The organism is Paraburkholderia ferrariae NBRC 106233 (assembly GCF_000685035.1).
In the GTDB taxonomy this organism is placed as follows: Bacteria; Pseudomonadota; Gammaproteobacteria; order Burkholderiales; family Burkholderiaceae; genus Paraburkholderia; species Paraburkholderia ferrariae.
In genome coordinates, this window is sequence record NZ_BAYB01000014.1 from 113207 (window position 1) to 226685 (window position 113479).

At 67.6% G+C, this 113479-nt stretch carries 96 protein-coding genes and 2 pseudogenes (1 of these 98 only partly in view); 49 read left to right on the forward strand and 49 right to left on the reverse strand.

Going from position 1 to position 113479, the window contains the following annotated elements:
• The first annotated feature begins 52 nt into the window (after positions 1–52).
• Positions 53–2914 (forward strand): bifunctional [glutamate--ammonia ligase]-adenylyl-L-tyrosine phosphorylase/[glutamate--ammonia-ligase] adenylyltransferase, encoded by a 2862-nt coding sequence (glnE, locus tag BFE01S_RS17210; protein ID WP_028226584.1) that lies wholly within the window; start codon positions 53–55, stop codon positions 2912–2914.
• Between the two features lie 36 nt (positions 2915–2950).
• On the opposite strand, the gene recN is transcribed toward glnE, so the two are convergent.
• Both recN and BFE01S_RS17220 read right to left on the reverse strand, forming a co-directional pair.
• The gene (recN, locus tag BFE01S_RS17215) at positions 2951–4618 is read right to left on the reverse strand and encodes a DNA repair protein RecN (protein ID WP_028226585.1); all 1668 of its coding nucleotides are present in this window, start codon (positions 4616–4618) and stop codon (positions 2951–2953) included.
• Positions 4619–4686: 68 nt separating this feature from the next.
• A complete protein-coding gene (locus tag BFE01S_RS17220; RefSeq protein WP_028226586.1) occupies positions 4687–5598 on the reverse strand; it encodes an NAD kinase in 912 nt (303 codons plus the stop codon).
• Between the two features lie 290 nt (positions 5599–5888).
• Between BFE01S_RS17220 and hrcA the strand changes: the two genes are divergently transcribed.
• The 3 genes from hrcA to BFE01S_RS17235 all read left to right on the forward strand — a co-directional run bounded on the left by hrcA (position 5889) and on the right by BFE01S_RS17235 (position 8579).
• Positions 5889–6908, forward strand: coding sequence for a heat-inducible transcriptional repressor HrcA (hrcA, locus tag BFE01S_RS17225; protein ID WP_028226587.1), 1020 nt, complete (start codon positions 5889–5891; stop codon positions 6906–6908).
• 160 nt (positions 6909–7068) lie between these two features.
• A complete protein-coding gene (hemH, locus tag BFE01S_RS17230) occupies positions 7069–8136 on the forward strand; it encodes a ferrochelatase (protein WP_028226588.1) in 1068 nt (355 codons plus the stop codon).
• A gap of 35 nt (positions 8137–8171) precedes the next feature.
• Positions 8172–8579 carry an RNA-binding S4 domain-containing protein gene (locus BFE01S_RS17235; protein WP_028226589.1) on the forward strand — a complete coding sequence of 136 codons (408 nt, stop codon included), beginning with the start codon at positions 8172–8174 and terminating at the stop codon, positions 8577–8579.
• Here the strand turns inward: BFE01S_RS17235 and BFE01S_RS45050 are convergent.
• A complete protein-coding gene (locus BFE01S_RS45050; protein ID WP_169742640.1) occupies positions 8551–8712 on the reverse strand; it encodes a hypothetical protein in 162 nt (53 codons plus the stop codon). The two genes, BFE01S_RS17235 and BFE01S_RS45050, sit on opposite strands and share 29 nt — an antisense overlap.
• A 379-nt stretch (positions 8713–9091) precedes the next feature.
• On the opposite strand from BFE01S_RS45050, the gene grpE reads away from it, so the two are divergent.
• From grpE to pabB, 4 genes are all read left to right on the forward strand, one after another.
• Positions 9092–9679, forward strand: a complete 588-nt coding sequence (grpE, locus tag BFE01S_RS17245; protein ID WP_028226590.1) for a nucleotide exchange factor GrpE — start codon at positions 9092–9094, stop codon at positions 9677–9679.
• 222 nt (positions 9680–9901) lie between these two features.
• Positions 9902–11842 carry a molecular chaperone DnaK gene (gene dnaK / locus BFE01S_RS17250; RefSeq protein WP_028226591.1) on the forward strand — a complete coding sequence of 647 codons (1941 nt, stop codon included), beginning with the start codon at positions 9902–9904 and terminating at the stop codon, positions 11840–11842.
• A 323-nt stretch (positions 11843–12165) separates the two neighbouring features.
• Complete coding sequence (dnaJ, locus tag BFE01S_RS17260) at positions 12166–13302, forward strand: molecular chaperone DnaJ (protein WP_028226592.1); 1137 nt, start codon at positions 12166–12168, stop codon at positions 13300–13302.
• A gap of 89 nt (positions 13303–13391) precedes the next feature.
• Complete coding sequence (pabB, locus tag BFE01S_RS17265; protein ID WP_028226593.1) at positions 13392–15293, forward strand: aminodeoxychorismate synthase component I; 1902 nt, start codon at positions 13392–13394, stop codon at positions 15291–15293.
• Between the two features lie 89 nt (positions 15294–15382).
• Here pabB and panB read toward each other — a convergent pair whose 3' ends face one another.
• The 7 genes and pseudogenes from panB to BFE01S_RS17300 all read right to left on the reverse strand — a co-directional run bounded on the left by panB (position 15383) and on the right by BFE01S_RS17300 (position 22480).
• Positions 15383–16201: a 3-methyl-2-oxobutanoate hydroxymethyltransferase gene (gene panB / locus BFE01S_RS17270; protein WP_028226594.1), complete on the reverse strand. Its 819-nt coding sequence runs from the start codon at positions 16199–16201 to the stop codon at positions 15383–15385.
• A 48-nt stretch (positions 16202–16249) separates the two neighbouring features.
• On the reverse strand, positions 16250–16930 hold the full coding sequence (locus tag BFE01S_RS17275; protein ID WP_028226595.1) for a deoxynucleoside kinase: 681 nt from the start codon (positions 16928–16930) through the stop codon (positions 16250–16252).
• Between the two features lie 58 nt (positions 16931–16988).
• Entirely contained in the window at positions 16989–17615 is a 627-nt protein-coding gene (gene folK / locus BFE01S_RS39030; RefSeq protein WP_042337854.1) for a 2-amino-4-hydroxy-6-hydroxymethyldihydropteridine diphosphokinase, read from the reverse strand.
• 117 nt (positions 17616–17732) lie between these two features.
• Positions 17733–19427, reverse strand: coding sequence for a polynucleotide adenylyltransferase PcnB (gene pcnB / locus BFE01S_RS17285; protein ID WP_028226596.1), 1695 nt, complete (start codon positions 19425–19427; stop codon positions 17733–17735).
• On the reverse strand, positions 19424–20110 hold the full coding sequence (locus BFE01S_RS17290) for a histidinol-phosphatase (RefSeq protein WP_028226597.1): 687 nt from the start codon (positions 20108–20110) through the stop codon (positions 19424–19426). Before BFE01S_RS17290 ends, pcnB begins: the two co-directional genes overlap by 4 nt.
• Positions 20111–20694: 584 nt before the next feature.
• Positions 20695–21375: pseudogene (gene hda / locus BFE01S_RS39035) on the reverse strand (DnaA regulatory inactivator Hda); the annotation flags it as partial.
• 28 nt (positions 21376–21403) lie between these two features.
• Positions 21404–22480 (reverse strand): AI-2E family transporter, encoded by a 1077-nt coding sequence (locus BFE01S_RS17300; protein ID WP_028226598.1) that lies wholly within the window; start codon positions 22478–22480, stop codon positions 21404–21406.
• Between the two features lie 180 nt (positions 22481–22660).
• Between BFE01S_RS17300 and purM the strand changes: the two genes are divergently transcribed.
• Positions 22661–23722 (forward strand): phosphoribosylformylglycinamidine cyclo-ligase, encoded by a 1062-nt coding sequence (gene purM, locus BFE01S_RS17305; RefSeq protein ID WP_028226599.1) that lies wholly within the window; start codon positions 22661–22663, stop codon positions 23720–23722.
• 203 nt (positions 23723–23925) lie between these two features.
• Here the strand turns inward: purM and BFE01S_RS17310 are convergent, their stop codons facing one another.
• The 5 genes from BFE01S_RS17310 to kynB all read right to left on the reverse strand — a co-directional run bounded on the left by BFE01S_RS17310 (position 23926) and on the right by kynB (position 28240).
• Positions 23926–24225: a contact-dependent growth inhibition system immunity protein gene (locus BFE01S_RS17310; protein WP_028226600.1), complete on the reverse strand. Its 300-nt coding sequence runs from the start codon at positions 24223–24225 to the stop codon at positions 23926–23928.
• Positions 24226–24233: 8 nt separating this feature from the next.
• A complete protein-coding gene (locus BFE01S_RS17315; protein WP_028226601.1) occupies positions 24234–25070 on the reverse strand; it encodes an RNase A-like domain-containing protein in 837 nt (278 codons plus the stop codon).
• 189 nt (positions 25071–25259) lie between these two features.
• Positions 25260–26243 (reverse strand): tryptophan 2,3-dioxygenase, encoded by a 984-nt coding sequence (gene kynA / locus BFE01S_RS17320; RefSeq protein ID WP_028226602.1) that lies wholly within the window; start codon positions 26241–26243, stop codon positions 25260–25262.
• An 11-nt stretch (positions 26244–26254) separates the two neighbouring features.
• Positions 26255–27505: a kynureninase gene (gene kynU, locus BFE01S_RS17325; protein WP_028226603.1), complete on the reverse strand. Its 1251-nt coding sequence runs from the start codon at positions 27503–27505 to the stop codon at positions 26255–26257.
• 87 nt (positions 27506–27592) lie between these two features.
• Positions 27593–28240 carry an arylformamidase gene (gene kynB, locus BFE01S_RS17330; RefSeq protein WP_028226604.1) on the reverse strand — a complete coding sequence of 216 codons (648 nt, stop codon included), beginning with the start codon at positions 28238–28240 and terminating at the stop codon, positions 27593–27595.
• Positions 28241–28372: 132 nt separating this feature from the next.
• Between kynB and BFE01S_RS17335 the strand changes: the two genes are divergently transcribed.
• The gene (locus BFE01S_RS17335) at positions 28373–28879 is read left to right on the forward strand and encodes an Lrp/AsnC family transcriptional regulator (RefSeq protein WP_028226605.1); all 507 of its coding nucleotides are present in this window, start codon (positions 28373–28375) and stop codon (positions 28877–28879) included.
• Between the two features lie 36 nt (positions 28880–28915).
• Here BFE01S_RS17335 and BFE01S_RS17340 read toward each other — a convergent pair whose 3' ends face one another.
• Positions 28916–29428 (reverse strand): flavin reductase family protein, encoded by a 513-nt coding sequence (locus tag BFE01S_RS17340; protein ID WP_028226606.1) that lies wholly within the window; start codon positions 29426–29428, stop codon positions 28916–28918.
• Positions 29429–29693: 265 nt separating this feature from the next.
• On the opposite strand from BFE01S_RS17340, the gene msrA reads away from it, so the two are divergent.
• On the forward strand, positions 29694–30254 hold the full coding sequence (gene msrA / locus BFE01S_RS17345) for a peptide-methionine (S)-S-oxide reductase MsrA (protein WP_028226607.1): 561 nt from the start codon (positions 29694–29696) through the stop codon (positions 30252–30254).
• Positions 30255–30315: 61 nt separating this feature from the next.
• Here the strand turns inward: msrA and BFE01S_RS39040 are convergent, their stop codons facing one another.
• From BFE01S_RS39040 to pdxH, 3 genes are all read right to left on the reverse strand, one after another.
• The gene (locus tag BFE01S_RS39040; protein WP_084169995.1) at positions 30316–31635 is read right to left on the reverse strand and encodes a DUF72 domain-containing protein; all 1320 of its coding nucleotides are present in this window, start codon (positions 31633–31635) and stop codon (positions 30316–30318) included.
• 84 nt (positions 31636–31719) lie between these two features.
• A complete protein-coding gene (locus tag BFE01S_RS17355; RefSeq protein WP_028226608.1) occupies positions 31720–32934 on the reverse strand; it encodes an SAM-dependent methyltransferase in 1215 nt (404 codons plus the stop codon).
• A 137-nt stretch (positions 32935–33071) separates the two neighbouring features.
• Positions 33072–33707: a pyridoxamine 5'-phosphate oxidase gene (gene pdxH, locus BFE01S_RS17360; RefSeq protein WP_028226609.1), complete on the reverse strand. Its 636-nt coding sequence runs from the start codon at positions 33705–33707 to the stop codon at positions 33072–33074.
• 183 nt (positions 33708–33890) lie between these two features.
• On the opposite strand from pdxH, the gene tcdA reads away from it, so the two are divergent.
• On the forward strand, positions 33891–34754 hold the full coding sequence (gene tcdA / locus BFE01S_RS17365) for a tRNA cyclic N6-threonylcarbamoyladenosine(37) synthase TcdA (protein ID WP_028226610.1): 864 nt from the start codon (positions 33891–33893) through the stop codon (positions 34752–34754).
• Between the two features lie 103 nt (positions 34755–34857).
• On the opposite strand, the gene trxA is transcribed toward tcdA, so the two are convergent.
• Positions 34858–35706: a thioredoxin gene (gene trxA / locus BFE01S_RS17370; protein WP_028226611.1), complete on the reverse strand. Its 849-nt coding sequence runs from the start codon at positions 35704–35706 to the stop codon at positions 34858–34860.
• Between the two features lie 134 nt (positions 35707–35840).
• The gene (locus tag BFE01S_RS17375; protein WP_028226612.1) at positions 35841–36722 is read right to left on the reverse strand and encodes a pirin family protein; all 882 of its coding nucleotides are present in this window, start codon (positions 36720–36722) and stop codon (positions 35841–35843) included.
• 314 nt (positions 36723–37036) lie between these two features.
• Between BFE01S_RS17375 and BFE01S_RS17380 the strand changes: the two genes are divergently transcribed.
• Positions 37037–37933, forward strand: a complete 897-nt coding sequence (locus tag BFE01S_RS17380; protein WP_028226613.1) for an EamA family transporter — start codon at positions 37037–37039, stop codon at positions 37931–37933.
• 82 nt (positions 37934–38015) lie between these two features.
• Here the strand turns inward: BFE01S_RS17380 and BFE01S_RS17385 are convergent, their stop codons facing one another.
• Complete coding sequence (locus tag BFE01S_RS17385; protein WP_028226614.1) at positions 38016–39563, reverse strand: N-acetylmuramoyl-L-alanine amidase; 1548 nt, start codon at positions 39561–39563, stop codon at positions 38016–38018.
• A complete protein-coding gene (gene tsaE / locus BFE01S_RS17390) occupies positions 39545–40132 on the reverse strand; it encodes a tRNA (adenosine(37)-N6)-threonylcarbamoyltransferase complex ATPase subunit type 1 TsaE (protein WP_028226615.1) in 588 nt (195 codons plus the stop codon). Before tsaE ends, BFE01S_RS17385 begins: the two co-directional genes overlap by 19 nt.
• 20 nt (positions 40133–40152) lie before the next feature.
• Here tsaE and queG point away from each other — a divergent pair, with 20 nt between their 5' ends.
• From queG to BFE01S_RS17420, 6 genes are all read left to right on the forward strand, one after another.
• A complete protein-coding gene (gene queG / locus BFE01S_RS17395) occupies positions 40153–41607 on the forward strand; it encodes a tRNA epoxyqueuosine(34) reductase QueG (protein WP_062871683.1) in 1455 nt (484 codons plus the stop codon).
• A gap of 143 nt (positions 41608–41750) precedes the next feature.
• Positions 41751–42224 (forward strand): methylated-DNA--[protein]-cysteine S-methyltransferase, encoded by a 474-nt coding sequence (locus BFE01S_RS17400; protein WP_028226617.1) that lies wholly within the window; start codon positions 41751–41753, stop codon positions 42222–42224.
• On the forward strand, positions 42221–43216 hold the full coding sequence (xerD, locus tag BFE01S_RS17405; protein WP_084169997.1) for a site-specific tyrosine recombinase XerD: 996 nt from the start codon (positions 42221–42223) through the stop codon (positions 43214–43216). Before BFE01S_RS17400 ends, xerD begins: the two co-directional genes overlap by 4 nt.
• A 41-nt stretch (positions 43217–43257) precedes the next feature.
• A complete protein-coding gene (ybaK, locus tag BFE01S_RS17410; protein WP_028226619.1) occupies positions 43258–43749 on the forward strand; it encodes a Cys-tRNA(Pro) deacylase in 492 nt (163 codons plus the stop codon).
• Between the two features lie 190 nt (positions 43750–43939).
• Positions 43940–44563 (forward strand): glycerol-3-phosphate 1-O-acyltransferase PlsY, encoded by a 624-nt coding sequence (plsY, locus tag BFE01S_RS17415; protein WP_028226620.1) that lies wholly within the window; start codon positions 43940–43942, stop codon positions 44561–44563.
• Between the two features lie 201 nt (positions 44564–44764).
• Positions 44765–46567, forward strand: a complete 1803-nt coding sequence (locus BFE01S_RS17420) for a methyl-accepting chemotaxis protein (protein ID WP_028226621.1) — start codon at positions 44765–44767, stop codon at positions 46565–46567.
• Positions 46568–46674: 107 nt separating this feature from the next.
• On the opposite strand, the gene BFE01S_RS17425 is transcribed toward BFE01S_RS17420, so the two are convergent.
• On the reverse strand, positions 46675–47160 hold the full coding sequence (locus tag BFE01S_RS17425) for a YajQ family cyclic di-GMP-binding protein (protein ID WP_028226622.1): 486 nt from the start codon (positions 47158–47160) through the stop codon (positions 46675–46677).
• A gap of 261 nt (positions 47161–47421) precedes the next feature.
• Between BFE01S_RS17425 and murB the strand changes: the two genes are divergently transcribed.
• Positions 47422–48480, forward strand: coding sequence for a UDP-N-acetylmuramate dehydrogenase (gene murB / locus BFE01S_RS17430; protein ID WP_042337856.1), 1059 nt, complete (start codon positions 47422–47424; stop codon positions 48478–48480).
• A 101-nt stretch (positions 48481–48581) separates the two neighbouring features.
• Here murB and BFE01S_RS17435 read toward each other — a convergent pair whose 3' ends face one another.
• A complete protein-coding gene (locus tag BFE01S_RS17435; protein WP_028226624.1) occupies positions 48582–49409 on the reverse strand; it encodes an EAL domain-containing protein in 828 nt (275 codons plus the stop codon).
• A gap of 345 nt (positions 49410–49754) precedes the next feature.
• On the opposite strand from BFE01S_RS17435, the gene hmgA reads away from it, so the two are divergent.
• Together hmgA and fahA are read left to right on the forward strand one after the other, a co-directional pair.
• Positions 49755–51098 (forward strand): homogentisate 1,2-dioxygenase, encoded by a 1344-nt coding sequence (hmgA, locus tag BFE01S_RS17440; RefSeq protein ID WP_028226625.1) that lies wholly within the window; start codon positions 49755–49757, stop codon positions 51096–51098.
• The gene (fahA, locus tag BFE01S_RS17445; RefSeq protein WP_028226626.1) at positions 51095–52420 is read left to right on the forward strand and encodes a fumarylacetoacetase; all 1326 of its coding nucleotides are present in this window, start codon (positions 51095–51097) and stop codon (positions 52418–52420) included. The genes hmgA and fahA overlap by 4 nt, the downstream gene beginning before the upstream one ends.
• 98 nt (positions 52421–52518) lie before the next feature.
• Here the strand turns inward: fahA and BFE01S_RS17450 are convergent, their stop codons facing one another.
• Together BFE01S_RS17450 and BFE01S_RS17455 are read right to left on the reverse strand one after the other, a co-directional pair.
• Positions 52519–53697 (reverse strand): MFS transporter, encoded by a 1179-nt coding sequence (locus BFE01S_RS17450; protein WP_028226627.1) that lies wholly within the window; start codon positions 53695–53697, stop codon positions 52519–52521.
• 134 nt (positions 53698–53831) lie between these two features.
• On the reverse strand, positions 53832–55013 hold the full coding sequence (locus BFE01S_RS17455; RefSeq protein ID WP_028226628.1) for an MFS transporter: 1182 nt from the start codon (positions 55011–55013) through the stop codon (positions 53832–53834).
• A 350-nt stretch (positions 55014–55363) separates the two neighbouring features.
• Here BFE01S_RS17455 and BFE01S_RS39045 point away from each other — a divergent pair, with 350 nt between their 5' ends.
• Entirely contained in the window at positions 55364–55690 is a 327-nt protein-coding gene (locus BFE01S_RS39045; protein WP_156967050.1) for a hypothetical protein, read from the forward strand.
• Between the two features lie 30 nt (positions 55691–55720).
• Here the strand turns inward: BFE01S_RS39045 and BFE01S_RS17465 are convergent, their stop codons facing one another.
• Both BFE01S_RS17465 and BFE01S_RS43155 read right to left on the reverse strand, forming a co-directional pair.
• Complete coding sequence (locus BFE01S_RS17465; protein ID WP_245621126.1) at positions 55721–57508, reverse strand: winged helix-turn-helix domain-containing protein; 1788 nt, start codon at positions 57506–57508, stop codon at positions 55721–55723.
• 236 nt (positions 57509–57744) lie between these two features.
• A pseudogene (locus BFE01S_RS43155) lies at positions 57745–58010 on the reverse strand (enoyl-CoA hydratase-related protein); the annotation flags it as partial.
• 118 nt (positions 58011–58128) lie between these two features.
• Between BFE01S_RS43155 and BFE01S_RS39050 the strand changes: the two are divergent.
• Entirely contained in the window at positions 58129–58650 is a 522-nt protein-coding gene (locus tag BFE01S_RS39050; protein WP_156967051.1) for a plasmid fertility inhibition factor family protein, read from the forward strand.
• Between the two features lie 43 nt (positions 58651–58693).
• Here the strand turns inward: BFE01S_RS39050 and BFE01S_RS39055 are convergent, their stop codons facing one another.
• On the reverse strand, positions 58694–59791 hold the full coding sequence (locus tag BFE01S_RS39055) for a LysR family transcriptional regulator (protein ID WP_084169999.1): 1098 nt from the start codon (positions 59789–59791) through the stop codon (positions 58694–58696).
• 599 nt (positions 59792–60390) lie between these two features.
• Between BFE01S_RS39055 and aspT (BFE01S_RS17490) the strand changes: the two genes are divergently transcribed.
• The 3 genes from aspT (BFE01S_RS17490) to BFE01S_RS17500 all read left to right on the forward strand — a co-directional run bounded on the left by aspT (BFE01S_RS17490) (position 60391) and on the right by BFE01S_RS17500 (position 65579).
• Complete coding sequence (gene aspT, locus BFE01S_RS17490; RefSeq protein ID WP_028226631.1) at positions 60391–62073, forward strand: aspartate-alanine antiporter; 1683 nt, start codon at positions 60391–60393, stop codon at positions 62071–62073.
• 91 nt (positions 62074–62164) lie between these two features.
• Positions 62165–63850 carry an aspartate-alanine antiporter gene (gene aspT, locus BFE01S_RS17495; RefSeq protein WP_028226632.1) on the forward strand — a complete coding sequence of 562 codons (1686 nt, stop codon included), beginning with the start codon at positions 62165–62167 and terminating at the stop codon, positions 63848–63850.
• A 67-nt stretch (positions 63851–63917) separates the two neighbouring features.
• On the forward strand, positions 63918–65579 hold the full coding sequence (locus tag BFE01S_RS17500) for a bifunctional aspartate transaminase/aspartate 4-decarboxylase (RefSeq protein WP_028226633.1): 1662 nt from the start codon (positions 63918–63920) through the stop codon (positions 65577–65579).
• Between the two features lie 110 nt (positions 65580–65689).
• On the opposite strand, the gene BFE01S_RS17505 is transcribed toward BFE01S_RS17500, so the two are convergent.
• Complete coding sequence (locus tag BFE01S_RS17505; RefSeq protein WP_028226634.1) at positions 65690–66931, reverse strand: MFS transporter; 1242 nt, start codon at positions 66929–66931, stop codon at positions 65690–65692.
• Between the two features lie 368 nt (positions 66932–67299).
• Here BFE01S_RS17505 and xdhA point away from each other — a divergent pair, with 368 nt between their 5' ends.
• Genes xdhA through xdhC form a run of 3 tightly spaced genes read left to right on the forward strand, consistent with a single transcriptional unit; the run spans position 67300 to position 71916 of the window.
• On the forward strand, positions 67300–68871 hold the full coding sequence (xdhA, locus tag BFE01S_RS17510) for a xanthine dehydrogenase small subunit (protein WP_028226635.1): 1572 nt from the start codon (positions 67300–67302) through the stop codon (positions 68869–68871).
• Between the two features lie 31 nt (positions 68872–68902).
• Positions 68903–71257 (forward strand): xanthine dehydrogenase molybdopterin binding subunit, encoded by a 2355-nt coding sequence (gene xdhB / locus BFE01S_RS17515; protein ID WP_028226636.1) that lies wholly within the window; start codon positions 68903–68905, stop codon positions 71255–71257.
• Positions 71258–71298: 41 nt separating this feature from the next.
• Complete coding sequence (gene xdhC / locus BFE01S_RS39060) at positions 71299–71916, forward strand: xanthine dehydrogenase accessory protein XdhC (RefSeq protein WP_042337861.1); 618 nt, start codon at positions 71299–71301, stop codon at positions 71914–71916.
• 191 nt (positions 71917–72107) lie between these two features.
• Here the strand turns inward: xdhC and BFE01S_RS39065 are convergent, their stop codons facing one another.
• The 3 genes from BFE01S_RS39065 to BFE01S_RS39070 form a co-directional block, all read right to left on the reverse strand.
• Entirely contained in the window at positions 72108–73139 is a 1032-nt protein-coding gene (locus BFE01S_RS39065) for a LysR family transcriptional regulator (RefSeq protein ID WP_042337862.1), read from the reverse strand.
• Between the two features lie 219 nt (positions 73140–73358).
• On the reverse strand, positions 73359–74027 hold the full coding sequence (locus BFE01S_RS17530; protein WP_028226637.1) for a 2-hydroxychromene-2-carboxylate isomerase: 669 nt from the start codon (positions 74025–74027) through the stop codon (positions 73359–73361).
• A 134-nt stretch (positions 74028–74161) separates the two neighbouring features.
• Positions 74162–75655 carry a TAXI family TRAP transporter solute-binding subunit gene (locus BFE01S_RS39070; protein ID WP_042337863.1) on the reverse strand — a complete coding sequence of 498 codons (1494 nt, stop codon included), beginning with the start codon at positions 75653–75655 and terminating at the stop codon, positions 74162–74164.
• Between the two features lie 592 nt (positions 75656–76247).
• Between BFE01S_RS39070 and BFE01S_RS17540 the strand changes: the two genes are divergently transcribed.
• Positions 76248–76601, forward strand: coding sequence for a BON domain-containing protein (locus BFE01S_RS17540; protein WP_028226638.1), 354 nt, complete (start codon positions 76248–76250; stop codon positions 76599–76601).
• A 246-nt stretch (positions 76602–76847) separates the two neighbouring features.
• Positions 76848–77108 carry a hypothetical protein gene (locus tag BFE01S_RS17545; protein ID WP_028226639.1) on the forward strand — a complete coding sequence of 87 codons (261 nt, stop codon included), beginning with the start codon at positions 76848–76850 and terminating at the stop codon, positions 77106–77108.
• 70 nt (positions 77109–77178) lie between these two features.
• On the opposite strand, the gene BFE01S_RS17550 is transcribed toward BFE01S_RS17545, so the two are convergent.
• Complete coding sequence (locus BFE01S_RS17550; RefSeq protein WP_028226640.1) at positions 77179–77967, reverse strand: sulfite exporter TauE/SafE family protein; 789 nt, start codon at positions 77965–77967, stop codon at positions 77179–77181.
• Positions 77968–78264: 297 nt separating this feature from the next.
• Here BFE01S_RS17550 and rarD point away from each other — a divergent pair, with 297 nt between their 5' ends.
• Entirely contained in the window at positions 78265–79155 is an 891-nt protein-coding gene (rarD, locus tag BFE01S_RS17555) for an EamA family transporter RarD (RefSeq protein ID WP_028226641.1), read from the forward strand.
• A 199-nt stretch (positions 79156–79354) separates the two neighbouring features.
• Entirely contained in the window at positions 79355–79735 is a 381-nt protein-coding gene (locus BFE01S_RS17560) for a DUF5594 family protein (RefSeq protein ID WP_028226642.1), read from the forward strand.
• Between the two features lie 3 nt (positions 79736–79738).
• Here BFE01S_RS17560 and BFE01S_RS17565 read toward each other — a convergent pair whose 3' ends face one another.
• Genes BFE01S_RS17565 through BFE01S_RS17585 form a run of 5 tightly spaced genes read right to left on the reverse strand, consistent with a single transcriptional unit; the run spans position 79739 to position 83216 of the window.
• Positions 79739–80578, reverse strand: a complete 840-nt coding sequence (locus BFE01S_RS17565; protein ID WP_028226643.1) for a sulfite exporter TauE/SafE family protein — start codon at positions 80576–80578, stop codon at positions 79739–79741.
• Positions 80579–80632: 54 nt separating this feature from the next.
• The gene (locus tag BFE01S_RS39075) at positions 80633–81925 is read right to left on the reverse strand and encodes an NAD(P)/FAD-dependent oxidoreductase (protein ID WP_042337864.1); all 1293 of its coding nucleotides are present in this window, start codon (positions 81923–81925) and stop codon (positions 80633–80635) included.
• Positions 81926–81929: 4 nt separating this feature from the next.
• A complete protein-coding gene (locus BFE01S_RS17575) occupies positions 81930–82382 on the reverse strand; it encodes a YeeE/YedE family protein (protein ID WP_028226644.1) in 453 nt (150 codons plus the stop codon).
• Position 82383: 1 nt separating this feature from the next.
• Positions 82384–82884, reverse strand: a complete 501-nt coding sequence (locus BFE01S_RS17580; protein ID WP_028226645.1) for a YeeE/YedE family protein — start codon at positions 82882–82884, stop codon at positions 82384–82386.
• The gene (locus tag BFE01S_RS17585; protein WP_028226646.1) at positions 82881–83216 is read right to left on the reverse strand and encodes an ArsR/SmtB family transcription factor; all 336 of its coding nucleotides are present in this window, start codon (positions 83214–83216) and stop codon (positions 82881–82883) included. The genes BFE01S_RS17580 and BFE01S_RS17585 overlap by 4 nt, the downstream gene beginning before the upstream one ends.
• A gap of 109 nt (positions 83217–83325) precedes the next feature.
• On the opposite strand from BFE01S_RS17585, the gene BFE01S_RS39080 reads away from it, so the two are divergent.
• Both BFE01S_RS39080 and BFE01S_RS17595 read left to right on the forward strand, forming a co-directional pair.
• A complete protein-coding gene (locus tag BFE01S_RS39080; RefSeq protein ID WP_084170002.1) occupies positions 83326–84273 on the forward strand; it encodes an MBL fold metallo-hydrolase in 948 nt (315 codons plus the stop codon).
• A 205-nt stretch (positions 84274–84478) separates the two neighbouring features.
• Positions 84479–85447, forward strand: a complete 969-nt coding sequence (locus BFE01S_RS17595; protein WP_028226647.1) for a quinone oxidoreductase family protein — start codon at positions 84479–84481, stop codon at positions 85445–85447.
• A 123-nt stretch (positions 85448–85570) separates the two neighbouring features.
• Here BFE01S_RS17595 and BFE01S_RS45055 read toward each other — a convergent pair whose 3' ends face one another.
• Positions 85571–86026: a host attachment protein gene (locus tag BFE01S_RS45055; protein WP_028226648.1), complete on the reverse strand. Its 456-nt coding sequence runs from the start codon at positions 86024–86026 to the stop codon at positions 85571–85573.
• 266 nt (positions 86027–86292) lie between these two features.
• Here BFE01S_RS45055 and BFE01S_RS39085 point away from each other — a divergent pair, with 266 nt between their 5' ends.
• On the forward strand, positions 86293–86982 hold the full coding sequence (locus tag BFE01S_RS39085; protein WP_042337865.1) for a pyridoxamine 5'-phosphate oxidase family protein: 690 nt from the start codon (positions 86293–86295) through the stop codon (positions 86980–86982).
• A 141-nt stretch (positions 86983–87123) separates the two neighbouring features.
• Here BFE01S_RS39085 and BFE01S_RS17610 read toward each other — a convergent pair whose 3' ends face one another.
• Positions 87124–87258 carry an entericidin A/B family lipoprotein gene (locus BFE01S_RS17610; RefSeq protein WP_028226649.1) on the reverse strand — a complete coding sequence of 45 codons (135 nt, stop codon included), beginning with the start codon at positions 87256–87258 and terminating at the stop codon, positions 87124–87126.
• A 173-nt stretch (positions 87259–87431) separates the two neighbouring features.
• Complete coding sequence (locus BFE01S_RS17615) at positions 87432–88538, reverse strand: MraY family glycosyltransferase (protein WP_028226650.1); 1107 nt, start codon at positions 88536–88538, stop codon at positions 87432–87434.
• 235 nt (positions 88539–88773) lie between these two features.
• Between BFE01S_RS17615 and BFE01S_RS17625 the strand changes: the two genes are divergently transcribed.
• The gene (locus BFE01S_RS17625; protein ID WP_028226652.1) at positions 88774–89889 is read left to right on the forward strand and encodes a PLP-dependent cysteine synthase family protein; all 1116 of its coding nucleotides are present in this window, start codon (positions 88774–88776) and stop codon (positions 89887–89889) included.
• Positions 89890–89935: 46 nt separating this feature from the next.
• Here BFE01S_RS17625 and BFE01S_RS17630 read toward each other — a convergent pair whose 3' ends face one another.
• Complete coding sequence (locus tag BFE01S_RS17630; RefSeq protein WP_028226653.1) at positions 89936–91348, reverse strand: hypothetical protein; 1413 nt, start codon at positions 91346–91348, stop codon at positions 89936–89938.
• Between the two features lie 283 nt (positions 91349–91631).
• On the opposite strand from BFE01S_RS17630, the gene BFE01S_RS39090 reads away from it, so the two are divergent.
• Positions 91632–93488 carry a serine aminopeptidase domain-containing protein gene (locus BFE01S_RS39090; RefSeq protein WP_052420916.1) on the forward strand — a complete coding sequence of 619 codons (1857 nt, stop codon included), beginning with the start codon at positions 91632–91634 and terminating at the stop codon, positions 93486–93488.
• A 127-nt stretch (positions 93489–93615) separates the two neighbouring features.
• Here the strand turns inward: BFE01S_RS39090 and BFE01S_RS17640 are convergent, their stop codons facing one another.
• Genes BFE01S_RS17640 through BFE01S_RS17660 form a run of 5 tightly spaced genes read right to left on the reverse strand, consistent with a single transcriptional unit; the run spans position 93616 to position 99745 of the window.
• Complete coding sequence (locus BFE01S_RS17640; RefSeq protein ID WP_028226654.1) at positions 93616–96180, reverse strand: glycosyl hydrolase 2 galactose-binding domain-containing protein; 2565 nt, start codon at positions 96178–96180, stop codon at positions 93616–93618.
• A 38-nt stretch (positions 96181–96218) separates the two neighbouring features.
• Positions 96219–97217 carry a DUF1839 family protein gene (locus BFE01S_RS39095; RefSeq protein WP_042337866.1) on the reverse strand — a complete coding sequence of 333 codons (999 nt, stop codon included), beginning with the start codon at positions 97215–97217 and terminating at the stop codon, positions 96219–96221.
• The gene (locus BFE01S_RS17650) at positions 97214–98236 is read right to left on the reverse strand and encodes an amino acid--[acyl-carrier-protein] ligase (RefSeq protein ID WP_028226655.1); all 1023 of its coding nucleotides are present in this window, start codon (positions 98234–98236) and stop codon (positions 97214–97216) included. The genes BFE01S_RS39095 and BFE01S_RS17650 overlap by 4 nt, the downstream gene beginning before the upstream one ends.
• Position 98237: 1 nt before the next feature.
• A complete protein-coding gene (locus tag BFE01S_RS17655) occupies positions 98238–99503 on the reverse strand; it encodes an acyl-CoA dehydrogenase family protein (RefSeq protein ID WP_028226656.1) in 1266 nt (421 codons plus the stop codon).
• Positions 99500–99745, reverse strand: a complete 246-nt coding sequence (locus BFE01S_RS17660; protein WP_028226657.1) for an acyl carrier protein — start codon at positions 99743–99745, stop codon at positions 99500–99502. The genes BFE01S_RS17655 and BFE01S_RS17660 overlap by 4 nt, the downstream gene beginning before the upstream one ends.
• 325 nt (positions 99746–100070) lie before the next feature.
• On the opposite strand from BFE01S_RS17660, the gene BFE01S_RS17665 reads away from it, so the two are divergent.
• From BFE01S_RS17665 to BFE01S_RS17715, 10 genes are all read left to right on the forward strand, one after another.
• Complete coding sequence (locus BFE01S_RS17665; protein ID WP_042337868.1) at positions 100071–101177, forward strand: sugar transferase; 1107 nt, start codon at positions 100071–100073, stop codon at positions 101175–101177.
• Between the two features lie 257 nt (positions 101178–101434).
• Positions 101435–102664 (forward strand): polysaccharide biosynthesis/export family protein, encoded by a 1230-nt coding sequence (locus tag BFE01S_RS39100; protein WP_042337869.1) that lies wholly within the window; start codon positions 101435–101437, stop codon positions 102662–102664.
• A gap of 55 nt (positions 102665–102719) precedes the next feature.
• The gene (locus BFE01S_RS39105; RefSeq protein WP_052420917.1) at positions 102720–104960 is read left to right on the forward strand and encodes a GNVR domain-containing protein; all 2241 of its coding nucleotides are present in this window, start codon (positions 102720–102722) and stop codon (positions 104958–104960) included.
• 329 nt (positions 104961–105289) lie between these two features.
• Positions 105290–106393 (forward strand): glycosyltransferase family 4 protein, encoded by a 1104-nt coding sequence (locus BFE01S_RS17680; RefSeq protein WP_028226659.1) that lies wholly within the window; start codon positions 105290–105292, stop codon positions 106391–106393.
• Complete coding sequence (locus BFE01S_RS17685) at positions 106381–107601, forward strand: glycosyltransferase family 4 protein (protein WP_028226660.1); 1221 nt, start codon at positions 106381–106383, stop codon at positions 107599–107601. Before BFE01S_RS17680 ends, BFE01S_RS17685 begins: the two co-directional genes overlap by 13 nt.
• A gap of 94 nt (positions 107602–107695) precedes the next feature.
• Positions 107696–109099: a hypothetical protein gene (locus BFE01S_RS17690; RefSeq protein ID WP_028226661.1), complete on the forward strand. Its 1404-nt coding sequence runs from the start codon at positions 107696–107698 to the stop codon at positions 109097–109099.
• 195 nt (positions 109100–109294) lie between these two features.
• Complete coding sequence (locus tag BFE01S_RS17700; RefSeq protein WP_028226663.1) at positions 109295–110191, forward strand: glycosyltransferase family 2 protein; 897 nt, start codon at positions 109295–109297, stop codon at positions 110189–110191.
• A gap of 51 nt (positions 110192–110242) precedes the next feature.
• Complete coding sequence (locus BFE01S_RS17705; protein WP_028226664.1) at positions 110243–111334, forward strand: glycosyltransferase family 4 protein; 1092 nt, start codon at positions 110243–110245, stop codon at positions 111332–111334.
• Between the two features lie 176 nt (positions 111335–111510).
• The gene (locus BFE01S_RS17710) at positions 111511–112620 is read left to right on the forward strand and encodes an acyltransferase family protein (RefSeq protein ID WP_156967054.1); all 1110 of its coding nucleotides are present in this window, start codon (positions 111511–111513) and stop codon (positions 112618–112620) included.
• 3 nt (positions 112621–112623) lie between these two features.
• On the forward strand, positions 112624–113479 hold the 5' portion of the coding sequence (locus BFE01S_RS17715; protein ID WP_028226666.1) for an acyltransferase family protein. Its footprint extends 254 nt past the window's final position; only the first 856 of its 1110 coding nucleotides appear in the window; the start codon lies at positions 112624–112626; its stop codon lies beyond the right edge, outside the window.

Sequence of the window (113479 nt, forward strand, 5' to 3'; positions counted from 1 at the left end):
CGCGCGTTCTGCGCGTGCCGCAAACGCCACGCCCCAAGCGAGCCAGGCCTTCATGACCGACGACATTCCCCTCCTCAGTTCCCGTTATTCCCGTTATGCGGCGCGCGCCTATGCAGCGCGCCCCGGTCTTGCCCGGCAGGTCGCGGCCCTTGCCGCCGCGCCGCTCACGCGCGAGCGCATCGTCGCGCGGCTCGATGCGCTGTGTGCGCAAGCAGGCGGCGTACCTGGCGAGGCGGCACCGGCTGCGTCGGCACCGTCGGCACCATCGGTCGCGGCCGCTGCACCCGGCGACGACCCGCTCAAGAAAGCACTGCGCCAGTTGCGCGTGGAAGTGATCTGCGCAGTGATGGAGCGCGACCTCGGGCGCGTGGCGGACGTGGCCGAAGTCACGGGCACCATGACCGACCTCGCCGAAGTCGCGATCCAGCGCGCGCTCGCCGTCGTGACGGCGGACCTCGAAACGCTTTACGGCGAGCCGCGCGGCCCGAACGGCGAGCGCCTCACGCTCGGCGTGGTGGGCATGGGCAAGCTGGGCGGGCGCGAGCTGAACGTCTCGTCGGACATCGACCTGATCTTCGTCTACGAGGACGACGGCGAAACCGCGGGCGGCCAGCGCTCGCCCATTGCCACGCAGGACTTCTTCACGCGCGTGGGCAAGCGGCTGATCGCGGCCCTGAACGACGTGACCGCCGACGGTTTCGTGTTCCGCGTGGACATGCGGCTGCGCCCGAACGGCGACTCGGGGCCGCTCGTGGGCAGCCTCGGCATGCTCGAGGAATACTTCTACGTGCAGGGCCGCGAGTGGGAGCGCTACGCGTGGATCAAGGGGCGGCTCGTTTCCGGGGACGAAAGCGAGAGCGCGCTGCGCCTTGCCGCCCAGCTCGACGCGCTCGTGAAGCCCTTCGTCTATCGCCGCTATCTCGACTTCGGCGTGATCGGCGCGATCCGCTCGCTGCACGTGCAGATTCGCCAAGAAGCGCAGCGCCGCGCCCACATGCGCCCCGACAAGGCCGACGACATCAAGCTCGGGCGCGGCGGCATCCGCGAGATCGAGTTCAGCGCCCAGGTGTTCCAGCTGATCCGCGGCGGCCAGGACGCGGGCTTTCGCGTGCGCCCGACGCTCGCCGTGCTCGGCTATGCGGCGGCGCGCGGTCTGATCGCGCCGGACGTCTGCGCGGATCTCACGCGCGCCTATCACTTCCTGCGCGAACTGGAGCACCGCCTGCAATACCGCGACGACGCCCAGACCCACGCGATGCCCGTCGATCCGGCCGAGCGCGCGGCGCTGGCGGACGCGATGGGCTTCGACGACTACGCGGCGCTCATGGCCGCGCTCGAAGGGCACCGCGACCGGGTGGAGCGGCAGTTCGACCAGATCTTCGCCAACAAGGCGGGCGTGGACGGCAGTTGCGCCGCGCGCGAGGACGGCGCGGCCGCGTGGGTCTGGAGCCCGGTGCTGGCGGAAGAGGGCGCCGACGACGAACTGCTCGAACGCCTCTGCGAGCTCGGCATCGACGAGCCGGCGCCGCTCATCGCGCGGCTGCGCGGGCTATGGCAGTCCTCGCGCTATGCGGGGCTGCCCGAAAAGAGCCGCGAGCGCTTCGACCGGGTGGCGCAGCGCGCGCTCGAAGCCGCGCGCACGCTGGAGCCGCGCGCGCGCCGGGGCGACACGCTCGCCCGCATGTTCGACCTGCTCGACGCGGTGAGCAGGCGCGGCGCCTATCTCGCGCTTCTCACGGAATACCCGGACGCGCTCAACCGCGTGCTGAAGGTGCTGGGCGCCTCGCGCTGGGCGGCGGGCTATCTGATCCGCCATCCGCAGTTGCTGGACGAACTGCTCGACGACGAAGCCATCGCCACGCCGTTCGACTGGCCCGAGTTCTCGCGTCTGTTGCGCGCGCGTCTCGCGGCGGCGGCGGACGTCGAGCAGCAGATGGACCTGCTGCGCCACGCGCACCAGGCCGAGGTCTTCCGCATCCTGCTCAACGACCTGGCGGGCCGTCTTTCGGTCGAGCACGTGAGCGACCGCCTTTCGGAACTCGCCGACGCCGTGCTCGACGTGACCATCGAAACGGTCTGGCAGCAGTTCGCGAAGCGTCACCGCGAGGTGCCGCGCTTTGCGGCGATCGCCTACGGCAAACTGGGCGGCAAGGAACTGGGCTACGCCTCCGACCTCGACCTGATCTTCCTCTACGACGACGACCACGAAAGCGCCGCCGAGATCTACGCGGTGTTCGCGCGCCGCCTCATCACGTGGCTGACCACGGCCACCGGCGCGGGCACGCTCTTCGACGTCGATCTGCGCCTGCGGCCGAACGGCGAGTCGGGGCTGCTCGTCACCGATCTCGATTCGTTCCGCCGCTACCAGCTACGCGAGGGCGACGCGGCGAATACGGCGTGGGTCTGGGAACACCAGGCGCTCACGCGCGCGCGCTTTTCGGCGGGCGACGCGGCGATCGGCACCGCCTTCGAGGCGATCCGCGTGCAGGTGCTCACCACGCCGCGCGACGCGGAGCCGCTCGCGCAGGAGATCATCGAGATGCGCCAGCGCGTGGAGGACGGCCATCCGAACCGGACCGAGTTGTTCGACCTGAAGCACGACCGCGGCGGCATGGTCGATATCGAGTTTCTCGTGCAGTACTGGGTGCTGCTGCACGCGGCCCGGGACCCCGAGCTGATCCGCAACACGGGCAACATTGCGCTGCTGCGCGAGGTGTCGCGCTTTGGCCTCATGAGCGAGGAGGAGGCCGAGACGATCGGCTCCGCGTATCGTCTCTATCGCAAGCTGCAGCATCAGTTGCGGCTGGACGGGATGGAAAAGGCGCGCGTGGAGCCCGAACGGGTGCAGGCGCAGCGCGAGGCGGTGCTGGGACTGTGGCGGCGGGTGTTCGGGGAGCGGGGCGCCAGCGCCTGAAAAGACGGGCGCCTCCGGCCACGCGGCCAGGCTCACTCACGCCGCCAGCATTTCCTTCGCATGGCGGCGCGTGGTGGCCGTAATTTCGAGGCCGCCCAGCATGCGCGCCACTTCCTCGACGCGCCCCGGCTTGTCGAGCGGCGTGACGACCGAGATCGTGCCGCCGTTGCCGTCGCCGGACTTCGACACCTGGAAGTGATGGTCGCCGCGCGCGGCCACCTGCGGCAGATGCGTGACGCAGAGCACCTGGTGCTCGCACCCGAGCTGATGCAGCAGCCGGCCCACTACTTCCGCGACGCCGCCGCCGATGCCGGTGTCCACTTCGTCGAAGATCAGCGTGGGCGTGAGGCTCGCGGCACTCGCGATCACGGCGAGCGCGAGGCTGATCCGCGCCAGTTCGCCGCCCGAGGCGATCTTCGCGAGCGGCCGCAGCGGCACGCCCGCGTGACCCGCCACGCGAAACTCGATCTGCTCGAGCCCATGCGCGCCGCCGCTTTCGCCGTTGCCGAGCGGCACGAGCGCGACTTCGAAGCTGCCGCCCGCCATCGAGAGTTCCTGCATGCCCTGCGTGACCGCCGCGCCGAGCGCGCTGGCCGCCTTCGCGCGGGCCTTCGAGAGCAGCTTCGCCTCGACGAGATATGCCTCGTGCGCGCGATCAGCGGCGGCGCGCAGGCTGTCGAGGTCGGCCGCGGCGTCGAGTTGCGCGAGCTGCATGCGTCGCGCGGCGTGTTCTTCGGGCAGCGTCTGGGCCCGCAGGCGGAATTTGCGGGCGGCCGAATGCAGTGCGTCGAGGCGCCGTTCCACTTGCGCGAGGCGCTCGGGATCGAGTTCGAGGCGCTGCGCGTAGTGCGACAGCGAGTACGCGGCCTCCTGAAGCTGGATCGCCGCGGGTTCGAGCGCGGCGAGCGCGTCGCCGAGCGCGGGATCGATTTCCGCGAGATCGCGCAGCTTCGAGACGACGCCGTTCAGGTGCGAGATCATCGCCTCGTCGGATTCGGAGAGCGCGGCGAGCGCGCCCTGCACGCCTTCGATCAGATTCGCCGAATGCGAGAGCCGGTGGTGCTCGGCGTTGATCTCTTCCCATTCTCCCGGCTGCGGCGCGAGCTTGTCGAGCTCGGCGAGCTGCCACGCGAGGCGCTCGCGCTCGAGCTGCAGTTCGCGATCGCGCGACTGGGCGGTTTCCACGGCCTGGCGGGCGTCGCGCGCGCTGCGCCAGGCGCGCATGGTGGCGGCGGCGAGTTCGGTGAGGCCCGCGTGGGTGTCGAAGAGTTCGCGCTGGGCATCGGGCCGCATCAGCAACTGGTGCGCGTGCTGGCCGTGGATGTCCACCAGCATTTCGCCCACTTCGCGCAATTGCGCGAGCGTGGCCGGCGTGCCGTTGATGAACGCCCGCGAGCGGCCGCCGCTGTCCACCACGCGGCGCAGCATCACGATGCTTTCGCCGTCCGGGCTCGCGAGCGCCTGTTCGTCGAGCCAGGCGAGGACGTGCGGCGGCACGTCGAATTCGGCCGTGATGTCGGCGCGCGTCTCGCCGCTGCGGACCACGCCCGCGTCGGCGCGGGCGCCGAGCGTGAGCGCGAGCGCGTCGATCAGGATGGACTTGCCCGCGCCGGTTTCGCCGGAGAAGACGGAAAAGCCGCTGTCGAATTCGAGGTCGAGCGCCGCGACGATCACGAAGTCGCGAATCGAGAGATGGCGGAGCATGGGTGCTGGAGTCGGGCTGCTGGCGGTTGGCGTGGAGGCTGGGCTGCGGCGGACGATCGATCGGGCAGTCAGTCTTCGGGGTCGCCCTGCAGCGACGGGTGTTCGTTCCAGTGCAGCTTCTTGCGCAGCGTCGCGTAGTAGCTGTAGCCCACCGGATGCAGGAAGGGCACCGTATGGCGCGAGCGGCGCACTTCGATCACGTCGCCGAGTTCGAGCGAAGTGAACGACTGCATGTCGAAGTTCACGTTGACATCGCGGCCCGCGACGATCTGGATGCTGACCTTGCAGTCGTCGGGCAGCACGATCGGGCGGTTCGAGAGCGCATGCGGCGCGATCGGCACGAGCACGATGCCCTGCAATTGCGGATGCAGGATCGGCCCTTGCGAAGAGAGCGCGTACGCAGTGGAGCCGGTGGGCGTCGCGACGATCAGGCCGTCCGAGCGCTGGTTGTACATGAAGCGGCCGTCCACGTTCACGCGCAGTTCGGCCATGCCCGAGAAGCCGCTGCGGTTCACCACCACGTCGTTGAACGCGAGCGCGTGGTAGATCGGGTCGCCGTCGCGCGTGATGCGCGACTCCAGCAGCGTGCGCTCTTCACGCTCGAACGAGCCGGCGAGCAGCTGCGGCACGACTTCCTGCATGTCCGAGAACGCAATGTCGGTGATGAAGCCGAGCCGGCCGTGGTTGATGCCGATGAGCGGCGTGCGGTAGGGCGCGAGCTGGCGTCCGATGCCGAGCATCGTGCCGTCGCCGCCCAGCACCACGGCAACGTCCGCGCGCGCGCCGATCTCGGCGGGCTGCAGCGCGGGGTAGCCGGCAGCGCCGATCTCCTGGGCAGTCTGCGCCTCGAACACCACGTCGAAGCCGAGCTTCGAAATGGTCTGCGCGAGCGACATCAGCGGCTCGCCAATGCCTGGCGTGTTGCTGCGCCCGACCAGCGCGACGGTCTTGAACTGGCTCTGGATCTTGTGGATTTGCATGCCGGCATTACACCATAGTCAGGTCGCGAAAAGAACCTGGCGAACCGGGCGCCGTGCACGGCGCCCCTTGGCGTCCGGGGCCGTCCGGAGCGACTCGGGGCGACCCGGGGCAGCGGCGGCGCCTCGCGCGTTTGCCGATAGAATCGGTGACATGGTGATGACAGCGCCCGGGTTTGCCGCCCCCGGCTCCGTGCGGCCACGCCCGCCGCCCACGGGCACGACCGCAGGCCGCCGCCCGCGGCCCGGCGCGCACTCGCGGCCGGGCCGCCATTAGGCTAGAATTTTCAGTCATGCTAGATCCCCGCGCACAAACCCTCCTCAAAACGCTGATCGAGCGCTACATCGCCGAAGGTCAGCCGGTCGGTTCGCGCACGCTGTCGCGCTATTCCGGCCTGGAACTGAGCCCGGCGACGATCCGCAACGTCATGTCGGACCTGGAGGAGCTCGGGCTCGTGTCCAGCCCGCACACCTCTGCGGGGCGCGTGCCGACTCCGCGCGGCTACCGCCTCTTCGTCGACACGATGCTGACCGTCGAGCCCTCCGCCGACGAGGACGCGCTCACCCGTGCCGTCAAGACCACGCTGCGCCCGGGCGAGACGCAGAAGGTGGTGGCGGCCGCGGCGAGCGTGCTGTCCAATCTCTCGCAGTTCGCGGGCGTGGTGCTGACGCCGCGCCGCAGCCACGTGTTCAAGCAGATCGAGTTCATGCGCCTGTCGGACAAGCGCATCCTGCTCATCATCGTGACGCCCGAAGGCGACGTGCAGAACCGCATCATGGCGACGCAGCGCGACTTCTCGCCTTCCGAGCTGATCGAAGCGTCCAATTACATCAACGCGCATTTCGCGGGCCTCTCGTTCGACGAAGTACGCCAGCGCCTGCGCGAGGAAATCGACGCGCTGCGCGGCGATATGACCACGCTCATGCACGCCGCGGTGACGGCCAGCACCGACGAAGCCGATACCGGCGAGACCGTGCTCATTTCGGGCGAGCGCAACCTGCTCGAAGTGGCCGACCTGTCCTCGGACATGGCGCGGCTACGCAAGCTCTTCGACGTGTTCGACCAGAAAACGAGCCTCCTGCAGCTGCTCGACGTTTCGAGCCACGCGCAGGGCGTGCAGATCTTCATCGGTGGCGAATCGAATCTCGTGCCGATCGAGGAAATGAGCGTCGTGACCGCGCCGTACGAGGTGAACGGCAAGATCGTGGGCACGCTGGGCGTGATCGGCCCGACCCGCATGGCGTACAACCGTGTGATTCCCATTGTGGACATTACCGCGCGCCTCCTTTCGCTCACGCTCAGCCAGAACTGAGCCGGAACGGATCTCGCCTTCATCGTCGGGCAAGCGCGTGCGGCGCGCCATCGGCCGGATGGCTAGCCGAATGGCCAGGTGGGCAGGCACCCCCCGCCCGCTATAATGATTCCCTTGTGCAACCGTTGCCGCGCGTGAAGTGCGGCGCCACTGATCGCCTATGCGTTTCGATCTGGAGCGGCCCCTGCAGTCCGCTGTCGCGCATCGCGTCGCGGTGCTGCTGATTAATCTCGGCACGCCGGACGCGCCCACGCCGCGCGCCGTGCGCCGCTATCTGGCGCAGTTTCTCTCCGACCCGCGCGTGGTGGAGATCCCCGCGGCCATCTGGCAGGTGATCCTGCGCGCGCTGATCCTGCCGCTGCGCGGGCGCTCGTCGGCGCGCAAGTACGCGGCCGTCTGGACGCCCGAAGGCTCGCCGCTGCGCGTCCACACGCAGAAGCAGACCGATGCCCTGCGTCATCTGCTGCACGCGAACGACTATGCGGTGATCGTCGATTACGCCATGCGCTACGGCACGCCGGACATTCCCGCCATGCTCACCCAGCTCAAGCTGGCCGGCGCGGAGCGCATCCTGCTCATGCCCATGTACCCGCAGTACTCGGCCTCCACCACGGCCACGGCGTTCGACGCCGCGTTCGCCGCGCTCGGCCGCATGCGCAACCAGCCGGAAGTGCGTACGGTGCGCGGCTACCACGACCATCCGGCCTATATCTCGGCGCTCGCGGCGCAGGTCCAGCATTACTGGCAGGCGCACGGCCGGCCCGACTTCGCGGCGGGCGACCGCCTCGTTCTGAGCTTTCATGGCGTACCGAGCCGGACGCTCGACCTGGGCGACCCGTATCACGACGAGTGTCAGCAGACTGCGGCGCTCCTCATGCACGCGCTCGAACTCAGCTCCGTGGAGTGCCGCGTGACGTTCCAGTCGCGCTTTGGCCGCGCGCAGTGGCTCCAGCCCTATACCGCGCCCACCTTGCGCGAGCTCGGGCAGGCCGGCGTCCGGCGCGCCGACGTGTTCTGTCCCGGTTTCACGGCGGACTGCCTCGAAACGATCGAGGAAATCGGCATGGAGGTGCGCGACGAGTTCGTGCACGGCGGCGGCAAGGAGTTTCACCGCATTCCGTGCCTGAACGCCTCGCCGGCCTGGATCGCGGCGCTTGGCGAGATCGTTGCGCAGAACCTGCAGGGCTGGCCCGTGCAGGCGCCCACGCCGGCGGGCGCGCTGGCCTGAGCCCGCGTAGCGGCGGCGAATCCCTCTCCTGAGCCATGAACTACAAGATCTCGACCGACCCGTCCGCGCGCCTGCGCATCGACAAGTGGCTGTGGGCCGCGCGCTTCTTCAAGACCCGTTCGCTCGCGGCGGACGCCGTCGGCAAGGGGCGCGTGCGGATCGGCGGCGAAGCGGTCAAGGCTTCGAAGGACGTGCGCGTGGGCGAACTCGTCCAGATCGAGATCGATCACGTGCTGTGGGAGGTGGAAGTACTGGGCTTATGCGACGTGCGCGGCCCGGCCAGCATTGCGCAAACGCTCTATGCGGAAACGGAGCAGGGGCGCGCACGGCGCACGGCGGAGCAGGAGCGGCGGCGCGTCTTTCGCGAGCCCGCCGTCGTGCTGCACGGGCGGCCGACCAAGCGCGATCGCCGCACTATCGACAAACTTGGGCGTGAGGATTGAAAAGCGCTTCCATGGTGGCATGAATGCCGCCATATTCCGTCGTGTTGTCGTTGACGGCGCCCGACATGCAGATGGTGGTGGTTCCCGCAATGAGTACCAGCGCGACCACCGATATTGCAAAGGTCAGTTTCACGGTACTCCCCCAGGGAAATTGCACGGCGAAAACGGCCAGCTCGGTGTAGTGCGGATACGGCGCGCGGGTGGCGAGACAGTTGTCAAGCAGATGTAAGGGTTAACGCGCGCTGAGCAGCACTTGTTTCTGAGTGTAGGTCAGTGGCGTGCCGCACTCAATTGCATTTTTGCGGCGCCGCAGTAATGGTTGTAACCGGTGGTTTCCCCGCCTGCCGGACTGTAAAAAAAGCCGCGGGAAGCCCTTGAATTCGGCGATCCGGCGCCCATGTGCTGTGCCGATGCGCAAAGCGGGTGTCGCGCCGGAGCAACGGCGCGCGGATGGCCGGGCGAGTCGCCCGGCGCTTTGCTCCCTTTTTGATTATCCAACCACGTTCAGCGACATGGAAAACACGCAAGAGAACCCGACGAGCCAGAATCCCACGCCGGCGGACGAAACGTCGCAAGCCGGCGCGGCGGGCGCCCCGGGCGCGCAGCCCGAAGCGGCGGCGCAAGCTGCGGCTCAGGTGGGCCAGGGCGGCGCCGACGCCGCGCTTGCCGAAGCGCAGGCGAAGATCGCCGAGTTGCAGGACGCGTTCGTGCGTGCCAAGGCGGAGACCGAGAACGTGCGCCGCCGTGGCCAGGACGACGTCCAGAAGGCGCACAAGTTCGCCATCGAAACGTTCGCCGAGCACCTGCTGCCGGTCGTGGACAGCCTCGAGGCGGCCGTGGCGCACGGCTCGGACGACCTGGCGAAGGTGCGCGAGGGCGTCGAGCTCACGCTCCGGCAGCTCACGGGCGCGCTGGAGAAGGGCAAGGTAGTGGCCGTCAACCCGGTAGGCGAGAAGTTCGACCCGCATCGCCACCAGGCCATTTCGATGGTGCCGTCGGAGCAGGAGGCGAACACCGTCGTCGCCGTGCTGCAAAAGGGCTATGTGATTGCCGACCGCGTTTTGCGTCCGGCGCTCGTCACGGTTTCCCAGCCGAAGTAAATAAAACGGAAGTTCGACGCAAGTGCGCGCCGTGTCAGCCGGGCTGGCGGCGCGGGTGATTGAAAAAAATGAATGACCGGATAGCGCCTGGGGTCTTGAAAACGCCTTAATGGCACTCATTTGGGCAGCAGTTCCGGATTGAAGCGGATGGCCCGCGCGGCAAGGCAAACGCCTGGCGCGAGCGGCGGTCCGCACAGCGACCAAAAATTGGAGATTGATTAAATGGGCAAAATCATTGGTATTGACCTCGGCACCACGAACTCGTGCGTGGCGCTGATGGAAGGCAATCAGGTCAAGGTGATCGAGAATTCCGAAGGCGCCCGCACGACGCCGTCGATCATCGCCTACATGGATGACAACGAAGTGCTGGTCGGCGCGCCGGCCAAGCGCCAGTCGGTCACGAACCCGAGGAACACGCTTTACGCCGTCAAGCGCCTGATCGGCCGCCGCTTCGAAGAGAAGGAAGTGCAGAAGGACATCGGCCTGATGCCCTACAAGATCGTCAAGCACGACAACGGCGACGCCTGGGTCGAAGCGCATGGCGCGAAGCTCGCGCCTTCGCAGGTTTCGGCGGAAGTGCTGCGCAAGATGAAGAAGACCGCTGAAGACTACCTCGGCGAGCCGGTCACCGAAGCCGTGATCACGGTTCCCGCGTACTTCAACGACAGCCAGCGTCAGGCCACCAAGGATGCCGGCCGCATCGCCGGTCTGGAAGTCAAGCGCATCATCAACGAACCGACTGCAGCCGCACTGGCGTTCGGTCTGGACAAGGCCGAAAAGGGCGACCGCAAGATCGCCGTGTTCGACCTGGGCGGCGGCACGTTCGACATCTCGATCATCGAAATCGCGGACGTGGACGGCGAAATGCAGTTCGAAGTGCTCTCGACCAACGGCGACACGTTCCTCGGCGGCGAAGACTTCGACCAGCGCATCATCGATTACATCATCGGCGAGTTCAAGAAGGAGCAGGGCGTCGACCTCAGCAAGGACGTGCTCGCGCTGCAACGCCTGAAGGAAGCCGCTGAAAAGGCCAAGATCGAACTCTCGTCGGGCCAGCAGACCGAAATCAACCTGCCGTACATCACGGCGGATGCCTCGGGTCCGAAGCACTTGAACCTCAAGATCACGCGCGCCAAGCTGGAAGCGCTGGTCGAAGACCTGATCGAGCGCACCATCGAGCCGTGCCGCGTGGCGATCAAGGACGCGGGCGTGAAGGTGGGCGACATCGACGACGTGATTCTCGTCGGCGGCCAGACGCGTATGCCGAAGGTGCAGGAGAAGGTGAAGGAGTTCTTCGGCAAGGACCCGCGCCGCGACGTGAACCCGGACGAAGCCGTGGCCGTGGGTGCCGCGATTCAGGGCCAGGTTCTGTCGGGCGACCGCAAGGACGTGCTGCTCCTCGACGTGACGCCGCTCTCGCTCGGTATCGAGACGCTTGGCGGCGTGATGACGAAGATGATCAACAAGAACACCACGATCCCGACCAAGCACGCACAGGTCTACTCGACGGCGGACGACAACCAGGGCGCCGTGACGATCAAGGTGTTCCAGGGCGAGCGCGAAATGGCGGCCGGCAACAAGCTGCTGGGCGAGTTCAACCTCGAAGGCATTCCGCCCGCACCGCGCGGCACGCCGCAGATCGAAGTGACCTTCGACATCGACGCTAACGGCATTCTGCACGTGGGCGCGAAGGACAAGGCCACCGGCAAGGAAAACAAGATCACCATCAAGGCGAATTCGGGCCTCTCGGAAGCCGAAATCGAAAAGATGGTGAAGGACGCCGAAGCGAACGCGGAAGAAGATCACCGTCTGCGCGAGCTGGCCGATGCGCGCAACCAGGGCGATGCGCTGGTGCACAGCACGAAGAAGGCCGTGGCCGAGTACGGCGACAAGGTCGACGCCTCCGAAAAGGAGAAGATCGAAGCCGCGCTGAAGGACCTCGAAGAAACGCTGAAGAGCGCGTCGGCCGACAAGGCGACGATCGAGGCGAAGGTCGAGGCGCTGTCGGCCGCGTCGCAGAAGCTCGGCGAAAAGATGTACGCCGACATGCAGGCGCAGCAAGCCGGTGCGGCGGGTGCCGCCGGTGCTTCGGCAGGCGGTGCGGAAAGCGCCCAGGCCGACGACGTGGTGGACGCCGAGTTCAAGGAAGTCAAGAAGGACTAAGTCGTTCGAACCGGGCTTGCGCCGGATGAACCGCAGCGGCGAAGCGGGCCTCGCAGGAGGCCTGCGCCGCGGCGGGACAGTTCCCCGCAAGACCGGCCGCATCGGTTACGATGCGGGCAGCATTGCTTAACGCCTGGCGAGCCTTCCGGCTCTCCGGGCACATTTGTTTTATGGAGGCCGTTCCCGACAGGGGCTGTCGAAGACGCTGCAAGCAAGGCGCAGCGGCGTTTCTGGCGGTGCGAGGGGCGGCATACGGGTCGCGAGATCCAGCATTCATGAGGAGCCGGCACGGGCGTCACGTGCGTAGCCGGCGTTGAACCGATATGGCGAAACGGGATTACTACGAGGTTCTGGGCGTCGCGAAGAACGCGAGCGACGACGAAATCAAGAAGGCGTATCGCAAGCTCGCGATGAAGTACCACCCCGACCGCAATCCGGACAACAAGGATGCGGAAGAGCATTTCAAAGAGGTGAAGGAAGCCTATGAAATGCTGTCGGACTCGCAGAAGCGCGCAGCCTACGATCAGTACGGGCATGCGGGCGTCGATCCGAACATGGGCGGCGCGGGCGCGCAGGGTTTCGGCGGTTTCGCGGATGCCTTCGGCGATATTTTCGGCGACATCTTCGGCCAGGCGGCCGGCGGTGCCGCGCGCGGCGGCCGTGCCGGCCCGCAGGTGTATCGCGGCGCGGACCTGCGCTACAGCATGGAAATCACGCTGGAGCAGGCGGCGCACGGCTACGAGACGCAGATTCGCGTGCCGGGCTGGAGCACCTGTGACATCTGCCACGGCTCGGGCGCTAAGCCCGGCACCAAGCCGGAAAGCTGCCCGACCTGCCACGGTTCGGGTTCGGTGCGCATGTCGCAGGGCTTTTTCAGCATCCAGCAGACTTGCCCGAAGTGCCACGGCACGGGCTCTTACATCCCCGATCCCTGCACGCACTGCCACGGCGCGGGCAAGGTGAAGGAGACCAAGACGCTCGAAGTGAAGATTCCGGCGGGCATCGACGACGGCATGCGCATCCGCTCCGCGGGCAACGGCGAGCCGGGCATCAACGGCGGGCCGTCGGGTGATCTGTACGTCGAGATTCACATCAAGTCGCACCCGGTGTTCGAGCGCGACGGCGACGACCTGCATTGCCAGATGCCGATTCCGTTCACCACGGCGGCGCTCGGCGGCGAGATCGAGGTGCCCACGCTCGCGGGCCGCGCGACCTTCCCGGTGCCCGAGGGCACGCAGTCGGGCAAGACGTTCCGCCTGCGCGGCAAGGGCATCAAGGGCCTGCGCTCGAGCATTGCCGGCGATCTGTACGTGCACGTGCAGGTCGAAACGCCGGTCAAGCTCACCGACCAGCAGCGCGATCTGCTCCAGCAGTTCGAGAAGTCGCTCGTGGAAGGCGGCTCGCGCCACAGCCCGCAGAGCAAAAGCTGGTTCGACCGCGTGAAGAGCTTCTTCGACTAAAGCGGTGCGATGCCGGCGGCGCATCTTCGGAGCGCCGCCGGTTTTGCATCAAGTGGCATCAGGCAGCATCGGGTAGCACCAGGTAGCTTATGGCAGTCAATGACGGCGGCGCGGTGTTCGCGCTGCTCGACGACGGCGATGCGACGGCCGCGCGCCGCACCAGTCGCCTCTACATGGGGTTCGTGCGCGAGCGCGCGTGCAGCCGGCCGCAGGATCTGGACGCGCTGTGCCGCGAAGTCGATGACGACCTGCGCGCGGGACTGCATGCCGTGGTCCTGGGCGATTACGCCTTCGGGCGCGATCTGCAGTTCGCGAAGCAGCTCGCGCGCGCCGCCGATACTTTGGGAACGCAGCCCGGCGAAGCCGCGCTGCGTTTTTTATTGTTCGAGCGCTGCGAGCGCCTTTCGCGCGATGAAGCCGATGCCTGGCTCGCCGTGCGCGAGGGCGCCGGGGCGCCAGCGCCGGCCGGCATCGCGGGCGTCGTGCCCGGCGTGGACCGCGCGCAGTTCGAGCGCGCCATCGAGGCCGTGCACGCTGCGCTGCGCGCGGGCGAGTCCTATCAGATCAACTACACCTACCGGCTGCAGTTCGAGGCGTTCGGCGCGCCGCTTGCGCTCTACCGGCGGCTGCGCGAGCGGCAGCGCGTGCCGTTCGGCGCGCTGATCGCCTTGCCGGGCGACCGCTGGGTGCTTTCGTGCTCGCCCGAACTCTTCGTCGAGAAGCGCGGCGAAACCCTGCGCGCGCGGCCCATGAAGGGCACCGCCGCACGTTCGGCCGACCCGGCCGCCGACCGCGCCGCCGAGCAGTTCCTTGCCAACGATCCGAAAAATCGCGCCGAAAACGTGATGATCGTCGATCTGCTGCGCAACGACCTCTCGCGCATCGCGCAAACGGGTTCGGTGCGCGTGCCGGCGCTCTTCAGCGTGGAGTCCTACGCCTCGGTGTGGCAGATGACCTCGACCGTGGAGGCGAAGGTGCGCGAGCGCACCTCGTTCGCCGAGGTCATGCGCGCGCTCTTTCCGTGCGGCTCGATCACGGGCGCGCCGAAGCACCGTACGATGGAACTGATCGATGCGATCGAGCACGGCCCGCGCGGGCTCTACACGGGGACCATCGGCTGGCTGGATGCCCCGGATGCCTCGCACGTCCCGGATGCCGATGGCGCCTGCGGCGACTTCTGCCTTTCGGTGGTGATCCGCACGCTGTCGCTCGACGCCCCCGGCGCCCCGGGCGCGGCGCGGCGCGGCGAGATGGGTGTGGGCGGCGGCATCGTGCTCGACAGCGTCGCTGCCGACGAATACGAGGAGACACGTTTGAAGGCCCGCTTCCTGACCGGGGCCGGCCCCGGCCTTGAACTCTTCGAGACGATGTATGCCACGCGCGATCAGGGCGTGCGCCACGTGGAGCGGCATCTTGCGCGCCTTGCCGCCGGCGCCGCATGGCTTGGCTTCGCCTGCGACGCGAACGCCGTGCGCGCGCGCCTCGCTGCGGCCTGCGCGGCATTTCCCGGGGGCGTGGCTCATCGCGTGCGCGTGGCGCTCGGCAAAGACGGCAACGTACAGTTGAGCAGCGCGCCGCTCGCGCCGCTGCCCGAAGGGCCGGCAGGCGTGATGCTCGCGCCCGATCGCGGTTTCGCGCCGGTGGCTTCCGCCGACGCTCTGCTGCTGCGCAAGACCACGCGCCGCGCCGAATTCGACCGTGCCTGGCGCGAGGCCGAAGCCGCAGGCGCCTTCGACATGCTGTTTTTCAACGAGCGCGGCGAACTGACCGAAGGCGGCCGCTCGAACGTGTTCGTGAAGCGCGAGGGGAAGTGGTGGACGCCGCCGCTTTCGTCAGGCGTGTTGCCGGGCGTGATGCGCGGCGTGATGCTGGACGATGAAACCTTCGGCGCCGAAGAGCGCGTGCTCACGCGCGAGGACGTGTTGCGCGCGCAAGCGCTGCTGCTCACCAATGCGCTACGCGGGGCCGTGCCGGCGCGGCTCGTCGTCTAAGGCGCGATGCCCGGCGGCAGGCCGGCAGCAGCAAAGGAAAGGAAGAAAGGGAGCGGTGCCGCAAGCGCCGCTCCCTTTTTCGCGCGCGCTTACTGGAACGCGTGCTCGGGCGCCGGGAACGAGCCGTCCTTCACGGCCTTCACATACGCGGCCACGGCGGCCTCGATGCTCGGCTGGCCCGCCATGAAATCCTTCACGAACCTGGGCCGCTTGCCCGGATAGATGCCGAGCATGTCGTGCAGCACCAGCACCTGGCCCGAACACTCGACGCCCGCGCCGATGCCGATGGTCGGAATATGCAACTGCTGCGTGACCTGCGTGCCGAGCGCCGAAGGCACCGCCTCGATCACCACGAGCTGCGCGCCGGCTTCTTCGATAGCCCGGGCGTCGCGCAGCATCTGCGCCGCGCCGCTTTCGGTCTTGCCCTGCACCTTGAAGCCGCCGAACGCATGCACGGATTGCGGCGTGAGGCCGATATGCGCGCACACCGGCACCGCGCGCTCCACCAGCATCTTCACCGTGGGCGCGAGCCATTCGCCGCCCTCGATCTTCACCATCTGCGCGCCCGCGCGCATGAGCTTCACCGAGCTTGCGAACGCGTCTTCGGGCGTGCCGAAGGTGCCGAACGGCAGGTCGGCCACGATCAGCGCCGAGGGCTGCGTGCGTGCGACGCAGGCCGTGTGGTAGGCGATCTCGTCGAGCGAGACGGGCAGCGTGGTCGTGTGGCCTTGCAGCACGTTGCCGAGCGAATCGCCGATCAGCAGCACGTCCACGCCCGCGCGGTCGCACAGCGCCGCGAAGCTCGCGTCGTAGCACGTGAGCATCGCAATCTTTTCGCCGGCGTCGCGCATCGCCTGGAGCCTGGGCACGGTCACGGCGCTGCGGCTCGCTTCCTGCAGATAAGTCATGGGGAAATCCGTAGGGAAAGGGAAACGGGGAGAGGCGCGGCCGCGCGTCTAGCGCGGCGTGCCCTTGACGAACGACTCCTTGCGCCCGCGCATCGTCTCGATCCGCTCGGCGATCAGCGCAAGGTCCGCGTCGGAATCGAGCGGGTTCAGATGTTCGGCGCCGACGGTCAGGACCGGCGCGTGGTCGTAATGATAGAAAAATTCGTTGTAGCTGTCGCAGAGGGCTCGCAGGAACGCGTCCGAAATGGGTAGCTCGGCCGGATTCGCGCGCTTCTGGATGCGCGCGTAGAGCGCTTCGGGGCTCGCCTGCAGATAGACCACGAGATCGGGGCGCGGCGCGTTCGCCGCGAGCCGGGCGGCGAGGGTCCGGTAGAGCGGCAACTCGTCGGCGGCGAGCGTGAGGCGGGCGAACAGGTCGTCGCGCTCGGCGAGGAAGTTCGTGACGAGCGGCTTGCCCGCGGCCCGCAGTGCCGCGACGTCGTGCGAGAGCCGTTCGCGCTGCAGCGCAAAATGGAGCTGCGCGGCGAGGCCGTGGCGTGACGGGTCGCGATAGAAACGCTCGAGAAACGGGTTGTCCGCGTTCGATTCGAACAGCGTCTGCATGGCCCAGCGGTCGGCGAGGCGGGTGGCGAGCGCGGTCTTGCCGGCGCCGATCGGCCCTTCGATGGCGATGTGCGCGAGCGGCGGACGCGCTGCGCGAGTGACCGGGGCGAGCGGCGGCGTGCTCATGGGCGGATTGACGGGCTGGGCGGCGTGAGCATAGTGACCATTCTGATCGTCGCGCGTATTACCGGCAAGTCCGGCCCGGCGCCGGGTCAGGCGGCATCCCCGGCTCGCCGGCTGACCCGGCGCCGGCGTTGTTGGCAATGTTGTTGCCGTTGTCCGCGGCAGCAGCAGGGGCGGCAGCGACAGGCGCCGAGCCCATGCACTGGCACATCGGCTTGACCTTCTCGATGCGCTGATCGGCGACGGCGGCGAGAAAGGCGCTCGCCGGTCCGCGGCCCGGAATCTCGAGATCCGCGTCGATCTCCACGGCGGGCACCAGCACGAACGCGCGGCCGGTCATGCGCGGATGCGGCACGCTCAGGTCGGGTTCGTCGATCACGGCATCGCCGTAAAGCAGGATGTCGATGTCGAGCGTGCGCGGGGCGTTGCGAAAGGGACGCTCCCGGCCGAAGTGATGCTCGACGCGCTGGCACAGCGCCAGCAGTTCGTGCGCCGAAAGGCGCGTTTCGAGCTTCACGACGCAGTTCAAATAGTCGTCGCCGCCCGCGTCGACGGGCGCGGTGCGGTAGAGACTCGACTTCGCGAGCACGGTGAGGGTGTGCTGTTGTGCGAGGCACACCACTGCGTCTTTGAGGGTCTGGCGCGCATCCCCCAGATTCGCACCGATTCCCAGCCAGGCAACCGTCATGGCTTCACTTCCTGCGACTGTCGTTTCCGGTTCGTTCACTACGTCACGCCTCGCGCAGCCGGGCGGCCATGCCCGGCCGCCTGCCGTCTGGCCAGGCGGCGGGCCGGCACCGCACCGTCAATCCTCGTCGGGGCCGCCTTCGTCGGCCTGCGCCGGCGTGCCTGCACCCTCGCCCTCGGACGGCTTGCGGTTCTTCGCTCCGCCGCGGCGGCGGCGCTTGCGCGGTGCACGCTCCCTGCCGCCTTCGGAGAGGAGCGCTTCGCGCGCGGCGCCGTCGCCGTCGATGAAATCCGTCCACCACTGGCCCACCGCGGTATCGAGCTCGCCCGATTCGCAGCGCAGCAGGAGGAAATCATACCCCGCTCTGAAACGCGGGTGTTCCAGCAGCTTGATCGCGCCGCGGCCGCGCTTTTCGAGGCGCTGCTGCAGGCCCCAGATCTCGCGCATGTCCGACGAGTAGCGGCGATGGATCGCCAGCTTTTCGGTTTGCGCGTCGATCACGTCGTCCATGGCGCGGTGCAGCGCCGGCACGGGGTATTCGCCCGCGGCCGTGTACTGCTGCCAGCGCTGCTGCACGTCGTGCCAGAGGAGCGTGGCGAACAGGAAGCCCGGCGAGACCGGCTTGCCCGCGTGCACGCGCGCGTCGGTGCTGGAGAGCGCGAGCGAGATGAAGCGCTCGCCCTGGGGCTGTTCGAGGATCACGTCGAGCAGCGGCAGGAGGCCGTGATGCAGCCCTTCCTTGCGCAGCCACTTGAGGCATGCGAGCGCGTGGCCGCTCAGCAGGAGCTTGAGCATCTCGTCGAACAGACGCGCGGCCGGCACGTTGTTGACGAGGTCGGCGAGCTCCTGGATCGGCTCGCGCGTGCGCTCTTCGATCTCGAAGCCAAGCTTCGCCGCGAAGCGCACCACGCGCAGCATGCGCACCGGATCTTCGCGGTAGCGCGTGGCCGGGTCGCCGATCATGCGCAACAGGCGCGCGCGCATGTCGGCCATCCCGTTGTGATAGTCGAGCACCGTCTGCGTGGCCGGGTCGTAGTACATCGCGTTGATCGTGAAGTCGCGGCGCGTGGCGTCTTCGTGCTGCTCGCCCCACACGTTGTCGCGCAGCACGCGGCCGCTCGCGTCGACCGCATGGGTCTTGCGGTCGAGCTCCTCGCGGCGCATGCGCCGGCCGCCCGAAGCCGGGGCGGCGGAGGCGGCCGGGGCAGCAGAGGTGGCAGGAGCGGCAGGGGCAGCGCTCGCCTCCGTGGCCGGCGGCGGATCCACCAGCGCACGGAAGGTCGAGACTTCGATGATTTCCTGGCCGAACTGCACGTGCACGATCTGAAAGCGCCGGCCGATGATGCGCGCGCGGCGGAACAGCTTCTGCACCTCGTCGGGCGTGGCGTCAGTGGCCACGTCGAAGTCCTTCGGCGCAATGCCGAGCAGCAGGTCGCGCACCGCGCCGCCCACGATGAACGCGCGGAAGCCGGCCTGCTGCAGGCCTTCGGTCACGCGGACCGCGTTCTTCGAGATGAGCGACGGGTTGATGCCATGGACGTCGGCGGAGAGGATGACGGGCGCTGTCGGCTCGGCGTTTTTGGCGCTGCCGCCTTTGCCGCTTTTGCCTTTGGCCGGCGCGCGGGATTTCGGCCCGCGGATCGTCGTGTCGTCGCCGGCGGCTTCGGGCTTGCGCCCGTTCTGGGCGGCGGCGCGGGTCGCGCGGGCGGGGGCGGCTGCCGCGGCCTCGGCGCCCGCAGGCGGCGTGTCGCCGGTGGCCGCTTCGGAGGCGCTGTCCTGGCCGAACAGCTTGCGAATGAATTTCTTGATCACGAGGCCTGGAACAAATCGAGGATGGGCCAGCCAGCCGCTTGCGCGTGCGCGCGCAGCGTGGCGTCGGGGTTGGTCGCGATCGGGTCGGTGACCTTCTCGAGCAGCGGAATGTCGTTGTGCGAGTCGCTGTAGAAGTAGCTGTGCTCGAAGTCGGACAGGCGCTTGCCGAGCGAGGCGAGCCACGCTTCGGTGCGCACGATCTTGCCTTCGCGGTAGCTGGGCGTGCCCGTCGGGCGGCCGGTGTAGGGCGAGTCGGGATGGCCGTCCACGGTTTCGGCCTCGCACGCGATCAGCTTGTCCACGCCGAACACCCCGGCGATCGGACCCGTGATGAATTCGTTGGTCGCCGTGACCATGCAGCAGAGGTCGCCCGCGTCCTTGTGCCGGCGCACGAGTTCCATTGCCGCGGGCACGATGGCCGGCTTGATGACTTCGTGCATGTACTGGTCGTGCCAGATCTTCAACTGCGCGCGCGAATACTTCGCGAGCGGTGTGAGCATGGCGACGAGGTAGGCGTGAATGTCCAGCACGCCGGCCTTGTAGTCGGCGAAGAAGCGGTCGTTCTGCTTCGCGAAGCGCTCGGCATCGACAATGCCGAGCTTCACCATGAAGCGGCCCCATTCGTGGTCGCTGTCGGTGGGGATCAGCGTGTGATCGAGATCGAAAAGTGCAAGGTTAGCCATGGGCGCTCATTTTACTTGAAGCGGGTGATGCCGTTGCCGGTGCCGGCTTCGGGGCTCGGTGGGTGCTCTTCGGCGGCAGACGCGGGACTGCCTGCGGCGTCGGGCGAAGAGGGGGGCGCGGCGGCTGCGGAGGCGTCCAGGTCGCCGCCGAGCTCGCCGTTCTGCTCGCCGCTCACGTCGGCTTCGACCTCGCCCGTCAAGGCGCCGCCCAGCTCGCGATCGACCACGTCGCGAAACGGCGCACCGAGTTCGCCGTCCACGTTGTCGGTGGGCGTGACGAAGGGCACGGGTTCGCTCGGGCGCGCGTGGGCGGCGGGCGGCCGGGGGGCTTCGTAGGGGGCGTCGGGGGCGGCCGGGCGGCTGGTTTCGTCTTGCGGCTGCGTTGCAGGCTCGCTGGCCGCTTCCGGCGGTTGTGCGTTCGGTTGTGCGTTCGCTTGCGGCTCCGATTGCGCCTTCGCCCGGGCCGAGCCGCCGCTTTCGCCGGTGGGGCCGAAGTCCAGTTCGTTGCCTGCTTCGAAGGGGGTGTCGCCTGCGCTGGCGCCCTCCGCGGGCGTTTCCGCGGCGCCGCCCGCCACCGGCAGCCCGGAGGCCAGCATCGTGCGCAGGAGCGGCAGCGTCACCGCGCGCTTCTGTTCGAGCGAAAAGCGGTCCAGCGCGTCGAGCAGCGCCATCAGGCTCGGCATGTCGCGGCGGTAGTGCGTGAGCAGGTAGGCGGGCACGTCGTCGGCGAGCGCGATGCCGCGCTCGCGCGCCGCGCGCTTGAGCACGCAGGCCTTGCCCTCGTCGGAAAGCGGCGCGAGGTGGAACACGAGCCCCCAGCCGAGGCGCGTGCGCAGGTCCTCGCGCACGGCGAGTCCCATCGGCGCCGTGGCGCCCGTCGCGACGAGCGCGCAGGTGGGATGCGCGCGCACCTCGTTGAAGAGGTTGAAGAGCGCGATCTGCTGGGCGCCCGAGAGCGCGTCGCAGTCGTCCACGGCGTAGATCGCCACGCGCGGGTCGAAGCCGAAGGCCGCGAGCGCGCTTTGCGGCCCGAGGTAGCGTGCGTGGCCGGGCGGCGCTTCGTGCACGAGCGCGTGCAGCAGATGGCTGCGGCCGTTGCCGGGCTCGCCCCAGATGTAGAACGTGCGGTCGGCCACCGGGCCGGCCGCGAGCGCCGCGTCGAGCCCGCGCAGGCGCGCGACCAGCTCGGCGTGGGCGCCGGTGTGGAAGTTGTCGAAGGTCGAAGGCGGCGGCGTGCCGAGATCGAGCGTTAACTGTCGCTGCACGGTGGGGTCAGGCTTGAATCGGTCAGTGTCAGTTTTTGTAGAGCGTGCTGTCGAGGTAGCTGCGCCGCAGCTCGCGCAAGGCGACCGAGAGGATCGCGCTCGCCGGCAGTGCGAGCAGCACGCCGAAGAAACCAAACAGTTGCCCGAACGCGAGCAACGCGAAGATCACCGCGAGCGGGTGCAGGCCGATGCGCTCGCCGACGAGGCGCGGGGTCAGGAAGAAGCCTTCCAGCACCTGGCCGATGCCATAGACGAGGGCGACCGCACCCAGCCCGTACCAGTTGCCGAACTGCAGCAGCGCGGCCACGAGCGCGAGCACGAGGCCCGTGGCGTAGCCAAGATACGGAATCAGCACGGCGAGGCCCGTGAAGACGCCCACCGGCAGCGCCACCTCAAAGCCCGCAATCGAGAGCGTGACCGCGTAGTAAGCGGCGAGGATCGCCATCACGAGCAACTGGCCGCGCAGGTACTGCGCGAGCATGGCGTCCATCTCGCCCGCCAGTTCCGTCGTGCGCGCAACCCAGCGGCGCGGAATGAAGGTGGCGAGGCGCGCGAGCATCGCGTTCCAGTCGTAGAGCAGATAGAAGAGCACGAGCGGTACCAGCACGACGTTGCTGACCACGGTAATCATCACGTCGCTGCTCGTGCGCAGCGACGCCCACGCGTAGAGGGCCACCGACTGGGCGCTGTCTTCGAGCTTGCTCGTCGCCATGTCGCGCAGGCTCTGGAAGTCGAGCGAGTCCTGCATGCCGAACAGGGCCAGCTTGGGCTGGAGCCAGTCGTGCAGGTGCGTGAGCATGACGGGCACCTGCTGCTTGAGCTGCGGCCCTTCTTTCTGGATCACGGCCAGCAGCAGCACGACGAGCATCGTGACCACGCCCGCGAACAGCAGGATCATGACGAGTGCCGCGAGGCCGCGCGGCACGCGGCGGCGCACGAGCCAGGCCACGCCCGGCTGGAGGATATAGGCGAGGATCGCGCCGAGCAGGAACGGGGTGAGAACCGGCCGCAGCAGCCAGAGCACGATGCCGAAGGCGATCGCAAGCGCGGCCCAGATGAAGGCCTGGCGCTGATACGGCGTGAAAATCGGTGTATTCGGCGACAAAACGTGGGTTTCCGGTCGTGGGGCGCGTGGGTTTTCGGTCGTAGGGCGGCCCGATTGGCGGGTGCGAGGCCCGGCGGCGCGCCCTGGGCGCCGCGGCGGACACTTTCTCGGCCTGGGCGCGGCGGCGGGGCGCCTTCAATCGGTTAAAATCGCATTTTACCGACCTTCTGGCACTTCCCCATGAATCAACCGAAATCCGACCAGGGCGCCGGCGCCCAGGGCCTCTCGTACCGCGACGCCGGCGTGGACATCGACGCGGGCGACGCACTCGTCGACCGCATCAAGCCCTTTGCGAAGAAGACCCTGCGCGACGGCGTGATGGGCGGCATCGGCGGGTTCGGCGCGCTCTTCGAGGTGCCGAAGCGCTACAAGGAGCCGGTGCTCGTTTCGGGCACGGACGGGGTGGGCACCAAGCTGCGCCTCGCCTTTCATCTGAACAAACACGACACGGTGGGTCAGGATCTCGTCGCGATGAGCGTGAACGACATCCTCGTGCAGGGCGCCGAGCCGCTCTTCTTCCTCGACTACTTCGCCTGCGGCAAGCTCGACGTGGACACGGCGGCCACCGTCGTGAAGGGCATTGCCTACGGTTGCGAGCTGGCGGGCTGCGCGCTGATCGGCGGCGAGACGGCGGAAATGCCGGGCATGTACCCCGACGGCGAATACGATCTCGCGGGCTTCGCGGTGGGCGCGGTCGAAAAGAGCAAGATTATCGACGGCAGCACGATCGCCCCGGGCGACGTGGTGCTGGGTCTCGCTTCGAGCGGCATCCACTCGAACGGCTTTTCGCTCGTGCGCAAGATCATCGAGCGCGCGCAGCCGGACCTGAACGCCGACTTCGACGGCCGCACGCTGGCCGACGCGCTCATGGCGCCCACGCGCATTTACGTGAAGCCGCTGCTTGCGCTCATGCAGCAGGTGGCGGTGAAGGGCATGGCGCACATCACGGGCGGCGGCCTCGTAGAGAACATTCCGCGCGTGCTGCGCGACGGCCTCACGGCCGAGCTCGACCAGCGCGCCTGGCCGCTGCCGCCGCTCTTCTCGTGGCTGCAGAAGCACGGCGGCGTGGCCGATGCGGAAATGCACCGCGTGTTCAACTGCGGCATCGGCATGGCGGTGGTGGTTTCCGCCGATCAGGCCGATCAGGCGCTCGCGCTGCTCTCGTCGGCCGGCGAGCAGGTCTGGAAGATCGGCGTGGTGCGCGAAAGCCAGGCGGGCGAAGCGCAGACTGTGGTGGTTTGAGGCGGTTTTTTTGAGTTTTGACGCCGTTCCGTTAAGGCTTTTTTCGAAGGTAGCGGACGGCGTAACCGGCGTAACAAGCAGGACTTGAATTAACGACCCGGTCGCATGAGCGACCGGGTCGTTTTACATTGGGCAGCGATTTCGGTTGTTCGAGCGGGCGATGCAGGCACGCCTTGCATACGCCCGGGGCGTGGCCGCACACGTCAAGGTGCTTGCTCGCCCAGGAGCCGCTTTAGCTCGTCAAGGAACGACGCGGTCGTATAGCCCCATAAGGCTGGATTAAACCCCGAATAACAATCGCGCTGAAACGCGGAATCCAGATCCTTGGAGTGTTCATCGAGAAATGAATCTATCTCGGTAATTAACTCGCGATGATAGTCGGGTGGGCTGTCTCTTTTGTAGCAGGCGACAATTTCCGGAATCGTATCGCCCCATAAGTCGAAATCTTGATTGAAATAGGCACCAAAAATCTCATGCATCCGGGGATAGCGATCTGGAAACATGATTTCCTTTAGCCGACAAAGGCGGTAAGTATATAATACGGCATATTGTTGTAGGTTTTATATTTTAATACGACTGTAACTTTGTTCATTTGCGTTAGTTTGAGGTCTTTCCTCGCAATTCCATACCCAATGTTTCCGTCTACCCGCTTAGCCAGGGTAAGAGGAATAGTACGGGTTGGTGAACGAGCCCAGTTCTGAATTCTCCCCGCATTGGCATTCATGACATCCGATATGGCGAACTCTGCTACCTGAATGTTATAGAAGGACGAAACAACGTCACGTTTTGGCTCCTTTTTAAGTCGGTCAAGTAGCCATGCTTCGTTCTTGCCAACATGCTTCAGAAGGGTGTGGCCGCCCAGATCTGGATTGAGCGTTTTTGCCTCATGGATTTGCAGATTGATGCGGCCCATTGTAACGCTGGCTGCCCGCGCGGCTTTGATTGAGCCAGCGAAGCCGAACGGCACGACTATATCGAGCGACAGACCGATACTGTTCGCCATGTCGGGGCTGGCTTTCATCGCCTCGGCCAGCTTCGTCGTACCCTGCTGCGTGAGGGTAGCCGTGTCGCGACCCGTCCAGGTCTGACGTAGACCCGCCGAAGCCGTATCTGATCCATGCACGCCGAACACGACACATCCAGCCTTGCTCGCCATCGTCGGTTCCGGCAGCACACATAGCGCCGCTGCCCCGACCATTTCCAGCACGCCGCCGACAACCTGCAAACCACCCCATAGGCGGTTGGAAAGCATTTCGCTCAGACTAATCGACTGGCGAGCCAACACTGCTGCCAGTTGTGGAGCACTCAGCACGACGCGTACGCCGTCTGATTCGTTCACCTGCGACATGTGAACCCTCATATTTCTATCGGGATGTCACGCTAACAGGTGGACTTGCGCCCGGCTATGGGCGCCGGATGATTCTGGCGGGAGATAAAGCACAAGGCCCGCTTGCAAGCGGGCCGCAGCGCAAAAAAATGGCCAGCAATGCTGGCCATTTTCACTCCCAACCCGCGTTCGCGGGCGACGCGAGCGCCGTTACAGCACGGTCCGCACGTGCCACAGTTCGGGGAACAGCACCACGTCGAGCATCTTGCGCAGGTACGGCGCGCCGTTGGTGCCGCCCGTGCCCTGCTTGAACCCGATGATCCGCTCGACCGTCGTGACGTGGCGGAAGCGCCATTGCCGGAAGGCGTCTTCGAGGTCCACGAGTTCTTCGGCCATCTCGTAGAGATCCCAGTACTGCGAAGGATTGCGATACACCTCGAGCCAGGCCGCTTCCACCGTCGCATCGTGAACGGTGGGCTGCGACCAGTCGCGCGCGAGCCGCTCGGGCGCAATCGCAAAGCCGCGCCGCGCCAGCAGGCGGATCACTTCGTCGTAGAACGAAGGCGCTTCGAGCGTGGCCTTCACCTGCGCGAGGATTTCGGGCCGGTGCTCGTGGGGCTTGAGCATCTGCACGTTCTTGTTGCCGAGCAGGAACTCGATCTGCCGGTACTGATACGACTGGAAACCCGACGACGCGCCCAGATACGGCCGCATCGCCGTGTACTCGGAGGGCGTGAGCGTGGAGAGCACGTTCCACGCCTGCACCAGTTGCTCGAGGATCCGCGAGACCCGCGCGAGCTGCTTGAACGCAGGCGGCAGTGCATCGCGGTGCACGTTTGCCAGCGCCGCGCGCAACTCATAGAGCGCGAGCTTCATCCAGAGCTCGCTCGTCTGGTGCTGCACGATGAACAGCATTTCGTTGTGATCGGGCGAGAGCGGATGCTGGGCGTTGAGCACCGCATCGAGCGCCAGGTAGTCGCCGTAGCTCATCGACTTCGAGAAGTCGAGCTGCGCGTCGTGCCAGCCGGCTTCCCCGGCTTCACCTGCTGCGGCGCCCGCAGCGTTCTCGCGCGCAGGCGCCGCCGCCGCCGTGCCGCCGAACGGGCACCCGCCGCGCGGAGCGGCGTCCGCTGCCTGGGCTTCGGGGCTCGCGCCCGCGTCCGGCATGCCGGGAATCTGCATGTGATCGGTCATGGCGGGTCTCCTCAGGTCACTGCGCCGCGTGCGGCGAATTCGGGCGCGCGCCAGTGTTCGCCGGCGAGCACGTCGCGCAGCGTCTCCACGGCGTCCCACACGTCCACGAAGCGCACATAGAGCGGCGTGAAGCCGAAGCGCAGCACGCGCGGCTCGCGGTAGTCGCCGATTACGCCGCGCGCGATCAGCGCCTGCATCACCTCGTAGCCGTGCGGATGCTCGAAGCTCACGTGCGAGCCGCGTTCCTGGTGGTCGCGCGGCGTGACGAGCGTGAGGTCGAGGCCGGCGCAGCGGCTTTCCACGAGCGCGATGAAGAGATCGGTGAGCGCGAGCGACTTGCGGCGGATGGCCTGCATGTCGGTCTGCAGGAACACGTCGAGACCGCATTCCACGAGCGACATCGACACGATGGGCTGCGTGCCGCACAGGAAGCGGCCGATGCCGTCGTCGGGACGGTAGTCGGGGCTCATCTCGAAGGGCTTCTTGTGACCCCACCAGCCCGAAAGCGGCTGCGAAAACGCATTCTGATGGCGCTTCGGCACCCACACGAAGGCGGGCGAACCCGGGCCACCGTTCAGGTACTTGTACGTGCAGCCCACGGCGTAGTCGGCATTCACGCCGTTCAGGTCCACGGGCACCGCGCCCGCCGAGTGCGCGAGATCCCACAGCGCCAGCGCGCCGCGGGCATGAATCAGTTCCGTGACCGCGCGCATGTCGTGCATATAGCCCGTGCGGTAGTTCACGTGCGTAATCATGGCGATGGCCACGTCGTCGGTCAGCGCGGCGGGCAGATCGGCGGGATCGTCGATCAGACGCAGTTCGTAGCCGCGGTCGAGCTGCTCGATCAGGCCCTGCGCGATATAGAGGTCGGTCGGGAAATTCGAGCGTTCGGAGACGATCACGCGGCGCTTCGGATCGCGTTCGTTCTGCACGCGCAGCGCGGCCGAGAGGGCCTTGAAGAGGTTCACCGAGATCGTGTCGGTGACGACCACTTCGTCTTCGGCCGCGCCGATCAGTGGTGCGAGCTTGTTGCCGAGCCGGCGCGGCAGCGCGAACCAGCCGGCGGTGTTCCAGCTGCGGATCAGCCCGTCGCCCCATTGCTCGCCGATCACGGCCTGGGCGCGTGCGGCGGCGGCTTTCGGCGGCACGCCGAGCGAGTTGCCGTCGAGGTAAAGGGTGTCGGGCGCGAGCGCGAACTGCTCGCGCAGCGCGGCGAGCGGGTCGGCGCGGTCCAGCGCCTCGGCTTCGGTACGGTGGTTCATGGCGGTCATGGGGTGGGGGTTCGGTGGTTCTGTGGTTCGGTCGGTTCGGTATCGGGTTGAATCGGTCGGTGTGCCGGGGGCGTCCGCTCAGGCCGGCTGGGGCGTCTGCGGGAGCGCGCGCAGCACGGCCCGCACGGGGCTGGCATCGAGCGTCGCGAATTTGAGCGGCAGCGCGATCAGCTCGTAGTCGCCGGGCGCGACCGCGTCGAGCACGATGCCTTCGAGGATCGCCATGCGGTGCGCGCGGATGCGGTGGTGTGCGTCCATGGTCTTCGATTCCTGCGGATCGAGCGAAGGCGTGTCGATGCCGATCAGACGCACGCCGTGCGCCGCGAGCAGGTCGATCGTTTCCGGGGCCACGGCGCAGAACGCACTGTCCCAGTGCGTCACGGGCGCCTTCTCGTAGGTGCGCAGCAAAACGCGCGGCGGCACGCCCGCGAGCGCATGCGCCACGTGCTCCGGCCGCACGAGCGGCGCGGCGCCGATGCAGTGGATGACGCGGCATGCGCCCAGGTAGGCGTCGAGCGGCACCGCGCCGATGGGCGCGCCGTGTTCGTCGTAGTGGAGCGGGGCGTCGGTATGCGCGCCCGTGTGGGGCGAAAGCGTCACGCGCGCCACGTTCACGGGCGAGCCGGCTTCCATGCGCCAGACGCGTTCGATGCCGACAGGCGTGTCTCCGGGCCAGACGGGCGTCTCAGACTGGATGGGCGGGGTGATGTCCCAAAGATCGTTCATGTTTTTGATCTGCATTCGCTGCTTGTGTTTCGAATGATAGGCAAGCTAGAGTGAAATGTGCTTGCGAAAAAAACGCCGCGGACCACGGTTGTTGGCACATAATTTAAGTCAAGACGGGAATGGAGACCAAATATGAATGCAATCTCGCTCGATGCCACGGATTGCCGTATTCTCGCCGTGCTGCAGAATGAGGGGCGGATCAGTAATCTCGACCTCGCGGAGCGCATTTCGCTCTCGCCATCGGCGTGCCTGCGGCGCTTGAGGTTGCTGGAAGAGCAGGGGGTGGTGGAACGTTATCGCGCAAGTCTGAACCGGGAGATTCTCGGCTTCGAGATGGAGGCGTTCGTGCAGGTATCGATGCGCAACGACCAGGAGAGCTGGCACGAGCGCTTCGTGGCGGCGCTGCGGGACTGGCCGGAGGTGGTGGGCGCCTATGTCGTGACGGGGGAGACGCACTACCTGCTGCGCGTGCTCGCCCACAATCTCAAGCACTACTCGGACTTCGTGCTCAACAAGCTCTACAAGGCGCCGGGCGTGATGGACATCCGCTCGAACATCGTGCTCACCACGCTCAAGGTCGAGGCGGGCGTGCCCGTCGATCTGATCCAGCAGAAGGAAGTGAAGAGCGCTATCGCCTGAGGCCGATGTGGGCGACGCGAGCGCGGCGGAGGGCGCTCAAAGCGATTGCAACTGATGGAACCCGCCGCCGTGGAACACGAGCGGCGTGGCGCCGTCCGCGTTCTCGCGCACGCCGCAGCGCTCCACCTCGCCCACGAAGATCACGTGATCGCCTTCGTCGTAGCGGCTGCGGTTATGGCACTCGAACCAGGCGATCGCGCCGTCCAGCACGGGCATGCCCGAGTTGCCGGCCGCGTGCGAGACGCCCTCGAAGCGGTCGCCCTTGACGGTCGCAAAGCGCTTGCACAGGTCGAGCTGCGAGGCGGCCAGCACGTTCACGACGTAGTGGCTGTTGGTGCGGAACACGGGCAGCGACGCCGAGCGCGTGGCGAGGCTCCACAGCACGAGCGGCGGATTCAGCGAAACGGAGTTGAACGAGCTGGCGGTGATGCCGATCAGTTGGCCATCGGGGGCGCGCGTCGTGATGACGGTGACGCCGGTGGCGAACTGGCCGAGCGCGCGGCGAAAGGCGGCGTCGTCGAAATTGGGCGGGTTGGCGCGGCGGCTCATCGGCAGGCGGCTCCGCTCGCACAGCGGTGGCAAGGCGCGAGACTGGACGCGAAGAATGTGAGAGTCGGGATCAGTGTCATGTGGAAAACCGGCGTATCGTCACAATTTTAACGGATGCGGCTGGCTGCGGCGCCAGCGGCCCTGGTGCTTACGCGGGGTTGCGTACGGAACGCGGGTTGCAGGCGGTTTCAGGCGCTTGCAGGTGATTGCAGCCAGTCGCAGACGGCGCATTGCCTGGGCGGATCAAATTCAAGGAGCAAGCAGCATGAGTCAGACGGTGGGAACGGCAACCGAGGTTGCAACCCTGGGCGGTGGTTGCTTCTGGTGTCTCGAAGCGGTGTACCTGCGCGTGCAGGGCGTGCTCGCGGTGGAGTCGGGCTACGCGGGCGGCCACGTCGCGAACCCGAGCTACGAGCAGGTCTGCGACGGCGACACGGGCCATGCCGAAGTGGTCGACGTGACGTTCGACCCGGCGAAGATCGGCTATCGCGAGATTCTCGACATTTTCTTCGCGATCCACGATCCGACCCAGCTCAACCGCCAGGGCAACGACGTGGGCACGCAATACCGTTCGGCGATCTTCACGCACTCGGAAGCGCAGCGCGAGACGGCGCTGCAGGCGATCCGGGAGCTGGCGGCCGAAGGCGTGTACGACGGGCAGATCGTCACCCAGGTGCTGCCGCTCGACGGCAACTACTTCCCCGCCGAGGCCTATCACCAGAACTACTTCGCGCAGCACCCGAATCAGGGCTATTGCGCGTTCGTGGTGGCGCCGAAGGTGGCGAAGTTCCGGCAGAAGTTCGCGCACCGGCTCAAGCCGGAGTAATACTGGAGCAATGCCGGACGGAGCAACGCGCGCTGAACGCCGCCGCATGGCGCGGCCGCGTTCAGTCTCCCAGCGGTTCCTCGGCGGCGTCGTCTACCGGCGCCGCTTCTCCTTTCTCCTGGCCCTGATCACCCTCTTCGCTCTTCAGACGTAGAAATTCGTCCGCAATCGCGCGCGCGAGCTTCGCGCACGAGAGCGGCGCCGATCCTTCCGCCTTGTTGTTCGTCGTGATCAGCACCGGCTGTCCCGCAAGCGCGTAGCGGGCGGCCAGTTCCGCGAGCGCTTCGCGCGTGTGCGGGTCTTCGTCCACCAGTTTGTCGAACGGTTCGTAGCGCGCCTTGGCCTGCTCGTAGCGAAACCCGCTGTGCAGGCTCCAGCGCACGATCAGCGGCCCGGCGGGCGTGTCCCCGTCCATCAGCGCAAGCGCCGCAGCCTGGCGCAGCGGATCGGGCATGCGCGCGTGCAGGCCCACGCAGTAGCGCGCACCCGCCGCGCGCAGCGCGCGCACGAAGCGCGGCGTCAGCAGGATGGCGTCGCGGATCTCGACGGCGTAGCACGGCCCGCTGGGCGTGGCGGGCAGCGGCGGCAGCGCCGTCAGGAAGGCGTAGAGCCGTTCCACGAACACGGCCGGATCGGCCAGCAGTTGATCGGGCAGCGGCGGGAACTGGAATACGAGCGCGCCGGCTTTTTCGCCGAGGCCCGCAAGACACGGCTCGACGAATTCCGCCGCCGCGAGTTGCGCGTTCAGGAAGCAGGGGTTCGCCGCAATGGGCTCGCCGCGTTCGCCCCGCACGCTCGCGTCGGTGATCGAGGCCGGCGCCTTCACGATGAAGCGGAAGTGGTCCGGCACCTGCTGGGCGTAGCGCAGGTAGTCGGCGATCGAGAGCGGCGCGTAGAACGAGCGGTCGATGCTCACCGAGCGCAGCAGCGGATGGGCGCCATAGGCCGAAAGGCCGTCGCGGGCGAGCTTCGCGTTGCTGTAGTCGTCGCCGTAGACAATGCCGCGCCAGCCCGGAAACGACCATGACGACGTGCCCAGACGCACTTGCGGCGGCAGGTCGGCGGCGAGGTCGAGCGTGAGCGGGTCGGCCACTATCGGTAGCACGCCGCGCCTGCGGCGCTTCGGGGCTGCCGCGGGCGCGAGGCGGGCGGCTTCGGCGTCTTCAGTCGCTTCGAAGCCGTCCAGGTCGGCCGTGGCAGGGGGCGGCGCGGGTGTGTCCATGTCCTCGCGCCTTGCGCGCGGCGTTCTTGCCGCGGCGGGTCGGGCAGGCGGTTCCGGGGCGACAAAGCCGAACAGGTCGGTTTGCGTAGCGTCGGGCGTGTCGGGGGTGTCCGGAATGTCCGGCGTGTCCGGTGTATCCGGGTCGTCGCGATCGTTCATGCGTGTGCGGTCGTGCGGTTTCGGTCGGCCGCCCCACGCGCGCAACGGGGGCGGCGCGTGAGCGGCGCCGCGCCCCTTACCGCGTCAGAGCGGCCGTTCGTACATGTAGCGGCGCGACCACGGCAGCGTGGTCGCACTGCGGCCGGCCTTGCGGCAGACGATCTGGTAGATCGAAACGTCGTCGTGCTCGAAGGCGTAGGCGCAGCCCGCCAGATACACGCGCCAGATGCGGAACTTCTCGTCGTCCACGAGCTTTTTCGCTTCCTCGGCGCGCGCCTCGAAGTTCTCGGCCCAGATCTCGAGCGTGTGCGCATAGTGACGGCGCAGGCTCTCCACGTCAACCGCTTCCAGGCCGCCGCGCTGCGCGGCTTCGAGCGCGAGGCCGATGTGCGGCAGCTCGCCGTCGGGGAACACGTAGCGGTCGATGAACTCGCCGCCGCCCAGCGCCGCTTCGCCCGAGTCGGCGTCGGACGAGGTGATGCCGTGGTTCATGGCGATGCCGTCGTCGGCGAGCAGGTCGTGCACCTTGCGGAAGTACACGGGCAGGTTCTTGCGCCCCACGTGCTCGAACATGCCGACGCTCGTGATGCGGTCGAACTGGCCTTCCACGTCGCGATAGTCCTGGATGCGGATCTCGATGCGGTCTTCGAGCCCGGCCGCTTTCACGCGCGCCGTGGCGAGGTCGAACTGGTTCTGCGAAAGCGTGACGCCCACGCAGCGCGCGCCGAACTTCTGCGCCGCGCGCAGCACGAGGGCGCCCCAGCCGCAGCCGATGTCGAGCAGGCGCTGGTCCGGCTGAAGCTGGATCTTGGTGAGGATGTGGTCGATCTTCTTCACCTGCGCCGTGGCGAGGTCTTCGTCGCCGTTCTCGAAGTACGCGCAGGAGTAGACCATGTTCTCGTCGAGCCAGAGCCGGTAGAACTCGTTCGAGACGTCGTAGTGGTACTGGATGGCCTTCCTGTCGGTGCTCTTCGAGTGCGTGAAATAGCGGCGCACGCGGGCGAGCTTGCTCGCGCTGGTGACGGTGCTGCGCGCGAGCGAGTAGCCGATGTTGATGATGTCGGCGAGCTTGCCCTCGATGTCGATCTTGCCCTTCACGTAGGCCTCGCCGAGATTGTCGAGGCTGGGTTCGAGCAGGAGCGGCAGCGCCGAGGCGCTGTTCACCTTGAGCGTGACCTGCGGCGCGGCGAAGTGGCCGAAGTCGTACTGCTGGCCGCTCCACAGCACGAGCCGTGCGGGCAGGTTGGCCTTGTTGCGCACTTCATCTACCCATTGCGCGAGTTTCTTCTCCCAGAACATGCTTGTCTCTCCGTGTCGACGGTTGCGGTCCGATGAACGGCTGAAGCTCACAGGCAAAAGCAAAAGCAATACAGACTACGAGGCAAATCGGGTGAAAAACCGGGTCAACTGCGGTGCTGCTGAAAGCAGTGCTGCACTTACGGTGCGAGGCGTTCGATGCGCCAGCCGGCGCCCTCGCGCGTATAGCGGATGCGGTCGTGCAGGCGCGACGGACGGCCTTGCCAGAACTCGATGGCGTCCGGCGCGAGCCGGTAGCCGCCCCAGTGCGGCGGACGCGGCGGGTTCTCGCCGTACTTCGCGCTGATCTCGCGCTCGCGCGCTTCGAGTTCCGCGCGACCGCCGATCACGGTGCTCTGCCCGGACGCCCACGCACCGATGCGCGAGCCGAGCGGCCGCGACTCGAAGTACGCGTCGCTTTCCGCGGCGCTCGTCTTTTCGACCTTGCCTTCGATGCGCACCTGGCGCTCCAGCTCGATCCAGTGAAAGAGCAGGCTTGCGTGGGGATTGACCGCGAGTTCGCGGCCCTTGCGGCTCTCGTAGTTCGTGAAGAAGACGAAGCCGCGCGCATCCACGCCCTTGATGAGCAGGATGCGGGCGGCCGGGCGGCCTTCGCCGTCCACGGTCGCGACCGTCATCGCATTGGGTTCGGGCAGCTTCGCGTCCAGCGCCTGCGCGAACCAGGTTTCGAACTGGCGGATGGGATCGGGATCGACGTCGGCGGCATCGAGCGAGCCGAGCGAATAGTTCTTGCGGAGGTCGGCGAGGGTCGTCATGTTTTTATGCGGACGCTTCAATTTCGGACAAGTATAGCGAAGGACGAAAATCGCTGCCTGTGCGGCCGCACACGCGGCCCCGCACGGAGCGATCCCGTCCGATCAGGCAAAATACGGGTCTCGGCAGGACCGGCCCGAGCGTTTGCCCGGTCCGCTTTCGTGCCTTACTGTTGCCCTACCGTCATGTCCAGCACCCCGATTTCGCCGCACACCGATCTTACCGCGCTCCCCGGCGCCGATGAAGCCGACCGGGCACGCCGGTTCGGCGGCGTGGCGCGGCTTTATGGCGCAGCGGCGCTCGATGCCTTCGAGCGCGCACACGTGGCCGTGATCGGTATCGGCGGGGTGGGGTCGTGGGTCGCGGAGGCGCTCGCGCGCAGCGCGATCGGCACGCTCACGCTGATCGACCTCGACAACGTCGCCGAAAGCAATACGAACCGCCAGATTCACGCGCTCGACGGCAACTACGGCAAGCCCAAGGTCGAGGCCATGGCCGAGCGCATCCGCCTGATCGACCCGGCCTGCGACGTGCGGCGGGTGGAGGACTTCGTGGAGCCGTCGAACTTCGACGCCCTGCTGGGCGGCGGCTTCGACTACGTGATCGACGCCATCGACAGCGTGCGCACGAAGACGGCGCTGATCGCGTGGTGCGTGGCGCATCGCGTGCCGCTCGTCACGGTGGGCGGCGCGGGCGGGCAGCTCGACCCCACGCGCATTCGCATCGACGACCTGGCGCTGACGATTCAGGATCCGCTGCTCTCCAAGGTGCGCGGCCAGTTGCGCAAGCACCACGGCTTTCCGCGCGGACCGAAGGCGAAGTTCAAGGTGAGCGCCGTGTACTCGGACGAGCCGCTCATCTATCCGGAAGCCGCCGTATGCGACGTGGACCCCGAAGCGGAGCACGCGAGCACGGCGCCGGGGCAGCACGGGCCGGTGGGCCTCAATTGCGCGGGCTTCGGATCGAGCGTGTGCGTGACGGCGAGCTTCGGCTTCGCGGCGGCGGCGCATGTGCTGCGCGCGCTGGCGGCGCAAGCGGCGGGGCGCTGAGCGGTCCGGGTGCTGTTGCGGCGTCGCTCGCCCGGGTCAAAAAAAACGCAGGGCCCTTTCAGGGGCCCTACGTTTTTCATTTGCGCGCGCCGGCTGGCGCGTTTCAGTTGAGCGCCGAACTCAGCTTGCGCCGCCACTCGCTCACGAGCTGCGGCTGGTGCGCCGCGAGATCGAACACCGAGAGCATGGTCTTGCGGCCGATGTCGTCGCGGAACGTGCGGTCGCGCTTGACGATCTCCAGCAACTGTTCGAGCGCGCCCGCGTACTTGCGGCGGGCGATCAGCCCGCTGGCCAGATCGAAGCGCGCCTCCAGGTCTTCCGGATGGGCCGCGACCTGCGCTTCGAGCGCATCGGTAGGCGGCAGGTCGGCGGCGGCATCCAGCGCGTCGAGGCGCGTCTTGATCGCGTTGTAGCGCGCGTCGATGCCCTGCGTCGTTTTCGGCGAAAGCAGTTCGGCTTCCTTGTGCGCGTCGTCGGCCAGGTTGTCGGCGAGCAGCATTTCGATCAGGTCCATGCGCGCGTCGTCGAAGCCGGGATCGTAGGCGAGGGCGGCCTTGAGCGCGTCGTAGGCGTCTTCGCGGCGCCCTTCGGAGAGCGCTTCCTGCGCCGCCTGGCGCTCGGTGGCCGCGGGATCGGGGATCAGGCCGTCGATGAACTGGCGCAACTGCCCTTCGGGCAGCACGCCGATGAACTGATCGACGGGCTGGCCGTCCACGAACGCCACCACGTGCGGAATGCTGCGCACCTGGAAGTGCGCGGCCAGTTCCTGGTTCTCGTCGACGTTGACTTTCGCGAGCTTCCATTTGCCGCCGTACTCGGCTTCGAGCTTTTCGAGCATCGGCCCGAGCGTCTTGCACGGGCCGCACCACGGCGCCCAGAAGTCGATCAGCACGGGCGCGAGCGTCGACGCTTCGATCACGTCCTTTTCAAAAGTGGCCAGAGTGGTATCCATTGCGTCCTCGTTGGTTTTGCCAGTTTGTTCCGGTCTGCTCCGGTGGTCTGTCTGCCGGTCCGTCGGTTGCCCGTTTACATGGGGGCGAACTGCGCCGATTCAATCGCGCCGGGCGGCGTCTGCCCGGCCGGCGCTCAGCGCGGCTTCTTCTCCGGCAGCGGAATCCATTCGGTTTCGCCCGGGACATGCCCCATTTCCTGGCGCGTCCACGCGGCTTTCGCGGCCTCGATCTTCTCGCGCGAGCTGGCCACGAAGTTCCATTCGATGAAGCGCTCGCCTTCGAGCCTTTCGCCGCCCAGCAGCATCACGCGCGCCCCGCCCGGGGAGGCGAGCGTGACGGTTTCGCCCGGCACGAGCACGGCCATCGTGGCGGGGTCGAGGGGCGTGCCGTCGATCGACAGATCGCCTTCCACGAGATACACGCCGCGCTCTTCGTGCCCGGCATCGAGCGCGACCGTGCCGCCCGGCGCGAAATCGGCGGCCACGTAGAGCGTGCCGGAGAACGTTTCGACCGGCGACGTCGCACCGAACGCCGTGCCCGCGATCACGCGCAGGGTGACGCCGTCGCGCTCGATCTCCGGAAGCGTGTCGGCGGCGTGGTGGAAGAACGAAGGCTCGGTGTCCTCGTGGTCGAGCGGCAGCGCCACCCAGGTCTGGATGCCGTGCATGGCGAGGCCCGTGGCGCGGCTCTCCTCGGGGGTGCGCTCGGAGTGGACGATGCCGCGGCCGGCGGTCATCCAGTTGACGTCGCCGGGGACGATCTTCTGCTCTGAGCCGATGCTGTCGCGGTGCATGAGCGCGCCGTCGAAGAGATAGGTGACGGTGGCGAGCCCGATATGCGGGTGCGGGCGCACATCGACGCCGCTGCCCGGTTCGAGCGTGGCGGGGCCCATGTGGTCGAAGAAGATGAACGGCCCGACGAGGCGGGCGGCGAGCGCGGGCAGCACGCGCCGCACGAGCAGGTTGCCGATGTCGCGCGTATGGGGCTTGAGGACCGCTTTGATCGATGAGGACATGGCGCTTCCTTGACGGACCGGTGGGGATGCAGGCGGCGCAGGCAGCGAGCCGCGCGGGCAGGCGCTCATTCTAACGCCCGCTGCGCGTGCGGCGCTGGGTGGTGCTGGGTGCTGCTGGCGTTGTGCCCGCTGCTGCCGGTGTTGCCCGCTGTTGCCAGGTGTTGCCAGGTGTTGCCCGCTGCTGCCCGCTGTTTCCAGGTGCGGCCCGCTATTGCCTTGCGTTCCCCGGGTGCCGCCAGGCCGCGCTTGCACTTCGGCGAGGGCTGCGCGGTACACTCGCCCATTCGACAAGAACGAGGCTGGGGGAGGAGGCGATGTCGCCGAAGGATCTGCTGCTCGCGCTGGTGGTGGTGCTGGCGTGGGGTGTGAATTTCGTGGTGATCAAGGTGGGCCTGCACGGCGTGCCGCCGATGCTGCTGGGCGCGCTGCGCTTTCTGCTGGCCGCCTTTCCGGCCGTGCTGTTCGTGAAGCGGCCGAAGCTGCCGTGGAAATGGCTCTTTGCCTACGGCGCGACGATCTCGTTCGGCCAGTTCGCCTTTCTCTTCTCGGCCATGTACGTGGGCATGCCCGCGGGGCTCGCGTCGGTGGTGCTGCAGGCGCAGGCGTTCTTCACGCTCGGTTTCGCCGCCATGTTCCTCGGCGAGCGCTTCCATGCGCAAAACGCGATCGGCCTCCTGATCGCAGCGGGCGGACTCGCGCTGATCGGGCTGCAATCGGCGCCGGGCGGCGGTGCGCAGGCCATGACGCTGGCGGGCTTCGTGCTCACGCTCTGCGCCGCGGTGATGTGGGCGCTCGGCAATATCGTCACGAAGAAGGTGGGGAAGGTGGATCTGGTCGGGCTCGTGGTGTGGGCGAGCCTGATTCCGCCGCTGCCGTTTCTCGTGCTTTCGTATTTCGTCGAAGGGCCGCAGCGCATCGTGACCGCGCTCGAAGGGATCGGCGGGTCTTCCGTGCTGGCGGTGGTTTATCTCGCCTTCGTCGCCACGCTGCTCGGCTACAGCCTGTGGGGGCGGCTCCTCTCGAAGCATCCGGCCAGCCAGGTGGCGCCGTTCTCGCTGCTCGTGCCGATCATCGGGCTCGCCTCGGCCTCGGTGCTGCTCGGCGAGCAGCTCACCGCCGCGCAGATCGGTGGCGCGGCGCTGGTGATGGCGGGGCTCGTCGTCAACGTGTTCGGCGGCTGGGTGCGGCAGCGGCTCGCGGCGGCACGCTGAGCGAAGCCGGGCAGCGTTAGACGAAGCAGGACGAAGCGCGCGCCGCGCGGCCTTGCGGCCCGCGCGGCGCTGCTTCGGCGCATTACGTCATGCGGCTCTTCGCCAGCGGCGGATTCGCCGCGAAATAGCGCTTGATGCCCTTGAGAATGGCGTTGGCCATCTGGTCGCGGTAGGCGTCGTCGTTCAGGCGCGTCTCTTCTTCCGGGTTGCTGATGAACGCGGTCTCCACGAGGATCGACGGAATGTCGGGCGCCTTGAGCACCGCGAATCCCGCCTGCTCGACCGAGCCCTTGTGCAGCTTGTTGATGTCGCCGATCTCGTTGAGCACGAAACCGCCGTAGCGCAGCGAGTCGCGGATCTGCGCCGTCGTCGACATGTCGAAGAGCGCGCGGTTCACGGCCGCGTCGGCGGTCTGCACGCTGATGCCGCCGATCTGGTCCGACGAGTTTTCCTTGTTCGCCATCCAGCGCGCGGCCGCGCTCGACGCCCCGTGCTCCGAGAGCGCGAACACCGAGGAGCCGCGCGCGAGCGGCGTGGTGAACGCATCGGCGTGGATCGAGACGAAGAGGTCCGCGCTCACGCGGCGCGCCTTCTGCACGCGCACGTTGAGCGGCACGAAGAAGTCGGCGTCGCGCGTCATCATCGAGCGCATGTTGGGCTGCGCGTCGATCTTCGCGCGCAGCTTCTTCGCGATGTCGAGCGCGATGTGCTTTTCGTAGGTGCCCGCGCTGCCGATCGCGCCCGGGTCCTCGCCGCCGTGGCCCGGATCGATGGCGACGGTGAGCAGGCGCACGGTGCCGCCCCGGGTGGATTTCGGCGTGACGAAGCCGTAGTCGTCGTTGCTGCTGCTGTCGTCGCCGTTCTGCGCGAGTGCCTGGGCGGACTGCTGGGGCGGGCGCGGCACCTGCGGAACGGCGCGCGGCGCGGCCGGGCGCGAGGATGCCGGGCCGCCCGTGTCGTTCTGCGCGTAGCGCTGGAAGAACGCGTCGCTGCCGTCGGATCCCTGGGGCGCCCGCGCGCCGGGCGGCGGCGTGGGTGCCGCCGTCGGGCCCGCGAGCGTCGAAGGCGGCACGTCGTGCTGGGTCGCGTCGAACTGCTGCTGCTTCTTTTCGGTCTGCGCGAGCAGATCCATCATCGGATCGGGCGCGACGGCCGGGTACAGGTCGAACACGAGCCGGTACCTGTACGAACCCACGGGTTGCAGCGTGAACACCTGCGGCTTCACCGACCCCTTGAGGTCGAACACCATGCGCACCACGTGGGTCTGATACTGGCCCACGCGCACCGCCTGGATCTGCGGGTCGTTCGGCGTGATCTTGGAGACGAGGTTCTTGAGCGCGTCGTCGAGGTCGAGGCCGTTGATATCGACGACGAGCCGGTCCGGCGCCTGCAGCATCTGCTGCGTGGTGGCGAGCGGCTGGTCCGATTCGATCGTGACGCGCGTGTAGTCGCGCGCGGGCCACACGCGCACGCCGAGCACCGAGGTCGCCCATGCGAGGCGCGGACCCGCGAGCCCGAGCACGAGCGTGGAAGCGCCCGCCTTCAGGATCTGCCGGCGCCGCCAGTTGTGCGTGGCGGTGGCCGCGGATTCGATCGAGCGGAACGGTTTGATTAACATCTTTCTAGACATGCCTTTCCTGATGCGCTGTATGCGTAAGCGGTGAGCACGCGACCCTCGCCCTCGTCGCCGGGTTCGAGCGCGAACACGAGGTCCGGCACGCCGAGCAGGCCACCCGCGCGTTGCGGCCATTCGACGAGACACACCGCGCCGGCCGCGAAATATTCGCGAAAGCCGGCGTCGGCCCATTCGGCCGGATCGCTGAATCGGTACAGATCGAAGTGATAGAGCTGGAGTTCCCCATTCGGGGTGGCGACCGTGTACGGCTCGACGAGCGTATAGGTGGGGCTGCGCACGCGGCCCGCGTGCCCGAGGGCGCGCAGCGTGGCGCGCACGAGCGAGGTTTTGCCGGCGCCCAGGTCGCCTTGCAACTGCACGTGCAGGCCGCTAAAACGCGGGATTTCGGCGGCGCCGGCGGGGTGGGCGGCGTTTGCGCGTACGCCTTCGAGCGCTTCGGCGAAGCGCTGGCCGAACGCGTCGGTGGCCGCCGCATCCGCCAGTGCGAAGCGGCGTTCGAGCAGAACGGGGGCCGGCGCGTGCTGCGCTGGAGGTTGACCGGGCGTGACGGGCTGGACGGGCATTACTCTCGTAAAATGACGTGATGAACCGCAGTCCATCGCCTTCCTCTTCAAGCTCCGCGCACGCTCTCGCCGACGTGGACGGCTTTGCGCCCGCTGCGGCGCATGCCGCCGCCACGACGTGCGAGCCGGCCGCGGCGTCTTCGACGGCTGGCGCGGCCGGGACCGGTGCGCCGCAACTCGCCGCGCTCGCGGCACGCATCCGGGCGTGGGGGCGCGAACTGGGGTTCGGTGCGGTCGGTATCAGCGATACCGACCTCGCGCATGCCGAAGCGGGCCTCGCCGCATGGCTCGAAGCGGGCTGCCACGGCGAGATGGATTATATGGCCAAACATGGGATGAAACGCGCGCGGCCCGCCGAGCTTGTGGCCGGCACGCGACGCGTTATTTCCGTGCGCATGGCCTATCTGCCGGCCGCGACGCTCGCGCCGGCGTCCGTGAGCGAGCCGTCGAATGGAGCGGGAAAGGCAGGCGAAAGTGCTTCGCAAGATGCGGCGCGTTCGGCCAATGCTTCGGCCAACACTTCGGGCGACGCTTCGGCCAACGCTTCGGCCGACTGGCGCGAGCGCGAGCGACGGCGCTTGGCCGATCCGCAGGCCGCCGTCGTGTCGATCTACGCGCGCGGCCGCGACTATCACAAGGTGCTGCGCGCGCGTTTGCAGCAGCTTGCCGAGCGCATCGAAGCCGAAATCGGCGGGTTCGGTCACCGCGTGTTCACCGATTCGGCCCCGGTGCTGGAGGTGGAACTCGCGCAGAAAGCGGGCATAGGCTGGCGCGGCAAGCACACGCTGCTCTTGCAGCGCGACGCCGGCTCGCTGTTCTTTCTGGGCGAAATCTATGTCGATCTGCCGCTGCCGACCGACGCTGAAACCGCCGCTGAGACATCCGCGGAAAGCGCCGCACAAGCCTCGATTCCCGCGGTGCCCGCGCCCGCGCCCGCGCCCGCGCCCGGGACGCAGGGCGCGCACTGCGGCAGTTGCACGCGCTGCATCGGCGCATGTCCCACGGGCGCGATCACGGAACCGTATCGCGTGGATGCGCGGCGCTGCATTTCGTATCTCACGATCGAGTTGCAGGGGAGCATTCCGCTCGAGATGCGCGAGCTCATCGGCAATCGCGTGTACGGCTGCGACGATTGCCAGATCGTGTGTCCGTGGAACAAGTTCGCGCAGGCGGCGCCCGTTGCCGACTTCGACGTGCGGCATGGGCTCGATCGCGCGACGCTCGTCGAGCTCTTTGGCTGGAGCGCGCAGCAATTCGACGAGCGTATGCAGGGCAGCGCGATCCGCCGCATCGGTTACGAGCGCTGGTCGCGCAATATCGCGGTGGCGATGGGCAATGCGCTGCGCGTGGCGCAGCCGGCCAATGCGCTGGACGGTGCGGCCCGCGAGGCTATCGTTGCGGCGTTGCGCGTGCGCGAGCACGACGCATCGGCGCTGGTGCGCGAGCACGTCGGATGGGCGCTGGAAGCGGCATGACATCGCATGAAGCGGCATCTAACGGCATGAAGCATGCCTAAAGCAGCACGAACAAGCGTGAATGGGCACGCAGCGGCCCGGGCAACGGCAACCCCGCGGCAAGCGGAATATCGAACCGGGCGGCAACGACGGAGGCAATCATCATGTACAACGCGGTAATCGAGGCGCCCTTCGGCAAGGTGGGCATCCGCACGGGCGCCGGAGCCCTGCGCGAGATCGTCTATCTGCCCGCCGCGACCGGGGCCGTGACGCCCGATTGCGAACTCGCGGCGCGCGTGGCCGGGCAGATCGAGCGCTACTTCGACGACGCCTCCGTGGCCTTCGACTTGCCGCTCGCCGCGCTCGGCACGCCGTTTCAGCGGCGCGTGTGGCAGGGCATCAGCGCGATCGATGCGGGCGAGGTGCTGACCTACGGCGAACTCGCGCGGCGCATCGGCAGCGACTCCGCGCGCGCGGTCGGCCAGGCGTGCGGGTCGAACCGCTTCCCGCTCGTGATTCCGTGCCATCGCGTGGTGTCGGCGAGCGGCATCGGCGGCTTCGCGCATCACGGCGGCGAAGGCTTCTTTCGCGACGTGAAGCGCTGGCTGCTGGCCCACGAAGGCGTATCGATCCGATGACGAAGGCGACAACCCCGCTCGCGACGCTCGTAGCCCCCGGCACGGAGGCCGACGAAGCGCACGCCGACGCCCCCGCGCTGACGCCCGAATCGAGCGCGGCGCTCGACCAGAGCCTGCTCGCCATCGACACCTTCTGTGACGCGATGTGGCTCGAACACGGCCTCTCGCGCAATACGCTCGACGCCTACCGGCGCGACCTCAAGCTCTTTTCGGCGTGGCTCGCGCGCAAACGGTCGGCCACGCTCGACATGACCGACGAGAACGATCTCTACGCCTACAGCGCGGTCCGCAAAGAAGACAAATCGACTTCGGCGAACCGGCGGCTTTCGGTGTTCCGCCGCTATTACGGCTGGGCGCTGCGCGAGCGGCGCGTGAGCGCCGATCCGACCGTGCGCGTGCGTTCGGCGAAACAGCCGCCGCGCTTTCCTTCCACGCTCACCGAAGCCCAGGTCGAGGCGCTGCTCGGCGCACCCGACGTGAGCACGCCGCTCGGCCTGCGCGACCGCACGATGCTCGAACTGATGTACGCGAGCGGCCTGCGCGTGACCGAGCTCGTGACGCTCAAGACCGTGGAGGTGGGCCTGAACGAGGGCGTCGTGCGCGTGCTGGGCAAGGGCGCGAAGGAGCGCCTGATCCCGTTCGGCGAGGAGGCCCATGCGTGGATCGAGCGCTACCTGCGCGAGTCGCGGCCCGCGCTGCTCGGCGCGCGCACGTCCGATGCGCTCTTCGTCACGGCCCGCGCCGAGGGCATGACGCGCCAGCAGTTCTGGCACATCATCAAGCGCCATGCGGCCGCGGCCGGCGTGCATGCGCCGCTTTCGCCGCACACCATGCGCCACGCGTTCGCCACGCACCTGCTCAATCACGGCGCGGACCTGCGCGTCGTGCAACTGCTGCTCGGCCACAGCGATATTTCCACCACGCAGATCTACACCCACGTCGCTCGCGAACGCCTGCGGCTTCTGCACGCGAAGCACCATCCGCGAGGGTAGGCCGCGCCGCGATTTGCGCTGTGCGCCATTACAATGCGCCGATGCGCAAATCGAAACACGTCTCCGAAACGCCCGCCACGCAGATGCTGCGCCGCGCGGGCGTCGCGTTCGGCGAGCATCCCTACGAGTACGTCGAGCATGGCGGCACGGCCGAGTCCGCGCGCCAGCTCGGCGTGGACGAGCATCGCGTCGTGAAGACGCTCGTGATGGAAGACGAGCACGCCAGGCCCCTCATCGTGCTGATGCACGGCGACTGCAAGGTGTCCACCAGGAACCTCGCGCGCCAGATCGGCGCGAAGCGCGTGGAGCCCTGCAAGCCCGAAGTGGCGAACCGGCATTCGGGCTATCTGGTGGGCGGCACCTCGCCCTTCGGCACGAAGAAGACGCTGCCCGTGTATGTCGAATCGACGATCCTCGAACTCGACGAAATCTGGCTCAACGGCGGGCGCCGCGGCTACCTGGTGAGCCTCGCGCCCGCCGTGCTCGTTTCGCTGCTCGGCGCGAAGCCCGTGCAGTGCGCGAGCATGGAGTGACGGCCGCGCGCGGCGACCCCGGCGGACTCCCGCAGCGGGTTCCTCCGCGGGCTCCTCTGCCGGTTCCTCGGTAGCTTCCCTGATTCGCACTCACCCCGCGCCGCGCTTCGGTAGAATGGGCGCCTTCGCGCGTCCCGCCCGGCCTCGCTGGCCGCGCCGCGCGCCTCCTACCAATCACCGGGCTTCGTGCATGTACAACCTGATCGTCGCCGTTCTTGCCTATCTGATCGGCTCGGTTTCGTTCGCCGTGATCGTGAGCGCCTCGATGGGCCTCGCCGATCCGCGCTCCTACGGCTCCGGCAATCCCGGCGCGACCAACGTTCTGCGCAGCGGCAACAAGAAGGCCGCGATCTTCACGCTGATCGGCGACGCGTTCAAGGGCTGGGTGGCCGTGTGGCTCGCCGCGCGGTTCGGCCCGCATTTCGGGCTCGGCGATGAAGCCGTCGCGCTCGCGGCCATCGCCGTGTTCCTCGGCCACCTGTACCCGGTGTTCTTCCGCTTCCAGGGCGGCAAGGGCGTGGCCACCGCCGCGGGCGTGCTGCTCGCGATCCATCCGGTGCTGGGGCTCGCCACGCTGCTCACGTGGCTCATCGTCGCGTTCTTCTTCCGCTACTCTTCGCTGGCGGCACTCGCCGCCGCCGTGTTCGCGCCGATCTTCGACGTGTTCCTGTTCGGCCCGCACGTCATCGCGCTCGCCGTTCTCGCCATGAGCGTGCTGCTGTTCTGGCGCCATCGTGCGAACATTTCCAAGCTGATCGCCGGCCAGGAAAGCCGCATCGGCGACAAGAAGAAAGCGGCCGGCGCCGGGCAGTAAGACCGGCAGCCACCCTCGCATGGGGAGCCGGGCGCACGCGCCCGTCCCCTGCCTTTCACCTGCCCTTCGCTTATCTTTCCGCCCAGGCTTGAGCCCCATTTATTGGATTCAAGTCCGTGGTTTGCGCCGCCGTAAACGCCTGTGATGTCCCAGATAGTGATTGCAGGCTAATCCCGTTCCTTTCCCGCTACGACGCCCAATATGTTTTCCACCATTCGCGCGCGCATCGTCGCGCTCGCCGCTGTCATCGTCGTCGTTGCGCTAGGCGCCAATACCGCGCTCGACTATTTCGTCGCCAGTTCGTACGACACCCAATCGATCAACAACATGCTCACGGCGGTCGAAGACAGCCACGCCGCGGGCATCGACGACTGGGTCGCCTCGCACGCCCAGATGATCAACTCGCTGCAGGACACGGTGATCGATCCGGCCGACCCCGTTCCGGCGCTCAAGCAGATCGCGGCGGCAGGCGGTTTCACCAACGTCTATGTCGGCTACGCGGACAAGACCACCAAGTTCTCCGATCCGACCGGCATCCCGCCCGACTACGATCCCACCAGCCGTCCCTGGTACAAGCAGGCCGTAGCCGCCGGCAAGGGCGTGGTGACGCCGCCCTACGTCGACGCGGGCACCGGCAAGCTGGTGGTGACGTTCGCGACGCCCGTGATTCGCGACGGCGCGGTGAAGGCCGTGGTGTCGGGCGACGTGTCGATGGACACCGTGCTCGCCAACGTCCGCTCGATCCACCCCACGCCCGACAGCTTCGGCATGCTTCTGGACAGCAGCGGACAGATCGTCGCGCACCCGGACGCCAGGTTCACGCTCAAGCCCGTGTCGGACCTCGCGCCGGAGCTTGGCAGCGACCGTCTTGCCGCGCTCTTTGCCGCGACCGAGCCGCTCGACGTGGTGGCGGGCGGCAGCCGCAAGCTGATGCGCGCCGAGCCCATCGCGGGCACGGACTGGCACGTGATCGTCGCGCTCGACCATGCCGACGCGATGGCCGACATGCGCGCGCTCCTTACCACCTCGCTGATCTCGCTCGTGGTGATCGCGGCGGTGGCGGCGCTCATCATGGCGGCGGCCACGGCCGTGTCGTTCAAGCGCCTGTCGAGCGTGCGCGACGCGATGGACGCCATCAGCGCGGGCGAGGGCGATCTCACGCAGCGCCTGCCCGCCGACGGCAGCGACGAAGTCGCGCAGATCGCGCGCTCGTTCAACGGCTTCATGGACAAGCTGCGCGACGTGATGCGCCACATTCGCGCGGCGAGCGAGTCCGTGCGCACCGCGAGCGACGAGATTGCCGCGGGCAACGTCGATCTGTCGGGCCGCACCGAATCGGCGGCGGCCAGCCTGCAGCAGACCGCGGCCTCGATGGAAGAGATTACGGCAACCGTGGCCCAGTCGGCCAACGCGGCGCAGCAGGCCGACGTGACGGCGGCTTCGGCCTCGCAGGTCGCTTCGCGCGGCGGCGCGGTGATTAGCGACGTGGTGCGCACGATGGGCTCGATCGAAGAGGCTTCGGTGAAGATCGCGGACATCATCGGCGTGATCGACGGCATTGCCTTCCAGACCAACATTCTCGCGCTCAATGCCGCGGTGGAAGCGGCGCGCGCGGGCGAGCAGGGCCGCGGCTTCGCGGTGGTGGCGGGCGAAGTGCGCAGCCTCGCGCAGCGCAGCGCGCAGGCCGCCAAGGAGATCAAGGCGCTGATCGAATCGACCGTGGCGAGCGTCACCTCGGGCTCGCAGCAGGTGCGCCGCGCGGGCGATACGATGGACGAGATCGTGCAGAACGTGGCGAACGTCACGACCATCATCTCGGAAGTGACGAACGCGGCCGGCGAGCAGACGCGCGGCATCCAGGAAGTGAACCGCGCCGTGAGCCAGCTCGACGAGATGGTTCAGCAGAACGCCGCGCTCGTCGAGGAATCGACGGCGGCTGCTGCGGCGCTGCGCGGCCAGGCGACGACCCTCGCCGAGGCGGTGGGGCAGTTCAGGCTCGACTGAGACAGGGCAGGAACGGGGCAAGGACGGCCCGCGCGCGGGCGCCCCGGTCCTCCGCGCGGACAGACGATCGCGGAAGACCGGGCGCCGCGGCAGCCCGTGCGACGGAATCAGTCGCGGAAGTTGTTGAAGTCGAGCGGGGTGTCGGTCACGTCCTTGCGCAGCAGGGCGATCACGCTTTGCAGGTCGTCGCGCTTGGCGCCCGTCACGCGCACGGCGTCGCCCTGGATGCTGGCCTGCACCTTGATCTTGCTGTCCTTCACGAGCTTGACGATCTTCTTGGCGAGATCGCCCGACACGCCCTTCTTCACCGTGATGACCTGCTTGACCTTGTCGCCGCCGATTTTCTCGATCTTGCCGTAGTCGAGAAAGCGCACGTCCACGTTGCGTTTGGCCATTTTGGCGATCAGCACGTCCTTCACCTGGCCGAGCTTGAAGTCGTCGTCGGCGAACGCGGTCAGTTCGCGTTCTTTTTGCTCGACGCGCGCATCCGAGCCCTTGAAGTCGAAGCGCGTCGAGATCTCCTTGTTGGATTGCTCGATGGCGTTTTTGACTTCGATCATATTGGCTTCGCTGACGACGTCAAACGATGGCATTGCATTCTCCCAGTAGCGCGAGCGGCGCATCCACGGGCCGCGCACTCGCTATAATCACGGACCGACGCCATTTTACCGGCGCCTCGCGCGTTTGCCCAAGGCCGTGCCGCCAGGGCGTGTACAGGCCCGGCAGGCGCATGGCGTGTGCCGTGCGCCCTGTGGCCGCCGGCGCGGGTGCGCTGGTACCGGTTTAATGCCGGTTTTGTACCGACCCTGTGCCGGTTACGTTTCCCGTCCCATCCGCTTTTTCCGTTGGCCCCGATGTCCACTGCCCATCCCGCCGCTATCGATTCGTCCCCCGTGTGGTTTGCCGCCGGCTATCCCCTGCGCGCGCACAACACGTTCGGCATCGAGGCGCGCGCGCGTCTGGCCTGCCGCATCGACGCCGAGGCGGCCCTGACCGAGGCGATGCGCGATCCGCGCGCGGCGGGGCTGACGACGTTCGTGCTGGGCGGCGGCAGCAACGTCGTGCTCACGCGCGATTTCGACGGCCTCGTGCTGCTCATGGCGCTGCGCGGGCGCCGCGTGGTGCGCGAAGACGCCGACGCCTGGTACGTCGAGGCGGCGGCGGGCGAGAACTGGCACGATTTCGTGGCCTGGACGCTCGAAGCCGGCATGCCCGGCCTCGAAAATCTCGCGCTGATTCCGGGCACGGTGGGCGCGGCGCCGATCCAGAACATCGGGGCGTATGGGCTCGAAATGGCCGAGCGCTGCGCGTCGGTGCGCGCGATCGAGGCGACCACGGGTGCCGTGGTCGAATTCGACGCGGCGCAGTGCGCATTCGGCTATCGCGACAGTTTTTTCAAGCGCGAAGGGCGCGCGCGCTATGTGATTACCGCGGTGACGTTCCGTCTGCCCAAGGCGTGGCAGCCGAACGCCGGCTACGCCGATCTCGCGCGGGCGCTGGACGAGCGCGGCGGTGCGGGCGAACCCGATGCGCGTGCCGTATTCGATGCGGTCGTGGCCGTGCGGCGTGCGAAGCTGCCCGATCCGCGCGTGCTCGGCAATGCGGGGAGCTTCTTCAAGAATCCGGTGATCGAGGCGCCGCAGTTCGATGCGCTGCGCGAGCGCGAACCGCAGATCGTGTCCTACCGCCAGGCGGACGGGCGCGTGAAGCTGGCGGCGGGCTGGCTTATCGACCAGTGCGGCTGGAAGGGGCGCGTGCTGCGCGCGGCGGCCGTGCACGAGCGCCAGGCGCTGGTGCTCGTGAACCGCGGCGGCGCGACGGGCGCCGACATTCTCGAACTCGCGCAGGCGATCCGGCACGATGTCGAGGCGCGCTTCGGCGTGGCGCTGGAGCAGGAGCCTGTGAGCCTCTAAGGCCCTTGCCAGGCGTTTGCCGCGAGGGTGCTTTTCGCGCGCCGCGTTCAGCGCGGCGCCATCGTACCCAGCTTCAAATCACCCGCTTCAAATCACGCGCTTCAAATCACTTTATCCTGGGCCGCGAACACCGGCCCTTGCACGAACCGCACGTCGTACTGCTGCAACTGCTCGAACTGCGCCGCGTCCACCACGCGGTTGAAGATGAGCGGAATGCGCAGCCGCGCGGCGTAGCTCACGAGCGGCTTCACCACCGAATCGCGCAGCGCCGCAGTGGCATCCATCTTCACGAAATCGAGCCGCGCCATGTCGGACACCGAAAGGATCTGTCCGGCGTTGGGCAGATTGCCGGCCACCTTGAACCCATAACGCTGATAGCTCTTCGTGAGATAGCCGACGAACGTCCGGTGCGCCACGGCCGCCGCCGGCAGTTCGATCACGATGCGCCCGGGATTCAGCCCGAACGAGACCAGCACGTTCGAAAAGTGCCGCCCGTGGTCGTACTTCACGCTTTTCAGCAGCCGCTCGTGCACGCGCAGGAAGAGGAGCCCGTGCTGCTGCGAGCCGAGAAAGTTGATCGTGTGCAGCGAGCGCACCATGCGGTCGAGCGCTACCAGCTCGGGGTCGTCGAGCGAATCGACGAACGGGTCGAACGGCACGGCGTGGCCGTCCTGCTCGCGCAGCGTCACGGCCTGAAAACCCAGCTCGTCGCCAAAGCGCGATGCGCTCGAAAGATCCGCCGTAAGCGACTGCACGCCGCTGTGCACGGTGATGTCGTAGATCGGTTCGTAGGCCGAGAGCAACTCCACACCGCGCCGTTTCGCGACAGCCTGGTCGTGCCAGGCGCCCGTACCCAGCGCAAGGTGCTCGCCGAGAAACGGATAAGCGGCTGCACGGGCGACGAGCTCGGGAATGGTCGGGGCGATCATAGGCGGTGAGTGGCGGCGCTGGCCACGCTCGGACGCCGCGCCTTCGCACGGGCCGGGGGCCGCATGACTGGATGGTAGCAGTCGCCGTGCCGGGCGATTCGACTTCTTGCTTATAACGTTATCGGTTGCACGGGCGCCCGCGGGCCGCGTGTGCGGCGCCGGCTGCCCTGAAAGCTCGAAGCCAGGGTATACACCATATTTCACTATTCATAATCCGTTTTACTATTCGTAAATCGCGCGACGCGTGTCGTCGCACTTTTTTCGAACCCGGTCAGGATTCAGCGAGGATTCAACCGGACGAGGCCCGGCCGGCTTGCCGCCGTGCCGGAGCACCTGGAGACATCGATGAACGCACCCCTGCGACACCCCGCCGAGGCCGTGGACGCCCAACGCGGCTACATGAGCGGTTTCGGCAACGAATTCGCCACCGAGGCGCTGCCCGGCGCCCTGCCCGAAGGCCGCAACTCGCCGCAGCGCGTGGCCTACGGCCTGTACGCCGAGCAGATTTCGGGCACGGCCTTCACGGCCCCGCGCTCGCATAACCGCCGCGCGTGGCTCTACCGCATCCGCCCGGGCGCGGTGCATCAGCCCTTCGTGCCGGTCACGGCGCGCGCGGGGCGCCTCGTGGCCGACTTCGGCGCCGTGCCGCCCACGCCGCCCAACCAGTTGCGCTGGGACCCGCTGCCCATGCCTGCCGAGCCCACCGACTTCATCGACGGCTGGGTGACGATGGCCGGCAACGGTTCGGCGGCGTCGATGAGCGGTTGCGCGATCCATCTGTACGCCGCGAACCGGCCGATGACGGACCGCTTCTTCTACAACTCGGACGGCGAGCTGCTGATCGTCCCGCAGCACGGGCGCCTTGCCATTGCGACCGAGATGGGCCGGCTCGAGGTCGAACCCTTCGAGATCGCGGTGATTCCGCGCGGCGTGCGCTTCACGGTCGATCTGCCCGACGGCGAGGCGCGCGGCTATATCTGCGAGAACTTCGGCGCGCTCCTGCGCCTGCCGGACCTCGGCGTGATCGGCTCGAACGGCCTCGCGAATCCGCGCGACTTCCTCACGCCGCACGCGGCCTACGAAGACCGCGAAGGGCAGTTCGAACTCGTCACGAAGCTCAACGGCGAACTGTGGCGCGCGGACATCGGCCATTCGCCGCTCGACGTGGTGGCGTGGCACGGCAACTACGTGCCGTACAAGTACGATCTGCGCCGCTACAACACCATCGGCTCGATCAGCTACGACCACCCGGACCCGTCGATTTTCCTCGTGCTGCACGCCCCCACCGACACCCCGGGCGTCGATTCGATCGACTTCGTGATCTTCCCGCCGCGCTGGCTCGCGGCCGAGAACACGTTCCGCCCGCCCTGGTATCACCGCAACGTCGCGAGCGAGTTCATGGGCCTCGTGCACGGCGTCTACGACGCCAAGGCCGAAGGCTTCGTGCCGGGCGGCGCGAGCCTGCACAACTGCATGTCGGGCCACGGCCCCGATGCGGAAACCTTCGAGAAGGCGTCGAACGCCGACACCTCGAAGCCGCACAAGGTGGCCGACACCATGGCCTTCATGGTCGAAACCCGCACGCTGATCCGCCCGACGCGCTACGCGCTCGAAGCGGCCGGGCTGCAGGCCAACTACTACCAGTGCTGGCAAGGCCTCACGAAACATTTCAATCCGGAGAAGCAATGAGCAGCACCATCCCGAGCGATCTTCAGGCGACGCTCGACCCGGCGCGCAAGAGCTGGATCGACAGCGCGAACGACCCGCAGTGCAATTTCCCGATCCAGAACCTGCCGTTCGGCGTGTTCAGTCAGGCTGGCGATGCAGGCCGCGCGGCGCCGCGCGTGGGCGTGGCGATCGGCGACCTGATCGCCGACCTCGCCGTGCTGCACGACGCGGGGCTGCTGCGCTTGCCGCAAGGCGCGCCGAAAGCGGTCTTCGCGCGCGGCGCGCTGAACGATTTCATCGCGCTCGGCCGCGACGCGTGGCGCAGCGTACGCATCCAGCTTTCGTCGCTGCTCGCGCGCGAGACCGCGACGCTGCGCGACGACACCGCGCTCAAGGCCCGCGCCTTCGTGCGCCAGGCCGACGCCACGCTGCATCTGCCCGTGGAGATTCCCGGCTATACCGACTTCTACTCGTCGAAAGAGCACGCGACCAACGTCGGCTCGATGTTTCGCGATCCGAAGAATGCGCTCCTGCCGAACTGGTCGGAAATGCCGATCGGCTATAACGGGCGCGCGTCGTCGGTGGTGGTGAGCGGCACGCCGGTGCGCCGCCCGCGCGGACAGTTGAAGCTGCCCGAGCAGGAGCGCCCGGTGTTCGGCGCTTGCCGCAAGCTCGATATCGAACTGGAAACGGGCTTTATCGTCGGGCGCGGCAACGCGCTGGGCGAGCCGGTGGCGTGCGAGGAGGCCGAAGACCACATCTTCGGCATGGTGCTGCTCAACGACTGGAGCGCGCGCGACATCCAGCAGTGGGAATACGTGCCGCTCGGGCCGTTCAACGCGAAGACCTTCGCCACCTCGATCTCGCCGTGGGTCGTGACGCTCGACGCGCTGGCGCCGTTCCGCGTCGCGCAGCCACAGCAGGACCCGCAGCCGCTCGACTACCTGCGCCACGCCGGCGACCACGCATTCGACATCGCGCTCGAAGTGCTGCTGCGCCCCGAAGGCGCCGCCGAGGCCACCTCCATCGCGCGCACGAATTTCCGCCACATGTACTGGACGATGGCGCAGCAGCTCGCGCATCACACCGTGGCGGGCTGCAACACGCGCGTGGGCGACCTCATGGGCTCGGGCACGATCTCGGGCCCCACGCCCGACTCGTTCGGCAGCCTGCTCGAACTCACGTGGAACGCGAAGAATCCGCTCGAACTCTCGGGCGGCGGCACGCGCGGCTTCATCGAGGACGGCGACGAACTCACGCTCGCGGGCTGGTGCCAGGGCGAGGGCTATCGCGTGGGCTTCGGCACGTGCGTCGGCAAGATCCTGCCTGCGCTGAAGTCCTGATCGGAAGAGGGATGAGCGAAGGGCCGGTGCGCCGCGAGGCGTGCCGGCCCTTCGTTTTGGTGCGATTGACGACCCGCAAGCCGCGCGGCGCGTGCCGCTCAGGCCCGTGCGAGCCGGCGCGTGCGTTCCCACTGGAGCGCGCAGAGGAACACGAGCGCGCCTGCGAACAGCACCCAGAGCATGGCATCGCGCCCGGCGTGCTCCATCAGCGCGCCGGTGACGATCGGGCCGGCGAAGCTCGCCGCGCTCCACGAAGCGCTCACGACGGCGCTGGCGGAGACGAGCGCGACGCCTTCGAAGCGCTCGCCGCACGCCACCACGGCGAGCGTGTAGATGGCGCCAGCGGCCGCGCCGAGCACGAAGAGGAGCGGCCAGCACAGCCAGGGCGTGCCGATCGCGAACGGCAGGAGCGGCAGCAGCACCGCCACGGCGACGCCCGCGAGCGCATGCACGCGTTCGCGGCCGAGCTTGTCCGCGAGCCAGCCGATGGGGAACTGCATGGCCGTGTCGCCGAGCAGTACCGCCGAGGCGAACAGCACGGCCTCTTCGCTGCCGATGCCGTGGTCCATGGCGAAGAGCGGCAAAAGCGAGAGCGCGAGCGTATCGAAGAGGGCGAAGAAGGCGGTGGCGAGGACGAGCGCCGGCATCCTCGGCAGCACGTGGCGCCAACTGCCCGCTTGTGCGTGCTGCCCATGTCCGTCGTGTCCGTCGTGCGCCTCGCTCGCCCGCGCCGTCCCGCGCATGGCGGCGAGCATCGGGAGCGCCACGAGAAAGATCGCGCCGCAGATCGCGAAGCGCCATGCCAGGGCGTCGGCAATCTGGCTCACCAGTACCGGGCCCGCCATCTGGAACAGCGTGAACGTGGTGGCGTAGATCGCGACCACGCGGCCGCGGTTCGTGTCGTCGGCGAGCTGGTTGACCCAGGCTTCGCCGATCGTGAAGAGCAGCATGAGCGCCGCGCCGCAGACCATGCGCAGGAGCGCCCAGGCCCAGAGGTTCGCGGTGACCTGCATCGCGGCGGTGGCGAGCGCCACGGCGAGCACGGCGCCCGTGATCACCTGCCGGTTGGTGAAGCGGGCCGAGACCCACGCGGCAAGCGGCGCGACGGCGAGGCCGCCGAAGGCCTGCGCGGCGGTCAACAGGCCGATGATGGCGGTGCCGTAGCCGGCCTGGGACAGGGCGAGCGCCGTGAGCGGCAGGGTGGCGCCGTAGCCCACGCCGACCACGGCGACGCTCAGGATCAGCGCGAGGAAATCGCGGGTGAGGACGGTTTTCATCGGGCCAGATGCTACTACGTGGGCGCGATCGCGCGCTGGCGGAAGGCCCGCTGCGGTGGGGCGCAGGGGCAGGCAGTCCTGGCTGCGCAGACCCTACCGGCCTAAACGCATGCGATGCGCCACGGCCTTTCGCGTCATGCGCAGGACTGCGGCCCGGCCACGGCGAGGCGCCGTGCGCGCCGGTCGAGCTGCGCCGAAACGAGCGTAAGCGCGAGCGAGCCGAGGGCCATGGCGATGCCCACCCACGGCAGCGCCGTGAGCGGCGCGCCCGCGCTGATCGCCACGCCACCGAGCCAGGCGCCGCTCGCGTTGCCGAGATTGAACGCGCCCTGGTTGAGCGTGGAGGCGAGATTCGGCGCATGGCTCGCGCGATTGACGATCAGTATCTGCAGCGGCGGCACGATGGCGAAGGCGAGGACGCCCCACACGAAAATCGTCGCCATGGCGGCGATCGGGTCGTGCATGGTGGCGGCAAACGCGGCGAGCACCACGCTGATGAGCGCGAGGAAGCCGAGCAGCGAGCGCATGAGCTTCCAGTCGGCGAGCTTGCCGCCGAGCGTGCTGCCCACGGTGAGGCCGAGGCCGAACAGCAGCAGCACGAAGGTCACTTCGTGGGGGCTGAAGCCGGTCACGTCTTCGAGGATCGGCGTGATGTAGGTGAACACCGAGAAGAGGCTTGCCGAAGCCAGCACGCTGATGCCGAGCACCATCAGCACCTGCGGGTTTTTCAGCACGGCGAACTCGTGCACGAGGCTTGCCTTGTGCATTTCGATCTTCGCCGGGAGGCAGACCCACAGCGCCGCGGCCGCGAGCAGACCGATGCCCGTGACGGCCCAGAAGGTGGCGCGCCAGCCGGCGATCTGGCCGAGCGCCGTGCCGAGCGGCACGCCCAGCACGTTGGCGAGCGTGAGGCCCGTGAACATCAGCGCGATGGCCTGGGCGCGGCGGTTCGGCGCGACGAGCCCGGCCGCGACCACGGAGCCGATGCCGAAGAACGCGCCGTGGCAGAACGCGGTGACGATGCGCGCGGCCATCAGGATCGCGTAGTTCGGCGCGAGCGCGCAAAGCAGGTTGCCCACGATGAAGATGCCGATCAGCCGCATGAGCGCCTGCTTGCGCGGCACGTTCGCGATGGCGATGGCGACGATCGGCGCGCCGATGGTGACGCCCAGCGCGTAGGCGGAGACCAGCATGCCGGCGGCCGGGATCGAGACGGCGAGGTCGCGCGCCACGTCGGGCAGGAGCCCCATGATGACGAACTCGGTGGTACCGATTCCAAAGGCGGCAACGGCGAGGGCAAGAAGGGGCAGGGGCATGGCGCGGCGCGGGTCGGGGTCACGCGGCCGACGGTGCGCACGGCGCGCCCGGGAAGCCGCAATTAAGTCAACGCGGAATTGTACTGAATACTGACACTTCGCATACGGCCCGCTTTTCGTTGTGCCTTGCGCCCAACACCTGGGCGCCGTCCGCCCCCCTCCCTATCCTTGATGATTTCTTCAGCCAGCCTCCATGGCGTGCAGGCTCCGGCCGCCGCACGATGACCTCACGATCCCGCCGCAAGCAGCCGGCCCCCGCCGGCCGTTCCTGGCGCAGATGGCAACCGCGGTGGATATCGTCCGCGACGCATGGCGGCCGAGCGCATGCGCAACTTTTCCGGAGCGATGCAATGAACACTTTGAACACAGCCCGTACGGTGCGCATGGCGCTGGCCTGCGCGGCGGCTCTCTTCGCCGTCTCGGTCTGGGCCGACTCGCAACCCGACGAAGCGCAGGCTTCACAGTCAACCGCGCAGTCAACCGCGCAGTCAACCGCGCAGTCAATCCCACAGCCAACCTCGCAGGATGTGGGCGGCGCCCCGCTTTCCACGAGCGCTTCGGGCGCGCCCATGGCGCCCGCGGGCCTCACGCGCGAGCAGGTCTATCAGGACCTCGTGCGCTCCGGCGAGGACGGCGAGCGCGCGGCGCTGCAAAAGAGCCTCTATCACGGCCAGTGAGGGCCGCCTTACTCGCCCGGCGCGCCAGTCTCAAGCCTGTCCCGCGCCGATATGCTTCTCGATCAGGCGCATGCGGCTGGTGGCGCGATACGGCTGGAACCAGGGATTCGTGCGCAGTTCGCACAGGCGCGAGCTGCGTTCGGCGAGCGCCGCTTCGAGCCAGCGAAACATCTCGCCGGGGTCGCCGAGGCGGGCGTAGGTCTCGGCGAGCAGCAGCGGCGAGGTGTAGCGGGTGCGGCGGCGCGCGAGCAGATCGTCCAGATGCCAGCGCAGCACGGCCTCGTAGCCGTCTGCCTCCCACTGCGCGCGGATCGCCGCCGCCCGCGCATGCTGGCCGCAGCGCACGAGGGCTTCGAGCGTGGCATCGACTGCCTGCGCATAGAGCTTCTTGACCTCGAACGCAATGGCGAGCAACTGATAGAGCAGCGGCGGATGCTCGCGGTGGCCCGGCGAGAGATAGTCGCTGACCACCTGCGCGTGCTGGCCCGCGAGCACCATGCCGAACGCGCGCGATCCCTGGAAGGCGAGCGGATCGATGCGCTCGGCGCGCCCCGCGGCGGCGTCGCTTTCCGCGCGGCGCCCACAGGCGGCGAGCAGGCGCGCATAGAGCCGGTGCGCTTCCGGGTAGCTCGGATTCAGGCGCAGCGCTTCCTTGAAACCGGCTTCGGCACGGCTCCAGTCCCATTCGAAAAAGTAGCGCACCGCGGCGAGCGCATGGTGCGCCTCGGGCAGGCCGGGGTCGAGTTCGAGCGCGTTCTCGGCCATCTCGCGCGCCACGGGCCAGCCTTCCTCCGGCGCGAAGAAGCCGTGCACCGCGGTCGATCCATAGTAGTTCGAAAGACCTGTGTAGCCGAGCGCGTAGTTCGGATCGCGTTCGAGCGCGGTTTCGAAGTACTGGCGGCTGCGGAAGAAGTCCTCGCCGTCGAGGCCGTGGTGGGCGCTGAAGCCGGCGTCGAAATGCACGCGCCGGTACCAGAAGTAGCGTCCGCGCACATAGGCATCGTGGGCGGCCGGATCGACGGGCAGGCGCCGCGCGAGCGCCGCGTGCCGCTGGTCGCCGAGGGTGGGTTCGATATCTCTCGCGAGCGCCGCCGCCACTTCTTCGAGGACGTCGAGCGCACCCTGCGCGATGGGCTCGTGCGCGCGGCTCCAGATCTGCACTTCGTCGGCGCAGCGGATCAGCCGCGTGAGGATGCGCAGGCGATTCGCTTCCTGGGTGAGCGAGCCTTCGAGCACATAGTCGAGCTTCAGTTCGCGCGCGATCTCGCCGATGCTTTTCTGCTGGCCGCGATAGCGCGCCGCCGTGGTGCGCGCGATCATCAGAAGACGCGCGGGGTCGAGCGCGCCGAGCGTGGCCGAAATTTCGTCGGCCAGCGCGCTGGCGAGGCTCTCCTGGGCGGGGTCGCCCGTGAGGTTCGCAAACGGCAGCACCAGGGCGCGCATGGCCGCGGGCGGCCCGGCCTCGTTGGCCGACGCGGCGGGAACGGGCGCGTCGGCGCCGGCTGCGCGCGTGCCGTCGAGCCGGTATCCCTTGCCCTTGACCGTGATGAGATGGCGCGGCTTCGCGGGGTCTTCTTCGAGCGCGATGCGGATCTTGCGAATCGCCGTGTTGAGCCCGTTCTCGGTGTCGCGAAACGGGCTGCCGCCCCAGAGCCGGTCGACGATATCCGCGCGCGCGATCAACTCGCCGTGACGCGAGGCGAGCAGGATCAGCAGATCCATCGGCAGCCGCTCCAGCCGGATCTGCGCGCCGGCGCGCGTTAGCTGATAGCGCTCGACGTCGAGTTCGAAATCCGCGAACCGGATGAGTCTGTCCATCGGCATGGGCTCTCCCACGGTGCGGCTTCGGGAACATCGAAAAGACCGGCGACGACGTAGCGGTCGTGCCGTTCGTCTGAGGAAAGAAAGCCGCGTGCCGCGCGGGCGGATGCTTTGCAATGTAGTCAGTCGGGCAGGCGCCTTCAACCCGAATCAGTCGTCGATCAACCGTCAAGCGGATCGCCGTGGCGTCCCGAACCCGACGCGAAACGCGCCGCACCCGCGAGCCCTTCGTCGAGCACCGCGTCGTCCTCCACCACACGCAGATCGCACAACAAAGCGAGCTCCAGGCCTCCCGCGACGGCGTATCCTGTTATCGCGGCGACGACGGGCTTGGCGAGCCGCATGCGCGGTTCGTTTCGAAACGAGCGAAGGCGTCGGCGAGCGCGTTCGCCGTGGGGCGGTCGATCGCATTGCGGCGCGCGGGCCGGTCGAGCACGAGGGTCGCGACCGGGCCGCTCGCTTCGATGCGCACGTCGGCGCCGAACGTTTCGATGTGCATGGTCTTCTCCGTTGCGGGGATGCGCGGCGCATAGGTCACACGAGCGTCACGATTGCCTCGTAGCTTAGGCCGCTTTTAACCATCGTCATTGCCGTCCTCTCGCATGCAGCGCTCGCCCATGTTTACGCCCGACCCGAGCCTCTCCTCGTCTCCCGCTGCCGGACCCCTCTGGATCGTGCCGCTGCCCACGCATCTCGCTTACGACCATGTGCGCCTAAAGCGCGTGTTCACGACCGACGGCACGCGCCATGAAGTCGTGATCGTCGATCTGCACAAGCTGCTTCTCTGCGCCGACCGCGACGGCACCGACTACGTGCTGCGTCCCGTGGACGACTGGCACGCAGGCAAGGTGCGCGGCATTCGCGATTTCCTCGACCCGCAGAACGAGCGCGTGCCGCAGATGCCGTATGTCACGATCTCGACGCGCCGTGCGCCGGGGATGGCGGGCTGGCTGCGGCTCGCGCACGAGGGGGTCGTGGCGTTTCGCAACGGCCAGCATCGGGCGCGCTACCTTGCGTGGGCCGGGGCGGTGTGGCTGCCTGTCGAAGTGCACGAGCGCGAAGCGCCGCTCCTGCGCGAGCTGTGCGGCGCGGGCGAGCCCGGCGAAGGCGCCGCGGCGAAGAACGCCTACGGCGAGTGAGGGCGCGGCGCTTGAGGGGCGCCGGGTGCCGCGAAGCGCTTCGTCAGACCGCCTCGCGCAGTGTGCCGCTGAGTGTTCCGTTGATTGTGCCGCTGATTGCGTCGCTAAGTGCGCCGCTGATTGTGCCGTTCCTGGTGCCGCTCATCGTACCGTTTAGCGCGCCATTCGCCGCACTGCCCATTGCGCTGCCCGCTGCTGGCGCGAGCGTCCGCATGCTCGCGGCCGCCGGTGGTTCGGCTGACCCCGCGGTCGCGAAGTGCTCGACCGTGTAGTCGACGAAGCGGCGCGTCTTCGCAGGCAGGTACTGGCGGCTCGGATAGACGATCGACATCTGCGCCTGCGGGTCGTCGATTTCGTACTCGGGCAAGAGGCGCCGCAGCGTGCCGGCCGTGAGGTCGTCGGCCACGAGTGCAGCCGGCACGATCGCCACGCCCATGCCCGCGAGCACCGCGAGGCGCACCATCAGCATGTTGTTCACGGCGTAGGCCGGTTGCAGCGTGACCTGCTGCGCGCGCTCGCCCGGCCGCGCGAACTGCCACGTCGCGCTGCGCTCTTCGGGCGGCAGCGTGACCGCGGCCACGCGCGCGAGGGCTTCGGGCGTGCGCGGCTCGCCGTGCTCCGCGAGCCAGGCGGGCGCGGCGCACGGCACGAAGGTGGTGGTGCCGAGCGAGCGCTCGACGACATCGCTGCCGCGCAGCGAGGCCGCCGCGACGATGCCGCAGTCGAAGCCGTCTTCGATCAGGTCGATGTGCCGCTCCGCGAGCGTGAGCCGCACGTTCACGCGCGGATAGAGTCGCCGGTAGCCGTCGATGAGCGGGGTGAGCGTGGCGAGCGAAAGCGCGCCCGCGGCAACCACGCGCAGCGTGCCGCTGGGTTCGCGCTCGGTGTGGGCGACGGTGTGCTCCAGGTGATCGAGTTCTTCGAGCACGCTGCGGCAGCCTTCCAGATAGCGCTGCCCGGCTTCGGTCAGCGAGAGGTTGCGCGTGGTGCGATTGATGAGACGCGTGTGCAGATGTGCTTCGAGCATCGCGACCGAACGGGTGACGAGTGCGTTGGACACGTCGAGTTGCTGCGCGGCGCGGCGGAAGCTTTGCGTTTCCGCGACCCTGACAAAGACGCGCATGGCGTGTATCTGGTTCATGGACATTCGCCTCGTATGCTGACTGCATGAATCGGAAGAAGAGACGTTGCAGCGGCAGGAAAATGCGGCACTGTCTCAGTGGATTCGGCGTGCGGCGGCCTTGCATTGGCGGTACGGGAATGAAAATCATATTGACAGTCCACCGGAATTACAATATTTATCTCGAAGCGGCGCGGCGTTGCATTGGTGTAAAGGATTCAATACTCATCTGGCATGGGAATTGAATGACGAATGCGCTGCGGCCGTATGCGCAATTCAATAGCGCGTCGTTCTGCGGATAGCGGTTTTCCCGGACCGGTTGACCGCCCGTCAATCCCGCGATTTAGGGGTTACGGGCCAGCTCGCGAGGAAACGATGTCTGTCTTGTCCTGGCTGTTTTCCCGTTGAAATTTCTTTATCACGCAGCCACGGTGCATTGCATCAAAACAGGCGAATTCACGCCGGTTACATAAACGCGAATAAGAGTGGAGTGGGCGGGCGATTTATTTCGCCTCTTGTCGGGGCCCCATTGCGGTATGCCCGCGGCGTACGCGCACATTGAACGCTTTTTCATGCAATTTTTGGCACACTAAAAACCTTTAATCAGCAGGCGGACACTCATGATCGTCGAATTGCTGAAATCGCAACCCGAAATTGCCCTTTTCCTCAGCCTCGCGCTGGGTTATCTGATTGGTTCCATCAAGTTCGGGCCGATTTCGCTCGGCGGGGTGTGCGGCACGCTGATCGTCGCGCTGGTGCTCGGGCAGACCGGCGCGCGCATCGCGCCCGACCTCAAGAACATTGCCTTCGCACTCTTCATCTTCGCGCTCGGCTTCACGGGCGGCCCGCAGTTTTTCGCCAACGTGCTGCGCGGCTGGCGCTACGGGCTCCTCTCGATCGTCGAGATCGTTTCCGTGATGACGCTCGTGATGATTGCAGTCGTTACGATGAAGCTCGACCCGGGCACCGCCGCGGGGCTCCTCGCGGGCGCCGCCACCGAATCGGCCGTGATCGGCACGGCGTCCGAGGCCGTCTCGAAGCTCGGCCTCGCCGGTGCGCAGGTCACCCAGCTCCAGTCGAACATCGCGACGGCCTATAGCGTGAGCTACCTCTTTGGCCTCATCACCATCGTCCTCTTCACGAGCCAGATTGCGCCGCTGCTTCTGCGCATCAATCTGCGCGACGAAGCGGCGCGCCTTGCCCGCAAGCTCGGCGGCGACGGCGTGCTCGACGAAGGGCAGCGGCTCGCGCTGCCGCCGCTCGTCGGCCGTGCGTTCCTCGTGGGACCGGCGGCGGGCACCGTCGTCAGCGCGTTCGAAGCGCGCTTCGGCAACAACGTGACGATCGAGCGCGTCCTGCGCAAGGGCAAGCAGCTCGACGTGAACGCGCAGTTCGTGCTGGCGCCGGGAGACACGGTGTTCATCGCGGGGCGGCGCGAAGCGATGATCGAGGCGTCCCCGGCGTTCGGCGAGGAAGTCTCCGGCGAAAACTTCGCGCGCGCTCTTGCGCAGCGCACCGACGTGCTGGTCACGCGCCGCGACATCAACGGCATCACGCTCGCCGAGATGCGCGAGCGCGCCGAGCCTCAGGCGGGCCGCGGCATTTACGTGGCCGCGCTCACGCGCTCGGACACCACCGTGCCCGCACTGCCCGGCACCGTGGTCCAGCGCGGCGACGTGCTCACGCTCGTGGGCGCGCCCACGGACGTCGCGCGCGGCGCGAAGCGGCTCGGCTATGTCATACAGCAGACGCAGAAAACCGACTTCGTATACCTTGGCCTCGGCGTGCTGGTCGGCATGGCGATCGGCCGGCTCGGGGCAACCATCGGCGGCGTGACGCTCGTGCTGGGCACGGGCGGCGGCTGCCTGCTCTCGGGCCTCCTGTTCGGCTGGTTGCGTTCGCACTTTCCGGTTGTCGGCTCGCTGCCTTCGGCGGCGGCCCAGGTGCTCAAAGACTTTGGTCTTGCGACCTTCATCGCGGCGGTGGGACTTTCCGCCGGCCCCGACGCCATCCGGCTCGTGCGCGAATACGGCCTGGCGCTGCCCGCCGCGGGCATTTTGCTGGTGGTGGTCCCCGGTTTCCTGTCGCTCTGGATCGGGCGCATGTTTCTCAAGCTGGAAGCGCCGATGCTGCTCGGCGCGATTGCGGGGCAGCAGTGCAGCACGCCGGCGATCAGTGCGCTCGTCGGCGTGGCGGGAAATTCGATTCCGGTGATCGGCTACACGATCACGTACGCGTTATCGAACATCTTGTTGCCGCTGATGGGCCCGGTTGTCGTCGGGCTGGCGGCGAAGTTCGGCTAACGGGGCCGCGAAGCGGCGCACGCGCGGTGGCTTCGCTCCGATAGCGATTCATTTCCACAGCAGTACGTAGTATTCACACAGCGAGGGCACGATGGAATGGCTACATGACATCTTTCACAAATCGCCTGAGATAGCGTTGTTCCTGTCACTGGCGGTCGGCTACTGGGTCGGCCAGATCAACTTCGGGAAATTCCAGCTGGGCGGCGTGGGCGGCTCGCTGCTCGCGGCCGTCGTGATCAGCCAGGTGGGCGTGACGGTGGACAACGGCGTGAAGGCGGTGATGTTCGCCGTGTTCATCTATGCCGTGGGCTACGACTCGGGCCCGGGCTTCTTCAACTCGCTGAACCGAAAGACGCTGCGCGAGATCGCCATGGCCGTGTTCATGGCCGTCGCGGGCCTCGTGACCGTCATCATCTGCGCGAAGCTCTTTCACCTCAACAAGGGCCTCGCCGCGGGTCTCGCGGCCGGCGGCATGACGCAGTCGGCCATCATCGGCACGGCGGGCGACGCCATCGCGCGTCTCGGCCTCTCGCCCGCCGAGGTGAAGTCCATGCAGGCCGACGTCGCCATCGGCTACGCCGTGACCTACGTGTTCGGCTCGCTCGGCGCGATCATCGTCTGCGTGAACATCCTGCCCAAGTTCATGGGGCAGGGACTCAAGGAGGCCTCGATCGAGGCGGAGAAGGAGATGTCGGGCGGCGGCGACGCTTCGGGGCCGGGCCAGGTCACGGCGCTCCCCGAGCTATTCGGCCGCGTTTTCCAGGTGGAGGCGGCCGCGGGCAAGACGGTCAAGCAGCTCGAGACGGCCGAGAAGGATCTCGTCGCCATCGAAAAGGTTCGCCGCGCCGGCAAGGCGCTCGATGCGACGCCCGACTTCGTGCTCTCCCGCGACGATGTCGTGCTCGTGGTGGGGCGCCGCGAACAGATGGTCGAGGTGGGTGCGCTGATCGGGCCGGAGGTGCCGGATTCGGGCGGCATGAGCCTCGTGATGCAGACGCGCCAGCTCGTGTTCACGAAGAAGGGCATGAATCACACGACGATCGCCGAGGTGCGCAAGAACGTGGATCGCGACATGCGCCACGGCGTGTACATCGAGAAGATCGAGCGCGTGGGGCAGCCCGTTCCCGTGCTGCCGCAAACGAAGCTCGAGCACGGCGACGTGATCACCATCTACGGCACCGCGACCGACACGAAGCGCGCGGTCCAGGAAGCGGGCTATGAACTCGCCTACAGCAACAAGACCGACTTCATCTACATGGGCGTCGGCCTCGTGCTCGGCCTGCTGATCGGCCTGATCGTCGTGAACGTGGCGGGCATTCCGCTCACGCTCGGCTCGGGCGGCGGCTGCCTGCTCTCGGGCCTGCTGTTCGGCTGGATGCGCGGCAAGCATCCGATGTACGGCGTAATGCCGCCGGCCGCTTCGCAACTGCTCAAGGACTTCGGTCTCGCGGCGTTCGTTGCCGTGGTGGGCCTGAACTCGGGCCTGCAGGCCGTGGTGACGGTCAAGCAGAGCGGCATCACGATCTTCCTGCTCGGCGTGGTCGTGACGATGGTTCCGCTGCTCCTCACGATGCTCTTCGGCCGCTACGTGCTGAAGTACAACAACGCGGCGATCCTCGCGGGCGCGCTGTCCGGCGCACGCAGTGCGAATCCGGCGTTCGGCGGCGTGCTCGACAAGGCCGAAAGCGCGGTGCCGACCGTGCCGTTCGCCATCACCTACGCGATCGCCAACGTGCTGCTCACGCTGCTCGGGCCGCTCGTGGTCGGTCTCGCATAACGCTCAGGACAGGCGGGGCGCCCCTCGGGCGGCGCCCCGCATCCTTCTTCCACTGGAGAAATGCACCATGGCAAAAGGTAAAGAAGCGAAGGAAAAGTCGGGTCTCGACGCATTGAGCCCGTTCGAGCTGAAGGACGAGCTGATCAAGGCGGCGGGCGGCGGCGCAGCCGAGCGCCCGGCCAACTTCTCGATGCTCAACGCCGGCCGCGGCAACCCCAACTTCCTCGCCACCATTCCGCGTCACGGCTTCTGGCAACTGGGCCTCTTCGCCATGCGCGAATCGGAGCGCTCGTTCGCCTACATGCCCGAAGGCGTGGGCGGCTTCCCGCAGCGCGTGGGTATCGTCGAGCGGTTCGACCTCTTCGTGCGCGAGAACAAGGGCCAGCCCGGCATCGATTTCCTGGCGGGCGCCGTGTCTTACGTGCGCGACCAGCTCGGGCTTTCGGCGGGCGACTTCCTCTACGAAATGTGCGAAGGCATTCTCGCCTGCAACTATCCGGTGCCGGACCGCATGCTCAGGCTTTCGGAGATCATCGTCGGCCAGTACCTGCGCCGCGAGATGGTCGGCAAGCATCCGTTCGTCGGCGAGTTCGACGTGTTCGCCGTGGAAGGCGGCACGGCGGCGATGACGTACATCTTCAACACGATGCGCGAGAATTTCCTCATCAAGCCGGGCGACACCATCGCGCTCGGCATGCCGATCTTCACGCCGTACATCGAGATTCCGGAACTCAACGACTACGAGCTCAACGTCGTGCACGTGGAGGCCAAGGTCGAGAACGACTGGCAGTACTCGAAGAAGGAACTCGACAAGCTGCGCGACCCGAAGATCAAGGCGTTCTTCCTCGTGAACCCGAGCAATCCGCCTTCGGTGAAGATCGACGACGAGAGCCTCGAATACATCGCCGAGATCATCAAGGAGCGTCCGGACCTCATCCTCCTGACCGACGACGTGTACGGCACCTTCGCCGACAACTTCGTCTCGCTCTTCGCGCTCGCGCCGAAGAACACGATTCTTGTGTACTCCTATTCGAAGTACTTCGGCGCGACGGGCTGGCGCCTCGGTGCGATCGCCACGCATCGCGACAACGTGCTCGACCACCTGCTCGCGAAGCTGCCGAAGGACGAAAAGAAGATCCTGCACAAGCGCTACGAGTCGATCACCACCGAGCCGGACAACCTCAAGTTCATCGACCGCCTCGTGGCCGACAGCCGCACGGTGGCGCTGAATCACACGGCCGGTCTTTCGACGCCGCAGCAGGTGCAGATGGTGCTCTTCTCGCTGTTTTCGCTGATGGACACGCCGGACGCGTACAAGAATGCGCTCAAGCGCCTGATCCGCAACCGCAAGCGCGCGCTCTTCGAGGAGATGGGCATTGCCTACGACGAGAGCGACCCGAATCAGGTGGACTACTACACGATTCTCGACATGGAATACCTGGGCGAGAAACTCTTCGGCCGCGATTTCGTGGACTGGCTGCTCAAGCAGGTGAAGCCGAACGAGCTGCTGTTCCGTCTCGCGAGCGACGCGCGCGTCGTGCTGCTGCCGGGTATGGGCTTTGGCACGCCGCATCCGTCGGGCCGCGTGTCGCTGGCGAACCTGAACGAGTCGGACTATCGCAAGATCGGCCGCGCGGTGCGCAAGCTCACCGAGGAGTGGGTGCAGAAGTACAACGCCGCGACCGGCAAGAAGCTCGATCCGGCTGCGGTGAAGACCGTGAAGAAGTAGGGCTCGGCGTGAGGCGGGGGCTCGGCGGAAGCCGTGCTGCTGCCCCCGTCTTCATGCGGAAATTCATGCGGAAACGCCGCACCGGCAAGCAAGGCCGTGCGGCGTTTTTTTCATTCGGCGCCTGTGGCGGCCGGTGCGCCGGCCACCGAGGCGGCCGCCTGCGCGTCGCGCACGCTGCGCCGGTGCAGCGACGCCGAAAGCACGACCGCCGCGGCCGCGGCCATGGCAGCGAAGAGAAACACCGAGCCGTAGCCGAACAGGTTCGCGACATAGCCGGCAAGCGGGCCGGTAATGCCGAGCGAGAGGTCGAGGAACACCGAGTACGCGGAGAGCGCCGCGCCGCGGCTGGCGGCCGGCACCAGACCGACCGCTTCCACGCCGAGCGCCGGAAAGACCAGCGCGAAGCCGAAGCCCGTGAGCGCGGCGCCGGCCAGCGCGACGTGCGGCACCGGCGCGAGCCACAGCAAAAGCAGCCCCGCGCATTCGCACGAGAACGACGCGATGGCCACGCGAAAGCCGCCGAAGCGCTTGATCGTGTTGGCGAACAACAGGCGCGCGCCGATGAACATGAGGCCGAACACGGTCAGCGTGAAGGCGGCGTTGGGCCACTGGCGCGCGGCGTAGAAGAGCGTGATGAAGGTGGCGATCGAGCCGAAGCCCGCGGAGCCGAGCGCGAGGCCCATGCCGTGCGGGAACACGCGCATGAACACGCTGCGGTACGACAGGCGTTCGCCGTGCACCACCGGCACGGGCGCGATGGGGCGCGCGAGCCAGTAGCCGAGCGCGGCGAGCCCGACCACGGCGACGCCGAGCGTCCAGTAGCCGAGGTAATGCGCGAACTCCACGCCGAGCGGCGCGCCGATGGCGAGCGCGCCGTACGTGGCGATGCCGTTCCAGGAGATCACGCGCGCGTTGTTGGCGGTGCCCACGCGGCCGATGCCCCAGAGGATCGCGCCGGTGCCGCAGAGGCTTTCGCCGCAGCCGAGCAGGAGGCGGCTCGCCACGAGCAGCGCGAGCGAGAGCGCGGGCCAGTGCGCGACGAGCGTGGCGAGCAGGAGCAGCACGCCGCTCGCGCCGCAGCCGATCAGGCCGAGCGTGACGGTGCGCTTGGGGCCGAGCGTGTCGGCCGAGCGGCCGGCGAGCGCGCGCGAGGCGAGCGTGGCGAGGTACTGCACGCTGATGGCGCCGCCCGCCACGACGGTGCTGAAACCGAGGTCGTTATGGACGTAGCCCGGCAGCACCGCGAGCGGGATGCCGATGGTCAAATAGCAGAGGAACGTGAAAAAGACGACGGGAATGATCTGCAAGGTCGTTGCAAACGCGCTGCGCTCAGGCGCCGAATCAGCGGACATGGGGAAAATGCGGATGGAAGACGGCAGGGAAGGCGTGATTGTCCCATGGAACCGGTTCTTCTGCAGTCGTTGAAAAGCGGTTTTGGCCACAGAAACGAGCCGGAGAGGCCCGCGACATGTGCCCCGATTTTAAAACGAAATGGCTGAAATCGTGTGTTGACGATATTTTTGCGGATAATCGGCCATACCGGTATACGCCGACATAAGCCAACACCCCGCGCGACAGGCCGATTTATCGATTCAACGATATATCCCCCATGCACCTGCGCCTATGGGTTGTAAATATTGGTGGTGATAGCGTTCGAACCGTCCACAGAAGCGTGCCCAGCAGTCGTTGCGGGCACGTACACCCAGACGAGTCAGAAATCATGAGTCAGCCGATCCGCTTCTACCACCGCAACGCGATCCGCGAGGTCAGCGGCGCGGGCGTTACCCGCTCCGTTCTCCAGTACCTGCGCGAAGACGCGCACTGCACCGGCACCAAGGAAGGCTGTGCCGAAGGCGACTGCGGCGCGTGCACGGTCGTCGTCGGCGAGCGCAACGAGGCGGGCGGCGTGAGCTTCAAGGCCGTCAACGCGTGCATCCAGTTCCTGCCCACGCTCGACGGCAAGGCGCTCTTCACGGTCGAAGACCTGCGCCAGCCGGACGGCTCGCTGCATCCCGTCCAGCAGGCCATGGTCGATTGCCACGGTTCGCAGTGCGGCTTCTGCACGCCGGGCTTCGTCATGTCGATGTGGGCGCTCTACGAGAAGCACGGGCACGAGCATGCCGGCGCGCCCGCCGCGTCCGCTTCGTCCGCCGCTGCCGGCTGCCCGGGCAAGGGCGCCTGCACCGTGCCCTCGCGCGAGGAGATTGCCAACGCGCTCACCGGCAACCTGTGCCGCTGCACGGGCTATCGCCCGATTCTCGACGCCGCCGACCGCATGTTCCAGGCCGGCGCGCCGAAACGGCCCGTCGATGTCGAAGCCCTCGCGCGCACGCTGGCCACCATCGAGCGCGGGGACACCTTCCACTACGAACACAAGGGCCAGCAGTTCGACGCGCCGCGCAGCGTCGATGCGCTCGCCGCGATCAAGGCGGCGCGCCCCGCCACGCGCATCCTGGCCGGCAGCACCGACATCGGCCTGTGGGTCACGAAGCAGATGCGCGAGCTGGGCGACATCGTCTACGTGGGCCAGGTGGAAGCGATGCGCCAGATCGAAGTGGGCAGCGACTGGATCGAGATCGGCGCGGGCGTCACCGTCGAGCGCGGCTATGCCGAGCTCGCGAAGCACTACCCCGAACTCAACGAAATGTGGCAGCGCTTCGCCTCGCTGCCGATTCGCAACGCGGGCACGATCGGCGGCAATGTCGCGAACGGCTCGCCCATCGGCGACTCGATGCCGGGCCTCATCGCGCTCGGCGCGCACGTCGTGCTGCGCGGCGGCGACGTGACGCGCGAACTGGCGCTCGAAGACCTCTACCTCGCGTACCAGAAGAAGGACATGGCCGAACACGAGTTCGTGCTCGCGTTGAAGGTGCCCACCCGCACGGGCGCGCGCAAGAACCTGCAGTTCCGCACCTACAAGATTTCGAAGCGCTTCGACTCGGACATCTCGGCCGTGTGCGCCGCCTTTGCCTTCATCGCGGATGGCGAGACGATCCGCGAACCGCGCATCGCGTTCGGCGGCATGGCGGCGACGCCCAAACGCGCGACGCATACCGAAGGCGTGCTGGCGGATGCGCAATGGCACGAAGCCACGGCGCAGGCCGCGATGATCGCACTCGGCAAGGACTACGCGCCGCTTTCCGATATGCGCGCCACCGACGAATACCGCATCGAGGCGGCAAAGAACACGCTGTATCGCTTCTGGCTGGAAACGCGCCCGCACAACCCGCTCGCCCAGCAGGCCGTGAACGTGCGCGCCGTGCTGGCGGCCGGTGCTGCCGAGGCCGTCTGAGCCATCAGGAACCGAGAAGGAGAACGAAACAATGAACCAGCAAGCCGAACCGTTCCTGAAGGATGCGCAGGCCCTCGACGATTTCACCCAGGTTCACGTGTCGCGTCCGCACGAGTCGGCGCACCTGCACGTAAGCGGCCGGGCGACCTACACCGACGACATTCCGGTTGTCGCGGGCACGCTGCACGCGGCGCTCGGGCTTTCGCAGAAGGCCCACGCGCGCATCGTCTCGATGAACCTCGACAAGGTGCGCGCGACGCCGGGCGTCGTTGCGGTGCTCACTGCCGAAGACATTCCGGGCGTGAACGACTGCGGCCCGATCATCCACGACGACCCGGTGCTCGCCGCCGGCGTGGTGCAGTTCGTCGGCCAGCCGATGTTCATCGTGGTGGCCACTTCGCACGACACGGCGCGCCAGGCCGCGCGCCGCGCCGAAGTGACCTATGAAGAACTGCCCGCCGTGCTCACGGCGCAGCAGGCGCGCGCGGCGAACCAGTTCGTGCTGCCGCCGATGAAGCTCGGCCGCGGCGACGCCGCCACGCGCGCCGCGCGTGCCGCGCATCGCCACGAAGGCGAAATGCTGCTGGGCGGCCAGGAGCAGTTCTACCTCGAAGGCCAGATTGCCTACGCGGTGCCGAAGGACGACGACGGCATGCACGTGTGGTGCTCGACGCAGCACCCGAGCGAAATGCAGCACCTCGTCGCTCACGTGCTGGGCGTGCATTCGCACAACGTGCTGGTGGAATGCCGGCGCATGGGCGGGGGCTTCGGCGGCAAGGAATCGCAGTCGGGCATTTTCGCGTGCTGCGCGGCGCTTGCCGCGTGGAAGCTGCTGTGCCCCGTGAAGCTGCGTCCGGACCGCGACGACGACATGATGATCACGGGCAAGCGCCACGACTTCCACTACACCTATGAAGTGGGTTACGACGACGACGGCGTGATCGAAGGCGTTTCGGTGGACATGACGTCGCGCTGCGGCTTCTCCGCCGACCTCTCGGGTCCGGTGATGACGCGCGCCGTCTGCCACTTCGACAACACCTACTGGCTGCCCGACGTCGCCATCTCGGGCTTCTGCGGCAAGACCAACACGCAGTCGAACACGGCGTTCCGCGGCTTCGGCGGCCCGCAGGGCGCGTTCGCCATCGAGTACATCATGGACGACGTGGCGCGCTCGCTCGGCCTCGATTCGCTCGACGTGCGCAAGCGCAACCTGTACGGCAAGACCGAAAACAACGTCACGCCCTACGGCCAGGAGATCGAAGACAACGTCATTCACGAGCTGATCGACGAACTCGTGACGACGAGCGACTACCGCGCGCGCCGCGCGTCCATTCGCGAGTTCAACGCGAACAACGAAGTGCTGAAGAAGGGCATTGCGCTCACGCCCGTGAAGTTCGGCATTGCGTTCAACGTCACGCACTTCAACCAGGCCGGCGCGCTCGTGCACATCTACACGGACGGCTCGGTGCTCGTGAACCACGGCGGCACCGAAATGGGCCAGGGCCTGAACACGAAGGTCGCGCAGGTCGTGGCGCACGAACTGGGCATCGACTTCGGCCGGGTGCGCGTGACGGCCACGGACACCAGCAAGGTCGCGAACACTTCGGCCACGGCGGCTTCCACCGGCTCGGACCTGAACGGCAAGGCCGCGCAGGATGCCGCGCGCCAGCTGCGCGAGCGGCTCGGCGCGCTCGCCGCGAACCTGTACGGCAAGGGCGTCGTCAGCGCCGCGGACGTGCGCTTCGCGAACGATCATGTGGTCGTCGGCAGCGAGATCGTCTCGTTCGAAACGCTGGTCGCGAAGGCCTACGTGGCGCGCGTGCAGCTCTGGTCGGACGGCTTCTACGCGACGCCCAAGCTCTACTGGGATCAGGCGACGCTGCGCGGCCGCCCGTTCTACTACTACTCGTATGGCGCGGCCATTTCGGAAGTGGTGATCGACACGCTCACGGGCGAAATGCGCGTGCTGCGCGCCGATGCGCTGCACGACGTGGGCGCTTCGCTGAATCCGGCGCTCGACGTGGGCCAGGTGGAAGGCGGCTTCATTCAGGGCATGGGCTGGCTCACCACCGAAGAGCTCTGGTGGAAGCCGGACGGCAAGCTGATGACGCACGCACCGTCCACCTACAAGATCCCCACGGTGAACGACACGCCGCCCGAATTCAACGTGCGCCTGTTCAAGAACCGCAACGCGGAAGACAGCATTCACCGTTCGAAGGCCGTGGGCGAGCCGCCGCTGCTGCTGCCGTTCTCGGTGTTCTTCGCGATCCGCGACGCGGTGGCGAGCGTGGGCGACTACCGCTTCAATCCGCCGATGAATGCGCCCGCCACGGCCGAGGAAATCCTCAGGGCGGTGCGCGCGGTGCGCACGGCAGCGCGCGGCTGACGGGCCGGCGCCGCTAAGGCACTTCGAGGGAGGAGCCCGACATGAATCGTCATCCGGATCGTTGCGTGAGCGTCGATGCGACGGGGCGCGTGATCATCGGCCGCCGCAGCACGCCGGTGCCGCACTACGGCCCGATGCACGTGGTGCTGTTCGGCGCGGGGCACGTGGGCCATGCGCTCGTGCGCCTGCTCGGCATGCTGCCGTGCGTGGTGCAGTGGGTGGACGAGCGCGACGAGCTGTTCCCGGACGAAGTGCCTGCGAACGTGCAGGTGGAAGCCACCGACACGCCGGCCGCCATCGTCGACGAGGCGCCGCCCGGCGCATGGTTCATCGTGATGACGCACAACCACGCGCTCGACTTCGAACTGACCGAGCGCATCATGCGGCGGCGCGACTTCGCGTGGTTCGGGCTGATCGGCTCGAAGACGAAGCGCGTGAAGTTCGAGCGGCGCCTGCTCGATCGCGGCATTGGCGCGGAGCGCCTGGCCGAGATGGTGTGCCCGATCGGCGTGCCGGGCATTATCGACAAGGCGCCGTCCTCCATCGCGGTGGCCGTGGCCGCGCAGCTCATGCAGCTGCGCGTGCCGCTCGGCGCCGAGGCGGGTGGCGCGCGAGGGGCGAGCGTGCAGGCGAGGACGGCGATGTTTGCGCGCGTCTGAGCGTCGGGTCTGAGGCGCGGCACGGGGACGTACGCCGGCAGATGCGGGCAGACGGCACAGAGGAAGGGAACGGGCGGCGCAACATGCCGCCCGTTTTCTATTTCTTGCGCGGCTTGCTTGCGGGGTCCGGCAGGGCGGTGCTAGATACCATTGTCCGTGCCTGCTTGCGCTTACGTGCGCTTAATTGTGCCTCATGCCGTCGCGGGTTTGGCCGGCGAGCGCGGCGTGCCCGCGGAGCCGGCAGAGTCGGCGGTACGGGCGGCGCGTTGGGCCGCCTTCGCTTTGGTCTTCGTAGCGCCCCGCTCGGTGAGCGTCTTCGACACCTGGTCGATGAGATCGCGCAGCCACCCCACGTCGCTCGGCCGGTCCGGCTGCGGGTGCCACATCTGATAGCTGCGTATGCGCGGAAATGCGATGGGCGGCTCGATCACGGCGAGCGGCATGAGGCTCGCATAGTGCATGGCGAAGCGGCGCGTGGTCGTGAACACCAGGTCCGATTGCAGCAGCACCTGCGGCACGAGCCCGAAGTAGGGCAGCGTGGCCACGATGCGCCGTTCGGCGCGCGCCTTCGCGAAGCCCAGATCGATCGCGCCCGCGTTGGCGCCCGTGTACGGCGTAGGCGCGAGATGCGCGGCGCCGAGGTAGGCCTCGCGCGTGAGCGGCTCGCGCGCGAGCGGATGGTCGGCGCGCATCATGCACACCACCTTGTCGGCGAACAGGTCGCTCTTCGCGAAGCGCGCGTCGGGCTTCGGCCAGTTGCCGATCACGATGTCGAGCTCGCCCGCGTCGAGCGACGCGTAGTGGTCGAGCGTCGGCGAAAGCGAGAGGATCTCCAGCCGCGCCGCGGGCGCCGCCTCGCGAAAGCACGCGATCAGCGTGGGCATGAAGAAGTCGTTGAGGTAGTCCGGCGCCGCCACCCGGAAGGTGCGCTTCGAGCGGGCCGGGTCGAAGTCGCCGTGCGGCGTGGAGACGAAATCGACGTCGCGCAGCACGCGCTGGGCGTGCTGCAGGAGCGACTCGCCGTATTCGGTCGGCACCATGCCGGCCTTGCCGCGCACCAGGATCGGGTCGCCCAGGATCTCGCGCAGCCGCCGCAGCGCGGTGCTGATGGCGGGCTGGGTCTGGTTCAGCCGCAGCGCCGTTTGCGTGACGCTGCGCTCGACCAGCAGCGTGCGCAGTACGCGCACGAGCCAGATGTCCAGGGTGAGGGCGGTGTCGTCCATGTAAGGGGGTATCGGTGAAGCGCAGGCGGGAAACCCGCATGCGGCCGGCCGCTTCGTCTTCGCGTGCGCACCGGCTCAGCCATAACCATAGGCCGACGCGCGCGAGGACGCCATAGGCTGCGCGGTATGGCCGGGATCAGGAGGGCCGCCCGGGCCCCGCCGGGCCGCTCTCCGGCCTTCGACCACGCCTCGGCCGCCCGCCGCGACCGGGCGTCCCCCTCACTGCGCGTTCGGCTTCCCGATTCCCGAAGGCAGCGAGCTGATGCGCTTCACCTCGCGCGAATCGAGCCAGTTCGGCGTGCGCGCGCAGTACAGCACCATCGGCAGCGCGTCCTCGCCCCAGAAGAGCTGCTTGTTCATCCAGAACGTGGGCACGCCGAACACGCCCATCGCGATCGCGTCGTTGGTGTTGCGGCGCAATTGGGCCCGCACGGATTCCTCTTCGATGAGCGCTTCCCCGTGCGCGATGCCCACACGTTCGCACAGTTGCTCGAAGCCTTCCTCGGTGGACGGATCGCGCCCCTCGCGCCAGATGAAGCGGAAGATTTCGCGCACGCAGGCGAACTCGCCGCCCGCGGCGATGGCGAGCAGCATCGCCCTGGTCGAGTCGAACGGGTGCGCCGGCGGCATCTTGAACGGAATGCCGAGCTGGTCCGCGCGAAAGAGCGCGTGACGGTAGGTGAAGATGCGCTTGGCCGGAACCGCGCCGCCGAGCGGCTGCCCCCAGTGGCGATACAGGTCGACGAGCAGCACGGGGCACGGCACGAAGTCGAACGACGGCCACTTGTCGCGCTGCTCGAGCAGCAGGTACGAGAACGGCGAGACGAAATCGAAAAACCACTGCGGCCGGCTGGCGTCGATGCCACTGATGTCGATGCCGCTGATCATGCTGTTCCTCCCGCTTAAAGCGCTTTATGCGGGCCGTCCGGTGAGCGGCCCCTTGTTTCGAATTGCTGCTTGCCTGCGTATCTCGTGCTCCGCCACGCGATCATGCGTGCTGGCGGCCGTGCGCGCCATCGGTGTCACTCCGGGCGCATCGTGCCGGGGCGGTCCGCGCCGGGCTCCTGGCCGCGGTCTTGCGGCGCCGCCGGTGCCCCTTGCTCCGCTTGTGCCGACTGCGCGGCGGCGGTCTCCGGGTCGGCGGCGTCCCCAGCCTCATCCGGCTCGTCCGGCTCGCGTGCCGAAGGCTGCACGAGGCGCTGGCGCACGAAGCCGATGTGCTCGCGCAACACGTAGAACTGGTCCGCATAGGCGAGCGGCATCTTCATGCCGTTCACCGAGTCCTCGATCGCGTCGAGCCGGCGCAGGAGGGCGCGGCGTTCGGTGGGCGAGGTGTCGGCCATCGAGGCGCGCTCCAGTGCGATCAGCGAGCCGTACCAGCGGTAGATCCGCGATTTTACCCGCCACGCGTACAGCGACGGCACGAGCCGCAGCCCCGGGATCAGCACGACCACGATCGGCACGAGCACCACGAGCAGCCGGTCGGCGAGGCTCGCGAGCCAGAACGGCAGCACGCGGTAGAGGAAGCTCTTGCCCGACTTGTAGTAGCGCGCGGCGTCGTCGCTGATCGGAAAGTCCTGGGCGCGCGGGGCCGGGAATTCGCCGGCGCGCTGCAACAGCGTCGCGCGGCCGTGCACTTCCTTGGCCGCCTCGATCAGGAGGTCCGAGAGCGCCGGGTGGAGCGAGTCGCGCGCGACCAGTTCGGCCGTGGGCGCCACCATGTACATCGGCGCCGCGGGCAGGTTGCGCGCGAAGTCGAAGGCGCCCATCGGGATCGTGATGGCCGTGAGGTAGGGAAAGCGCCGCGCGTAGGCGTCGGCCTGGGCGAAGTCGAAGAAGCGCACGCCGGGCATGCGCAGGAGGCGCCCCATGACCGGCGGCTGGGCCGAGTCGCCCGCGAGGAAGGCCGCGTCCACGGTGCCGTTCACGAGCGCGCGCGCCGCGTCGTCGCCCGAGAGCGGCAGCAGCGTGGTCGCGCCGCCCGGCTCGATGTGGTTGGCCTTGAGCAGCGCGAGCGCGAGCTCGCGCGTGCCGCTGCCTTCGGCGCCGATGGCGAGGCGTTTGCCTTCGAACTGCGAGAGCCGCGTCACCACGGGGCCGTGATAGAACACGGCGAGCGGCACGTAGGCCACGCTGCCGAGCGAAATGAGCCCGGCGGGCACCTTGCTCGCGAGGCCGTCCTGCACGAACGCGACATCGACGTTCGACTTCGGGTCGCCGAGGCGCTGCAGGTTCTGCGCCGAGCCTTCCGATTCCAGCACGTTCAGCGTGATGCCGTTGCGCGCGAGGATCGTCTTGTACTTTTGCGCCGCGTTCCAGAAGGTGCTGCCCTTCGGGCCCGCGCTCATGGTGAGCGTGCTGGGCGGCGCGGGCTGGATGAGACGCACCGCGAGCCAGATGGCGGCAAGGCTCACGAGCAGGATCGGGCCGAACGACAGCGCCAGGTCGCGCCACGAAATCGCCACGAAACGCGCGACGAGGCGGGGACGGGGTTTGCGGCCGGTGGGGGACTTCATCGGGGGAGTGCGGGCCTCGGCAATGCCTTGCGGATGGGGGCGGGGCTCGGATACCGGCTGCCGGACGGGCCGGCGCGGGTTCCACCCGGCGATGGTACATGAGATTCGCCCTCGCGGCGCCATGACGCGGGCGGCGTGAGCGCATTGGGGCGCAATCGTGCCGAAGCCGCGCCGAACCTGCGCTAAACCCTTTGCGCTCGGCGCGCGACCAGGCTAAATTGTGCATCGCCGCTGCGGCAAACATGCCGCGCCTTCATGCGGGACGCCCGGCAAGCCCGCCAGACTGGTCTTGCGCCGGTTTGGCGAAGCGTCGGGCCGCCGCACACACTATAACGGGCGCGCAGGCGTCGCAGCGGGCGGGCAGCCGGGCCTCCAGGGGGGCGTGGCGCCCCGCGTGTCTTTCATCCTTGCCACTCGCACTCGTGTACCAGCCACGGCAGTCCGCATTCGTGCCTACACGCACGGGCCGGGCCGTCCGGCGGAAGTCGTAAAGAAGCCGTCCAACCGTGGCCGGCCGGTGGCATTCGAGCCATCGGGCGGCGCAGGGAGGCGGTCCTATTCGGAGCAACAAGCGGAGCAACAAGGAGAAAACATGAAATCGGTCAATTTTCTGAAGGCGCTGGGCGCAGCGGTGTGTGTCACGGTGGCATGCAGCGCCTATGCCCAGGACAACTCCGCCTCGAGCGGCGCGGCTGCCACCACGGCGGCACCGGCTGCGGCTTCGCCGAAGAAGGCGGACCGCAAGCTTGGCTACACGGTGCGCAAGGCGCTTGCCAAGGCGCAAGGTCTTGACGTCTCGAACGTCGCCGTGCGCTCGCGCGGCGGCAACGTTACGCTCACCGGCACGGTGCCGAACCAGGGGCAGATCGACCAGGCGGGCCAGGTCGCTCAGGGCGTGCCGGGCGTGAAGTCGGTCGCGAACAAGCTGACCGTGATGCAGCAATAAGCGCGGCGCCCCCTTTGCGGGGCGTGGCGGCAGGACAACGGGCTCCGGCGCATGCCGGGGCCCGTTTTTTTTGGAGGGATGCCGCCAGGCGATGCGCGCCAGAATATAGGCGTAAATGCAGCTACGGGTGCCGCCTGTCGGGATTGAGTGCGGACTGACACATAGCTTTCGCGGGAAACGGCGTATACCGTAAATATGACGTGCAAGAACCCGGGGCCGCATGCGGCCTCATCGCCGGACACCGCCATGGCTATTCACACTTACACCGACCTGCCGCTCGTCGATCGCGCCGCGTTCGAACTCGCGTGTGCGCGCCACGGCTTCGCGCCGATTCACTTCGACGTGAGCGGCGAGACCGACCCCAACGATCCGGCCCACGGCGAATTTGTCGTCGTGCGGCGCGGCGCCTGGGCCCAGGCGTACCGCATCGACGCGCGCGGGCAATGGCTGCGCCAGTTCGAAACCGATCTGAACAGCCGCTTCTTCCGGCTCGCGCCGCACGCTTGAAGCCTGGCTTTGCGGCCGTGTTTTACGGCCCCGCGCGGGCCTTCGTCGTCCCGCGCCCGCGCAGCGCGCCTTAGCTCAGCACGAGCCGCACGCCGACCAGCGTGAGCGTGGCTGCGAGCAGCACGCGCAGGAGCCGCTCGGGCGCGCGCGACGAGAGCAGGCTGCCCGCGACGATGCCGGGCAGCGACCCGCACAGCAGCGAGAGCAGCATCGACCAGTCGATCGACCCCAGCAGCCAGTGCCCCGCTCCCGCGAGCAGCGTGAGCGGCACGGCGTGCGCGACGTCCGAGCCCACGATGCGCACGGTCGAAAGTGCGGGATAGAGCAGCAGCAGCACGGTCACGCCGATCGCACCCGCGCCCACCGAGGTCAGCGACACCAGCACCCCCAGCACGGCCCCCGTGAGCATGGTGAGCAGGAGCGTGCGCGCCTCGCCCGGCGCGCGGCGGTGGCGCGCGGCGAAGGCGGCGAGCTGGGGGCGAAAGATCAGGGCGACGGCGGTGACGAGGAGCGCGGCGCCCAGCACCACCTGGATCAGATGGCCGGCGCGCGGCGTGTCCATGCCGTAGCGGTGCAGCAGGATCAGCGTGAGCGTGGCCGCGGGCACGCTGCCGGCGGCCAGCCGCAGGGTGATGCGCCAGTCCACCGAACCCTTGAGCCCGTGCACGAGCGTGCCCGCCGACTTGGTCGCCGCGGCGTACAGCAGGTCGGTGCCCACGGCCGTTGCCGGGTGGATCTTGAAGATGAGCACGAGGATCGGCGTCATCAGCGAGCCGCCGCCCACGCCGGTCAGGCCGACAAGAAAGCCGACGCACAGGCCGGAGAGCATATACAGCGGTTCGATAGGGGGCAGGTGCATCGCGCGCTTTGCGGGCCGGTTGAAGGGCTGGTTGAGGGCCGGTTATGGGCCGGTTATGGGCCGGTGTTATGGGCTGGTCAGGCGAGCCAGGCGCGAGGCCTGGTCGGGTTAGTCAAGGAAGGCGGCCGTCATGACGGTTGCCTGACCGTCCGGCGCGCACCGTAAGTGGCGCGTCAGGCTGGACAGCGGCAAGGCCCGGCGGCGAAAATCCCGTATTGTCGCAAAACCGGCGCGCCGGCGCAGAGCGGACAGAATCCGGCGCCTGTGCCATCACGGCGCGACCATCACGCGACCACCATGAATCCCGGCATCCTCTACGCATTTCTCGCCTTCGTCCTCTGGGGGCTCTTCCCGATCTACTTCAAGACGCTGCACCAGATCCCGGCCCTCGAACTGCTCGCGCACCGCATGGCCTGGTCGCTGCTGTTCGTGCTCGCCGTGCTGCTCGTGCGGCACCACTGGCGCTGGCTTCGCCCCGTGCTGCGCAATCCGCGCCTTCTTGGCCGCTTCGCGGCGAGCGCCGTGCTGCTTTCGGCGAACTGGGGCATCTACATCTGGGCCGTGAACGCCGGGCATATCGTCGAAGCGAGCCTCGGCTACTTCATCAATCCGCTCATCAACGTGCTGTTCGGCTATGCGTTTCTCGGCGAGCGGCTGCGGCCGCTGCAATGGGGCGCCGTGGGCGTGGCTGCCGCGGGCGTCGCCTGGCTCACCTGGCACAATGGCGCGCTGCCCTGGATCAGCCTCGCGCTGGCCGTCACGTTCGGCGGCTACGGGCTCTTGCGCAAGACGGCGCAACTCGGCGCGCTCGAAGGGCTCACGCTCGAAACCCTGCTGCTCTTTCCCGTGGCGCTCGTCTATTTGAGCGCGCTGGGGTTGAGCGGGGCGAGCCATTTCGGGCATGCGCCGCTCGCATTTCAGTTGCTGCTCGTCTGCGCGGGGCCCGTTACCGCGATCCCGCTGCTGCTGTTCGCGGCCGCCGCGCGGCGGATTCCGCTTTCGACGCTGGGCCTCGTTCAGTACGTCACGCCCACGCTGCAACTGCTGACCGGCGTGCTGGTGTATCACGAGCCGTTCGGACCGGTGCGCGCGGCCGGTTACGGCGCGATCTGGATCGCTCTCGCGCTCTATTCGTTCGAAGGGCTGCGCAGTTCGGTGTCGGCGCGCGTGGCACGGGGGGCTGCCTGAACCGCGGGCAAGCGCGCAGGCGCTGCATCGCAGGATTGAGTGCGCCGGCTCGCGCGCGGTACGATGCTCCGATGCGCGGCCGGTTCGAGCTCCGTTCTCGATCCATGCGTGACTCACACGTGATTCATACGTGACCCACGCGTGATCCGTACGCCGCCTCGCGCGCATAATCCCCAACGACCCATGGAGTGAGACACGCATGAGCACCGAGGCCATCCATCGCTTCGAGGAGGCGTTCGTACCGCAGATTGCCGCGGCGCTCGGCAGCCGGTTCGGCCCGGCGGTGCGCGTGGAGATCGTGCCGTGCGAAGGGCGCGGACACCCTACGCGCGTGCGCCTTACCGGCGAGGCGAGCGCGAACCGGCACCCCTATGCGTATCCGCTGAACGTCTCGCTCACGTGGGACATCGAAGAGATCGAGCGCCTGATGGAGCCCGGCGGCGACGTGCGCTTCGCGCACTACCTGGAGGCGCTCGTGCGCAAGATGGCTTCGTGGGAGACGGCGCGGCCGATCGACTTTACTTCGCGCACGCAGGGCGAGCCGGAAGTGCTGATCGGCGGGCTGGACTTCGAGGGCTGAGCCTCAGAACCAGCCCGAAGCGTGCATGGCGAGCGCGGCCTTGACGGCCATGCCGATCGCCACGCACCCCGCGAACGCGGCGAACGACTGTTGCAGCCGCACCCCGCTCACGCGATGCGCCACGCCGCGCCCGCCCAGCATGCCCGCGAGCGCACCGGCCGCGAACGGCAGCGCGCCGGCCCAGAGCATGTGTCCCGATGCCGCCGACGCGGCCACGCCCGCCGACGAAACGAGCGCAATCACCGCGAGCGACGTGGCCACGATGCCCTGCATGGGGATATCGGAGGCGCGCTTGAGCGCCGGCACGATGACGAAACCGCCGCCCACCCCCAGCAATCCCGAAAGGAACCCGGACAGCGCGCCCGAAAGCGCGAGCGCCCGCGCGCAGGGCGCGGTCCAGTCGAGCTTGCCGCGCTCGGCGTTCAGGCGGCACGGCAGGCCCGAAGGCGCGAGCTCGGGGCCGCCATGCGTTGCCCCGCTTCGCTGGCGGAACATGCGCACGGCGACCATGGCCAGTACGGCGGCGAAGGCGAGCGTGAGCGGCGCGTCGGGCACGCGATGCGCGACCCACAGGCCAAAGGGCGAGACCAGCGCGCCGCATGCGGCCATGAGCGCGGCCGCCTTGTAGCGCACCTTGCCTTCGCGCAGCGCGAGCAGCGCGCCCACGCCCGCGGAAAGCCCCACCGCGAGCAGCCCGATGGGGGCCGCCTGCGCGACTTCGAGCCCGAGCCCGAACACGAGCAGCGGCACGGCGATGATCGCGCCGCCGGCGCCCGTCAAGGCGAGGATGAGCCCGACGAACGCGCCGAGCGCGGCGCTGGGGACAAGAGCGGGGTGCAGCATGCGTGCCTCGTGAGCGGCTTGACGATGAATCTGATGCCGGGTTTTAGACTGGGGTTAAGACTGGGTTTCGCCGGCGGACGCGCGCGTGAACCACTCGCGGCCCTTGAGCATGCCCGACCAGTAGAAGCGCGGCAGCACGCTTGCCTTGAGGAACCACATGAGGCGGCGCGGCTGCGTGGGGTCGAGCGGGAAGGTGGGCAGCAGCTTGCCGCCATAGCCGAATTCGGCGAGCACGACCTTGCCGCGCTCGACCGTGAGCGGGCACGAGCCGTAGCCGTCGTAGCGGTACAAGAGCGGCTGGCCCGCGCGCGCGGCGAGCAGGTTCTCCGCCACGATCACGGCCTGCTTGCGCGCTGCCGCGCCCGTCTTCGCGTTGGGCGCCGAGCACACGTCGCCGAGCGAGAACACGTTCGGATAGCGCGGGTGCTGGAGCGTCGCGTGATCGACTTCGCACCAGCCGGCTTCGTCCGCAAGCTGGCTTTCGCGGATGAAGTCGGGCGCCACCTGCGGCGGCACGACGTGGATCATGTCGAAGCGCTTTTCCACGCGCGCCGCGTTGCCGTTGGCGTCTTTCGTTTCGAAGGTGGCGGTGCGCGACGGTCCGTCGACGGCGACGAGATTCGAGGAGAACGCGAGCTTCGCGTCGTAGCGCTTCACATATTCCATGAGCGGCGGCACGAAGGTCGCGACGCCGAACAGCACCGCGCCCGCGAGATCGAATTCGACCTTCACCTTCGAAAGCACGCCGCTGCGCCGCCAGTGGTCGCAGGCGAGGTACATCGCTTTCTGCGGCGCGCCCGCGCATTTGATCGGCATGCCGGGCTGCGTGAAGAGCGCGGTGCCGCCCTTCATCTGCTGCACGAGTTGCCACGTGTAGGGCGCGAGGTCGTAGCGGTAGTTCGAGGTGACGCCGTTTTTGCCGAGCGTGGCTTCGAGGCCCGCGATGCGCTCCCACGCGAGCCGCAGCCCCGTTGCCACGATCAGGTGGCGATAGGCGATGGTTTCGCCGTTGGCGAGGCGCACGAGGCTCGCCTGAGGCTCGACGCGCATGGCCGCCGTGCGCAGCCATGTCGCGCCAGGGGGGATCACGCTCGCCGTCGGACGGCGCGTTTTCTTCGCGTCGAAGGCGCCGCCGCCGACGAGCGTCCACGCGGGCTGATAGAAGTGCTCGTCGCTGGGCTCGACGATCGCGATGCTCAGGTCGCGCGTGCGGCGCAGCAGGCTCGACGTCACGGTGATGCCTGCGAGCCCGCCGCCGATCACGACGATGTCGTAGGTGGCGGTGGGGGCGTCGGACGCGGGTGGGTGGGCGCTGGCGTGGCGTGCGTCGAGCGGGGCGATGGACATGGATTCAAGACTCCTGATCAAAGACGGTGGCCCGGGGCGGCTCTTTTCCGGCCGCTTGCCGGCCCCGGCCCTCGAGGGCGGCATACAGCGCCATGCCCGCGAGCATGGCCGCAACGAAGAGCCACGCGCGCGGCTGGCCGCTGCCCGCGCTGACGAGTGCGGGACCGGGGCAGAAGCCCGCAAGCCCCCAGCCGAGGCCGAACAGCAGACTGCCGCCCACGAGCCGCGCATCGACGCGGCGGCCCGCGGGCGACGGCATCGGCGTGCCGCGCGAGCGCGCGAGGCGAAAGCCGAGGGCGGCGAGCACGACCGCCCCGGCCATGACGAAGGCAAGCGACGGGTCCCAGTGGCCGGCGAGGTCGAGGAAGGCGAGCACCTTGGCGGGGTTCGCCATGCCCGAGAGGATCAGGCCGAGGCCGAACACGAGGCCGCACACGAACGCGTTGAGGATTCGCACGTCAGCCTCCGGCCAGGTGGCGCACTACATAGACCGTGGCGAAGCCGGCTGCCATGAAGGCGAGCGTGGCGACGACGGAGCGCAGCGAGCCGCGCGCGATGCCGCACACGCCGTGGCCGCTGGTGCAGCCCGAGGCGTAGCGCGTGCCGATGCCCACGAGCAGCCCCGCGACGATCAGCGTGACGGGCGAAGCGGCGATGACGGGCGCGGGGAGCGGGGCCGCGAGGCGCCACAGCCAGGGCGCGGCGAAGAGACCGGCGATGAAGGCGAGGCGCCAGGCGCGATCGCCGCGCGCGGCCCCCGTGGCGCCCGCGAAAAGGGTACCGAAGAGGGCACCGAAAAGGGCACCGAAGAGGCCACTGATAAGTCCGCCCACGATCCCGCTGATACCCGCGATGCGCCCGTTGCCCAGCAGCAAAAGCACGGCGGCCGCGCCGATCAGCAAACCGCCCCCGAGCGAGGCGAGCGGCGTGAAATGCGCGAAGTCGATGGCGGGGCTCACGCCGGACGCACCTTCAGGCGGCCGCAGTAGAGGCTGGAGAGCGTCTGCATGACCTGGATGACTTCGTGGCTCGCGAGGCTGTAGTAGATGTACTTGCCCTCGCGGCGCGTCTGCACGAGGCCCTCTTCGCGCAGCACGCCGAGATGCTGCGAGAGGCTCGGCTGATGCACGCCGACGAGCGCTTCCAGCTCGCCGACGTTGCGCTCGCCCTCGGTGAGCTGGCAGAGCAGCAGCAGCCGGTCTTCGTGGGCGAGGGCCTTGAGGAGTGCGCAGCACTTCTCGGCGGATTCGCGCAGGGCGGCGAGGGCGGCGGGCGTGAGCGGTGAGTTCATTTGTCGCGCGGATCGGCGGGATGGGCGCCTGTCAATTTGTTGACAAACATTATATCAATTCATAATATGTGTTTCAATATATGAACTACTCCGTTGCAGGGAGCCCCCCATGTCCCGCAGTTCCGCCGCCCATCCCCTTGCCCATTCAGCAGCCCATCCGGCCGGCCAGGCGTCCGCGCATCAGCCCAACTCCGCTCAGTCGCCCCTCGTCGAGCCTTTCTTCGATCCCGTCACCGCCACCGTGACCTATGTCGTGCACGCGGGGCCCGGTTCGGCCTGCGCGATCGTGGATCCGGTGCTCGACTACGACCCGAAGTCGGGCCGCACTTCCACGGAATCGGCCGACCGCGTGATCGCCTTCGTGCGCGAGCACGGCCTCACGGTGCAATGGCTGCTCGAAACGCATGCGCATGCCGATCATCTGTCGTCGGCGCCGTATCTGAAGTCGCAACTGGGCGGCCGCATTGCCATCGGCGAACACATCCGCGCGGTGCAGGGCGTCTTTAGTCAGGTGTTCAACCTCGGCGGCGTGGTGGCGGGCGACGGCAGCGAGTTCGACCATCTGTTCCAGGACGGCGAGACCTTCCAGGTGGGCAGCCTCGTCGCCCGCGCGATGCACGTGCCGGGCCATACGCCCGCCGATCTCGCCTACCAGATCGGCAACGCGGTGTTCGTCGGCGACACGATGTTCATGCCCGACGTGGGCTCCGCGCGCTGCGACTTCCCCGGCGGCGACGCGCACACGCTCTACCGCTCGGTGCGCCGGCTGCTCGACCTGCCGGGCGAGACGCGCCTCTTCATGTGCCACGACTATCCGCCCGCCACCCGCGAGCCCCGTTTCGAAACCACGGTGGCCGCGCAGCGCAGCGGCAACATCCATCTGAACGACGGCGTGAGCGAGGATGCCTTCGTCGAAATGCGCACCGCGCGCGATCGCACGCTGTCCATGCCCAACCTGATCCTGCCGTCGATCCAGGTGAACATTCGCGCCGGACGCATGCCGGAGCCCGAAGGCAATGGCGTGCGCTACCTGAAGATTCCGCTCAACGCGCTGTGAGGGCGGGGCCGCGGGCGCCGTGCTTGCCGGCGCCTTGACTTCAGCCTGCCTCTGCCTCTGCCTCTGCCCCGCACCTTGTCCGAAACTCGAAAGCGCTTGTCCACCCAATCGGTGAGCGGACATCTAGACTGGCTTCCTCTTCGATAGCGCGCGGCCCCCTGAACGGCATGGCCGCCGCTTGACACCCATCTCACGCAGAGGCGCCATGAAAGCCATCCAGTTCCAGTCCTTCGGCAAGCCCGACGTGCTCGAATGCGTCGATCTCCCCACCCCCGCCCCCGCCGCCGGTCATGCGCTGGTGCAGGTGAAGGCGGCTTCGGTGAACCCGAGCGACGTAAAGAACGTCTCGGGCCATTTCGGGCACACCGTGGTGCCGCGTGTGCCGGGCCGCGATTTCAGCGGCGTGGTGGTGGCCGGCCCCAACGAGTGGATCGGCGCCGAGGTCTGGGGCACGGGCGGCGACATCGGCTTCACGCGCAACGGCTCGCATGCCGAATTCATCGAGATTCCGGTGGCCGCGCTCGCGCGCAAGCCGGCGACGCTCTCGCATGCCGAGGCGGCGTCCATCGGCGTGAACTTCGTCGTGGCGTGGCTCGGCACCGTCGATTACGCCCGCGTGGCGAAGGGCGAGACGATCGTCGTGATCGGCGCTTCGGGCGGGGTGGGCGGCGCGGCCGTGCAGATCGCCCGGGCGCGCGGCGCGCGCGTGATCGGCGTCTCGCGCTACGCGCCGCTGGCCGGCTCGCCGGCGGCGCGCCTCATCGACGCCTTCGTGCCGCTCGACGAGCACACGGTGGCGCGCGTGCGCGAACTCACGGACGGCGCGGGCGCGGACGTGGTCTACGACACCGTGGGCGGCGTGGTGTTCGAAACCGCGCTCGCGCTCGTCAGGCGCCGCGGCCGGGTGGTGGAAATCAGCGCCACGGGCAAGCGGCGCGTGGACTTCGATCTGATCGACTTCTATCACAACGAAACGCAGCTTTTCGGGGCCGATAGCGCGAAGCTGGGCGTGGCCGATTCGGCGCCGACGATGCGGGCGATCGGCGAAGGTTTCGACGCGGGCCACTTCGAGGCGCCCGTGATTGCCGGGCGCTTTCCGCTCGAACGCGCGCGCGAAGCCTATGAGGCGGTGGCGGGCGGCACGCCCGGGCGCGTGGTGATCGAAATGGCCTGATGAGGCGTGCGGAGAAGGGGGCGGGCGGCACGCGTCTGCCGCCCGCAGCCCTTGTATGCGCCGCTATCCGCGCGGTGGCCCTGCGGTATCTCCGCGGCATCTCTTACGCACCACTCCCGCGCACTACGTCTCGCGGCGTACCAGCCGTTCAGGCAGATGGGCGCGCAGCGAGCGCGCGTCGAGGTGCGCCAGATCCTTGTCGAGCTCCAGCGTCACGACGCTCTGCGTCTGCGCGTCGAGGGCCTTGCGCAGCGCGCCCAGGAAGGCCGGCGGCGCCGCGATCACGAGCGTGCCGTAGCGGTCTTCCGTGCGCGCTTTGGCGAGCGCCGCCGCAATCTGCGCGGCGAACAGCGTGGCCTCGTGCACGTGCTGGGTGGTGTCGGGGGCGGTGGCGTGGCGCCCGGGCCCCGCGCGGTCGTAAGTGCGCCCGGGTTTGTCGCTGACGAGATCCTGCTCCGGCAGGCGTCCCTCCGGATGCAGCAGGGTTTCGACTTCGTCGATGCCGCCGAGCGGACTTTCGGCCGCGAAAATGCGGGCAGTCACGCGGTTGGCAACGACGATCCAGATCGTTTTCGACATGTTTCCCTCCCGGTCCTGGCCCCGACAACGCGTCGCGGCGTGGCCCGGAGGGCCGTGTGCCGGAGCGATGAGCGAATGCGCGCCACGAATGCCAAGGGTAGCGCGATCGGGGAATGCGTGGTTGCTAACGTGGCCGGACCGCCGCCGAGCATCCTTCCAGTTTTCGGGAGAAAAATTCCCGCTTTCGGTGGATTCTCTTTCTCCGTGCAAGCGCCTAAGGTGGAGCCTCCGATTGCCGCGACCGGCACGATCCGCAGGAGCCCGACATGACATCAGCCGCCCCCCGCTATCCGAGCGACGTAGCGTTCACGCCCACCGTGAAGGCGATGCAGCAGCGCCTGGGTTCGCGCGAGATGTACGCGCGCGTGGAGTCGGAGCACGGCTGGCGCACCGGCTTCGGCGCCGACATTCGCGAATTCATCGAGGCGCAGACGAGCGTGTTTCTCGCCACCGCCAACGCGGACGGCCAGCCGTACATCCAGCACCGCGGCGGCCCCGCGGGCTTCCTGCACGTGCTCGACGAGCACACCATCGCGTTTGCGAATTTCAGCGGCAACCGGCAATACATCACGCTCGGCAACCTTGCGGACAATCCGAAAGTGCATCTCTTCCTGATCGATTACGCGCGGCGTCGGCGCGTGAAGATCTGGGGCACGGCGCGCGCCGTGGACGACGCCGAACTGATCGCGCGGCTGATGCCCGAGGACTACCGGGCGCGGCCGGAGCGCGCAATCGTGCTGACGGTTCAGGCGTGGGATATGAACTGTCCTCAGCACATTCCGCAGCGCTTCGACGCCCGCGAGGTCGAAGCCGCGCTCGCGCAGCGCGAGGCGCGCATCGAAACGCTGGAAGCGCAGGCGGTCGAGCGCGAGGAGCGGGTGCGGCGGCTGGAAGCGGAGCTTGCGCGGCGGGGCGGGAAGGTGGGAGAGGGGGCGGGGCTTGCGAACGCGAGTTGAGCGAAAAGCCAGCGCGTAATATGGAACAGGCAATATGGGACATGCAATGCGCGGCATGCGACATGTGATGTGCAACATGCAACATGCCATGCGCGTGCGGCGGTGGCGGGCGGCCGGTGTGCCGCCGCGCCGGGGAATGGGTTATTTGGCCTTGTCGGCTTCGTCCGTGATGGCCTGGCCGCCCTTCGAAAGATCCTGGCCTGCACCGGCAATGGTGTTGCACGCGGCGAGCGTGATCGTGAAAAGTGCAAGCGCAAACGCGAGATAACGGCTCATATCGGTTTTCCTTTTTTGACGGGTTCCCCAGCGATTAAACGAAGCGGCCTGCTGTGCGGGCCGCCGGCGGCAGACGGCGCCGCAGCGGCGCCGGTTGCTGTGGGGGATTGTACGCGCGCCGGGCGGCAAAGGGCGCGCGCCAGGCGCACGTTGCGTGCCTGCTGTTGCGGGGCTCAGGTACGCCGATGGGTTTTGCGCACCACAAGCCACTTGGGCGAGCGAAAACGCACGATGCTCACGTAGAGCCACACGTAGGTCAGCGCGAAAACCACCACGAAGCAGAACAGATGCAGCGTGTGGCGCCAGAACAGCGTGGCGGGGATCACGGCGACGAGGCACAGCAGCCAGAGGTAGGGCGAGGTGAGCGAGTTGCGGCGCGTGAGTTCGCGGGCCGTGCGCGCGCCCACCGCCCAGCGCATGAGGCGCTTGTACACGAGCATGTGCAGATGCACGCCGTCGGGGATGCCGGGCGACATGCCGCGCACGAACTTCTTCCGGTAGATCGAGAAGCAGGTCTCGAAGATCGGGTACATGAAAAGCAGCACCGGATACCAGGCCGACACGTCGCGGTTGCGCATCACGAGCAGAATGGCCAGTTCGGCGAGCATGAAGCCGATGAAATACGCGCCGCCGTCACCGAGGAAGATCAGCCCGGCCGGGAAGTTCCAGATGAAAAAGCCCATCACGGCGCCCATCATGATGAGCGAGGCCGAGAGCACCACCGGATCGTGCACCTGGAAGGCCACGTAGGCGAGCGAGGCGAACATCATGAACGCGACCATCGAGGCGAGGCCGTTGAAGCCGTCGATGATGTTGATCGCGTTGGCGAGGGCCGCGACGGCCAGCACCGTGATGGCGCACGAGATCGCCGCGTAGGAGAGCAGGAAGTCGAGCGGCGGGACGCTGATGCGCGTCACCGCGATGCCGAGCACGAAATACGCGAGGGCCGCCGCGGCCATGGTGCAGACGAGGCGCGCGAGCGGCGGGACGCGCTTGGTGAGGTCTTCGACGAGGCCGGAGGCGAACGCCGGAATCCCGCACCCGACGATGCCGAGGATGCCCCCCGCAACGGCCGGATACGCGTGATAGAGCTGCGCGGCCGCTACCACGAGGCCGGCCAGGATGCCGGTGCCGCCGATGCGCGGCACCGGCCGCGCGTGAAATTTCTGCACGCCCGCGAGATCGGAATCGACGGAGAATTTTTCATGCAGATGCGCGTAGCGCACGATCAGCAGCGTGACCAGCAACGAGACGAGGAAACCGAGCGCGAAACTAAGCATGAAAGCGGCACGAGAGGAGTGGATGCGCGATTATACAAAGCCGGCGGGGCCGCCTCGCGGCCGGGCCGTGGCGGCGTGCGGCGCGACGGCGGCGCCGCCCTGCCGCACGCGCGGTATGCGATGATGCCTGCGCGGCGCGCATCGTCCGCGCGGGCGCGCTTCCGGCGGCGCCGCGCCGGGCGTGCCGCACTGCCCATTCCGGTCCCTTCCCGCGCCGATCGAGCCGAGGTTTTCCATGCCCCATTCCGCCTGGGTTAGCGAAGCGATCCGCAAGATCGAAGCCGACTTCAACCGTTCCGCCGACACCCACCTGGTGCCGCTCGACCTGCCCGGCTATCCGGACATCCGCTTCTACTTCAAGGACGAGTCGAGCCACCCGACCGGCAGCCTCAAGCACCGGCTCGCGCGCTCGCTCTTTCTGTACGCGCTGTGCAACGGCTGGATCAACGAAAAGAGCACGGTGATCGAGGCGTCGAGCGGATCGACGGCGATTTCGGAGGCCTATTTCGCGCGGCTGCTCGGCTTGCCCTTCGTCGCGGTGATTCCGGCCAGCACCTCGCGCATGAAGATCGCGGAGATCGAGTTCTACGGCGGGCGCTGCCATCTCGTCGCGCAAGGCTCGAAGATCTACGCCGAATCGCACCGCATTGCGCGCGAGGCGGGCGGCCACTACATGGACCAGTTCACCTACGCCGAGCGCGCGACCGACTGGCGCGCGAACAACAACATCGCCGAATCGATCTTCAAGCAGATGGCCGCGGAGGAGCATCCGGTGCCGGCCTGGATCGTGTCGAGCGGGGGCACCGGCGGCACGATCGCGACGCTCGGGCGCTACGTGGCCTACCGGCGGCACGCCACGCGGGTGCTGTGCGCCGATCCCGAGAACTCGGTGTTCTTCGACTACTTCAGGAGCGTGCTGGCGGGCCAGCCCGACGCGAGCCTCACGCTCGGCGTGGGCTCGCGCATCGAAGGGATCGGGCGCCCGCGCGTGGAGCGCTCGTTCCTTCCCACCTGCATCGACGCGATGGCGAAGGTGCCCGACGCGCTGTCGTTCGCGGCGATGCGCTACCTGGCCGCGCGGCTTGGCAAGCGCGTGGGCGGCTCCACCGGGACGAACTTCGTCGGCGTGCTGTATCTGGCCGGGCGCATGAAGGCGCGCGGCGAGGCGGGCTCGATCGTGAGCCTTCTGTGCGACAGCGGCGAGCGGTATCGGACCACCTACTACGACGACGCTTGGTACGCGGCCCAGGGGATCGCGATTGCCGACGCCGATGCGCTGATCGCGCGCGCCGCGGCCGGCGAGGCGATTTTCGCCGGAGCGGGCGCGGGTGTGGAGACGGCGGGGTTCTGAGGCGCGGTTAGAGGCCCGGGGTCCCGCATCGGCGGGATCGGCGCGCTCACGTGCCCGACGCGCCGGCCGGCGTGATTTCGAGCAGGATCGGGTGATCGGGCACGGCCACGTCGAGCGTGCGCACGTCCCGGTGGCTCGCGAGCGGCGTGGCGGAAACGAGCGGATCGTACACGTCGATGCGGCTGGCATTCGTGCCGAGATCGAGCCCGACGTTCGCGGGCGGACTTTCGAGCGGCGTGCCCGTCGCGCGGTTCCAGATGGGCGTTTCGTTCCAGAGCGCGAGCACGAAGCGGCCGTCCTTCTTCTGCAGCAGCAGGCTGTTTGCCGAAACCGGCATGCCCGCGAGCGTATAGGCGAGCGCGCCGGCCTTGGCGCCGTCTGCCGTGCCTTTGGCGCCGTGCGTGGTGCCGGCCTTCAGGATCGACGTGAGATTGCGGATCGCATACGCCACTCGCTTCGGACTGTTGTCGATGCGAAAGAAGCCGTAGTGCATCTCGTTGCTCTTGTTCTCCGGATCGGGCTTCTGGTCGAGCAGTTCATAGACGTAGGTCCGCTTCACGCCGGCCGCCGCCGCGTCCAGATAGCCGTTGAGCACGCCTTTGGCCTGGGTCGGCTCGTCCACGCCGAGCATGTACCAGCCCGCCTGCGGCAAGGTGAAGTAGCCGAATTCGGTGATGACGTAGGGCAGTCCGTACTTCTTGACGGCCTCGGCGGCCGCGCCCATCCACCGGTCGCCGTTCGCGTTATAGGTGGGCTGCTCGCCGTTTTGCGGATAGACGTGCTGGTTCGAATAGTCGGCGGCATTCGCGCGCGTGTCCACCTGCTTCACGTCGTAACCGGTGAGATCGTAGACGGCCACGCCCGCGAGTTGCGGGTGGGCGCGCACGCGCGTATAGATCTCGCGCTGTGCGGCGAGTCCGGCCGCGGCCCCGGTGAGGCCCTGGTAGGTGACCGGCCAGTTGTCGATCTCGTTGAAGCCTTCGATGGCCACCACGCTGCCGGGCACCGCGGCGTTCAGTTGCGCGGCTTGCCCGACCGATACCGGGATGTCCGGGTGCATCAGAAAGTCGAACTTGATGCCGCGCTGCGCGACGTAGACGTAGCTCGCAAGCGGCGCGGCACCGCTGCCGGGCGCGGCATCGCGCACGTGGCGGATGCCGAGCCACGCCAGATCGTCGGCCACGTTGCGCACGTTGGCATAGGCGCCATCCGTGTAGTTGATGTGGGTGTTGACGGCGAGCGTGTCGATGAAGGCTTCGGCCGGCATCGCACGGACGGCTTCGGCGGCATGTGCCGCCGGCAGATGGGCAAGCGCACAGACGAGTGCGCAGACTCCCGCGACGATGCGCAGATGCCGGGCAGCGGGCGATGGGGTGGCCGACGTGGCGGCAACCCGCGCGGCAGTCAATGCGAGAGGCGATGCGGCAGACGATGTGACAGAGGCGGCGGGATGCTTCACGGCGTATTCCTTGCGTGCGCGCCGCCGGGGCGGGGCGTCGTGCCCATGCCGGTGCGGCGGAAACGTTGGCTGGCGGCCGGACCATTTTGACTTGCTGCGGCGCCCTCCTTGTGTGCGAAGGCGAACGGATGGCGATTCGGAGGAAGATTATATTTACCTTACAGCGCACGTCGCCCCGGCGATACGGAGAAGGCGTGCGCGTGCAGCGAGGGGCGGGCGATCCGCAGGGCCGCGGAGTCGCCGCGGCGAACGTCTGGTCACACAGCACACGGTGGCGAATCCAATGAAACCAGTTGTCTTCGACGGCTGCTTCGGCTGGCTGCATCCAGCCCAGTCCGGCACGGGGGTCGTGCTTTGCAATCCGTTCGGATATGACGCGCTCTGTACCCATCGGGGCTGGCGCAAGCTCGCGACGCGCCTTGCCGAGGCGGGGCTGCCCACGCTGCGCTTCGACTATCCCGGCACGGGCGACGCGGTGGGCTTCGAGGAAGATCCCGGGCGCTTCGAGGCCTGGCTCGCCGGCATCGAAGCGGCGGTCGAACGGCTGCGCGCGTGGACGGGCGTGGAGCGCGTCGCGCTGGTGGGCACGCGCCTGGGTGCCACGCTCGCTGCGCTCGCCGCGCAACGCGTGGGCAATATCGACAGCCTGGTCCTGCTCGCGCCTCCCGTGACCGGCCGCCGCTACCTGCGCGAATTGCGCGCGCACCGCCAGGCCTGGCTCAGCACGCCGGCCGGCGCGAATGCCCGGCCGATAGCCGACGACGAGCCTTACGTCGAAGCATTCGGCTTCGGCCTGCACGGCGAGGACATCGCGCGGGTGAGCGCCGTCGATCTGCTGCGCGACACCCAGGCGCCCGCCCGGCGCGTGCTGATGCTCGACTCCACCGGTACGAATCTCGTCGATGTGCTCGCACGCCACTACGAATCACACGGCGTGGCGGTCGAGCAAGGAGATTTTCAGGAGTCCGATCGTTATTTTCTCGAGCCGCTGATCAGCAACGAACCGGTCGAGGCGTTCGGCCGCGTGGTGGAGTGGCTTGCCGAGGACGCGAGGCCGCGTATCCCGGCGGCGCACGCGAACGTGCCGCCCGAACCGGCCCTTGCGTTGCCCACGCTACGCGCGGACGAGCGGCCCGTGGTATTCGGCCATTGCTTCGGCATTGCCTGCGAGCCCGGCGCGCCGCGCGCGGGGGCGCCTGCCGTGCTGCTCGTGTGCACGGGCGCGTCGCACCACATCGGCGATGGCCGGTTTTCGGTGCTGGTGGCCCGCCGGCTCGCCGCGCTGGGTATTGCCTCGCTGCGCATGGACCTGCGCGGCCAGGGCGATTCCTCGCCGCTTTCCGAAACCGTGACGCTCGATTCGATTTACTCGCAGATGTCGCGCGAAGACGCGGCGGCGGGCGCGCAATGGCTGGCCGCGCACGGCCATGCGAGGGTGGTCGCTTTCGGCGTATGCGGCGGTGCCTTTGCGAGCCTGCAGTCCTGCGCGATGCAGCCGAATATCGTGGCTGCGTATGCCGTGAATCTCCAGAAGTTTGTCTGGTATCCCACAAGCGATGCGCCGCAGGAAGACGGCTATGTTTCGTCGCTCGCCTATTGGCGCGCGCTCCTGAGCCGCGGAAAACGCACGCGGGCGCCGCAGGAATCGACGTCGACCGGCCGCTTCGCGACGGCGCGCGCCCTCGCGCGCCGCACGCTGCAGCGCTACTGGTTCGCGAGCAAATCGCGCATCCTGCTGCGGCGCTGGGCGTTCGTCGGCAGGGAGTGGATTGCGCGCAACACGGGCACGAAGATCGACGCATACGAAACGCGTGCGCTGCTGCGCTCGATCCAGGCGAAGAACGTGCAGTTGCGTCTGGTCTATGGCGAACTGGACCGCGGGCTCGAGGAGGCGCGCCTGCTGCTGGGCGCTTCATTGCGCGCGCTGCGTCCGCTGCCGAACGTGCAGGTGCGGGTGCTGCCGAAGCTCGACCATGCGCTCTATACGCGCGAGTCGCGCAACATGGTCATGAACGACTTCGTGGATTGGCTGTTGACCGGCCTCACGAGCGAGGACGAACTGACGAGCGGCGCGGAACGCCGGGTCATGCCGATTGCCGAGCGCGCGCCTTCGTGCGTCGGCTCCCCCGCGAGAGGGTAGCGGGGCGAGGTGGCCGCGGCCTGCTCGCGGTCTCGTTGCACGCAGATGCGCAGTCCGCGCCGCCGCTTTGGGCCTGCTTATCGAGCCCGCTTATTGACCCGTTTATCGACCCGTTTATCTAGCCCGTTTATCGATAGAACACCGGTGCAACCGCATTGATTGCGCGGACTTCTCCGTCTGGTGCGGTTTCGCTTGCCTGCGCACCTTCTCCGTAGAGCGGCACGAGATCCACTACGACCGGCCGGTTGGGCGCCAGATGAAACCAGTCGCGGCGCGCGCGGTAGTGGGCGTCGGCGATATGCACGCAGCGCGCGAAGCGGCGCGCCTCGATCACGAGCTGCCAGCCGTGCGCCGCGCGCCGCGGCGTAGCGCTGATGCCCAGATCGTGCCGTTCGAGCGCGCGGCGCTCGGGCAGATGGAAGGCCTCGGCGACGATCGCGCCGCTTGCCGGATCGCGCAGCGTCGCGATCGTCACTTCATGGGCGCGCGGCCCGAAGCGGTAGGCATGCGTGAAGTCGAAGAAGCGCCCCAGCAGTTCCGCGGCGCTCACGCATTGCACGCTGCGCGCGGCCAGTTCGACCGCGCGCGAGGCCTGAGCCACCGCCACCGCGCCATCGCGCAGGCAAACGAGTTCGAGTTCGAGCGCGAGCGTGGCCGTGCCTTCGTTGACGAGGTGAATATCGAGGCCGTTGAGCCCTTCGTCGGTGATGACGGCCTGCACCGGTTGCAGCACCTGAGCGAGTCCATGCCACGCGCTCTTGGGCCGCCCGCACGCATCGATCACGCCCCAGCCCGCGCCCGCGCGCAGATCCTGCAACTGCCAGACGAGCCCGCCGCGGCACGAAGAACCGGCGCGGCGCCACTCCGAAAACACGTCGATCATCAGTTCGGCCACGACGGCGCGCGAGAGGTCGAGAAAGCGCTGCGGATCTTCATAGCGCACCTGGCTCGGCTCGACGCCGAAGAGCGTGCGCACGTAATGGTCGCGCACGTCGTCGAAGTCCCAGCCCGCGCCGGGGTCGCGCGGCACCGCCGCCTTCCAGCGCGGATCGTGCGCGTGGATCGTGCCGAGCGCGTCGTGCAGCGTGGCGTCGTCGGGCACGTTGGCGAAAGCGAGGCATTCGGAGGCAAAGCGCACCTGCGCGCGGCGCGCGTCGTCGAGCGGGCGCTGGTACGCGCTCACGCCGTAGTAGTGCGTGACGCCCGTGCGCGTCGAGAACGGCCAGACGCCGCCCGAAGGCGAATTGCTCACATAGGGCACGTCGGGCCGCTCGCGCGCGACGATGGACGGCAACTGCTGCGTGAAGAGCGCCTGCTCGCGCATCTCGGGCGGCAGGCCGAACATCGCGCCCTGCTGATCGGCCTCGCTGCCGCCGCACAGCACGGCGAGCGCGGCGTAGCGGCGCGTGCGTGCAAGAAACTGCGTGGCTTCGGCCTCGACGGCGGCGGTAAAGGCCGCGTCGGTGGGGTAATCGAAGTTGGCGAACGGGAAGTCCTGCCAGACCAGCATGCCCGCCGCATCCGCGAGACGGTAGAACGCATCCGACTCGTAGACCATGGTGCCGCCTATGCGGATCATGTTCATGCCGGCATCGCGCGCGAGTGCGAACGTGTGTTCGAGCTGCGCCTGCGTTCCCGCGAGCGTCGCGAGATCGGCGCTGGTCCAGCACGCGCCCCGGCAGAATACCGGAACGCCATTGATACGTAGTCCAAATCCTTTACCATCTTCGCCGCGATCCACTTCGATGGTACGAAATCCCACCTCGCCTAGCGCAATCGCGCGGTGCCCCAGTTGCAGCGTGACGGCGTGACGCGTCGGGCTGCCGTGCGTATGCGGCCACCAGCGTTCGGCATTCGGCACGCGCAGCGTGCCGTGCAGCGTGTGCGCGTCGCGCCATGCCAGCGTGCCTTCGGCCTGCCCGCAGTGCAGCGTCGCCGCGAGCGTGGTCGCGTGGGCGCGCACGAAACGCACGGTGACGTTCACGATGCCGTCGTCGCCTTCCATCGCGGTCGCGAGATCGACGCCATCCAGCGCATCCGGCGCCCCGGCCAGCAACTCGATCGGACGCCATGGCCCCGCAGCCTGGAGCGGCGGGCACCAGCCGGGCATGTGCCCGAGCAGCGTGGTGCGGACGTTGCGCAGCCCCGCATGGTCGAGCAGCCGCGGCCGCCAGCGGGCGCGCGTGCGCCGCGCGGCCAGCGCCGCGTCGAGCGAGCGGAAGCACAGCGCCAGTGTGGCCGGCCCGTGCAATTCGAATGCGATGTCGTGCGCGACGAACATCGACTCGGAGGTGAGCAGCAGGCGCTCGTCGAGCCAGACTTCGGCAACGGACGCGAGGCCGTGCAGGCGCAGGCGGCGCATACCGTGTCCGTCGAGCGTGCAGCGATACCAGTGATCGAGTCGGGCAAAGGGTGGCGGCCGCTCGGTGTCGAGCCGGCCCGCGGCGCGTAGCGCCGAGGCGATCGTGCCCGGCACTTCGGCGTCGAGCCAGTCTTCGATGCGCGTCGCCGTTTCGAGTGCCGCGGGTGTCGCACAGGCGCCGGCCGGCGTCGAAACGCAACGCCAAGCTGCATGCAGCGGCGCCGGCCAGATGTCGTCGTTGCCCTGCGCCGGAGCAGGGGCAGGCGCGGTCGCGCCCCCCGGCTCGCCCGTGGCTGTTTCACTCGTGTCGTACAGCGAAAGATTACGCACGGCCTTCCCCCCGGCAACCGCAGCGCTTCGTCATGCCACTACGCCATCCAGGCGGCGAGCGGTTCGAGCGTGTTTTCGTAACCGGCTTCCAGCACGTCGAAGCAATCGTCGCAGGTGTCGCGCCGATTGCGCGCCATCGCGCGCACCAGCCGGAACTGCATCACCATGGCCTCCGAAGAGACCTTTTGCGCCGAAGCCGCAATCGTCTCCGGAATCGCTACGCCGTGTGCGTCCAGCCATGAGAGGTACTTCGAGAGAAACTCGAAGTTCGCGCCCAACTGGCGCATCAGGTTGAACGAATACACATGGAAGTAGCTTTCCCCGCGCGCGAGCAGCGTATCGAGCTGCGCCGGAAACGCCGCGCGCCACTCGGTCACGGGATTGCGCTGCGGGCGCCGCGCGAGGTGTCCGCGAAAGAGTTCCGCCGAAGCCTCCGCGAGCGCGCTGCCTTCGAGCGGCGCGCGCACGCGCTTGGCGAATTCCACGTAAGGGAAGAGGAGCTCCGCGCGCGCCGTGAGGTGCGGCAGCTTGCGGAACACGCCGTCGTAATCGTCGCCGGCGAGCGTGTGGTAGCCGGTGTTGTGGAAGTAGCCGAGGCGCTTGCCGGGCGGGTCGATGAAGTCGATGCCCACCGTGGTCTTGGGATGCTCGCGCTGGTACGAAGTCGCGCGCGTGTTCGGCAGATAGAAGCCGTCCACTTCGACGAGCACCGTGTGGCCGCGCTGCGTTTGTGCGAGCACGCGGTCTTCGAGCGAGTCGTAGATGGCCAGCTCCGTGACCTGGGTGCCGTACAGCCGTTCGATGTCTTCGAGCGGAAACTTGAAGAACGTGAACTGGTCGCCCTCGAAATCCTGCGTGACCGTGAAGGCGAGCGCCGCGCGCGGGTCGAAACCCATGCCGTGCAGCAGCTCGATCCACAGATCGACGTAGCAATTGGTTTCCACCCACACGCGCTCGCCCTGGTGCAGCGCATGCGAGCTGTGCTGGCGCTGGCCGTCCCAGGCGGGCACGGCGAGGTTCGCGGCCGGCGCGTTCATACGCCGGCCTCCGCGAGCGCGCGCCCGATGCGTGCCTGGGTGTCGCCCCACAGCAGCGCGCGCACGTCGTCGGGCCACGCTTTCACGTCGAGGCCATGGTGCTTGAACAGCGCGAGCGTGATGCGCTCCATGCCGAAGCCGACGCAGGCCGTATGCGCCGTCGAACCGTCCTCGCAGGCGATCTTCCAGATGCCGCCGAAGTGATCCATGTGGTAGTTGAACGAGAGGCAGGCCGTCTTGCCGTCCGCGTTGGCCACCGGAATCAGCAGTTCGAACTTGAGCGCCTGGGCGCGCTGGCTGTCGGCGACGATCTTGCCGCCGCGGCCGAAGAACGGGTCGTTGGCGAGATCCACGTCCACCGGCAGCGCGAGCAGCGAGACCAGCAGCGAGCCGCGGTCGATCCACATCTGGCGGAACGCCATCACCTGTTCGGGGTTGCCGAGGCGCACGTACTCGCGTTGACGGAACATCTGCATGCGCGCCGGGTCGAGCGAAGGTTCGTGGCGAAAACAATAGGAGTACACATCGATCGTGCGGCCTTCCGCGGGCAGCGGACCGCGCCGCGCCATCACCGGATAGATCGGATAGCAGGCGGCCGGCGTCAGCACGATGCGCGTGGGCTTTTGCTGCTCCATCCATGCGTCGTCGCGGTCGTCGTCGCGTTCCTTCATGGCGTCGTCGAGGCAGCGCAGCAGGCGCATCTGGCCCGCGTCGTTGCCGCAGAACGAATGCACCGTGCCGGCGAGCTGCGGGAAATTCTTCAGGTACTCGCTGTCCTCGAAGTCGGTGCGGCGCATGGCGGGCGGAAAGCGCAGCACCTCGGGTGCCTGGTCGGCGCCCAGATGCGTGATCGCCACGCTCAGGCGTTCGATGACATCTTCGAACACCTGGCTGCGGCCGTAGAGGCCGGGCTCGCCCGTGTCGATCAGCAGGCCGCCAGCGATCAGCTCGTCGCGGAACGTGGGCGCGTCGGCGCCGGCCGCGGCTTGCAGCGCCGCGGTTTCGGTCATCGTGTTCATGTCAGGCTCTCCCCGGGCTGGCCGGTCGCTGGGCGAGCAACAGGCTCGCGGTGTTCTGCGCGATGCGATCGTTGTTGATCATGAGCGGCGCCGAGTACAGGTCGCGCAGATGGCGGGCCACGCTGTATTCGGTGCCGTACTTGTAGCCGGCCATGCCGCAGATCATCAGTACTTCCTGCACGACGGCGAGCGCCGTGGTGGAGATGCCCATCTTCAGCGTGTTCATGTCCGAGGCGTGGTGCAGCTGCGCCGAGAGCGGCGCGTTCGCGTCGTCGCCGGCCGCGCGCGCGCGCTGCGCGGCTTGCGCTGCGTCGAGTGCGACGGCGAGGCGCGCCTGCATCATCTGCAGGAGGCTCATGGCTTCGGCGAGACGCATGCCCGCCGGCGGCAGGACGCCCGGCTTCGCACGCGCCTGGGCGCGCACGAAGGCTTTCGCGCGCTCCACGGCGTCGGCGGCAACCCCGGTCCATACCGCGGCCCACAGCGTGTGCGAGACGGGCAGCATGGTCTGGTCGGCGATCTCGGCGAAGGGCGTGGGCAGGATCTGTTCGGCGCCGCCTTGCGCGAGCAGCCGAAAGCCCTCGCTGCAGGTGCCGCGCATGCCCATCGAGTCCCACGCGCCGCGCTTTTCGAGCGTGAGGTCGTCCAGCAGCGTGACGATCAGCACCTGGTCGGAGGCGGGCGATTCGGCCGTGCGCCGCGCGGTGACGAGAATGCCCTCGGCGTGCGCGCCGTACGAAATCGTGGGCGCCATCTTTTCGATGCTGAAGCGGCCATCGACCACGTCGACCGCGCAGGCGCTCGTGCGCACGCTGCCGCCGATGTTTTCTTCCGACGTAGCCGAAGCGAGCAGCCATTGTTTCTCGACGAGCTGCACCAGCACGTGCTGGTGCCACGGCGTCGCGGCGCCGTACTCCATGATGCAGGCCACCTGGATCTGGTGCATGGCGTAGATCATGGCCGTGGAGGCGCAGCCGTGCGCGAGCGCCTCGCAGATCGCCGCGACCTGCGCGAGCGAGAGGCCGGCGCCGCCGAAGCGAGAGGGAACCATGACGGAGAGGAGCCGTTCGTTCTTGAGCGCGGCGAAGGCCTCCACCGGAAAGCGTGCTTCGCGGTCGACCTGATCGGCGTGCTGTGCGGCCACCTGCGCGATGCGCTGGGCGGCAGCGAGCCACGCCGGCGACGACGAGGCGTTTGCTGCGGCCTCTTCGGTTTGCGCGGGGACCGGTTCGGGCGCCATGACGGCGCTGGCAAGCGGCGCGTTCATGTCGTGGCCTGCTGGAGTTCGCCGACGGCCTGGGCGAGCGAGTCGATGCTCGTGAAGAGGCGGCGCGTGAGCATGCGGTCGGGAATTTCGATGCCGAACTCGTCCTCGATCGCCAGCATCAGATGGACGGTCGCGAGCGAAGACAAACCGGCATCGTAGAGATTGGTGTCGTCGGCGAGGGTGTCGACCGGCACGGCCAGTCGAGCCGATTCGGACAGAATGCGACGCAATGTCGTTTTCATGCGGTGGTCCCCCAAGGGTAGTGGCTGTTTCTGCGGTTCATGCACGGTCCGGTGCGGGTCGATCAGCGGCTGACTGGCGACGCGACTTTTGATCGTATTAGACGGCCTTTCGTAAGGCACGTAAGTGCGCCAACGCACGAATTCGCAGGATTGCGGCAAGTCACGCGCCGCGCAAGGAAGAAGGATCGGCCAGCCGTACGCGCAGATCCAGAGAGGATCGTGCGAAGTTGGTGGGATTGCGCACGGTTTCCCGTTTTCTCACTCCGTAATGTGTCGCCATGGCTTAACGAGCTATCGAGAACACGACACGCTTTGGGGTAGGGACATGTCTGAACTAACGCAACGTACGCCTGTGCTGACGCCGCGTACGTTTGAATTGACGCAACGCACGGTCGATGTCGCGCTGATCGTGCTGGGCGCCATTTGCGCCGTGCACCTGAACCTGAATTTCACGCAGATGGGTGCCGCGCATCGCCCGGACCCCACGCTGGTCGCGTTCTGCGCGGCGCTGGCCCTATCGGTGTTTCCCGCGTGCGGAACCTACGGTTCGCGCGGCAACCGCTCGCTCTTCAGCGTAGCGGGCCGCACGGCGCTCGCGTGGCTCGCGGTGCAACTGTGCGGTCTCGTGCTGCTTTACGCGATTCATCACGATCATCTGCTGTCGTTGCCGTGGTTCATCTGGTGGACGCTCACCACGGGCATTTCGCTGCTGGCTTCGCACACGCTGTTCTTTTCGGAATTCAGCGTGCTGCGCCTCACGCGCGCCTGGTGGCACAGCGAGGCGCTCGAAGCCGAGCCGGACGGCGCGGTTCGCAGCGCCGTTATCGGGCATGCCGTGAAGCGCGCGTTCGACATTGTGGCCGCCATTAGCGCGATCGTGCTGTTTTCGCCGCTCCTCTTCGCGCTCGCGCTCGTGGTGCGCCGCGACGGCGGTCCGGTGCTGTATGGGCATACGCGGGTGGGGCGCCACGGGAAGAAGTTTCGTTGTCTGAAGTTTCGCTCGATGGTGGTGAATTCGGAGCAGGTGCTCAAGGATCTGCTCGCGCGCGATCCCGAGGCGCGCGCCGAATGGGAGCGCGAATTCAAGCTCAAGAACGACGTGCGCGTGACGCCGATCGGCCACTTTCTGCGTCGATCGAGCCTCGACGAGCTGCCGCAGCTCTGGAACGTGCTGCGCGGCGAGATGAGCTTCGTGGGTCCGCGCCCGATCATCGATCAGGAACTGGAGCGCTACGGCGAGGACAGCAAGTACTACCTGATGGCGACGCCCGGGATCACCGGCCTCTGGCAGGTGAGCGGGCGCAACGATGTGGATTACGCAACGCGTGTGTCGCTCGACGTTTCGTACGTGATGAACTGGACCTTCTGGAAAGACATGGGGATTCTGTTCAAGACGTTCTCCGTGGTGATACGCGGTAGCGGTGCGTACTGATTGATGCATGTGCAGCGAAAGGCAGAAGCGGGAAGACAGGGGCGGGAAGACAGGGGTGGAGACAGGGGTGGGAAGCGGAGTCGGGCCAGTCAGCGTGGCCCGGCTCAGGCGTTTGATGATTTCGACTCTGTATCCGGGCCACACGTATGGCCCGGAACGTGTTTTAACGGGATGGGGGTAGTGCAATGGGACTGAACGCGAGGGAATCGACCGGAGCTGCACCCGCGTGGAGTGGGCAGGGCAGTGGGCAGAATGGCGTGCGTCATGCTGGCGCCGCGGGCGTGCCGCGCCGCGGGTCCGCGTGGGCCGCCTGCACCGCTTGTGCGGTGTGGCTCGCCGCGGCGGCGCTGGGCGGTTGTGCGCTGGCGCCGGGCATGTCGTTCGACAGTTCGAAGAACGGCGGCGCGGGTGCTAATGCGCAGGCCGCCGATACGGCGAGCGCCGCGTCCGGCGCCGGAGTGCCGGATAGTCTGGTGGCCAAGGGCGTGGCGGGTGCGCCCCAGGGTTCGCTCATCGAGATCACGACCGAACTGGTGGCGCTGCAGGCCGCGCAGCGGCCCACGGGCGTTCCCGCTGATGTGAAGAATCTCTTTGCCACGCCCACGCCCTACCAGATCGGGCCGGGCGACGTGCTCAGCATCGTGGTGTGGGATCACCCCGAGCTCAACCTGCCGATGTCGGGCGCGGGAACTGCCGATAGCCCCTCGGGGGCCAGTTCGGTCGCATCGGGCTACACCGTGGATACCAACGGCTTCATTCAGTATGCCTATATCGGGCCGCTGAAGGTGGCGGGCCTCTCGGAAATGGGCGTGCGCGACGCGCTTGCGGACAAGCTCGCCAAATACGTGCGCCAGCCCCAGGTGACCGTGCGCATCGAAACCTACCGCAGCAAGCGCGTGTATCTGGATGGCGAGGTCAAGACGCCGGGCGTCGAAGTGCTCAACGACCGGCCCATGACGCTGCCCGAGGCGATCAACCGCGCGGGCGGCTTCACGGCGAACTCCGACCGTTCGCGCGTGGCCGTGACGCGCGGCGATAGCACGGTCATGGTGGATATCCCGGATCTGATTCGCAAGGGCGTGAACCCCGACCGCATCATGCTGCGTGACGGCGACCTCGTGCGCGTCTTTGCGCAGACGGACAGCAAGGTTTTCGTGGTCGGCGAAGTGGAAAAGCCCGGCGGCGTGGAGTTCAACAACGGGCACATGACGCTGAACCAGGCGCTGGGCAACGCGGGCGGGATCAGCCAGGCGTCGGCGGATGCTTCGCAGGTCTACGTCGTGCGAGGGCGCGATACCGGCAAGCCGGTCGTGTTTCATCTCGACGCGAGCAATGCGTCCGCCATGGCGACGGCCGACTCGTTCGAGCTCAAGCCCAACGATGTCGTGTTCGTCGATACGTCTTCGCTCGTGAAGTGGAGCCGTGTCATCAGCCTGATTTTACCGACGACCCAGGCCGCGGCGGCGAGCCGCGCGGTCGGTTACTGATGCGTGGGTGAGCGCGCGCCACACCTGGCGGCGCGTCCCCGAACGAGAGGACGAGATGAGACAGCGCGACTATTTGCTTGACGGGCCCATCGAGACGGTCATGCCCATGGCGCCCGATGGCGGGCACATGGGCAACCTGCTCGATACGCTCTACGCGGGCCGCAAGACGATTCTGATCGTCACCGCGATCTTCACGCTCGTGGGCTTCACCTACGCCCTGCTGGCGCCCCCGGTCTACGAATCGGACATGCTCATCCAGGTGGAGGAGAGCCCGAACCCCGCGAAAACGGCGCTGGCCGATCTTTCCGCGCAGTTCGCGATCAAGACGGAAGCCTCGGCGGAGATGGAGGTGCTGCGCTCGCGGCTCGTGGTTTCGTCGGCTGTCAATGCGACGCGGCTCTATATCCAGGCGACGCCGCGCTATTTTCCGGTGCTGGGCCGCTGGGCCGCGCGGCATCTGCATCTGGCCAACTGGTCGGGTCTCGGCGGCTACGCGTGGGGCGACGAAGCGATCGACGTGGCGCAGTTCGACGTGCCGGAGCGCCTGCACGGCAAGCCGTTCGTCCTGACCTATCAGGGTGACGGGGCCTATCTGATCGAGTACAACGGCGCGACGCTGCAGGGCCACGTGGGCGAAAAGCTGCATGCGCCGGTGGTGGGGGGCGCCATCGACCTCCTCGTGAGCAGCATCGACGGGCAGGCGGGCACGCGCTTCGATCTGGCGCGGGACTCCGAACTGAGCGCCATCGAATACCTGCAGTCCGCGCTGATGATCTCGGAAAAGGGCAAGGAGTCGGACGTGATCGGCGTGGCGCTCGACGGCTCCGATCCGGTTCTGACGAGTACCATCCTCAATGCGATTGGTGAGGAATACGTACGGCAGAACGCGCAGCGCACGCAGGAAGAGGCCGAGAAGTCGATTGCGTTTCTCGATCAGCAACTGCCGCTGCTCAAGGCCCAGCTCGAAAAGGCGGAGAACGAGTACAACAAGTTCCGCTCGGAGCATGGCGCGATCAACCTCAGCGCCGAAGCGGCGTCGCTGTTGCAGAGCTCGGCGCTGGCCCAGCAGCGTATTTCCGATCTGCGCCAGCAGCGTGCGCAGTTGATGGCGCGCTTCACGTCGGACAATCCCGCCGTGGTCGCGATCGACGGGCAACTGAGCGAAGCGGAGAAGTCGCTCGGCGACCTGGCCGGACAAACCCGTGCGCTGCCGCCTGTGGAGCAGGGGCTCGTGCGCCTCGAACGCGAGGTCACGGTCGATACCAACATCTACACGAATCTGCTGAATAATCGCGAGCAACTGCGTCTGCTCAAGGCGGGCCGCGTGTCGAACGTACGCATGATCGACGCGGCGGTGCCATCGGAGAGCCCGGTTCGCCCGAAGCGCGGCGTGCTCGTGATCGCCGCGCTCTTCACGGGCTTGTTCGCAGGCGCCGGGGTCGTGCTGCTGCGCCACCGGCTCAATCGCGGCGTGTCGCTCGTGGACGAGATCGAAGCCGGCACGGGGCTTGCCGTGTTCGCGGCCGTGCCGCGCAGCCGCACGCAACAGGTGCTCACGCGCCGCGCGCCGCGCAACGCTCTGGGAGCGAACACGGTGCTCGCGCATACGGCGGTGTTCGACGCGGCCGTGGAAAGTCTGCGCAGTTTTCGCAGCGCGCTCGAATATGCGCTGCAGAACGCGGACAATCGTGTCGTTCTGCTGGCGGGGCCCACGCCGATGGTGGGCAAGTCGTTCGTCTCGGTCAACCTGGCCGCGGTGTTTGGCGCGACCGGCAAGCGCGTGCTGCTGATCGACGCGGATTTGCGGCGCGGCTCGCTGAACCGGCATGTGGGCGTGCCGAGCGCGCCGGGCGTCACGGACATCTTCGAGTACCGCCAGGAATACGATCAACTGGTGTATCGCGAGGTGATGCCGGGCGTGGACTTCGTGCCGACGGGCGGCTATGTGACCAATGCGAGCGAGCTCTTGCGCGAGGCGAGTTTCAAGGAGTTCGTGGATTGGGCCAACGAGACCTATGACCTCGTGCTGATCGACGCGCCGCCGATTCTGCCTGTGGCGGATGCCGGCATCGTCGGCAAGCTGGCGGGCACGGTGTTCGTGATCGCGCGCCAGGGCGCCACGAGCGTGGCCGAGCTGCGCGAGTCCGTGCGCCGCTTCGAGCAGGTCGGGGTGCCGATTCGCGGCGTGATCTTCAACGACATGGCATCGCGTCCCGGCCGCTATGGCAACGAATACGCCGCGTATGGCTATTCGAGCTACGGCTTCGCACAGGACGGCAAACCTGTGGATCACTGAACGACGCGCAACGCGCGGGCTCTTTCGTATCGCGTGTGCGTTCCGATGCGCGGTCCTGGTTCGATACCGGGACCGCGTTTTTTCTTGCCCGATTCCGGCTGACTTTCAGCCGGTTTTTCGCATGGTTTTTCATCGGGTCTCTTGCCTGGTGCGGTGCCGCACGCAAACTCGCGCGGCATGAGCGACGCCGAACATTCGTCAAGAGGCGGGTGGGCCACACTCTGGCTCATGTGATCTGCATGGCTTGTCCTTCCCAATCCAGTCGTGTGTTGCGGTGACTTCGCGCACGAATGACGACCTGGCCACGTGTGTTGCCCCGGAATCTGCTGATGAAACCCGTGTACGCCCCCAACCTGCTGATCAATGGCCGCTTTCTCGGGCGCCGCGCAACGGGTGTGGATCGCTTCGCATTCGAAACGATCCGGGCGATCGATCATATGATCGACGAGCGCGATCCGCTTGCCGCGCGGCTCAGGACCGAGATCGTCGTGCCGCAGGCGCTGGCCGACATACCGAATCCGTTCCGCAATCTGTCCTTGCGTGCGTGCGGCAAAGGCAGCGGCGTGCGCTGGGAGCAGATCGCGCTGCCGCAGGCCGCCCGCGGCCGGCTGCTGCTCAATCTCTGCAACTCCGGTCCGCTGCTGTATCGCCGCCAGGTGACGGTCCTGCACGACGCAGCGCCCGCGCGCGTGCCCGACAGCTACAGCCGTTCCTTTGTGGCCTGGTATCGGTTGATGGCGCCGCGCATCGGGCGCGTGTCGGAGCGCGTGATCACCGTTTCGGAGTTCTCGCGGCGCGAACTGAGCGAGGCGTACCGCATTCCTGTCGAGAAGATCGGCGTGGTATCGGAAAGCGGCGAGCACATGTTGCGTGTGCAACAGGACGAAGAGGCTGTCGCGTCTCGTTTGAGCGAGCGCCCGTTCGTGCTCGCAGTGGGGAGCCGGAACCGCCACAAGAACTTCCGGCTCGTAGCCGATGCGGCGCGCCTGATCCAGAACGCCCGGTTCGACATCGTGGTGGTGGGCGGCGGCGATGCGCGCGTGTACGGCACGGGCCAGGACGCGTTGCCCGATTTCGTGAAGCACCTCGGCTATGTGAGCGACGGCGAACTCGCGGCGCTTTACCGGCGCGCGGCGTGCTTCGTCTATCCGTCGCGTTACGAGGGCTTCGGCCTGCCGCCCGTGGAAGCGCTCGCGCTCGGCTGTCCCGTCATCGCGTCGCGCTTGCCGGCGGTCCAGGAGGCGTGCGGCGACGCCGTGCTCTACACCTCGCCGGACGATCCCGCGGAGCTGGCGCGCCTGCTCGAACGGGTGACGGGCAACGCCGCGCTGCGCGCGAAATTGCGCAAGCGCGGCCGCGCGCGGACCGCGGAACTGACGTGGCGGGCCACCGCCGTCAAGCTGATCGAGGAGATTTCGCCGTGGCTAATGTAACGCTCGCCCCGCCCCTCGCTAACGACACGCGCCGCTTTGGCCGCGTGGCGCTCGTGCATGACTGGCTCGCGGCGTATGCGGGTTCGGAGAAGGTGGTGGAGCAGATTCTGCAGCTCTTTCCGCAGGCCGATCTCTACAGCGTCGTGGACTTTTTTCCCGAAGCGCAGCGAGGCGGCGCGCTGGGCGGCAAGCACGCCCAGACTTCGTTCATCCAGCATCTGCCGCGGGCGCGAAAATCGTTTCGCAGCTACCTGCCGCTGATGCCGCTCGCCATCGAGCAGTTCGACCTTTCCACCTACGATCTGGTGATCTCGTCGAGCCATGCCGTGGCCAAGGGCGTGCTGACCGGGCCGCACCAGGTGCACGTGAGCTACGTGCATTCGCCGATCCGCTACGCCTGGGACCTGCAGCATCAATACCTGGCCGAGGCCGGCATGCAGCACGGCGTGAAGAGCTGGATCGTGCGCCTGCTGCTCCATTACATGCGCATCTGGGACCAGCGCACCGCGCACGGCGTGGACGCCTTCATCGCCAATTCGGCCTTTGTGGGCCGGCGCATTCGCAAGGCCTACGGCAGCGACGCCACGGTGGTCTATCCGCCGGTGGACGTCGAACGCTTCGAACTCGGCGCACAACATGAGGACTTCTATCTGATCGCCTCGCGCATGGTGCCGTACAAGCGCATTCCGCTTATTGTCGAGGCTTTTGCGAAGATGCCTTCGCGGCGCCTCGTGGTGATCGGCGACGGGCCGGATTTCGCGCGCGCCAAGGCAATGGCGACACCCAATGTGACGCTCCTCGGCTACCAGCCCGACGCGGTGCTGGTGGACTACATGCAGCGGGCGCGGGCGTTCGTCTTCGCGGCGGAGGAAGACTTCGGCATTTCGGTGGTGGAAGCGCAGGCGTGCGGTACGCCCGTAATCGCATTCGGGCGCGGCGGCGTGCGGGAGATCGTCATCGACTCTCCGGATTCCGAGCGCGGGACGGGGCTCTTTTTCGGCGAGCAGGAAGTGGCTTCGATCGTCGATGCAGTGGAGCGCTTCGAGCAGCATCCGGGTTTCCGTGCGGAAGTCTGCCGCCGCAACGCGCTGCGCTTTACGGCGGAGCGGTTCAAGCGCGAGTTCCTCGGTGTGGTGGAGCGTGCGATGGAAACGAGCCGGGTGAGCACCGACGCGCCGCCGGCGATCCGGCGCTGGCGTTCGGCCTGAAGTTGGAGCGCAGGATGGGACGGCGGGGCGACCCCGCGAAACGACAACGCTGTTGCCGCACGAACGTGCGGCGAACGGATGGGGGCTGAGGCAAGTGGGACTGACGGTATTCGGCATCGCAGTGTTCGTCACCGGGCTGGCGGCGCTCTACGCGTCGTACCGGGGGGCGATTTACGGCATGGCGGCGTACTCGCTGTTCGGCTGCGCGGTCGCGCTGTCGCTCGGGAGCATCGGCGTCATGCCGGCGCAGCTCTTTCTGATCTTCTTCGTCATCCGGGCGTTCAACCTGGGCGGCGGCAAGCCCATTGCCGACGCGTTCTCGCTGGACAAGCCCGGCTTCTGGCTGCTCTGCACCTGTGTGTGGGGCGTCATGGGGGCGATTCTGTGGCCGCGGCTGTTGCGCGGTTCGACCCTCGTGTTCCCGGTGGACCGGTCGCTCGTCGGTTCGCTGCTGCTGCAACCGCTCGGCCCGGTTTCCGGCAACCTGACGCAAGCGGTCTATTGTGTGGGCGACGTCGTGGTGTATTGCTGCACCTTCGCCTTTCTGCGTTACCGCGGCGCGTACCGGACGCTCGCGGGCGCCATCTTCCTGCTGACCTTTCTCGACGTGGTCGCGGGTGTGGTCGATGTGGGCGCGCATATGGTCGGTATCGATGCGCTTTCGGCCGTGAAGACCGCGCAGTACGCCGATCTGACCGGCGAAGAGATGAACGGCATGGTGCGCATTAGCGGCACCTTTAGCGAGACCTCGGCGTTTTCGAGCTTTACGCTGCCGCTCTTTGTCTTTTGCCTGAATCTCTGGATGCTCGGGTTTCGGCCGAAAATCTCCGGCGCGCTGGCGATTGCCTCGGGGATGATGCTGCTGCTCTCCACGTCGGGGTCGGCCTATGTGGGGCTGGGCGGGTATCTGGTCGTGCTGCTGTTCAGCCGGCCGGGTCTGATCGCGCGCGCCGCCGCGGTGCGCAAGCAGCGGCTGTGGGTCATCTCTTTCTGTGCGGGCCTGCTGGGCGTGCTCTACGTCGTGCTGTTCCTGCCGGCCGTGGCGGACGCCGTCACTCAGTTCGTAGACCTGACGATACTGGGCAAGGCCGCCAGTTCGTCCGGCATCGAGCGCATGAGCTGGAACCACCAGGGCGTGACCAACTTCTTCGACACCTACGGGATCGGCGTGGGGCTGGGCAGCATCCGCGCGTCGAGCTTCCTCGTCGTGGTGCTCTCGAACCTGGGGGCCGTCGGGGTGATCTGCTACGGGATGTTCCTCGGCAAGTCGCTGCTCTCGCCGGTTCCCGCCCACTATCCGTTCGCCGAGCGGGCCGTGTGCTATGCGGCGCGGCACGGCATGATCGCGGCGTTGATCGTGGCTTCGTCCTCGGCAGGGGTGTTCGAAATGGGCTCGTGTTTCTACATGTTCGCGGCCGCGGCGGGCGCATTGTCGCAACGTGCAGCGCGGCGTGTGTCCGTGCGCAGCGGATGGGCTGCCCAGGCCGTGCGCGAATGACGGTGCTTGCGTGCGGTAAGCAGCAGTGGTGCTCCGGTGCTATCGATACCATGCTTTGGTATGAGCCACGCGAGGTGAGTGACGGATTCGAGCACCAGTGCGCGAAGGACCACGTGAACGGCCACATGAACGGCCACTCGAACAAGCGCGCAAAAAAGCAAACGAACAAGCACACGAACAAGCACGCCCGGAAAAATGAGCCAGCCATTACCTGACCAGAAGCCGAAGATCTGCCTGATCTTCGCCACACGGGGTCGCGCCGAACTGCTGAAGCATGTTGTCGCCTTTGCCGACACGCAGACGGTCAAGCCGGACCTGATCATCGTGTCCTGCGTATCGGACGAGGACGTCGCCAACCTGGAGCGGCGGCCCGGCATGCTGGTGGTGAAGGGGCGGCCCGGTCTCACCGTGCAGCGCAATCACGCGCTGAATCATGTACCCGACGACATCGACGTCGTGATCTTCCTCGACGACGATTTCCTCATGCACCGCGAGTGGATCGCGCAGATTCTCAAGACCCTGGAGAGCGACCCCTCCATTGCGTGCATTACGGGCACGGTGATCGCCGACGGGATTCACGGGCCCGGCTTTTCCTTCGAGGAAGCGCAGACTCTCCTGGCGAGGGCGGGTGACATTCCTGGGCGCCTGACCGCGGTTTCGACCGGCGGCCCCTATGGCTGCAACATGGCGTTCCGGGCCCGCAGCATTGCCGGGCTGCGTTTCGACGAACGTCTCGTGCTCTACGGCTGGCAGGAAGACCGCGATTTCGGCGGCCAGATATGGAACCGCGGTGGCCGGGTGGTGCGCGTCAATACCGCGCTGGGCGTGCATCTCGGCACCAAGGGAGGCAGGGTGTCGGGCCGCCGGCTCGGTTATTCGCAGGTCATCAATCCGCTTTATCTGGTGAGCAAGAAAACCATGCCTTTGCGCGATGCGCTCGATCACGTCCTGCGCAATGTCGCCAGCAACACGGTGCGCAGTCTCGCGCCGGAACCGTGGGTGGACCGCCGGGGACGTTTGAGCGGCAATCTGATCGGCGTCTGGGACTTCGTGCGCGGCAGGCTCACGCCTGAACGGGCCGCGAGTCTGTGAAGACGGGCGAGCGGCATGCGGGCTAACCATGGGCCGGGGAGGCTTTGCGGCATGGACAAGACCATCGCGTTCAACGGCAAATTCTTCGGGGCGGCGCCAACCGGTGTCCACCGGGTGGCCGAGCAACTCATCGGCGCAACGGATGCCTTGATTGCCGAGCAGGCCGGCAAGTGCGCGGACTATGCGCTCGTGATCCGGGATCGGGTGGAGGTGCCGCCCTACCGCCATATTCTGTGCGTACGCGAGAATCCGCTGGCTCACCGCATGCATCGAATCGCGTGGGAGCAGTGCTATCTACCGCTCGCCCGCAGGAAGGACTTCATTCTCAATCTCTGCAATCTCGGGCCGTTGTTTCATCGCGATTCGGCCACGATGATCCACGACGCACAGGTGTATTCCGCGCCCGACTCGTATTCGCGGCCGTTCCGGCTGTGGTACAAACTTCTTTTCTTTTTTATCGGCAAGCGTCACAAAATCATCTTCACCGTTTCGGAGTTCTCGAAGACGGAACTCGTACGCTATGGCGTTGCGCCCGCGCAGAAAATCGTGGTCGTGCACAACGGCTGCGACCACGTGCTGGGCATACGGCCCGACGAGGGGAAGCTCGCCGCGCTGGGGCTTGACGCGAAGCGCTACGTGCTCGCGCTTGCCAATACGCAGAAGCACAAGAACATCGCCGTACTGCTCCAGGCTTTTGCCCGTCCCGAACTGGCGAACGTCACGCTGGTGCTGTTCGGCGGCGCGACGTCCGCCGATTTCGAGCATCTCGGGCACACGGTGCCTTCCAATGTGCGATTCGCGGGACGTATCAGCGACGCGGAACTCGTGGGCCTGATGAGCCATGCCGGCGCGCTGGCGTTCCCCTCGCTCACGGAAGGGTTCGGTTTGCCGCCGCTGGAGGCGATGGCACTGGGTTGCCCGGTTGTGGCGGCACCCTTTGGCGCGCTTCCCGAGGTGTGCGGCCATGCTGCGCTGTATGCCGACCCGTTTAGCCCCGAGGCGTGGTGTTCGCAGATCCGCACGGTACTCGACGACGAAGCCGTGCGTCAGCCGCTCGTCTCCGCAGGGCGCCGGCAGGCGGGCCTCTTCACCTGGAAGCGGGCGGCGCAACGCCTGTTCGATGCCTTGAAAGCCGTGGCCTGATTGCGACGGCGTGGCCGGACGGCTGCATTCGCGAGACCGCCATTCGCCTGGAATTGTTGGGCAGCCCACCGATTGGGAAGGGCGAACCGTCTTACGATCCGACACAGCGTATCGCGTAGCCGATAGCGGCGAGCGCCGATACCGACGTTCGCGCAGTACACGAACCGGGGCGACGGGTGAACAATCCAGCACAGTCAGACAAGTACGCGACATTGGACGGTCTGCGCGGCATTGCCGCCATGATCGTCGTGATGTATCACTTCAGCGACGTGTTCAGCCCGTTTCACCTCGACAACGGCTACCTGGTGGTCGATCTGTTCTTCGTGATGAGCGGCTTCGTCATGGCGAGCGCGTATGAAAGCAAGCTCGCATCGGGCAGCGTCAGCGCGCGGCGCTTCATGCAGCTTCGGCTGATCCGCCTCTATCCGCTGTATCTCCTCGGCACGCTGCTCGGTCTCGTGGCGTTGCTGCTGCGGTTGCCGCACGCCGAGTCGCATCTCGTTGCGACGGCGCTTCCGCTTGCCCTGCTGATGCTGCCGTGCCCCGTTCCGATCCACTATCCGGACGGCACCACGTCGCGGCTTCTTTATCCGATCAACGAGCCTTCGTGGTCGTTGTTCTTCGAGTTGCTGGCGAATCTCGCCTACGCCTTCTGCTTTCGCTTTCTCTCGACCCGGGTTCTGCTTGCGGTGGTCGCCCTTTCGGGACTGACGCTGATCGTCAAGGAAGTGCATAGCGGAGAAATCAACGGCGGCTGGGAGTTCTTCAACAGCCACATAGGCGTCGTGCGCGTGGCCTATGGCTTTTTCTTCGGCGTCGTGCTGTTCCGCTTGCGCGCCGCGCGCCGCAGGACAAGCAGCGCGGCCGCCATCGGCATTGCGGCCCTGTTCGTGCTGATCTTCCTCGCGCCCGTGCCCGCGGCGATGCACGTGGCCTTCACGCTTTCGATCGTGTTGTTTGCGATTCCGGCGCTGGTCTGGGTGGCGGCCTCGGTCGAGCCGTCACGCCGGGTGCGCGAGGTGTTCCTGTTCGTCGGCACGGCTTCGTATGGCCTCTACATGCTGCACGTACCCGTGACCAGTCTCCTGCGGCTGGCGGTCGGCGCGCTGCCACCGCTGTCGCTGCCGCAAATCCTCGCTGTCGACGCGGGCCTCATGACGGTGCTGGTGCTGCTGGCCGCTTTGGCCGAGAAGGCCTATGACCAGCCGATCAGGCGGCGCCTGCTTCACGGGGCGCGAGGCCGCCGGCAGGGTGCCGCAGCGCGCGCAGTAGCCGAATCGGGGTGACGTATGAACAATCCAGCCCACTCAGACAAGTACGCGACACTCGACGGTCTGCGCGGCATCGCGGCCGTGCTCGTCGTGATGTACCACTACAGCAACCTGTTCAGTCCGTTTCACGTCGAAAACGCTTACCTGGTTGTCGATCTGTTCTTCGTGATGAGCGGGTTCGTCGTGGCGAGCGCCTATGAAAGCAAGCTCGCATCGGGCAGCATGGGGCCGCGCCGCTTCATGCAGGTTCGGCTGATCCGGCTTTATCCGCTCTATCTCCTCGGCACGTTGCTCGGTGTCGCGGGAACGCTGCTCAGGCTGCCGCGCACGGAGTGGCACCTCGTGGCAACGGCGCTTCCGCTCGCCTTGCTGATGCTGCCGAGCCCGCTCAGGATTGCGAACCCGGACGGCCAGGTGCCCCAGTTACTCTACCCGCTGAATTTTCCGTCGTGGTCGCTCTTTTTCGAACTGCTCGCGAACGTGGCCTATGGCTTCTGCTTCCGGTTTCTCTCCACGCGGGTACTGCTGGCGGTGGTTGCGACGTCGGGCCTGATGCTGGCCGGCAAGGCGGTGCATAGCGGGTCGATCAACAGTGGCTGGGCGCTGGCGAGCAGCCATATCGGCCTCGTGCGCGTGGCTTACGGTTTCTTCTTCGGCGTCCTGCTGTTCCGGTTGCGCAGCGCTCGCCGCCGAACGGGCAATGCGATACCCCTGGGCATCGCGGCACTGTTCGTGGCGATTTTCCTCGTGCCCATTCCCGAAGCCATGCGCGCGGCGTACACGCTTTCCGTCGTGCTGTTCGCGATTCCGGCGCTGGTCTGGGTGGCGGCCTCGGTCGAGCCTTCGCGCAGAGTGCGTGACGTGTTCCTGTTTT

Bases quoted from the DNA above. Each gene is read 5' to 3' on its own strand.
- BFE01S_RS17380 (WP_028226613.1), top strand. From the start codon at position 37,037: ATGTCGCCGAAGGATCTGCTGCTCGCGCTGGTGGTGGTGCTGGCGTGG.
- BFE01S_RS17335 (WP_028226605.1), top strand. From the start codon at position 28,373: ATGAATGCAATCTCGCTCGATGCCACGGATTGCCGTATTCTCGCCGTG.
- BFE01S_RS17220 (WP_028226586.1), bottom strand. From the start codon at position 5,598: ATGCAAATCCACAAGATCCAGAGCCAGTTCAAGACCGTCGCGCTGGTC.
- BFE01S_RS17545 (WP_028226639.1), top strand. From the start codon at position 76,848: ATGGCTATTCACACTTACACCGACCTGCCGCTCGTCGATCGCGCCGCG.
- BFE01S_RS17700 (WP_028226663.1), top strand. From the start codon at position 109,295: ATGAGCCAGCCATTACCTGACCAGAAGCCGAAGATCTGCCTGATCTTC.
- BFE01S_RS39095 (WP_042337866.1), bottom strand. From the start codon at position 97,217: ATGAACGCGCCGGCCGCGAACCTCGCCGTGCCCGCCTGGGACGGCCAG.
- BFE01S_RS17455 (WP_028226628.1), bottom strand. From the start codon at position 55,013: ATGCCCCTGCCCCTTCTTGCCCTCGCCGTTGCCGCCTTTGGAATCGGT.
- xdhB (WP_028226636.1), top strand. From the start codon at position 68,903: ATGAACCAGCAAGCCGAACCGTTCCTGAAGGATGCGCAGGCCCTCGAC.
- BFE01S_RS17385 (WP_028226614.1), bottom strand. From the start codon at position 39,563: ATGTCTAGAAAGATGTTAATCAAACCGTTCCGCTCGATCGAATCCGCG.
- pabB (WP_028226593.1), top strand. From the start codon at position 13,392: ATGGCAGTCAATGACGGCGGCGCGGTGTTCGCGCTGCTCGACGACGGC.
- folK (WP_042337854.1), bottom strand. From the start codon at position 17,615: ATGACGGTTGCCTGGCTGGGAATCGGTGCGAATCTGGGGGATGCGCGC.
- BFE01S_RS17435 (WP_028226624.1), bottom strand. From the start codon at position 49,409: ATGATCGCCCCGACCATTCCCGAGCTCGTCGCCCGTGCAGCCGCTTAT.
- fahA (WP_028226626.1), top strand. From the start codon at position 51,095: ATGAGCAGCACCATCCCGAGCGATCTTCAGGCGACGCTCGACCCGGCG.
- tcdA (WP_028226610.1), top strand. From the start codon at position 33,891: ATGTCCAGCACCCCGATTTCGCCGCACACCGATCTTACCGCGCTCCCC.
- BFE01S_RS39045 (WP_156967050.1), top strand. From the start codon at position 55,364: ATGAACACTTTGAACACAGCCCGTACGGTGCGCATGGCGCTGGCCTGC.
- BFE01S_RS17505 (WP_028226634.1), bottom strand. From the start codon at position 66,931: ATGTCCGCTGATTCGGCGCCTGAGCGCAGCGCGTTTGCAACGACCTTG.
- xerD (WP_084169997.1), top strand. From the start codon at position 42,221: ATGACGAAGGCGACAACCCCGCTCGCGACGCTCGTAGCCCCCGGCACG.
- tsaE (WP_028226615.1), bottom strand. From the start codon at position 40,132: ATGCCCGTCCAGCCCGTCACGCCCGGTCAACCTCCAGCGCAGCACGCG.
- BFE01S_RS39090 (WP_052420916.1), top strand. From the start codon at position 91,632: ATGAAACCAGTTGTCTTCGACGGCTGCTTCGGCTGGCTGCATCCAGCC.
- BFE01S_RS39040 (WP_084169995.1), bottom strand. From the start codon at position 31,635: ATGAACGATCGCGACGACCCGGATACACCGGACACGCCGGACATTCCG.
- BFE01S_RS39085 (WP_042337865.1), top strand. From the start codon at position 86,293: ATGACATCAGCCGCCCCCCGCTATCCGAGCGACGTAGCGTTCACGCCC.
- BFE01S_RS17660 (WP_028226657.1), bottom strand. From the start codon at position 99,745: ATGAAAACGACATTGCGTCGCATTCTGTCCGAATCGGCTCGACTGGCC.
- BFE01S_RS39065 (WP_042337862.1), bottom strand. From the start codon at position 73,139: ATGGACGACACCGCCCTCACCCTGGACATCTGGCTCGTGCGCGTACTG.
- grpE (WP_028226590.1), top strand. From the start codon at position 9,092: ATGGAAAACACGCAAGAGAACCCGACGAGCCAGAATCCCACGCCGGCG.
- kynU (WP_028226603.1), bottom strand. From the start codon at position 27,505: ATGAACCACCGTACCGAAGCCGAGGCGCTGGACCGCGCCGACCCGCTC.
- purM (WP_028226599.1), top strand. From the start codon at position 22,661: ATGAATCAACCGAAATCCGACCAGGGCGCCGGCGCCCAGGGCCTCTCG.
- BFE01S_RS17235 (WP_028226589.1), top strand. From the start codon at position 8,172: ATGAACTACAAGATCTCGACCGACCCGTCCGCGCGCCTGCGCATCGAC.
- BFE01S_RS17500 (WP_028226633.1), top strand. From the start codon at position 63,918: ATGGCAAAAGGTAAAGAAGCGAAGGAAAAGTCGGGTCTCGACGCATTG.
- recN (WP_028226585.1), bottom strand. From the start codon at position 4,618: ATGCTCCGCCATCTCTCGATTCGCGACTTCGTGATCGTCGCGGCGCTC.
- pdxH (WP_028226609.1), bottom strand. From the start codon at position 33,707: ATGACGACCCTCGCCGACCTCCGCAAGAACTATTCGCTCGGCTCGCTC.
- rarD (WP_028226641.1), top strand. From the start codon at position 78,265: ATGAATCCCGGCATCCTCTACGCATTTCTCGCCTTCGTCCTCTGGGGG.
- xdhA (WP_028226635.1), top strand. From the start codon at position 67,300: ATGAGTCAGCCGATCCGCTTCTACCACCGCAACGCGATCCGCGAGGTC.
- BFE01S_RS17375 (WP_028226612.1), bottom strand. From the start codon at position 36,722: ATGTCCTCATCGATCAAAGCGGTCCTCAAGCCCCATACGCGCGACATC.
- BFE01S_RS39050 (WP_156967051.1), top strand. From the start codon at position 58,129: ATGTTTACGCCCGACCCGAGCCTCTCCTCGTCTCCCGCTGCCGGACCC.
- BFE01S_RS17275 (WP_028226595.1), bottom strand. From the start codon at position 16,930: ATGAGCACGCCGCCGCTCGCCCCGGTCACTCGCGCAGCGCGTCCGCCG.
- BFE01S_RS17595 (WP_028226647.1), top strand. From the start codon at position 84,479: ATGAAAGCCATCCAGTTCCAGTCCTTCGGCAAGCCCGACGTGCTCGAA.
- dnaK (WP_028226591.1), top strand. From the start codon at position 9,902: ATGGGCAAAATCATTGGTATTGACCTCGGCACCACGAACTCGTGCGTG.
- trxA (WP_028226611.1), bottom strand. From the start codon at position 35,706: ATGGATACCACTCTGGCCACTTTTGAAAAGGACGTGATCGAAGCGTCG.
- BFE01S_RS17420 (WP_028226621.1), top strand. From the start codon at position 44,765: ATGTTTTCCACCATTCGCGCGCGCATCGTCGCGCTCGCCGCTGTCATC.
- glnE (WP_028226584.1), top strand. From the start codon at position 53: ATGACCGACGACATTCCCCTCCTCAGTTCCCGTTATTCCCGTTATGCG.
- BFE01S_RS17585 (WP_028226646.1), bottom strand. From the start codon at position 83,216: ATGAACTCACCGCTCACGCCCGCCGCCCTCGCCGCCCTGCGCGAATCC.
- BFE01S_RS17465 (WP_245621126.1), bottom strand. From the start codon at position 57,508: ATGGACAGACTCATCCGGTTCGCGGATTTCGAACTCGACGTCGAGCGC.
- BFE01S_RS17665 (WP_042337868.1), top strand. From the start codon at position 100,071: ATGTCTGAACTAACGCAACGTACGCCTGTGCTGACGCCGCGTACGTTT.
- BFE01S_RS17550 (WP_028226640.1), bottom strand. From the start codon at position 77,967: ATGCACCTGCCCCCTATCGAACCGCTGTATATGCTCTCCGGCCTGTGC.
- BFE01S_RS17355 (WP_028226608.1), bottom strand. From the start codon at position 32,934: ATGTTCTGGGAGAAGAAACTCGCGCAATGGGTAGATGAAGTGCGCAAC.
- msrA (WP_028226607.1), top strand. From the start codon at position 29,694: ATGAGTCAGACGGTGGGAACGGCAACCGAGGTTGCAACCCTGGGCGGT.
- BFE01S_RS39055 (WP_084169999.1), bottom strand. From the start codon at position 59,791: ATGAACCAGATACACGCCATGCGCGTCTTTGTCAGGGTCGCGGAAACG.
- BFE01S_RS39075 (WP_042337864.1), bottom strand. From the start codon at position 81,925: ATGTCCATCGCCCCGCTCGACGCACGCCACGCCAGCGCCCACCCACCC.
- hrcA (WP_028226587.1), top strand. From the start codon at position 5,889: ATGCTAGATCCCCGCGCACAAACCCTCCTCAAAACGCTGATCGAGCGC.
- hemH (WP_028226588.1), top strand. From the start codon at position 7,069: ATGCGTTTCGATCTGGAGCGGCCCCTGCAGTCCGCTGTCGCGCATCGC.
- BFE01S_RS17705 (WP_028226664.1), top strand. From the start codon at position 110,243: ATGGACAAGACCATCGCGTTCAACGGCAAATTCTTCGGGGCGGCGCCA.
- dnaJ (WP_028226592.1), top strand. From the start codon at position 12,166: ATGGCGAAACGGGATTACTACGAGGTTCTGGGCGTCGCGAAGAACGCG.
- BFE01S_RS17310 (WP_028226600.1), bottom strand. From the start codon at position 24,225: ATGTTTCCAGATCGCTATCCCCGGATGCATGAGATTTTTGGTGCCTAT.
- BFE01S_RS17530 (WP_028226637.1), bottom strand. From the start codon at position 74,027: ATGATCAGCGGCATCGACATCAGTGGCATCGACGCCAGCCGGCCGCAG.
- BFE01S_RS17560 (WP_028226642.1), top strand. From the start codon at position 79,355: ATGAGCACCGAGGCCATCCATCGCTTCGAGGAGGCGTTCGTACCGCAG.
- BFE01S_RS45055 (WP_028226648.1), bottom strand. From the start codon at position 86,026: ATGTCGAAAACGATCTGGATCGTCGTTGCCAACCGCGTGACTGCCCGC.
- BFE01S_RS17425 (WP_028226622.1), bottom strand. From the start codon at position 47,160: ATGCCATCGTTTGACGTCGTCAGCGAAGCCAATATGATCGAAGTCAAA.
- BFE01S_RS17400 (WP_028226617.1), top strand. From the start codon at position 41,751: ATGTACAACGCGGTAATCGAGGCGCCCTTCGGCAAGGTGGGCATCCGC.
- BFE01S_RS17625 (WP_028226652.1), top strand. From the start codon at position 88,774: ATGCCCCATTCCGCCTGGGTTAGCGAAGCGATCCGCAAGATCGAAGCC.
- xdhC (WP_042337861.1), top strand. From the start codon at position 71,299: ATGAATCGTCATCCGGATCGTTGCGTGAGCGTCGATGCGACGGGGCGC.
- BFE01S_RS17290 (WP_028226597.1), bottom strand. From the start codon at position 20,110: ATGGCTAACCTTGCACTTTTCGATCTCGATCACACGCTGATCCCCACC.
- BFE01S_RS17340 (WP_028226606.1), bottom strand. From the start codon at position 29,428: ATGAGCCGCCGCGCCAACCCGCCCAATTTCGACGACGCCGCCTTTCGC.
- BFE01S_RS17655 (WP_028226656.1), bottom strand. From the start codon at position 99,503: ATGAACGCGCCGCTTGCCAGCGCCGTCATGGCGCCCGAACCGGTCCCC.
- aspT (WP_028226631.1), top strand. From the start codon at position 60,391: ATGATCGTCGAATTGCTGAAATCGCAACCCGAAATTGCCCTTTTCCTC.
- BFE01S_RS17450 (WP_028226627.1), bottom strand. From the start codon at position 53,697: ATGAAAACCGTCCTCACCCGCGATTTCCTCGCGCTGATCCTGAGCGTC.
- queG (WP_062871683.1), top strand. From the start codon at position 40,153: ATGAACCGCAGTCCATCGCCTTCCTCTTCAAGCTCCGCGCACGCTCTC.
- ybaK (WP_028226619.1), top strand. From the start codon at position 43,258: ATGCGCAAATCGAAACACGTCTCCGAAACGCCCGCCACGCAGATGCTG.
- aspT (WP_028226632.1), top strand. From the start codon at position 62,165: ATGGAATGGCTACATGACATCTTTCACAAATCGCCTGAGATAGCGTTG.
- kynA (WP_028226602.1), bottom strand. From the start codon at position 26,243: ATGACCGATCACATGCAGATTCCCGGCATGCCGGACGCGGGCGCGAGC.
- BFE01S_RS17615 (WP_028226650.1), bottom strand. From the start codon at position 88,538: ATGCTTAGTTTCGCGCTCGGTTTCCTCGTCTCGTTGCTGGTCACGCTG.
- BFE01S_RS17610 (WP_028226649.1), bottom strand. From the start codon at position 87,258: ATGAGCCGTTATCTCGCGTTTGCGCTTGCACTTTTCACGATCACGCTC.
- BFE01S_RS17565 (WP_028226643.1), bottom strand. From the start codon at position 80,578: ATGCTGCACCCCGCTCTTGTCCCCAGCGCCGCGCTCGGCGCGTTCGTC.
- BFE01S_RS17540 (WP_028226638.1), top strand. From the start codon at position 76,248: ATGAAATCGGTCAATTTTCTGAAGGCGCTGGGCGCAGCGGTGTGTGTC.
- BFE01S_RS17650 (WP_028226655.1), bottom strand. From the start codon at position 98,236: ATGAACACGATGACCGAAACCGCGGCGCTGCAAGCCGCGGCCGGCGCC.
- BFE01S_RS39070 (WP_042337863.1), bottom strand. From the start codon at position 75,655: ATGAAGTCCCCCACCGGCCGCAAACCCCGTCCCCGCCTCGTCGCGCGT.
- kynB (WP_028226604.1), bottom strand. From the start codon at position 28,240: ATGAACGATCTTTGGGACATCACCCCGCCCATCCAGTCTGAGACGCCC.
- murB (WP_042337856.1), top strand. From the start codon at position 47,422: ATGTCCACTGCCCATCCCGCCGCTATCGATTCGTCCCCCGTGTGGTTT.
- BFE01S_RS17315 (WP_028226601.1), bottom strand. From the start codon at position 25,070: ATGTCGCAGGTGAACGAATCAGACGGCGTACGCGTCGTGCTGAGTGCT.
- BFE01S_RS17680 (WP_028226659.1), top strand. From the start codon at position 105,290: ATGAAACCCGTGTACGCCCCCAACCTGCTGATCAATGGCCGCTTTCTC.
- BFE01S_RS39105 (WP_052420917.1), top strand. From the start codon at position 102,720: ATGAGACAGCGCGACTATTTGCTTGACGGGCCCATCGAGACGGTCATG.
- hmgA (WP_028226625.1), top strand. From the start codon at position 49,755: ATGAACGCACCCCTGCGACACCCCGCCGAGGCCGTGGACGCCCAACGC.
- BFE01S_RS39080 (WP_084170002.1), top strand. From the start codon at position 83,326: ATGTCCCGCAGTTCCGCCGCCCATCCCCTTGCCCATTCAGCAGCCCAT.
- plsY (WP_028226620.1), top strand. From the start codon at position 43,940: ATGTACAACCTGATCGTCGCCGTTCTTGCCTATCTGATCGGCTCGGTT.
- panB (WP_028226594.1), bottom strand. From the start codon at position 16,201: ATGACTTATCTGCAGGAAGCGAGCCGCAGCGCCGTGACCGTGCCCAGG.